The sequence below is a fragment of the Rhizobium sp. CF080 genome, assembly GCF_000282095.2.
Taxonomy (GTDB): Bacteria; Pseudomonadota; Alphaproteobacteria; order Rhizobiales; family Rhizobiaceae; genus Neorhizobium.
The window spans coordinates 1,432,220-1,547,245 of sequence record NZ_AKKC02000004.1; the positions used below are offsets into that span (position 1 = coordinate 1,432,220).

Annotated in this window: 108 protein-coding genes and 4 pseudogenes (2 of these 112 only partly in view); 60 read left to right on the forward strand and 52 right to left on the reverse strand. The window is 59.8% G+C overall.

Annotated features, from left to right (window positions below; all coding sequences use genetic code 11):
• From PMI07_RS13590 to PMI07_RS13610, 5 genes are all read left to right on the forward strand, one after another.
• Positions 1–135 carry the end of an ABC transporter permease gene (locus PMI07_RS13590; protein WP_007765974.1) on the forward strand. Its footprint begins 756 nt before the window's first position, so 135 of the gene's 891 nt are visible here — the last part of the coding sequence; its start codon lies beyond the left edge, outside the window; the stop codon is at positions 133–135.
• Positions 132–1,193, forward strand: a complete 1,062-nt coding sequence (locus PMI07_RS13595) for an oligopeptide/dipeptide ABC transporter ATP-binding protein (RefSeq protein ID WP_007765972.1) — start codon at positions 132–134, stop codon at positions 1,191–1,193. Before PMI07_RS13590 ends, PMI07_RS13595 begins: the two co-directional genes overlap by 4 nt.
• Before the next feature lie 2 nt (positions 1,194–1,195).
• On the forward strand, positions 1,196–2,161 hold the full coding sequence (locus tag PMI07_RS13600) for an ABC transporter ATP-binding protein (RefSeq protein ID WP_007765969.1): 966 nt from the start codon (positions 1,196–1,198) through the stop codon (positions 2,159–2,161).
• A gap of 58 nt (positions 2,162–2,219) precedes the next feature.
• Entirely contained in the window at positions 2,220–2,897 is a 678-nt protein-coding gene (locus tag PMI07_RS13605) for an aspartate/glutamate racemase family protein (protein ID WP_007765963.1), read from the forward strand.
• A gap of 104 nt (positions 2,898–3,001) precedes the next feature.
• Positions 3,002–3,841 carry a MurR/RpiR family transcriptional regulator gene (locus PMI07_RS13610; protein WP_007765962.1) on the forward strand — a complete coding sequence of 280 codons (840 nt, stop codon included), beginning with the start codon at positions 3,002–3,004 and terminating at the stop codon, positions 3,839–3,841.
• A 76-nt stretch (positions 3,842–3,917) separates the two neighbouring features.
• Here PMI07_RS13610 and PMI07_RS13615 read toward each other — a convergent pair whose 3' ends face one another.
• The gene (locus PMI07_RS13615) at positions 3,918–4,844 is read right to left on the reverse strand and encodes a LysR family transcriptional regulator (protein ID WP_007765960.1); all 927 of its coding nucleotides are present in this window, start codon (positions 4,842–4,844) and stop codon (positions 3,918–3,920) included.
• 103 nt (positions 4,845–4,947) lie between these two features.
• On the opposite strand from PMI07_RS13615, the gene PMI07_RS13620 reads away from it, so the two are divergent.
• The 3 genes from PMI07_RS13620 to PMI07_RS13630 all read left to right on the forward strand — a co-directional run bounded on the left by PMI07_RS13620 (position 4,948) and on the right by PMI07_RS13630 (position 8,168).
• Positions 4,948–5,598: a tripartite tricarboxylate transporter TctB family protein gene (locus tag PMI07_RS13620; protein WP_007765948.1), complete on the forward strand. Its 651-nt coding sequence runs from the start codon at positions 4,948–4,950 to the stop codon at positions 5,596–5,598.
• On the forward strand, positions 5,591–7,096 hold the full coding sequence (locus PMI07_RS13625; protein WP_007765941.1) for a tripartite tricarboxylate transporter permease: 1,506 nt from the start codon (positions 5,591–5,593) through the stop codon (positions 7,094–7,096). The genes PMI07_RS13620 and PMI07_RS13625 overlap by 8 nt, the downstream gene beginning before the upstream one ends.
• A gap of 70 nt (positions 7,097–7,166) precedes the next feature.
• Positions 7,167–8,168: a tripartite tricarboxylate transporter substrate binding protein gene (locus PMI07_RS13630; protein WP_007765933.1), complete on the forward strand. Its 1,002-nt coding sequence runs from the start codon at positions 7,167–7,169 to the stop codon at positions 8,166–8,168.
• A 78-nt stretch (positions 8,169–8,246) separates the two neighbouring features.
• Here PMI07_RS13630 and PMI07_RS35610 read toward each other — a convergent pair.
• Together PMI07_RS35610 and PMI07_RS13635 are read right to left on the reverse strand one after the other, a co-directional pair.
• Positions 8,247–8,339, reverse strand: a pseudogene (locus PMI07_RS35610) (VapC toxin family PIN domain ribonuclease); the annotation flags it as partial.
• A 90-nt stretch (positions 8,340–8,429) separates the two neighbouring features.
• Complete coding sequence (locus tag PMI07_RS13635) at positions 8,430–9,764, reverse strand: aspartate aminotransferase family protein (RefSeq protein ID WP_007765926.1); 1,335 nt, start codon at positions 9,762–9,764, stop codon at positions 8,430–8,432.
• A 141-nt stretch (positions 9,765–9,905) separates the two neighbouring features.
• Between PMI07_RS13635 and PMI07_RS13640 the strand changes: the two genes are divergently transcribed.
• From PMI07_RS13640 to PMI07_RS13660, 4 genes are all read left to right on the forward strand, one after another.
• A complete protein-coding gene (locus tag PMI07_RS13640; protein ID WP_007765910.1) occupies positions 9,906–10,454 on the forward strand; it encodes a cupin domain-containing protein in 549 nt (182 codons plus the stop codon).
• A 342-nt stretch (positions 10,455–10,796) separates the two neighbouring features.
• A complete protein-coding gene (locus tag PMI07_RS13645; RefSeq protein ID WP_024163796.1) occupies positions 10,797–11,882 on the forward strand; it encodes a cytochrome c peroxidase in 1,086 nt (361 codons plus the stop codon).
• Positions 11,883–11,913: 31 nt separating this feature from the next.
• Positions 11,914–12,234, forward strand: a complete 321-nt coding sequence (locus PMI07_RS13650; protein ID WP_007751245.1) for a plastocyanin/azurin family copper-binding protein — start codon at positions 11,914–11,916, stop codon at positions 12,232–12,234.
• Between the two features lie 29 nt (positions 12,235–12,263).
• Positions 12,264–14,987 (forward strand): EAL domain-containing protein, encoded by a 2,724-nt coding sequence (locus PMI07_RS13660; RefSeq protein WP_007751246.1) that lies wholly within the window; start codon positions 12,264–12,266, stop codon positions 14,985–14,987.
• Positions 14,988–15,201: 214 nt separating this feature from the next.
• On the opposite strand, the gene PMI07_RS13665 is transcribed toward PMI07_RS13660, so the two are convergent.
• The 8 genes from PMI07_RS13665 to PMI07_RS13700 form a co-directional block, all read right to left on the reverse strand.
• Positions 15,202–15,735 (reverse strand): YidB family protein, encoded by a 534-nt coding sequence (locus PMI07_RS13665; RefSeq protein ID WP_007751247.1) that lies wholly within the window; start codon positions 15,733–15,735, stop codon positions 15,202–15,204.
• A gap of 51 nt (positions 15,736–15,786) precedes the next feature.
• Positions 15,787–16,281: a DUF892 family protein gene (locus tag PMI07_RS13670; RefSeq protein WP_007751248.1), complete on the reverse strand. Its 495-nt coding sequence runs from the start codon at positions 16,279–16,281 to the stop codon at positions 15,787–15,789.
• Positions 16,282–16,890: 609 nt separating this feature from the next.
• On the reverse strand, positions 16,891–18,039 hold the full coding sequence (locus PMI07_RS13675; protein ID WP_197032493.1) for a Gfo/Idh/MocA family oxidoreductase: 1,149 nt from the start codon (positions 18,037–18,039) through the stop codon (positions 16,891–16,893).
• Between the two features lie 18 nt (positions 18,040–18,057).
• On the reverse strand, positions 18,058–18,822 hold the full coding sequence (locus tag PMI07_RS13680; RefSeq protein ID WP_007751251.1) for a sugar phosphate isomerase/epimerase: 765 nt from the start codon (positions 18,820–18,822) through the stop codon (positions 18,058–18,060).
• A gap of 34 nt (positions 18,823–18,856) precedes the next feature.
• Entirely contained in the window at positions 18,857–19,969 is a 1,113-nt protein-coding gene (locus tag PMI07_RS13685; RefSeq protein ID WP_007751253.1) for an ABC transporter ATP-binding protein, read from the reverse strand.
• Between the two features lie 2 nt (positions 19,970–19,971).
• Positions 19,972–20,883 (reverse strand): carbohydrate ABC transporter permease, encoded by a 912-nt coding sequence (locus PMI07_RS13690; RefSeq protein WP_007751256.1) that lies wholly within the window; start codon positions 20,881–20,883, stop codon positions 19,972–19,974.
• A 2-nt stretch (positions 20,884–20,885) separates the two neighbouring features.
• Positions 20,886–21,803 (reverse strand): sugar ABC transporter permease, encoded by a 918-nt coding sequence (locus tag PMI07_RS13695; protein WP_007751257.1) that lies wholly within the window; start codon positions 21,801–21,803, stop codon positions 20,886–20,888.
• Positions 21,804–21,826: 23 nt separating this feature from the next.
• Positions 21,827–23,194 carry an ABC transporter substrate-binding protein gene (locus PMI07_RS13700; RefSeq protein WP_007751258.1) on the reverse strand — a complete coding sequence of 456 codons (1,368 nt, stop codon included), beginning with the start codon at positions 23,192–23,194 and terminating at the stop codon, positions 21,827–21,829.
• 59 nt (positions 23,195–23,253) lie between these two features.
• On the opposite strand from PMI07_RS13700, the gene PMI07_RS13705 reads away from it, so the two are divergent.
• From PMI07_RS13705 to PMI07_RS13715, 3 genes are all read left to right on the forward strand, one after another.
• Positions 23,254–24,303 (forward strand): LacI family DNA-binding transcriptional regulator, encoded by a 1,050-nt coding sequence (locus tag PMI07_RS13705; protein ID WP_007751259.1) that lies wholly within the window; start codon positions 23,254–23,256, stop codon positions 24,301–24,303.
• A 257-nt stretch (positions 24,304–24,560) separates the two neighbouring features.
• Positions 24,561–24,866, forward strand: a complete 306-nt coding sequence (locus PMI07_RS13710) for a hypothetical protein (RefSeq protein WP_007751260.1) — start codon at positions 24,561–24,563, stop codon at positions 24,864–24,866.
• A gap of 495 nt (positions 24,867–25,361) precedes the next feature.
• Positions 25,362–25,958 carry a hypothetical protein gene (locus tag PMI07_RS13715; RefSeq protein ID WP_007751262.1) on the forward strand — a complete coding sequence of 199 codons (597 nt, stop codon included), beginning with the start codon at positions 25,362–25,364 and terminating at the stop codon, positions 25,956–25,958.
• Between the two features lie 68 nt (positions 25,959–26,026).
• Here the strand turns inward: PMI07_RS13715 and PMI07_RS34030 are convergent, their stop codons facing one another.
• Positions 26,027–26,341, reverse strand: a complete 315-nt coding sequence (locus tag PMI07_RS34030) for a YkgJ family cysteine cluster protein (protein ID WP_081760798.1) — start codon at positions 26,339–26,341, stop codon at positions 26,027–26,029.
• A gap of 735 nt (positions 26,342–27,076) precedes the next feature.
• On the opposite strand from PMI07_RS34030, the gene PMI07_RS34875 reads away from it, so the two are divergent.
• From PMI07_RS34875 to PMI07_RS13740, 5 genes and pseudogenes are all read left to right on the forward strand, one after another.
• On the forward strand, positions 27,077–27,250 hold the full coding sequence (locus PMI07_RS34875; RefSeq protein WP_007751264.1) for an efflux RND transporter permease subunit: 174 nt from the start codon (positions 27,077–27,079) through the stop codon (positions 27,248–27,250).
• Positions 27,251–27,441: 191 nt separating this feature from the next.
• The gene (locus tag PMI07_RS13725; RefSeq protein WP_007751265.1) at positions 27,442–28,029 is read left to right on the forward strand and encodes a cupin domain-containing protein; all 588 of its coding nucleotides are present in this window, start codon (positions 27,442–27,444) and stop codon (positions 28,027–28,029) included.
• A gap of 74 nt (positions 28,030–28,103) precedes the next feature.
• Positions 28,104–29,411, forward strand: a complete 1,308-nt coding sequence (gene gabT, locus PMI07_RS13730; protein ID WP_024163797.1) for a 4-aminobutyrate--2-oxoglutarate transaminase — start codon at positions 28,104–28,106, stop codon at positions 29,409–29,411.
• Between the two features lie 98 nt (positions 29,412–29,509).
• Positions 29,510–31,063, forward strand: a complete 1,554-nt coding sequence (locus tag PMI07_RS13735) for an acetolactate synthase large subunit (protein ID WP_007775887.1) — start codon at positions 29,510–29,512, stop codon at positions 31,061–31,063.
• Positions 31,064–31,115: 52 nt separating this feature from the next.
• Positions 31,116–31,382 (forward strand): annotated as a pseudogene (locus PMI07_RS13740) (FAD-linked oxidase C-terminal domain-containing protein); the annotation flags it as partial.
• 44 nt (positions 31,383–31,426) lie between these two features.
• Here PMI07_RS13740 and PMI07_RS33580 read toward each other — a convergent pair.
• Positions 31,427–31,666, reverse strand: coding sequence for a hypothetical protein (locus PMI07_RS33580; RefSeq protein WP_051484142.1), 240 nt, complete (start codon positions 31,664–31,666; stop codon positions 31,427–31,429).
• Positions 31,667–31,872: 206 nt separating this feature from the next.
• Between PMI07_RS33580 and PMI07_RS13750 the strand changes: the two genes are divergently transcribed.
• Complete coding sequence (locus tag PMI07_RS13750) at positions 31,873–32,817, forward strand: nucleoside hydrolase (RefSeq protein ID WP_051484143.1); 945 nt, start codon at positions 31,873–31,875, stop codon at positions 32,815–32,817.
• 115 nt (positions 32,818–32,932) lie between these two features.
• On the opposite strand, the gene PMI07_RS13755 is transcribed toward PMI07_RS13750, so the two are convergent.
• Complete coding sequence (locus PMI07_RS13755) at positions 32,933–33,859, reverse strand: LysR family transcriptional regulator (RefSeq protein ID WP_007775890.1); 927 nt, start codon at positions 33,857–33,859, stop codon at positions 32,933–32,935.
• A gap of 110 nt (positions 33,860–33,969) precedes the next feature.
• Between PMI07_RS13755 and PMI07_RS13760 the strand changes: the two genes are divergently transcribed.
• The 3 genes from PMI07_RS13760 (at position 33,970) to PMI07_RS13770 (ending at position 37,504) form a co-directional block, all read left to right on the forward strand.
• Positions 33,970–35,130, forward strand: coding sequence for an FAD-dependent monooxygenase (locus PMI07_RS13760; protein ID WP_007775891.1), 1,161 nt, complete (start codon positions 33,970–33,972; stop codon positions 35,128–35,130).
• A gap of 13 nt (positions 35,131–35,143) precedes the next feature.
• Positions 35,144–35,980, forward strand: a complete 837-nt coding sequence (locus PMI07_RS13765; RefSeq protein WP_024163798.1) for an alpha/beta hydrolase — start codon at positions 35,144–35,146, stop codon at positions 35,978–35,980.
• A gap of 63 nt (positions 35,981–36,043) precedes the next feature.
• Positions 36,044–37,504, forward strand: coding sequence for an MFS transporter (locus PMI07_RS13770; protein WP_007752240.1), 1,461 nt, complete (start codon positions 36,044–36,046; stop codon positions 37,502–37,504).
• A gap of 144 nt (positions 37,505–37,648) precedes the next feature.
• Here the strand turns inward: PMI07_RS13770 and PMI07_RS13775 are convergent, their stop codons facing one another.
• Both PMI07_RS13775 and PMI07_RS13780 read right to left on the reverse strand, forming a co-directional pair.
• Entirely contained in the window at positions 37,649–38,887 is a 1,239-nt protein-coding gene (locus tag PMI07_RS13775; RefSeq protein ID WP_007752242.1) for a D-arabinono-1,4-lactone oxidase, read from the reverse strand.
• 7 nt (positions 38,888–38,894) lie between these two features.
• Positions 38,895–39,662 carry an SDR family oxidoreductase gene (locus PMI07_RS13780; protein ID WP_007752244.1) on the reverse strand — a complete coding sequence of 256 codons (768 nt, stop codon included), beginning with the start codon at positions 39,660–39,662 and terminating at the stop codon, positions 38,895–38,897.
• Between the two features lie 219 nt (positions 39,663–39,881).
• On the opposite strand from PMI07_RS13780, the pseudogene PMI07_RS35620 reads away from it, so the two are divergent.
• Positions 39,882–39,991 (forward strand): annotated as a pseudogene (locus PMI07_RS35620) (type II toxin-antitoxin system VapC family toxin); the annotation flags it as partial.
• Positions 39,992–40,153: 162 nt separating this feature from the next.
• On the opposite strand, the gene PMI07_RS13785 reads toward PMI07_RS35620, so the two are convergent.
• The 15 genes from PMI07_RS13785 to PMI07_RS13855 all read right to left on the reverse strand — a co-directional run bounded on the left by PMI07_RS13785 (position 40,154) and on the right by PMI07_RS13855 (position 54,210).
• Positions 40,154–40,951: a CoA ester lyase gene (locus tag PMI07_RS13785; protein WP_007752246.1), complete on the reverse strand. Its 798-nt coding sequence runs from the start codon at positions 40,949–40,951 to the stop codon at positions 40,154–40,156.
• Positions 40,952–40,980: 29 nt separating this feature from the next.
• The gene (locus PMI07_RS13790) at positions 40,981–41,850 is read right to left on the reverse strand and encodes a hypothetical protein (protein ID WP_007752248.1); all 870 of its coding nucleotides are present in this window, start codon (positions 41,848–41,850) and stop codon (positions 40,981–40,983) included.
• An 18-nt stretch (positions 41,851–41,868) separates the two neighbouring features.
• Entirely contained in the window at positions 41,869–43,062 is a 1,194-nt protein-coding gene (locus PMI07_RS13795; protein ID WP_007752250.1) for a CoA transferase, read from the reverse strand.
• On the reverse strand, positions 43,059–44,240 hold the full coding sequence (locus tag PMI07_RS13800; RefSeq protein ID WP_007752252.1) for a CoA transferase: 1,182 nt from the start codon (positions 44,238–44,240) through the stop codon (positions 43,059–43,061). Before PMI07_RS13800 ends, PMI07_RS13795 begins: the two co-directional genes overlap by 4 nt.
• A gap of 18 nt (positions 44,241–44,258) precedes the next feature.
• Positions 44,259–45,476, reverse strand: a complete 1,218-nt coding sequence (locus tag PMI07_RS13805) for a MaoC family dehydratase N-terminal domain-containing protein (RefSeq protein ID WP_007752255.1) — start codon at positions 45,474–45,476, stop codon at positions 44,259–44,261.
• 212 nt (positions 45,477–45,688) lie between these two features.
• The gene (locus tag PMI07_RS13810) at positions 45,689–46,267 is read right to left on the reverse strand and encodes a cysteine hydrolase (protein WP_007752258.1); all 579 of its coding nucleotides are present in this window, start codon (positions 46,265–46,267) and stop codon (positions 45,689–45,691) included.
• Between the two features lie 78 nt (positions 46,268–46,345).
• Positions 46,346–47,038 carry a GntR family transcriptional regulator gene (locus tag PMI07_RS13815; protein WP_245277136.1) on the reverse strand — a complete coding sequence of 231 codons (693 nt, stop codon included), beginning with the start codon at positions 47,036–47,038 and terminating at the stop codon, positions 46,346–46,348.
• 12 nt (positions 47,039–47,050) lie between these two features.
• Positions 47,051–47,890 carry an N-acyl homoserine lactonase family protein gene (locus tag PMI07_RS13820; RefSeq protein WP_007752266.1) on the reverse strand — a complete coding sequence of 280 codons (840 nt, stop codon included), beginning with the start codon at positions 47,888–47,890 and terminating at the stop codon, positions 47,051–47,053.
• Positions 47,883–48,635 (reverse strand): ABC transporter ATP-binding protein, encoded by a 753-nt coding sequence (locus tag PMI07_RS13825; protein ID WP_007752267.1) that lies wholly within the window; start codon positions 48,633–48,635, stop codon positions 47,883–47,885. Before PMI07_RS13825 ends, PMI07_RS13820 begins: the two co-directional genes overlap by 8 nt.
• Positions 48,628–49,404, reverse strand: coding sequence for an ABC transporter ATP-binding protein (locus PMI07_RS13830; RefSeq protein ID WP_007752269.1), 777 nt, complete (start codon positions 49,402–49,404; stop codon positions 48,628–48,630). The genes PMI07_RS13825 and PMI07_RS13830 overlap by 8 nt, the downstream gene beginning before the upstream one ends.
• Positions 49,404–50,390: a branched-chain amino acid ABC transporter permease gene (locus PMI07_RS13835; protein WP_007752270.1), complete on the reverse strand. Its 987-nt coding sequence runs from the start codon at positions 50,388–50,390 to the stop codon at positions 49,404–49,406. Before PMI07_RS13835 ends, PMI07_RS13830 begins: the two co-directional genes overlap by 1 nt.
• A complete protein-coding gene (locus tag PMI07_RS13840) occupies positions 50,383–51,282 on the reverse strand; it encodes a branched-chain amino acid ABC transporter permease (protein ID WP_007752272.1) in 900 nt (299 codons plus the stop codon). The genes PMI07_RS13835 and PMI07_RS13840 overlap by 8 nt, the downstream gene beginning before the upstream one ends.
• A complete protein-coding gene (locus PMI07_RS13845) occupies positions 51,279–52,175 on the reverse strand; it encodes an NAD(P)-dependent oxidoreductase (RefSeq protein WP_007752275.1) in 897 nt (298 codons plus the stop codon). The genes PMI07_RS13840 and PMI07_RS13845 overlap by 4 nt, the downstream gene beginning before the upstream one ends.
• A 4-nt stretch (positions 52,176–52,179) precedes the next feature.
• Positions 52,180–52,929 (reverse strand): SDR family NAD(P)-dependent oxidoreductase, encoded by a 750-nt coding sequence (locus PMI07_RS13850; RefSeq protein ID WP_007752278.1) that lies wholly within the window; start codon positions 52,927–52,929, stop codon positions 52,180–52,182.
• 66 nt (positions 52,930–52,995) lie between these two features.
• Positions 52,996–54,210, reverse strand: coding sequence for an ABC transporter substrate-binding protein (locus tag PMI07_RS13855; protein WP_007752281.1), 1,215 nt, complete (start codon positions 54,208–54,210; stop codon positions 52,996–52,998).
• 288 nt (positions 54,211–54,498) lie between these two features.
• Here PMI07_RS13855 and PMI07_RS13860 point away from each other — a divergent pair, with 288 nt between their 5' ends.
• Together PMI07_RS13860 and PMI07_RS13865 are read left to right on the forward strand one after the other, a co-directional pair.
• Positions 54,499–55,728 (forward strand): CoA transferase, encoded by a 1,230-nt coding sequence (locus PMI07_RS13860; RefSeq protein WP_007752285.1) that lies wholly within the window; start codon positions 54,499–54,501, stop codon positions 55,726–55,728.
• A 108-nt stretch (positions 55,729–55,836) separates the two neighbouring features.
• Positions 55,837–56,037 (forward strand): hypothetical protein, encoded by a 201-nt coding sequence (locus PMI07_RS13865; RefSeq protein ID WP_007752288.1) that lies wholly within the window; start codon positions 55,837–55,839, stop codon positions 56,035–56,037.
• Positions 56,038–56,106: 69 nt separating this feature from the next.
• Here the strand turns inward: PMI07_RS13865 and PMI07_RS13870 are convergent, their stop codons facing one another.
• Both PMI07_RS13870 and PMI07_RS13875 read right to left on the reverse strand, forming a co-directional pair.
• The gene (locus tag PMI07_RS13870) at positions 56,107–56,565 is read right to left on the reverse strand and encodes a MarR family transcriptional regulator (RefSeq protein ID WP_007752297.1); all 459 of its coding nucleotides are present in this window, start codon (positions 56,563–56,565) and stop codon (positions 56,107–56,109) included.
• A 338-nt stretch (positions 56,566–56,903) separates the two neighbouring features.
• A complete protein-coding gene (locus PMI07_RS13875) occupies positions 56,904–57,770 on the reverse strand; it encodes a GntR family transcriptional regulator (protein ID WP_007752300.1) in 867 nt (288 codons plus the stop codon).
• A gap of 109 nt (positions 57,771–57,879) precedes the next feature.
• On the opposite strand from PMI07_RS13875, the gene PMI07_RS13880 reads away from it, so the two are divergent.
• The 16 genes from PMI07_RS13880 (at position 57,880) to PMI07_RS13945 (ending at position 76,699) form a co-directional block, all read left to right on the forward strand.
• Complete coding sequence (locus tag PMI07_RS13880) at positions 57,880–59,040, forward strand: C45 family peptidase (protein ID WP_007752302.1); 1,161 nt, start codon at positions 57,880–57,882, stop codon at positions 59,038–59,040.
• 35 nt (positions 59,041–59,075) lie between these two features.
• The gene (locus PMI07_RS13885; protein ID WP_024163799.1) at positions 59,076–60,644 is read left to right on the forward strand and encodes an ABC transporter substrate-binding protein; all 1,569 of its coding nucleotides are present in this window, start codon (positions 59,076–59,078) and stop codon (positions 60,642–60,644) included.
• A gap of 3 nt (positions 60,645–60,647) precedes the next feature.
• Entirely contained in the window at positions 60,648–61,601 is a 954-nt protein-coding gene (locus PMI07_RS13890) for an ABC transporter permease (RefSeq protein WP_024163800.1), read from the forward strand.
• Complete coding sequence (locus tag PMI07_RS13895) at positions 61,598–62,413, forward strand: ABC transporter permease (RefSeq protein ID WP_007767912.1); 816 nt, start codon at positions 61,598–61,600, stop codon at positions 62,411–62,413. Before PMI07_RS13890 ends, PMI07_RS13895 begins: the two co-directional genes overlap by 4 nt.
• Entirely contained in the window at positions 62,413–64,020 is a 1,608-nt protein-coding gene (locus tag PMI07_RS13900) for an ABC transporter ATP-binding protein (protein ID WP_007767913.1), read from the forward strand. Before PMI07_RS13895 ends, PMI07_RS13900 begins: the two co-directional genes overlap by 1 nt.
• 102 nt (positions 64,021–64,122) lie before the next feature.
• A complete protein-coding gene (locus tag PMI07_RS13905) occupies positions 64,123–65,442 on the forward strand; it encodes an aminotransferase class III-fold pyridoxal phosphate-dependent enzyme (protein ID WP_007767914.1) in 1,320 nt (439 codons plus the stop codon).
• A 29-nt stretch (positions 65,443–65,471) separates the two neighbouring features.
• Positions 65,472–68,084 (forward strand): aconitate hydratase AcnA, encoded by a 2,613-nt coding sequence (gene acnA, locus PMI07_RS13910; RefSeq protein ID WP_007767916.1) that lies wholly within the window; start codon positions 65,472–65,474, stop codon positions 68,082–68,084.
• A 183-nt stretch (positions 68,085–68,267) separates the two neighbouring features.
• Positions 68,268–68,705: a helix-turn-helix transcriptional regulator gene (locus PMI07_RS13915; RefSeq protein WP_155956457.1), complete on the forward strand. Its 438-nt coding sequence runs from the start codon at positions 68,268–68,270 to the stop codon at positions 68,703–68,705.
• A gap of 69 nt (positions 68,706–68,774) precedes the next feature.
• Complete coding sequence (locus tag PMI07_RS13920) at positions 68,775–70,529, forward strand: peptide antibiotic resistance protein (protein WP_155956458.1); 1,755 nt, start codon at positions 68,775–68,777, stop codon at positions 70,527–70,529.
• Between the two features lie 33 nt (positions 70,530–70,562).
• Positions 70,563–70,781, forward strand: a complete 219-nt coding sequence (locus tag PMI07_RS34045; protein ID WP_007767919.1) for a hypothetical protein — start codon at positions 70,563–70,565, stop codon at positions 70,779–70,781.
• 19 nt (positions 70,782–70,800) lie between these two features.
• Positions 70,801–71,952: a YcaO-like family protein gene (locus tag PMI07_RS13925; protein WP_024163801.1), complete on the forward strand. Its 1,152-nt coding sequence runs from the start codon at positions 70,801–70,803 to the stop codon at positions 71,950–71,952.
• Complete coding sequence (locus PMI07_RS13930; protein WP_007767921.1) at positions 71,949–72,644, forward strand: TfuA-like protein; 696 nt, start codon at positions 71,949–71,951, stop codon at positions 72,642–72,644. Before PMI07_RS13925 ends, PMI07_RS13930 begins: the two co-directional genes overlap by 4 nt.
• A 90-nt stretch (positions 72,645–72,734) precedes the next feature.
• Positions 72,735–72,953, forward strand: coding sequence for a hypothetical protein (locus tag PMI07_RS34880; RefSeq protein WP_007767922.1), 219 nt, complete (start codon positions 72,735–72,737; stop codon positions 72,951–72,953).
• A gap of 986 nt (positions 72,954–73,939) precedes the next feature.
• Positions 73,940–74,143, forward strand: coding sequence for a hypothetical protein (locus PMI07_RS35320; protein ID WP_037086293.1), 204 nt, complete (start codon positions 73,940–73,942; stop codon positions 74,141–74,143).
• Between the two features lie 158 nt (positions 74,144–74,301).
• Positions 74,302–75,582 carry a D-tagatose-bisphosphate aldolase, class II, non-catalytic subunit gene (locus tag PMI07_RS13940; protein ID WP_007767923.1) on the forward strand — a complete coding sequence of 427 codons (1,281 nt, stop codon included), beginning with the start codon at positions 74,302–74,304 and terminating at the stop codon, positions 75,580–75,582.
• A gap of 103 nt (positions 75,583–75,685) precedes the next feature.
• Entirely contained in the window at positions 75,686–76,699 is a 1,014-nt protein-coding gene (locus tag PMI07_RS13945; protein WP_007767924.1) for a LacI family DNA-binding transcriptional regulator, read from the forward strand.
• Positions 76,700–76,718: 19 nt separating this feature from the next.
• On the opposite strand, the gene PMI07_RS13950 is transcribed toward PMI07_RS13945, so the two are convergent.
• Positions 76,719–77,852: an ROK family transcriptional regulator gene (locus PMI07_RS13950; RefSeq protein WP_007767925.1), complete on the reverse strand. Its 1,134-nt coding sequence runs from the start codon at positions 77,850–77,852 to the stop codon at positions 76,719–76,721.
• A 295-nt stretch (positions 77,853–78,147) separates the two neighbouring features.
• On the opposite strand from PMI07_RS13950, the gene PMI07_RS13955 reads away from it, so the two are divergent.
• The 7 genes from PMI07_RS13955 (at position 78,148) to PMI07_RS13985 (ending at position 86,197) form a co-directional block, all read left to right on the forward strand.
• On the forward strand, positions 78,148–79,092 hold the full coding sequence (locus PMI07_RS13955; protein WP_155956515.1) for an ABC transporter substrate-binding protein: 945 nt from the start codon (positions 78,148–78,150) through the stop codon (positions 79,090–79,092).
• A gap of 105 nt (positions 79,093–79,197) precedes the next feature.
• Positions 79,198–80,280: an ABC transporter ATP-binding protein gene (locus PMI07_RS13960; protein ID WP_007767928.1), complete on the forward strand. Its 1,083-nt coding sequence runs from the start codon at positions 79,198–79,200 to the stop codon at positions 80,278–80,280.
• Positions 80,277–81,962: an iron ABC transporter permease gene (locus tag PMI07_RS13965; protein ID WP_007767935.1), complete on the forward strand. Its 1,686-nt coding sequence runs from the start codon at positions 80,277–80,279 to the stop codon at positions 81,960–81,962. Before PMI07_RS13960 ends, PMI07_RS13965 begins: the two co-directional genes overlap by 4 nt.
• A gap of 78 nt (positions 81,963–82,040) precedes the next feature.
• Positions 82,041–82,997 carry a protein phosphatase 2C domain-containing protein gene (locus PMI07_RS13970; RefSeq protein WP_007767938.1) on the forward strand — a complete coding sequence of 319 codons (957 nt, stop codon included), beginning with the start codon at positions 82,041–82,043 and terminating at the stop codon, positions 82,995–82,997.
• Between the two features lie 86 nt (positions 82,998–83,083).
• A complete protein-coding gene (locus tag PMI07_RS13975; RefSeq protein ID WP_007767941.1) occupies positions 83,084–84,166 on the forward strand; it encodes an SIS domain-containing protein in 1,083 nt (360 codons plus the stop codon).
• A complete protein-coding gene (locus PMI07_RS13980) occupies positions 84,163–85,080 on the forward strand; it encodes an ROK family protein (protein WP_007767944.1) in 918 nt (305 codons plus the stop codon). Before PMI07_RS13975 ends, PMI07_RS13980 begins: the two co-directional genes overlap by 4 nt.
• Before the next feature lie 19 nt (positions 85,081–85,099).
• On the forward strand, positions 85,100–86,197 hold the full coding sequence (locus PMI07_RS13985) for an N-acetylglucosamine-6-phosphate deacetylase (RefSeq protein ID WP_007767947.1): 1,098 nt from the start codon (positions 85,100–85,102) through the stop codon (positions 86,195–86,197).
• A 384-nt stretch (positions 86,198–86,581) separates the two neighbouring features.
• Here PMI07_RS13985 and PMI07_RS13990 read toward each other — a convergent pair whose 3' ends face one another.
• Together PMI07_RS13990 and PMI07_RS13995 are read right to left on the reverse strand one after the other, a co-directional pair.
• Positions 86,582–87,466, reverse strand: a complete 885-nt coding sequence (locus PMI07_RS13990; protein WP_197032494.1) for a helix-turn-helix domain-containing protein — start codon at positions 87,464–87,466, stop codon at positions 86,582–86,584.
• A gap of 489 nt (positions 87,467–87,955) precedes the next feature.
• Positions 87,956–88,918, reverse strand: a complete 963-nt coding sequence (locus tag PMI07_RS13995; RefSeq protein ID WP_007756939.1) for an aldo/keto reductase — start codon at positions 88,916–88,918, stop codon at positions 87,956–87,958.
• A gap of 260 nt (positions 88,919–89,178) precedes the next feature.
• Between PMI07_RS13995 and PMI07_RS14000 the strand changes: the two genes are divergently transcribed.
• From PMI07_RS14000 to PMI07_RS14025, 6 genes are all read left to right on the forward strand, one after another.
• Positions 89,179–89,631, forward strand: coding sequence for a nuclear transport factor 2 family protein (locus PMI07_RS14000; RefSeq protein ID WP_007756938.1), 453 nt, complete (start codon positions 89,179–89,181; stop codon positions 89,629–89,631).
• 107 nt (positions 89,632–89,738) lie between these two features.
• The gene (locus tag PMI07_RS14005) at positions 89,739–90,719 is read left to right on the forward strand and encodes a tripartite tricarboxylate transporter substrate binding protein (protein ID WP_024163802.1); all 981 of its coding nucleotides are present in this window, start codon (positions 89,739–89,741) and stop codon (positions 90,717–90,719) included.
• Between the two features lie 100 nt (positions 90,720–90,819).
• Complete coding sequence (locus PMI07_RS14010) at positions 90,820–91,269, forward strand: tripartite tricarboxylate transporter TctB family protein (RefSeq protein ID WP_007759547.1); 450 nt, start codon at positions 90,820–90,822, stop codon at positions 91,267–91,269.
• A 4-nt stretch (positions 91,270–91,273) separates the two neighbouring features.
• Positions 91,274–92,779: a tripartite tricarboxylate transporter permease gene (locus PMI07_RS14015; RefSeq protein ID WP_007759545.1), complete on the forward strand. Its 1,506-nt coding sequence runs from the start codon at positions 91,274–91,276 to the stop codon at positions 92,777–92,779.
• Positions 92,780–92,946: 167 nt separating this feature from the next.
• A complete protein-coding gene (locus PMI07_RS14020) occupies positions 92,947–93,834 on the forward strand; it encodes a 3-keto-5-aminohexanoate cleavage protein (RefSeq protein ID WP_007759544.1) in 888 nt (295 codons plus the stop codon).
• A 94-nt stretch (positions 93,835–93,928) separates the two neighbouring features.
• Complete coding sequence (locus PMI07_RS14025; RefSeq protein WP_007759543.1) at positions 93,929–94,840, forward strand: hypothetical protein; 912 nt, start codon at positions 93,929–93,931, stop codon at positions 94,838–94,840.
• Between the two features lie 70 nt (positions 94,841–94,910).
• On the opposite strand, the gene PMI07_RS14030 is transcribed toward PMI07_RS14025, so the two are convergent.
• From PMI07_RS14030 to PMI07_RS14070, 9 genes are all read right to left on the reverse strand, one after another.
• Positions 94,911–95,888 carry a tripartite tricarboxylate transporter substrate binding protein gene (locus tag PMI07_RS14030; protein ID WP_007759542.1) on the reverse strand — a complete coding sequence of 326 codons (978 nt, stop codon included), beginning with the start codon at positions 95,886–95,888 and terminating at the stop codon, positions 94,911–94,913.
• Positions 95,889–96,019: 131 nt separating this feature from the next.
• Positions 96,020–96,643, reverse strand: a complete 624-nt coding sequence (locus PMI07_RS14035; protein ID WP_007759541.1) for a nuclear transport factor 2 family protein — start codon at positions 96,641–96,643, stop codon at positions 96,020–96,022.
• Positions 96,644–96,710: 67 nt separating this feature from the next.
• The gene (locus tag PMI07_RS14040) at positions 96,711–98,216 is read right to left on the reverse strand and encodes a tripartite tricarboxylate transporter permease (protein WP_007759540.1); all 1,506 of its coding nucleotides are present in this window, start codon (positions 98,214–98,216) and stop codon (positions 96,711–96,713) included.
• A 22-nt stretch (positions 98,217–98,238) separates the two neighbouring features.
• Entirely contained in the window at positions 98,239–98,688 is a 450-nt protein-coding gene (locus tag PMI07_RS14045; RefSeq protein WP_007759536.1) for a tripartite tricarboxylate transporter TctB family protein, read from the reverse strand.
• A 118-nt stretch (positions 98,689–98,806) separates the two neighbouring features.
• Complete coding sequence (locus PMI07_RS14050) at positions 98,807–100,237, reverse strand: aldehyde dehydrogenase family protein (RefSeq protein WP_007759535.1); 1,431 nt, start codon at positions 100,235–100,237, stop codon at positions 98,807–98,809.
• Positions 100,238–100,366: 129 nt separating this feature from the next.
• The gene (locus PMI07_RS14055) at positions 100,367–101,128 is read right to left on the reverse strand and encodes an SDR family oxidoreductase (RefSeq protein ID WP_024163804.1); all 762 of its coding nucleotides are present in this window, start codon (positions 101,126–101,128) and stop codon (positions 100,367–100,369) included.
• 39 nt (positions 101,129–101,167) lie between these two features.
• Complete coding sequence (locus tag PMI07_RS14060; RefSeq protein ID WP_007764246.1) at positions 101,168–101,941, reverse strand: aldolase/citrate lyase family protein; 774 nt, start codon at positions 101,939–101,941, stop codon at positions 101,168–101,170.
• Between the two features lie 16 nt (positions 101,942–101,957).
• Positions 101,958–102,980: an NAD(P)H-quinone oxidoreductase gene (locus PMI07_RS14065; RefSeq protein WP_037086303.1), complete on the reverse strand. Its 1,023-nt coding sequence runs from the start codon at positions 102,978–102,980 to the stop codon at positions 101,958–101,960.
• A gap of 21 nt (positions 102,981–103,001) precedes the next feature.
• A complete protein-coding gene (locus PMI07_RS14070; RefSeq protein ID WP_007756148.1) occupies positions 103,002–103,949 on the reverse strand; it encodes a DUF6282 family protein in 948 nt (315 codons plus the stop codon).
• 120 nt (positions 103,950–104,069) lie between these two features.
• Here PMI07_RS14070 and PMI07_RS14075 point away from each other — a divergent pair, with 120 nt between their 5' ends.
• Entirely contained in the window at positions 104,070–104,885 is an 816-nt protein-coding gene (locus PMI07_RS14075; RefSeq protein WP_007756149.1) for a helix-turn-helix domain-containing protein, read from the forward strand.
• 568 nt (positions 104,886–105,453) lie between these two features.
• On the opposite strand, the gene PMI07_RS14080 is transcribed toward PMI07_RS14075, so the two are convergent.
• Entirely contained in the window at positions 105,454–106,401 is a 948-nt protein-coding gene (locus PMI07_RS14080) for an alpha/beta hydrolase (protein ID WP_007756150.1), read from the reverse strand.
• Positions 106,402–106,540: 139 nt separating this feature from the next.
• Between PMI07_RS14080 and PMI07_RS14085 the strand changes: the two genes are divergently transcribed.
• The 3 genes from PMI07_RS14085 (at position 106,541) to PMI07_RS14095 (ending at position 110,369) form a co-directional block, all read left to right on the forward strand.
• Positions 106,541–107,686, forward strand: coding sequence for a serine hydrolase (locus PMI07_RS14085; RefSeq protein WP_007756154.1), 1,146 nt, complete (start codon positions 106,541–106,543; stop codon positions 107,684–107,686).
• 43 nt (positions 107,687–107,729) lie between these two features.
• On the forward strand, positions 107,730–108,656 hold the full coding sequence (locus tag PMI07_RS14090) for a LysR family transcriptional regulator (RefSeq protein ID WP_007756156.1): 927 nt from the start codon (positions 107,730–107,732) through the stop codon (positions 108,654–108,656).
• A 141-nt stretch (positions 108,657–108,797) separates the two neighbouring features.
• Positions 108,798–110,369, forward strand: a complete 1,572-nt coding sequence (locus PMI07_RS14095; RefSeq protein ID WP_007756159.1) for an ABC transporter substrate-binding protein — start codon at positions 108,798–108,800, stop codon at positions 110,367–110,369.
• A 94-nt stretch (positions 110,370–110,463) separates the two neighbouring features.
• On the opposite strand, the gene PMI07_RS14100 is transcribed toward PMI07_RS14095, so the two are convergent.
• The 6 genes and pseudogenes from PMI07_RS14100 to PMI07_RS14125 form a co-directional block, all read right to left on the reverse strand.
• The gene (locus PMI07_RS14100) at positions 110,464–111,582 is read right to left on the reverse strand and encodes a class II histone deacetylase (protein ID WP_007756162.1); all 1,119 of its coding nucleotides are present in this window, start codon (positions 111,580–111,582) and stop codon (positions 110,464–110,466) included.
• Positions 111,579–112,253 (reverse strand): RraA family protein, encoded by a 675-nt coding sequence (locus PMI07_RS14105; protein ID WP_007756165.1) that lies wholly within the window; start codon positions 112,251–112,253, stop codon positions 111,579–111,581. The genes PMI07_RS14100 and PMI07_RS14105 overlap by 4 nt, the downstream gene beginning before the upstream one ends.
• Positions 112,254–112,538: 285 nt before the next feature.
• A pseudogene (locus tag PMI07_RS35625) lies at positions 112,539–112,733 on the reverse strand (ISKra4 family transposase); the annotation flags it as partial.
• Positions 112,734–112,791: 58 nt separating this feature from the next.
• Positions 112,792–113,076 (reverse strand): GlsB/YeaQ/YmgE family stress response membrane protein, encoded by a 285-nt coding sequence (locus tag PMI07_RS14115; RefSeq protein WP_007756168.1) that lies wholly within the window; start codon positions 113,074–113,076, stop codon positions 112,792–112,794.
• 354 nt (positions 113,077–113,430) lie between these two features.
• On the reverse strand, positions 113,431–114,579 hold the full coding sequence (locus tag PMI07_RS14120) for a hypothetical protein (protein WP_007756173.1): 1,149 nt from the start codon (positions 114,577–114,579) through the stop codon (positions 113,431–113,433).
• Between the two features lie 13 nt (positions 114,580–114,592).
• Positions 114,593–115,026 carry the 3' portion of an MBOAT family protein gene (locus PMI07_RS14125; protein ID WP_007756177.1) on the reverse strand. The gene runs 1,003 nt beyond the window's last position, so 434 of the gene's 1,437 nt are visible here — the last part of the coding sequence; its start codon lies off the right edge, out of view; the stop codon is at positions 114,593–114,595.

Consider the following 115,026-nt stretch of genomic DNA (forward strand, 5'->3'; position numbering starts at 1 on the left):
CTCAACACGCTCAGGACCGCCATCTACAACAACCCGTTCGTCGCCGCCCTTCCGGGCGTGATGATCTTCATCACCTCGATCTGCTTCAATCTCTTCTCAGACGGGCTGCGCACAGCCATGGACGTGAAATCATGATCAGCATCGTCGAAGAACCGGCCTATGACCTGCCGATCGGAGAAAGGGGCGGCCCTGCCCAGCCGCTGATCTCCGCCCGTGGCCTTCTCAAGCATTTTCCCGTCAAGGGCAGTGGTTTCCTGAAGCCGAAAAAGGTCGTCCGCGCCGTCGACGGCGTCGATTTCGATATCCTCAAGGGCGAGACGCTCGGGGTGGTGGGAGAGAGCGGCTGCGGCAAATCGACGACGGCGCGTCTCCTGATGCAACTCATCGTCCCGGACCGAGGCGATATCCTGTTCGACGGCGAAAAAGTAGGTGGAACGCTTCCGCTTTCGGACTACCGCCGGCAGGTGCAGATGGTCTTCCAGGATAGCTACGCCTCGCTCAATCCGCGCCTGACGATCGAAGAATCCATCGCCTTCGCCCCACGGGTCCACGGCGTTCCATCTGGCAAGGCGATCGCCAGAGCGCACGATCTCCTGCATCGCGTCGGCCTCGAGCCGGCCCGCTTTGCCGGTCGTTATCCCCATGAACTTTCGGGCGGGCAACGACAGCGCATCAACATCGCCCGCGCGCTCGCACTCGAGCCGCGCCTCGTTATCCTCGACGAAGCGGTGTCGGCGCTCGACAAGTCGGTCGAAGCCCAGGTGTTGAACCTGCTGCTCGATCTCAAGCGGGACTTCGGCCTGACCTACCTGTTCATCTCTCACGACCTCAACGTCGTGCGCTTTATGTGCGACCGGGTCATGGTCATGTATCTCGGCAAAGTCGCGGAGGTCGGAAGCCGGGACGCGATTTTCGAGAATACACGCCATCCCTATTCATCGGCCCTCCTCGCCTCCATGCCGAAGATGGATCCGTCGGAACGGACATCCGAGCCGCCGCTTTCCGGTGATCCGCCGAACCCGATCGACCCGCCACCGGGCTGCCGGTTCCACACCCGCTGTTCGTTTGCCGAAAGCGTCTGCAGCGCGGATACTCCGCCGCTCGCCGAGATATCCGCAAGTCAGGCAGCAGCCTGTCTGATGTCCGTGCCGGGCTCCGGCCACAGTCGCGCACCCGCCGTGATGGAGGTTTGACCATGAAGTCCGATGCGATGATCGATATCCGCAATCTCTCCGTCACCTTCAATCGCGGCCGCAAGCCGGTGAAGGCCGTCAACGGGGTCAGCCTTTCGGTCAAACCGGGGGAAGTCGTGGCGCTTCTGGGGGAATCCGGCTCGGGCAAGAGCGTCACGATGCGCTCGCTGCTGCGCCTTCACCCAAAAGGCACGAAGATCGAAGGCGCGATGGCCGTCGCCGGCCGCGACGTGACCGGACTTTCGGCGGGAGAACTCGGCGCCTTTCGCGGAGCTGTGGTCTCGATGGTCTTCCAGGAACCGCGCCTGGCGCTCGACCCTGTCTATACCCTCGGCCAGCAGATCGAGGAAACCATCATGCGGCATGAGAGGGTCTCCCGGTCGGAAGCATCGGCGCGGGCACTCGCGCTCTTCCAGAAAGTCCGCATCCCCTCGCCGGAGCGCAGGCTCCAGAACTATCCGCACGAAATGTCGGGCGGCATGCTGCAGCGTTCGATGATCGCCATGGCGCTTGCCTGCAATCCCAAGGTCCTGCTTGCCGACGAACCGACGACAGCCCTCGATGCGACGGTGCAGATCCAGATTTTACTGCTGATACGGGAATTGCAGAAGGAATACGGGCTTTCGGTCATCTTCGTGACCCACGATATCGGAGTCGCGGCGGAAGTGGCCGACCGGATTGCCGTCATGTATGCGGGCCGGATCGTCGAGGAAGGCAGGGTTGCGGATATCATCCGCGAACCGCGGCATCCCTACACCAAGGGGCTTCTCGGCGCGCGCGTCGAACTGGCCCACGGGCGCGACAGGCTTATCACCATTCCCGGCGCTCCGCCGGACCTTGCTGCTATGCCGCCCGGTTGCGCCTTCGCTCCGCGCTGCAGCCAGGTTTCGGATGTCTGCCGAACCGACGTGCCTGCATTGATGCCGACTGGTGAAGCCGCAAGTGTCGCGTGCGTGCTGTATGCCTGAACTGGCGCTGGGATGACCAAATAGGGAGGTGTCCGTGCGATCACGCATGGACCGACACATGACGCATATTACCTTGATTAACCCGAATACATCCCGGGCGACGACGGTCATGATGACCGAGATCGCTCGGAAGTACCTGCCCAAAGACGTCTCCGTGGAGGGCGTTACGGCCAACAGAGGCGTACCGATGATCCTGAACGCTACAGAGCTTACGGCGGCGGCCGATGGCGTTGTGGAGATGGGATTGGCCGCTTCCGAAAAGAGCGATGGGCTGATCGTCAGCGCATTCGGGGATCCGGGGCTCGAACGCCTCAAAGCCCTATCCGGCACGCCGGCCGTTGGCATATGCGAGGCGAGCATGTTGGAAGCCTCCGCCGGAGCGCGTCGCTTCGGGATAGCAACCGTCACACCGGATCTCGTGGCGAGTTTCGCCGCCAAGGCGCAGTTCCTCGGCGTTGCCCATCTTTTCACCGGCACGCGGCTGACGAGCGGTGATCCACAGGAATTGGCGTCCGATCCGGCGCGTCTCCATGCGGCGCTCGAAATCGCCGTCCGCGAATGTTTCCAGCAGGACGGCGCGGAGGCGGTCATTATCGGCGGCGGCCCATTGGGTCAGGCGGCGGACGATCTTCAGCGCGCGTTGTCGGCGCCGGTGATCGCGCCGATCCGATCCGCCTTCGGGCTGCTCCTCTCCCAGATCGCGCATCTCCGCCAAACCGGCACGAGAGCGAGCTGATGCGTGCGTCTCCTGGACCGCGCCATGGACGTGATGCTTTTTCTGTTGCAACTCGCGCCGTTCCGCCGGAAAGTCCGCCCGCTGGTGTGTTGGCGGAGTTTCCCGTGCCGAAGGATAGATCGTTCCTGTATCGTGTAAGGGAAGCCCTGCCCGAACTACACCCCGCCGAGAAGCGTCTGGGGGAGTTCGTCTGCGACTTCCCCGGTGAACTCGCAAGTTATTCCGCGCAGGAGCTTGCCGCCCTTGCACATGTCTCCAAGGCAACTGTCACCCGCTTCATCCAGCGCCTCGGTTACGAAAACTACGAGGAAGCCCGTCGCCATGCCCGCGCCGAGAAACAAACCGGCTCCCGGCTCTTTCTGACGGAGGCGGCCGACGCGTCGTCCGCCCAGTCGATGCAGGCGCATGTCGCTCAGGGCATCGCCAATCTGGAGGCAACGTTCCTTTCCATTTCCGAGGGCCAGATCGAGGCCGTGACGGAAGCCCTCATTGCGGCCCGGAAAGTCTGGGTACTCGGTTTTCGCAGCAGCCATCCCTTCGCGTCATATCTGCAATGGCAGTTGACTCAGGTCATCGAGGATATTGTCGCAATCCCCGGCGCCGGACAGACTCTCGGAGAACACCTCGTCAGCTTGCGGGAAGACGACGTCGTCGTGTTCGTCGCCATGCGCCGCAGGATAGCGCAGGTGGACGCCATCCTTGCCCAAATCCGCAAGTCGAAGGCCAAACTCCTCTACATCACCGATGAGGGCGCGGCGTTCGAGACGTCGGCAACCTGGCATTTTCAGTGCCAGACCCTTGCCCCCGGACCACTCTTCAACCACACTGCGGTAATGGCCGTCTGCCATCTGCTGATCACCCGGTGCCTGGAGAAGGCAGGTGCCGAGGGGAGAAAGCGCCTACGCAAAATCGAGACATTGAATGACGGCCTCGACGAACTCTGACGAGGTCAACGCCGATGACGATTGCCGGGTCGAAGATGCCCGCCTCGACTGGAATCAAGCGGTCGACCTAACTCAATCATACCGTATCAGCGCTCGAAGACGTCTCGGCAAAAACCTCTTTCACGATGCTGATGAACGCTTGGGCCGCGGACGATAATGCGGCACCGCTTTTTGAAACAATCCCGAGCTGCCTTTTGATGCTTGGCTTTTCAAGTGGAAGTAGTCTCAATCCGCTTTCGTCAGCCGCCGCGAACGTCATGCGTGGCACTATGGCTAGAGCCGCTCCGGCTCGTGCCATCGCCACCGCAGTTTGGAGATGTTGGGCCTCATAGGCCCAGTTCAAGGAATTCTCCTGTCCCGCCAGCGCATCATCGATGATCATCCTGTTACCCGATTGCTGGCTGACCCGAATAAGCGGGTGGCTGGCGAGCTCGGACCAATTGATAGCTTTTTTGTCACCAAATGGATGATGTTCGGGACATACGAGGATGAAGGGATCTTCGACGAGCACTTCGGTCTGAAAGTCCCATCGATGGCTCGATATCAGAGTGACGCCGACCTCAACCGTACCATTTGCGACCAGTTCACTGATTTCGGCCGCTGACTTGTCGTAAATCTCGACGAGCAGATCAGGATAGAGCTTTCGAAGGCGCATCACGATGTTTGGCAATCTTCCGGTTGCGATCGTCGGAAGACATCCCACAGAAAGCCTCTCCTGCCGGTTCTTGCTCGCTTGCTTAAGTTCGTCCAGCGCGCCCGCCAAGTTATATAACGTCTTCTGTACCTTCGGCAGCAGCTCTACTCCGGCTTTCGTGAGGGTCACATCGCGATTGGTTCGAAGGAAAAGTTTCTGCCCGACCTCCTCCTCCAGCTTACGGATCCGGTGACTGATCGCTGTATTGGAGAGGTTGAGATGAGCCGCCGCATCGCGAAAGCTACCTCTTTCGGCAACGGCGACAAAGGCATGCAATCCCAGAAAGTCGATGCGCGAGTTGTAATTCATACAGCCTCCAGATGATTATGTTTCATCTTATGGTTCATAATAATCGTTTGTTTCACGACGAAAAATGCACGATTTATCCGCTGACGCAACCTGGGAGGAGCCGTTGCAAAAGCTATTCGGTGGAAAGCCAAGACTTTCGCAGAACGTTTTGGGCGGGCTGGCACTTCTCGCCTTGTCGGCGCTCGGTCTATGGCTGACGCGCGACCTTTCGCAAGGTACACTGTCGTCAATGGGCGCTGGTCTTATGCCCCGCTGGCTTGGCCTTTTGATTGGATTGTGCGGCATCGTACTGCTTGTCATGGGCCTTCGTGCTCAAAGCGAAGCCATTGAGCCGGCCAACTGGCGCGGCATCGCTCTCATCGTAGTTGCGATTGTCGGATTTGGCATATTCATCCGCCCATTTGCTTTGGGGCCTATCAGCACGCCAACGCTCGGTCTGATCATCACTGGCCCTTTCGCCGTCATTGTCGGAGGCCTTGCAGCCCCCGACGCTCGGCTCCGGGAGCTGGTCGTTCTCGCGCTCGTGCTAACTGGCTCCTGTATGTTTCTGTTCGGCGACATCCTGAACCTGCCCATTCCGATTTTCCCGCAATTCGTCGTCCCCTATCTCGCGGGTATTTCCGCCAAGCTTGCGCTACGTGTAGCTGCGGCAGTTCTGCTGGTCATGGGCATCTTCATTGGGATGTCGGACATTCTCAAACATCGCCGGGCAGCGAAGCTGGGTGCCGCTGAGTTGGAGAAGAAGAATGACTGAGTTGCTCGCGAACCTCAGCCTTGGCTTTTCTGTCGCGCTCACGCCGGTCAACCTTGGACTCGCCTTCATCGGTTGCCTGGTCGGAACCCTGATCGGCGTCCTTCCAGGTGTCGGCCCGATTGCCACGATAGCCATGCTGCTGCCTATCACCTTCGGCATTGATCCAGCAGGCGCTTTGATCATGCTCGCCGGCATCTACTATGGAGCTCAATATGGGGGGTCGACGACCGCGATCCTCGTCAACATTCCTGGAGAAGCCTCTTCAGTCGTAACCGCCCTCGACGGCCACCAGATGGCCCGCCAAGGCCGCGCCGGTGTGGCTTTGGGCGTCGCGGCGCTTGGGTCGTTCTTCGCGGGAACTGTAGCAACAGTGTTTATCGCCGCTCTTAGCGGCCCGCTTACCGCGGTCGCACTGGTTTTCGGAGCTCCGGAATACTTCGCTTTGATGGTGATGGGACTGATCTTCGCTGTCGTGCTTGCACGAGGGTCGATCCTGAAGGCCGTGGCGATGATCCTCTTCGGCATTCTCCTATCCACCGTCGGCACGGATCTGGAAACGGGTGAAGAGCGGATGACTTTCGACCTGCCGTTTCTCGCGGATGGAATTGATTTTGCGGTATTAGCGATGGGCCTGTTCGGGATCTCGGAGATTCTCCGCAACCTCGATGCATCGGAAACACGCGACACCGTGAAACAGGCAATCGGACGATTGTTGCCGAACCGTGATGATGTCAAGCAGTCGTACAAACCAGTGCTGCGCGGCACGGCGATCGGAGCAATCCTTGGTATTCTGCCTGGAAGCGGCGCCATACTTGGTCCATTCGCGTCCTACACGCTCGAGAAGAAACTAGCCACGGATCCGGCCAGATTTGGCAAAGGCGCCATCGAAGGGGTTGCAGGACCGGAGGCGGCGAACAACGCCGGCGCTCAAACATCTTTCATTCCACTCCTGACCCTCGGCATTCCGTCGAACGCCGTGATGGCCTTGATGGTGGGGGCCATGACCATCCACGGCATCGTTCCCGGCCCTCAGGTGATGACGAAGAGCCCCGACCTCTTCTGGGGCATGATCGCCTCAATGTGGGTTGGCAACCTGATGTTGCTGGTCATCAACCTTCCCATGGTCGGCCTATGGGTCCGATTGCTTAAGGTCCCATACAGGCTGATGTTCCCCGCGATCCTGCTGTTCTGTTGCATCGGCATCTACACGATCAACTCGCTTCCAACCGACGTGATGTTCATCGGGCTATTCGGACTGGCAGGATATCTACTGACGAAGCTCGGCTTCGAACCCGCACCTCTGCTGTTAGGCTTCGTCCTCGGCAAGCTGATCGAAGAGAATTTCCGACGGGCTCTGATCATATCGCATGGATCGCTCGCGACATTGATCGAAAGTCCGATCAGCAAGGGACTGCTCGGGCTGGCGGCAATTACCCTCATCCTCGCACTGATCCCGGCAATCCGAGAAGGCCGCAAGGAAGTCTTCGTCGAAGGTTGAGGTCTCGACACCAGCGGCTGAGCCAACCGAACTTAGTTCCAATCGTTTTGCATCCAAGGAGGAGAGTGCGATGACCGACACACCAAACATGCCTGTGACCCGCCGACAAGTCCTAGTGGGAGTGTCTGCTTTGACCTTAAGTGCCACCGGCTTCTCGAGGGCAATCGCTCAGACATACCCGACCCAGAACATTACGCTGATCGTACCTTTCACTCCTGGTGGTTCGACCGACATTCTCGCGCGCGTCATCGGGCAAAAGCTTGAAGTAGCGCTGAAGCAACCGGTGATCATCGAGTCACGGCCGGGTGCGGGCGGGACGGTTGGGGTTGCGGCGGTTGCACGTGCAACACCGGACGGACATACGCTTGTGATGGGCCATATCGGCACCCTTGGCGCGGCTCCCGCTCTTTATCCAAAACTCTCCTACGATCCATTGAAGAGCCTCGATCCCGTGAGTGGCATTGCCCAGGTGCACAACATGCTCGTCGTTCATCCGGATGTGCCGGCGAAGACGCTGCAGGAGCTGATCGAGTACGCGAAGCGGAACCCCGGCAAACTGAACTATGCGTCGGGCGGCAACGGGAGTGCGGCACACATCGCTATGGTTGCGCTCTGCGATCGTGCTGGCGTTCAGATGACGCATGTGCCCTACAAAGGCACCGCCCCAGCCGTAACCGACCTGCTTGGCGGACGTGTGCAGCTCACATTCACGGGCGCGCCGAACCTTATCCAGCACGTTGAGGCCGGCAAGATGCGTGCGCTCGCCGTGTCGGGTTCAACCCGTTTGAAAGCTGCGCCGGACGTCCCGACCGTGGCCGAATCCGGCTTTCCCGGGTTTGAGGCCTCGCAGTGGTATGGCATCCTGGCTCCGAGCGGGACGCCGAAAGAGATCGTTGATCGCCTCAACCAGGAGATCGTCGCGGCCCTGTCCGGCGCAGAAATTCGAGAGCGTCTAGCCCTCGAGGGAGCGGACGTATGGACGAATACGCCCGCGCAATTTCACGATCACATCGCCAAGGAGATCGATCGTTGGAGCGCCCTGATCAAAAAAACCGGGGTTAAGCTCGACTAATCAATGCACGGCTCTGATTGGTCGGCGCTCAAGAGAGAGCCGACCAATCAGACAGGCTAGACGTCACCATTGACATCGCTATGGGTCGACTACGATCACGCCGGTATCATCGAAATCCTGAACATTCCGTGTGACCACAGTTAAACCGTGAACCAGCGTGTCAGCCGCGAGGGAACCGGTTCGAACCGTTGACCTTCGGTGACAGACAAGCCGCAAAAGACCGGAAGGCGGGTCCGGTCCCATTCTTTGTTGGCCTGGAGATTAAGCCACGCGCTTTAGTGCGTCGCCGAGTATCGCTACGATCGTGTCGATCTGGGCCTTCTCGATGATCAGCGGCGGCGACAGGGCGACGATGTCGCCGGTCACGCGGATCAACAGGCCGCTGTTGAAGCAGTCGACGAAGACGTCATATGCACGCGTTCCGGCTGCTCCGCCCCGGGATGCCAACTCGACGGCGCCGACCAGTCCGAGATTGCGGATGTCGACAACGTTCGGAAAGCCCTTCAGGGAATGAAGGGCTTCCTGCCAGTAGTCGGCCAGTCCCGCCGCACGGGTCAGAAGCCCCTCCTCCTCGTAGATTTCGAGGGTGGCGATGCCTGCGGCACAGGCAACGGGGTGACCAGAATAGGTATAGCCGTGGAAAAGCTCGATCGCATTTTCCGCGCCTACCATCAGTCCGTCATAGATCTTGCGGCTCGCGAAGACGGCTCCCATCGGGATGGTGCCGTTCGTAATTCCCTTGGCCGTCGTGACCAGGTCGGGAACGACGCCGAAATAGTCGGTCGCGAACGGCGTGCCGAGACGGCCGAAGCCGGTGATGACCTCGTCGAATATCAGCAGGATGCCATGCTTGTCCGCCGTCGCGCGCAGCTTCTCAAGATATCCCTTCGGTGGCAGGATGACGCCGGCCGATCCGGACATCGGCTCGACGATGACGGCGGCGATGGTCTCCGCGCCATGAAGCTGAACGAGACGTTCGAGGTCGTCGGCGAGTTCGACGCCATGGGTGGGAAGACCTTTCGAAAATGCGTTGCGCTCGATGTCGAGCGTGTGGCGCATGTGATCCGCGGGGATCTGCGGGAAGACGCGGCGATTGTTGACCAGGCCGCCGACCGAGATGCCGCCGAAGCCGACCCCGTGATACCCCTTCTCCCGGCCGATGATCCGGGTACGGGTCCCCTGCCCGATCGCACGCTGGTAGGCGATCGCTATCTTCAAGGCGGTATCAACGGATTCGGAACCGGATCCGGTGAAAAACACTCGGTCCAGCTTGCCCTCGGCGCCGCCCGGCGCAGTCGAAGCCAGCTTCGCAGCGAAGTCGAAGGCGATCGGATGGCCCATCTGGAAAGTTGGAGCGAAGTCCATAGTTGCGAGCTGACGTTCGACAGCCTGGGCGATTTTCTTCCGGCCATGCCCGGCATTGCAGCACCAGAGACCGGCGGTTCCGTCGAGCACCTGGTTGCCGTCGATATCTGTATAGTACATGCCATCGGCTGCGGCGAGCAGGCGGGGTGCCGCCTTGAACTGGCGATTGGCGGTGAACGGCATCCAGAAATTTTCGAGCGTTGGTGCGTTTGTCTTGATCGCCTGATCCATGAGGGCCTCCTTTGGCATGACAATCAGATCGACGATTTCAGGAAGTCAAACAAGACCTTTTCTTCTGTTCCATAAGCCATTGAATATATGAGACCCACACGCTACCATTTGAGATATTCTGAACAACGTGAACGGATGCAAATGTCGATCGACATCGGAAACCGCCTCCGCTACCTGCGCATTGCCCACAATCTTTCCCAGCGGGAACTGGCCAAGCGCACCGGCGTGCCGAATTCAACGATCTCGCTGATCGAGTCGAACGCGTCCAACCCGTCCGTCGGCGCTCTCAAACGGATTCTCGACGGCATACCCATCGGTCTGGCGGAGTTCTTCGCGTTCGAGCCGGAGCGCCCCAGGAAGGCCTTCTATGCCAGCGAGGAACTGTTGGAGATCGGCAAGGGCACCATCTCCTACCGCCAGGTCGGAGAGAATCTGTTCGGCCGCAGCCTGCAGATGCTGAAGGAATGTTATCAGCCTGGCGCGGACACCGGGAAGGTGCCGCTCGTCCACGATGGGGAGGAAGGTGGAATTGTCCTCTCCGGAAGGCTCGAAGTCACGGTGGATGATGAACGGCGAATTCTCGGCCCCGGCGACGCCTACTATTTCGAAAGCCGACGTCCGCACCGCTTTCGCTGCGTGGGACCGGTTCCATGCGAGGTCATCAGCGCCTGCACACCGCCGACATTCTAGTCCCGTCGCGCAGCGCGCAGGAGGTCTAGCGGGAACCGCGGCCTTCCCAGAGAAAAAATGCCCTTTCAAAGCCTGGGATCAAACATCCAGGGCGGCTCATCTTTTGATTGAAGCGTATCCTGCAATATCAAAAGCTCAACAAATCGCCGGGGACAATTGAGACAAATTATTTAGCGAATCTTAATGCAACTGGAGAATGCTTTGGCGGCACGTTGCAGTCGAAGGTATTGGTAATACAGACGGCTGCATCGAGGACATAACGAAGAAGCGGCTACGCGAGCTTATCAGGCGGGAAGCGATCGCGGCAGCCAGCCGATATCGGCCCATGACAAGGTAGGTGACATGCTTGCATCTCATTTTCGACGCACAATGTTGTTCGGCGCGACAACAGCGACGATCCTTCTCGGCGTGGCCGACTCTGCGAGCACCAGCTTCGCTGCAGTTGTCGTTGGAGAGACGCATCGCATTGATACCAGTTCAAAATCCGCTGACGGCATCGAGGCGATGAAAGCCGGGTACCGGCGGCCGGACTCTATTCTGTTTCCTGCGGATAATCCTTACACGCCGGAAAAAGCGTCCCTCGGCAAGAAACTCTATTTTGATCCTCGTCTTTCGTCGACTTCCGCGCAGTCTTGCGCCAGCTGCCATAACCCGGGTTTTGGCTGGGGAGACGGGCTGTCCGTGGGCGTCGGCCACGGCATGGAGAAGCTAAGCCGTCGCTCGCCCACGGTCGTCAACGCCGCCTGGGGGGCAATTTTCATGTGGGACGGCCGCGCTTCCAGCCTTGAAGAACAGGCGCTGGGGCCGATCCAGTCCGCCCGTGAGATGGGCATGCCGATTGACCGTCTTGTCAATCGCCTCAACTCCATCACCTCATACGGTTCGCTGTTTGAGAACGCCTTCCCTGGCGAAGGGGTGAACCCCAACACGCTTGCAAAAGCGATCGCCGCCTATGAACGAACCATCGTCTCCGAACAGGCGCCTTTCGATGCCTGGGTAGAAGGAGACGAGCAGGCGATCTCCGAACAGGCGAAGCGCGGTTTTGTCGTCTTCAACACGAAAGGTCAGTGCTCATCCTGTCACGAGGGCTGGAACTTCACAAATGACGGCTTTCAAGATATCGGCCTTCCCGGCACGGATATCGGGCGCGGGGAATACCTGCCCGACATCGTCAAGATGCAGCATGCCTTCAAGACGCCAGGTCTACGCGAGATCGCCAGCCGGGCTCCTTACATGCACGACGGGTCCCTTGCCACGCTTGAGGATGTCGTCGAGCACTACGATCAAGGCGGTCTCGACAGGCCAAGCCGTTCCGATCTGATGAAGCCGCTCTACCTTACGTCGCAGGAGAAAGCCGATCTGGTTGCTTTCCTCAGGACTTTGACCAGTAACCTCAGCCCTACGGCAGTGCCGACCCTTCCTCGCTGAAACCTGACAACCCGGATACCAGGGAGATACCATGCGCCAGTTAGTCCTGATCACCTTCATAATTCTTACCGGCCTTTCGGTGGGCGCGCTTGCGGCCAGCCTGACCATCCATCAGCAGGGCCGCAAATTCTCCTCCGATAGCATCACTATAAAGGCAGGCGAGAAGCTGACATTCGTGAATGACGATACGGTCCCCCACAATATCTACTCGGCCAGCAGCGGAAACGAATTCAACCTCGGATCACAAGCCCCCGGAATGTCGACCGAGGTAACCTTCACGGAAGCCGGCGACGCTCAGGTGCTATGCGCAATTCATCCGCGGATGAAGATGGCCGTGAAGGTCACCAACTAATCTTACAGGCTGTTCCCAGGGGAACCGTAATGTCGATTCGCTACAAATTTTTCGGGGCATTCAGTATCGTTGTCGCCCTTGCCTGCGGGCTGGCGTTCTACGGCATTCGTAGCATCTCCAGCACGGGCGATCTTGTCGTAAACCTCTATGACGGCCCACTTATGGGGATTAATTATGCGCGCTCGGCGCATGCGGCATTAAACGAAGCCCGCCTTCTTCTGCAGCCAGGCCCCGGCGAGGCGCCGCCGAAGGAAACTGCCGAAAAATTCGAAAAGCTGCTCGCGGATATTGCTGACAACCTGCAAATAGTTCGAGAGCGGGTTAAGACAAAAGACGTCACGGTCGCCTTGGAGCGGGCCGAAAGCCGGCTTCGCGACTGGTCCGACGCAGAACTGCAAATTCTCCAACCTCCGACAGGCGGTTTGACTACTATTCCTGCACCATTTGCGATCGCGCGGAAAAGTGAAGCCACCGTTGCAGCACTCGACGATTTGGTGGAGATTGTCGCTGCATATGGCTTCGACTACCGGATGCAAGCGGAAGCGAAAGCGACGGCGGCGCGTGCCACCATGCTGACACTTGCTGTAGGCGCGGCACTTGCAGGGCTGATGCTTGCGATCGCTTTTGCCTATTCCATGAGCAAGCCGATCTTTGCTGCGATGCGGGTCGCGGAACGCGTCGCGACCGGCAATTTCACAGACAAGATCGACATCCGCCGCCGCGATGAACTCGGCCGTCTTCTGAACTCGCTTGTGGTAATGCAGACCACGCTCAAGGCTCGCGCGGATGACGATGAGGCCGCCAGGATCTCGAAAGAGCGGCTGACGCGAATGCTCGCCGCACTTAACGCAACCAACGAAGCGATCATGCGAGCGAAAACCCGCGAGCAGCTTTTCGAATTCGTCTGCAAGGCGGCGATCGCCGGTGCCAAGTTTACGTCGATGACCATTGCATTAGCGGAACCCGGAAACGAATTTCTTCGCATAGCAGCGGCGACCGGTCCCGGTGCCAAGGTGCAGAGGGGCCAGAGGATCGCGACGTCCAACGCCTATCCCGAGGGACGAGGGTTATCGGGAATAGCCTTCCGCGCAAAACGCCCCTGCATCAGCAACGATTATCTGGCCGACGTGCAATCCAAGGCCTTCCACGAGGCGGTTCGCCGCACCGGAACAAAATCGGGGGCGGCGCTGCCCTTGCTCAGCCAGAACCAGGCGGCGGGTGTCCTTCTATTCCTGTCCGCCGAGATCGGGACGTTCACGCCGGAGTTCGTCGATCTGCTGCAGCGGCTTGCTGCAAACGTTTCGTTTGCGCTTGAAGGTTTCGACCGCGCCGATGAAAAGGAAAAAGCCGAAGAACGCATCAAATATCTCGCGACACACGATACGCTGACCGATCTGCCGAACCGGGCAATGTTCAACCAGCTCCTGGGCTTCTCGATGCAGGAGGCGAGGCGCTACGAACGGCATTGCGCAGTTCTGTTCATCGATCTCGACAGGTTCAAGATCATCAATGATACCCTTGGCCATGCGGCAGGCGATGCCTTGCTGATCGAGGTTGCGCGCAGGCTCCGCAGCGGCGTGCGCAAGGGCGATGTCGTCGCCCGACTGGGGGGTGACGAATTCGTCATTCTCCTCAACGAGATCACCGAAATCCAGCATGTGGCAACCATCGCGCGTAATCTGCTCGCGTCGGTTAGCAAAACCATGGATCTCGGTGGACACGAATGCGGCGTTACTGCGAGCATCGGCATCGCAATGTTCCCTGAGGACGGCGACAACGAACAGACATTGATGAAGAACGCCGATATCGCGATGTACCTTGCCAAACAGGAAGGCAAGAACGACATCCGGTTCTTCTCGACCGAGATCGCAACGCAGTCCGTCGATCGCCTGATGCTGGAAGCAGGCCTGCGTCACGCTCTCGACCGAAACCAGTTCTGCCTTCACTACCAGCCAAAGCTGGACGTCGTGACGGGGCGCATAGCGGGTGTCGAGGCTCTGCTGCGCTGGAACCATCCAGAGCTTGGCATGCTTCCGCCCATGCGGTTCATACCGCTCGCCGAGGAGACCGGTTTGATCGTCGCGATAGGCCGCTGGGTCTTAAAGACGGCCTGCGCACAGAACATGGCGTGGCAACGCCAGGGACTTCCGCCGCTTTCCATGGCGGTCAACGTCTCGCCACGGCAATTCCTCGATGAAAATCTGTTGCGGGACATCGATGATGTGCTTGCAGCCACTGGAATGAACCCCAATCTTCTCCAGATCGAGATCACCGAAAGCATGGTCATGCTCAATGTGGACCGGGCAATTCAATTGCTTGATTCCATTCAGAGCCGCGGGGTCCGACTTGCGATCGATGACTTCGGCACCGGCTATTCGTCGATGTCGTTGATGAAACAGTTCCCGATCGACACCATCAAGATCGACCGGTCCTTCGTTCGCGATCTGCCGCACGGCTCCGAAGACAAAGCCATTACCCAAGCGATTATCGCCATGGGCAAGGCGCTCGGATTGACGGTCGTCGCCGAAGGGGTCGAGACGAAGGAACAGAGTGCATTTCTGACTCAGAATGCATGCGATGAAATCCAGGGCTTCCTGTTCAGCAAACCTGTGCCGTCGGAGGATATCGCTGACCTGCTCCGGCTCCAGCACGTCGACGCGCCAAGTCTTCAGCCGGAATTGAGCAACATCATATTGGATAGCGGCAAACAAGATCGCTGGAACAGCGACCCGGTCTTGGCGAGGGCTGAATAAATTCCATTCCTTGCCGGGAGAGGATTCACACTCCTTTGCAGCGCTACTAAGATCCTCGCATCTCCCGCGGCGGACAGCTGGCGCGCATTCGACAACACGGCATCGGGTGCTGCCGCGAGAGATTCTCTGACGATGCGCGACGAGTATCGCGTCAGCGCGCAAAGGATGCCCAATTGGCATTCGGCCGCGATGATATCGCGGCCGAATGAAATCTTCATATACTGAAGGGTTTGGTGGACTGCGCGGGGCTGCCGACCGCCGACGGGAGATCGTCGTCGGTTGGAATGCTGCCGTTGGGCGTGAGATCGTCCACGGCCTTTGGAAGGTCGCGGCTAAGCCGGCTCAATATTTCCTCGGCGGTAAGGCCCGTCCGAGCTGACAGATCCTCCAGTACCTCCGGGCCTAGGGCTTCGGAAAGCTGGCGGTTGTCGATCTCGGTATTCGGACCGGGACGAACCCAGGAGCTGGCAGTTTCGCCGTGTCCGTTCTGTTGGAATTGCTTGAGCAGGTCGCTGAGCCCGCCTCCCAGAATGCCTCCGGACGAGCCGCCGCGGAGAAGGTCTCCGAGCCCACCCGAACCGCTCGCGAGGCCGCCGAGCAGCCCACCGAGCCCGCCCGATGGCTCGCCATTGGGGCCTTTGGCCTGCGGGTTTTGCAGGTTCCGCAACAATTCGCCAATCTTGTCCCTGTTCTGATATCCGGCAATAGCCAGAACACCTAAAAGGGCTTTCATCGGTCCGCTTACCATATCATTCTCCTCCGTTGATATCCGTATGCAAGCCTCGGATCTGAAGGCCGTTCAACCTTCCGCCTTCTGGTTGACGACGGACGTGGCAATAGCCGTCAGGGTCAGATCTGTCGCCTGTTCCTCATCAAGGGTAGTCTGAAGAAGACCGGCGGCATCATTAAGGCCGAGCTCCAGCGCCCAGGTGCGCAAAGTGCCGTAGCGCGCCATCTCATAGTGCTCCACAGCCTGCGCGGCGGCAAGAAGACCGGCATCAAGGGCAGGAGAGCCTGCATACTCTTTCATGATCTCGTCGCCTTCGTCGGTAATGCCGAGGATCGCATCGCAGGTCTTGGCCTTAGGCTCCTTACCGATGATCTTGAACACCTGCTCGAGGCGTTCGACATGAATCTTGGTTTCGCCCAGATGTTTCATGAATGCGTCCTTGAGCTGAACGCTTTTCGCTGCCTCGTAGAGTTTCGGCAGGGTTTCGACGATCTTCTGCTCCGCGAAATAGACGTCCATGAGGGTATCATGGAAGAGGTTATCGAGTTTCTTTACGTCGGCCATTTGGTGGCTCCGTTGTTATGAGGACCGACCACGGAGGACCCGTGGCCGAGAGGGGAACTAGACGGTACGGTGTGTCGCCGTCTCGCTGAAAAAGGCAGTATGCCTGGTCCCCGAATGCTACCGGACCAGGAAGCAACGGCAGGTTCACGGGCAACGGCCTCGAACCTCTCAAGTTCCGCAAGCCTGCTTAAACAATTGGCTAGGGGGAAACTCTCGGTCGTGAGTTGGCGAGGATCGAAAGGTGTTTGAGGGGCAAGGCCGAGGTTGCCGGAGGAGTATTCTCAGCTTCCCCAGGTAGTTCGCCAAGCAAACGGGTGGCTCGATTTGCGGCAATCGCAATGTCAGACGTCGAGAGAGTACCTGCGCCATCAGGTAGCCAACGAGGCAATAGCGTGGGGAATCGCAATGAGCGTGGCAGCAAAACTCGAGAATATCGGCCCTACGCCCATTCGAGACATGGGGTATCGGGTGGCGATGAGCCCGCGGACGCCGAACGGTTTTCCCTCGCGTATTCCAGTCGAGGACTCCCCGGCAGAATATCGGTATCCATTCAGTCGCCGCGGGGATCCGGACGGGCGTACGGGTCGTCCGCACCGGCCGAAATGATATTCAGGCGCCCCCCGTTGGGGTCGCGGACGATGGGATCGGGATGCCGAGCTTCGACATGATGTTGATCCGCCGTCCGTGGGTGGCGGCCTCCATGATCGCGGTCAGAACTTCCAGCACATGGAACGCAACCTCGCCCGAAGCGCGGTGGGGTCTGACCATCGCGATCGAAGTGGCTAGGTCGGCGAGGCCCAGACCGCGATAGTTGGCGAACAAAGGCTTCACATCGTCGGGGAAGCCGGCCATGCCGGGATAGGGGTAATTGGGCTCACCGTAGGGCAGTGCAGAGGTATCGATCTCCTCCCAAGGATCGCGTCCGACGCCAATCTCGATTTTGCCCGCGAAGAAATTGGGATCCGGGATCCGCAGCGAGGCTTCGGTTCCGTGTAGTTCGAGTGGCGGCAGGCTGTGCTTCCAGATATCCCAGCTGTAGGAGAAGCTGACCTGCGCTCCGCAGTCGAAGTAGAGCATCCCTTGTACCGTCGTGAAGACCTCGACCTTGATGGTCGCGCCCTGACGGGCGGCTCCAGGAGTCGTGATCGTTCGCTCCGCAAAGCCGATCATGCCGCTTGCCTCCACGGCGGCAACCGGACCCAGCAACGCCGTCATCAAGGCGATATAGTACGGCCCCATGTCCAGAACCGGCCCCCCGCCCGGTTTAAAGAAGAAATCCGGGCTGGGGTGGCGGGACTCCATGCCGTGGTTCATCATTGCCGACGTCCCGATCAAGGGCCGGCCAATACGGCCCGAGACGATCAGGTCGCGCGCCGTCGACGGACCGGGTCCAAGAACCGTATCCGGCGCAGAGCCGATCCGAACGCCAACCTCCGCCGCCGCGTCCAGAATGGCACGCGCATCGGCCAGCGATGTCGCCAGCGGCTTTTCAAGATAGACATGCTTGCCGGCCGCGATTGCTTCCAAGGCTATGGGAGCGTGGGCTTCCGGCACCGTCAGATTGAGGATAGCGTCAATGTCATCGCGCGCCATCATCTCCTTTACACCCATTGCGCCGATGCCGTATTGCGCCGCCTTCGCCGCGGCAGCGTCCGGCCGGATGTCGGCCACGGCGGCAATCTCGAAGGAGGGAAAGAACGGGGCATTGCGCAGATAGATATCGGAGATGCTGCCGCAGCCGACCACGCCGACGCGCATTGGAACCTGACGTGTCATTTACGCGATCTCCCCTGCGAAAATCCTGAGCTGCGCCATGGCCTTCCTTGCAAAGCGGACGTAGTCCTTCGGCATGTCGTGCTCCGCCACGGAAATGCTTGCGCCGGCCTCGATCGCCGCAACCCAGAGCGCGTCCCAGGGCAGGATGCCTTCACCGGGATCGGCCCAGCCCATCTCGTCCTCGTTTTCGCCCGGGCGGGCCATGTCCTTGAAATGGATGCCGCATATGCGCCCGTGGTAGCGCCTCATCCATTCGAACGGGTCCTGGCCGGAGCGAGCCAGCCAGGCGACGTCCATTTGCCACTTCAATTCTTCGCCCAGGATATGTTGGATGGCCGTGCTGCCGTCCTCCAGCCGAGCCATGTCCCAGTTGTGGTTGTGCCAGGCAAAGCCGAAGCCCTCCGCCTCCACGCGTCTGCGCATGTCATCCAGACGCGCGCCGATCGCCTTCCAGCCGGCGACGTCCGTCGCGCGGTCGGCCGGTGGCAGGAAGGGCACGATCATGGTTTCTATGCCGAGAATACGGGCTGCGTTCATATGCCGTTCAAGCTCCGATTCCAGCGCCGCAAGCGCGAAATGACCCGTCGGAGCGGAGAGATTGTATTGATCGAGCAGCTCTCGCATTTGTGCCGGGTTTTCATAGAGATCGCGATAGGTCTCGATCGCCCGGAAGCCGATTTCGGCCACACAACGAAGCTGCTCGGAAATTGGTGGGAACTCCCTCGCTGAAAAAATCTGGAAGGAGAAGGGTTGTAGCATGGTCATCTGGAGGACTTCTTCCGATATGTATTTTTGAAGATTAAAGACGCAGACCGCTGGCGGTATCGAAGAGATTGATCTTCGTTGTCGCCAAACTTAAATGCAGGATGTCCCCCCGACCTCCCTCGAACTCGCCCGGAACCCGCAGGGCCAAGGCGTTCTCGCCGATGCGTCCGTGGACGATCGTTTCCGGGCCCATGGCCTCGACCAGGGTGACGGACATTGCCGGTCCGTCACGATCCTCAGACATAGGCTGCAAATGCTCTGGCCGGATCCCCAGTACGGCAGCACCCTGGCGAAGTGGTCCGACTGGTTCGTAGCCGGCGAGTGGAACATCCATGGCAGCAGATCGGAAACAGGCACCGTCAGGGCCTATCTCGACCCTTCCGTCGATGAAATTCATACCCGGCGTACCGATGAAGGACGCTATGAAGCGATTGGCCGGGCGATGATAGATTTCATGCGGCGTGCCGAGCTGCTGGATGATGCCGTCCTTCATGACGGCAACTCTGTCGCCAAGCGTCATGGCCTCGATCTGATCGTGGGTGACATAGATCATCGTGGAATCGAGATCCTGATGCAGGCGTTTCAGTTCAACCCTGAGTTCGGAACGCAGCTTCGCATCGAGATTCGACAGCGGCTCGTCGAAGAGAAAGACGCCGGCCTTCTTGACCAATGCCCGGCCGATGGCCACGCGCTGCCGCTGCCCCCCCGACAGCTCCCCGGGGCGGCGTTTCAAAAGTGGTTCCAGTTGCAAAATCCGCGCCGCTTCGGCAACGCGAGCACCGATTTCGGCTTTCGGAGTCGATGTCATCCGAAGACCGAACGACATGTTCTGCTCGACCGTCATCCTTGGATAGAGCGCATAGGACTGGAACACCATGCCAATGCCTCTCTTCGAGGGTTCCGCATAGGTCACGTCAACGTCGCCGATGCAGATCTGGCCTGAACGGATGTCGTTCAGCCCCGCGATCGCGTTCAGCAGTGTGGACTTGCCGCATCCCGACGGTCCGAGCAGAACCAGAAACTCACCGGTTCGGACATCGAGGTTCATCTCTTTCAGGATTTCCAGATCGCCATAGGCAATGGTCAGGTCGCGAACCGAGACGCTGGAGCGGGCTCCCAGGGGAACGGAGGGGGTTGCTTCTATCATGATCAGCCTTTCACAGCCCCGGCGGTTACTCCGCGAACCAGGAGCTTGCCCGAGAGAAAATAGACAAGAAGGGGAACGAGGGCGGTGATGATGGTCGCGGCCATGTCGATATTGTAGTTGCGCTCGCCCTCGACCGTATTGACGATGTTGTTGAGCTGCAGGGTCATCGGCGCATACGAACTGCCACCGAAAATGAGCCCGAGCAGATAGTCGTTCCAGATGCCTGTCACCTGCAGCACCAGGGCCACCACGAGGATCGGCATCGACATGGGGAGCATGACGTAGACAAACATCTTCCAGAACCCGGCGCCGTCGACACGCGCCGCCTTGAAGAGTTCCGGCGGCATGCCGGCATAGAAGTTGCGAAAGAGCATCGTTGTCAGCGGCAGCCCAAAGACCACATGGATGCCGATCAGGCCGCCCAGCGAACCGAACAGGCCGAAATTGGCGAGCACACGGGTCATTGGATAGACGAAGACCTGATAGGGAATGAAGGCACCGAGCACGAGACCGCCGAACAAAAGATCGGCCCCGCGCGGCTTCCATGTCGAAATCGCATAGCCGTTGATCGCCCCGAACAGGACGGAAATGATGACCGCCGGAACGGTGATCAGGACCGAATTGACAAAGCCGCCGCGAATCCCGTCGCAGACGAGGCCTGTGCAGGCCGACGACCACGCCGCGATCCAGGGTTGGAACGTCAGGTTGTCTGGCCATGCCAGGAGATTGCCGAGCCGGATTTCATCCATGGGCTTCAGGGAAGTCACCAGCATGACCCAAAAGGGCAGAAGGAAAAACAGCATGCTCGCGAAGGCGAAGATATACAGTCCAATGCGGCCCGGAGAAACGAGCCGGGGCCTGCCGAGGGGGATTGGCTTGCGGTCGATCTGCATAGCCGAAGCTCGACGATCCATGTTCAGTGACCTCCCGAATTCCTGGCCTTACGCGCTTCGCAATACATCCAGGGTCCGACGATGGCGACGACGCTTACAAGGATGAGCGTGATGGAAGCGGAGGCGAGGCCGATGTTCTGTCGGGTAAAGAGGCTGTCCATCGCAAACTTCGCCGGAAGCTCCGTTGACATTCCTGGGCCGCCATTGGTCAGCGCCACTACGAGGTCGTAAGCCTTGACCACGGAGATGGCGAGCATGATGACGGAGACGGCGACCATTGGTCTGATCATCGGCAGCACGATCCGCAGATAAACCTGCCAGGTCGGCACGCCATCGACCTTTGTCGCCTTCCATATGTCTGCGTCCACACCGCGCAGGCCGGCCAGCAGGATGACGGAGATCAGGCCGGTCGATTGCCACGCTCCAGCAATGATCATGACATAGATCGCAAGGTCCGGTCGGGTCAGCCAGTTCAGCGTGAACGTTTCCCAGCCCCACCCCCTGACGGTCGACTGGATGCCCAATGCCGGGTTGAACATCCATTGCCAGGCGAGCCCGGTGACCACGAATGACATGGAATGGGGGTAGAGGAATACGGTCCTCAGGAACCCTTCGCCGCGGATACGGCTATCCATCACCACGGCTAGAAGGAAGCCAAACACCAGACAGCAGATTATGAATCCCGTGCCGAAAACCAAAAGGTTCTCCACGGACACCGACCAGCGTGGCGTCGCCATCAACCGGCGATACTGGGAAAGCCCCACAAAGTCGAATTGTGGAAAGCCCCGGGAGTTTGTAAAGGACAGCACCACGGTGAACATCAGGGTGCCGAGATAGGCCATCAACAAGATGGCCCACGCCGGAACAACGGCAATTTGCTCCATACGGATGCGGAACGGAGGACGGCTCGGTGGGCGCCGCCCGGGTGTGGTGCTCTCCATCGTGATCTCGCTTTCCGCCAAATTTACCGAGCGAGTTCAATTGCGGAGATTAGCTGCTTCGACAGATCGCCCGCCGTGGAAGCTGGATTCGACCAGACCTGCACCAGGGTGTCGGTGACTGCACCCCACACATCGGGCGAGACAAGCTGCGCTGGCGCAGGCACCTGATTTTCGGATGCAAGCACGGCTGGGAACATCTTCCGCGCGCAGGCGTCAAGCTGGCTGACGTCAAAATCCTTGGCAATCGGAAGTCCGCCCTTGGCTTTGGCGAAATCCAGTTGCACCTTGGGCTCAAGCAATGTCTTGACGAGCAGCGCCTGCCCCTGCTGATGATTGGCGTCCTTTACGAGAGGGAAAACGAACACGTCGCTGCCGATCTGGTAAATCCGCTGGCCCGGGCCTGAGAAACAACCGACATCGATGCCCGGCTTCATTCCGGCATTGACAATTTCTCCCTTGGCAAAATCGCCGATAATCTGAAAGCCGGCCTGCCCCTTGATGATCATATTTGTTGCGATATTCCAGGCGCGGTTTTCCGCTCCTTCGTCGGTATAGGCGCGCAACCTCAGATAATACTCGGCCACCTTGATGAATTCCGGCGAGGACAGCGCTGCCTGATAGTTATCGCCGAGAACGTTCGTATAGAGATCCTTGCCACCCGCCTGCATCAGCACTACGGAAAAGAGATGCCTCAGAAGCGCGGGATCGGCACCGAACGCCAACGGCACATAGCCAGCGGCCTTGACCTTGTCCAGCGCTGCAAAGAATGACGGCCAGTCGGTCAGAGTATCGACATTGACACCGGATGCGTTCATCACCGGCAGAGAGTAGAAAAAGACGTTCTGGACCTGCATGGACACCGGCAGCCCGTAATAACGGCCGTCGCGAAGGACGGCCCGAGCGAGCACCGGCGTCAGAATCTTGTCGTAGCCAAATTCGTTGATCAGTGGCGTCACGTCCCGCAGCAGGCCCTGCTCCACCATCGAATTCATTTCATTGCCGGCAGTGAACTGACTGGCTGTCGGCGGATTGCCGCCTATGATCCGGTTGTAAGCGACGGCGCGGGCATTTGCGCCCCCTGCAACGGCGCTATCGATCCAATTGCCGCCTCGGGCGCGATAGGCTCCGGCCAGCACGCCGACGGCTCGGGACTCGCCGGGAGATGTCCACCAATGGGTTACCTCTGCGACAGGATCAGCAACGGCTTCCGAGAATGACATCGATGTCATTGCAAGCACTAACAAAATTTTACGCATGGCAGTTCCCCTGTTTTTCGAAGTTGCACGATTCATCTCCGCTTTCGCGCGGCTTGTTATGACATCGATTTCATGCTTGAATTTACACCGTTTGGAACTTATTTCAAGGTTAAAGTTTATCTGAGGCACGGTCATCCAAGGCAGTCCTTGCGTGGAATGCCGATATAACGAGTTGCAATGCATAAGGTCCCTGCATGAGCCGTTTACCCCGAATTGTCGATGTGGCCAGGCGCGCGGGCGTTTCGCCTTCCACAGTGAGCCGGGCACTTTCCAATCCGGAAAAAGTGGCGCCTGAAACGCTGGAGATCGTGGCACATGCGGTTGAGGCGGTCGGGTACACGATTAATGTCGCGGCAAGAAATCTTCGCCAGCAGCGCACCCAGGCGGTTTTCGTTCTAGTGCCGGATCTTTCGAGCCCGCTCTTTTCAGAAATCCTGGCCGGGATCGCCTCGGTCCTGACGGCAGCCGGCTACAGCATGTTTGTGGGGGACCAATCCGCCCACGATAGCCCAGGCGGCAAGATAGGCCTGCTTAGCTATATGAACCGTAGTCGGTGCGACGGTGTCATCGTGCTCGGAGGCGACAATATAGCAGGGCGGTTGCTTGATCGTGCCGATGAGGTGAACGTACCGCTGGTATGCGCCTTCGATTGGCCGCGATCGCTACCATTTCCGCACATCAGTACAGACAACACTCAGGGTGGGCGCCTTGCCGTCGATCATCTCCATGACCTTGGTCACCGGAAGATCGGGCATGTTCGAGGCAATGCGGCGAACTTCGCCGCGCGGCGGCGGGAGGAGGCCATGCGCCAGCGCATGCGCGAGCTTGAACTACCCATACGGGAAGAGTGGTTCATCGACGGAGACTTTCGCCTCGAAGCTGGCGTGGACGCTGCGGCCGTTTGGCTGGAGATGCCGTCCGGCGATCGGCCGACGGCGGTATTTTGCTGCTCCGATGAGATCGCAATAGGATTTATCGGCAGCCTGCAACGGGCAAAAATCGAGGTCCCCAAGGATATTTCCATCATCGGATTTGATGGCATCAAGTTTGGAGCCCACCTGTCTGTTCCTCTGACGACCATTGCGATTCCGCTGCTTGGTGTGGGCGTCTCCTCCGCAGAGACGCTTGTCAAAGCGATCGTGACAAGGTCCGCTCATCAACCCGAGGCAGAACAACCCTCCCGGCTTATTCTGCCGGTCCAGTTGGTAGAGAGAGACAGCGTTCGCCTGGTACCCGTCGCCTAGCATTGCGGTCGCGATTTTGATTTAAGGTTTGGTTGCCTGCCGTCGCCCATGTGCTCTTAAGGATTTTCGTTGTCTGGTTCCATACTGGGCGCACCATGACTCCACAAAGGAAGCCTCTTGCCAACGTCGGAACACTTCGGGCGTCCGCCATCGCGATCGGTAGTCAATCGATAGAGAATGGTTCTGCAAAATTCGGGTTGACCGCTTTCAATGGCGAGGCGACAGTTGCAAGCTGCAGCAAGGCAGGAGGAAAAACGATGGACGAGCCAGACCGCTGGCGCCATATGGCAAGCGCACCGAAAGACGGGAGCCGGATCCTCGTCACGATCCGCCCGTCCGAACAAGGGCCGGCAGAAGTTGACCTCGCGTATTGGTCGAATGGCGATCAATTCGGCGGAGAAGGCTGGCGCGCCTCTGATTCATCGCCCGGGCACATCATCGAATATGCTGAGCCGGAATTGAAGTGTTGGATGCCGATGCCCTCTGCCAACCTCAATCGCCTCTCGCTGCCCTCACCTTGGGAAGGCAGCGACACCCAGCAGTTCGACGGGTCAGGGATTTAAGACATCACGCCGAACAACAAGGGTTCTTGCCTTCGCGAAGAGGTCCAGATTGTCGGCCGCTACGACACGGACGCCACTGTTGCTGGCCCTGATCCGGCTTCCTAAGCCACGGCGGCAAACTTGCGCTATCTGGCTCCCCGATCGGAAAAGCGGCGGCCCTGCTCCGTTTAGAACCTCAAGAAAATTTATAAAACGATGTCGGTTGCTGCAGCCGGCCAGAATAGCGCACAGGCCAAACGGGTCATTCTCGACGGACCGGACCGAACGGTCACAGATGGGCCGTTCTACGAGGCAGCGGACCTGGCCGAATTTCTGACACCCGAAGAACTCTCCACACCTCGTAAAGGGGAGCGCGGGAAACTCGGCGTCGCATGATCCCGCCGGATAGGCCGGTTTGTCTCCTCTGGGGTCTGGCTGGCAAGGCGTTTTGGCTGCAGGAAAACTCAACGGGTGGTCGAAGTGCCAATACCGTAACTCGCGAAGGGAGCGCAACAAATGGAGAATTCTGTATTGCGTCCGGAGAACCGCTACGAATTCGCGATCAAGGGTAACGGGCCATTCTTCCTTCTGACAGACGCCGAATTGATCCTCTCCGATGAAGGCGTAAGTTATGCGCTCAAGGGCCGCTCGGGCCTTCGCCCCTTTTCCGGCCTCCGGGGTATCCGGCTGCAATTATTGTCGCCGCGACCATCATGGGTAGCTGTTATAGAGTTGCAGTTCATGCGGGGGGAACCGCTATTCGTCTATTCAAAGCTTCAGACAGGCCCGGTGCGAGAAAGGTCCCAGGCCTTTGCTGCCTTTGTCAGAGACCTGCACCGGCGGCTTTCCGCGGACGACAAAAAACGCATTGTCTTTCGCCGTGGGATCTCCCCCGCCAGGCATCGGTTCGTCATCGGCTGCACGGTCATATTTGCAGCACCGCTCCTTTTCCTCATCGGGGCAGTGCTTGTCGGCAAGGTGTCCTTGACCGAGGTTCTGTTTCCTATGATCGGTTGCGGAGTCTTCGTCGCAGGTTTCTGCAACCTGATCATGATGACACGCCCCGGCACCTATGAGCCCGACGACCTTCCGAATGACCTGCTAAACTCCTAAGCGCTTGAAAGGGGCCGACCATAAGCAACGCCGAGGTCTGGATTCGGTTTCTGGCGGAAGCCCTCCACTCAGGCGTTCTCATGCGGTCGCGTCAATCCGAACGCGTCACGCGCAATCAGGCAGGCAGCATCTCCCGGAACGCATTCGCGACAAACCTCAGGTCTAATATCGTAGACGAGGCAAGATGTCTCCAAGCCGACTCGGCCCGATAACGCAGAGCAACGCGCTCCATCGCAGCGCATTCCGCTTTCATCTTCAGCGACGAAGCGGGACGGCAGCAAATCGAGAGCAGTTTCACTTTCCGTAGAAAATCTTGGCCAATGGGATGAAAAGGAGCAACATGCGCCGCAGGCTTGGCAATCTAGGTCGGTTAGTAGGTTCATACCAACTCCTACCATGACGCCCACCGACAACGCAAAGCTTATAGCAGTGGCATGAGGGCGCGTGGCCTGCTCCACGGGCGGTCAAAATCATGCACGCCAAACAAGCTCGTCTCGAATGAAAGCCGCCGCGCCTTGAACTTTATCGGAATTTTATCGGCGCCCGATCGGGATTTCCGAGGCGGCTCTCGGCAAAAGCATCTCCGTCAACAGAAGGAGATACGCCGTGCAGACCATAGAACATCCTACCGACAATACCTTCCTCACAATTGCGCCCTCGCGCGCGAAGACGTCCGGCTTCGAGAGCTTCCGGAGCCGGAGGACTGCCTTGTCCTTGGTGCTCGTCGCAACGCTTGCGGCCGTTGCGCTTTGCGGAACTAGCGAGGTATCCGCCGCCACGAACGGGAAAACCACCGCGAATGTCAATTTGCGGGCAGGCCCGGGCGCCCAGTATCCGGTCGTCGTCGCCCTGCCCCAGAATGCCCCCATTGCGGTCCACGGATGCCTTGCGGACCGTTCCTGGTGCGATATCGGCTGGGGCGGAAACCGTGGCTGGGTTGCGGCGAGCTACATCCAGGGGTCCTACGACGGCCAGCAGACCGTGCTGACTCCCGCCATCGCTCCCCGTTGTCGGTGTCGGGACGGTGGCGTTCGGGGCGGCCTATTGGGATGCCTACTATCGCGCGCGGCCCTGGTACGGCTATCTCGAACCTTGGACCCAGGACTCGGAGAACTAAGATGGAAAGCTTCAACCTATCAGACTGGGCTCTGCGTCACAGAAGCCTCGTCATCTGCCTGATGATCGCCGCTGCCCTTGCCGGCCCTTTTTCCTACAGCCGTCTCGGTCGCGAGGAGGACCCGGCATTCACCACTGGCAAGAGACCAGATATCTCAGATGGCTTCCTGAGCTGAAAGCGGCAAGCTCCAAGCCAAGCACTCTCGACAGCATGGGAACGTCGCGACCAAATTGAAACGGACCGAAATCGAGCGAAGTGGCGCCATCTCAATACTGAAAAAATCAGCGGATACGCTCAATATATCATCCATTTGATCCCGAGAGAAGCTTGCGTCATAACGGGCGCAGGAAACATGGGACGTTAACAATGGATGAGAAGTTCGATATCGGCGCACGCCTCAATGCCATGCGCGTGGCGGCCGGCCTCTCTCAGCGCCAGCTCGCCGAGCGGGCGGGCGTTCCGCATGCGCAGATATCCAATGTCGAGACCAACAAAGTCAGCCCCTCCGTTTCGACGCTTCGCAAGATCCTGAGCGGTCTCGGCGTCGGCATGGGCGACTTCTTCGAACCAGAACGCAGCCCGCCGAAAGGACCGTTCTTTTCCCCCCATGAACTCCTTGATCTAACGTCCAAAATCGCCGCATCGCCGATAACGGGCGGAAACGACGGCACTCTCGTTTTCCGGCAGATCGGCGATGCGCGAGCGCATAACCTGCAAATCTTGCATGAAATCTACGAGCCCAGCGCCGACACCGGCGACATGCTTTTGCAACATGCTTCTTCCGAGGGCGGCTATGTCGTCGAAGGCGAGTTGGAAGTGACGGTCGGGGACGACGTGCGCATACTGAAAGCCGGCGAGGCCTATCTCTTCGACAGCCGCGTGCCTCACCGCTTCCGCAACCCCTCCGACCGCCGGACAATCGTCATTTCCGCCTGCTCACCCCCCTATCTCTGATTTTTCAGAAGAGCCTATTGCTCAAAATAATGAGCAATACTATAGCTGGGTCATCGACTTTAGGGGATATCGTCATGACCGTTTCAGCAGATCTGCAGTCGCGCCAGAAAGCCGCCGTCGCGGGTGGCGTGGGCACCCGGGGCATCTTTGCCCGGAAGGCCTTGAATTCCGAGCTCTGGGACGTCGATGGCAAACGTTATGTCGACTTCGCCGCCGGCATCGCGGTCAACAATACCGGCCACCGCCACCCGGCCGTCATGCGCGCCGTCGCCGAACAGGCCGAGCACTTCACCCATACCTGCTTCCATGTCGCGCCCTACGAAGGTTATTTGAAGCTCGCCGAGCGGCTGAACGCGATGGCGCCAACCGGAGCCGAAAACCGCACCATGCTGGTGACGACCGGCGCCGAGGCGGTCGAGAACGCAGTGAAGATCGCCCGCGCCCATACCGGCCGTGCCGGCGTTATCGCCTTTTCCGGCGCCTTTCACGGCCGCACCATGCTCGGCATGGCGCTGACCGGCAAGGTCATGCCGTACAAGAAGAATTTCGGTCCATTCCCGGCCGATATCTACCACGCCCCCTTCCCGACCCCCTATCTCGGCTTCTCGACCGAGGAAGCGATTGCCGGCCTCGATCGGCTCTTTGCCGCCGATGTCGACCCGGAACGGATTGCGGCCTTCATCGTCGAACCGGTGCAGGGCGAAGGTGGCTTCAACGTCGCCCCGGAGGAATTTCTCGCCCACCTTCGCCAGGTCGCGGATAAATACGGCATCGTGCTGATCGCCGACGAGATCCAGGCCGGCATGGCGCGCACCGGCAAGATGTTCGGATTCGAACATGCCATGGTTAAGCCGGACATCATCACCATGGCCAAGGGCCTGGCCGGCGGTTTCCCGCTTTCGGCCGTCACCGGTAAGGCCGAGATCATGAACGCAGCCCATCCGGGTGGGTTGGGCGGCACCTATGCCGGCAATCCGCTGAGCGTCGCTGCGGCCAATGCCGTGCTTGACGTCATCGAAGATGAGAAGCTCTGCGAACGCGCCGTCGAGGTGGGCCGGCGGATCACCGAACGACTGGCGGCGGTCGCCTCCCGCCAGGGCATGGAACATGTCGGCGAGGTGCGCGGCCTCGGCGCGATGGTTGCATTCGAACTGGTCGAGGACCGCCAGTCGAAGGCAGCATCTCCTGCCCTCACCAACCGCATCGTCGCAGAAGCGGAAGCCCGCGGCCTCATCCTCCTGTCTTGCGGAACGCGCCTCAATGTGATCCGTTTGCTGCCGCCGCTGACCATCGAGTGGGAGGTTCTGGAGGAAGGGCTCGCCATTCTCGAAGCTTCGATCGAAGCGGCGTTCTCCGATGCCACGGCTTCTGCAGCTGCCTGAGCAAACCACGTCGCACCGATCGCAGGAGCCGCTTCGGCTCTGCGGTAATTTTGGGTCGCGGTCGCCTGCGGGCAGGCTGCAAGAATGAGGAAAAGCGTATGAACGGCGCCGATATGCTGTGTGATGTCCTTCTGGTGAACGGCGTCGATGTCTGCTTTGCCAATCCCGGCACATCGGAGATGCATTTCGTCGCCGCACTCGACCGCAAGCCGGCAATGCGCTGCATCCTCGGCCTGTCGGAAGGCGTCGTGACCGGTGCTGCCGACGGTTATGCCCGCATGGCGGAAAAGCCGGCAGCGACGCTCCTCCATCTTGGCCCCGGCCTCGCAAACGGCCTTGCTAACCTCCACAATGCCCGCCGCGCCCGCACGCCGATACTCAACGTCGTCGGCGACCATGCCTCCTATCATCTGGAATACGACGCGCCGCTCACCAGCGATGTCGAAAGCCTGGCGCGGCCGATGTCCCATTGGGTGGGGCGGGCCGCCGGTGCGCACGATATCCGCCGCTGCACCGAGGAAGGTTATGCCGCCGCCCTAGCCAATCGCGGCGTCTCGACGATGATCCTGCCGGCGGATGCCGCATGGGGCGACGCCAAGCCTGAAGAGCTTTCGCCAACCGCGATCGCTGCACCTGCAGGGATAGATCCTGAGAACTTGAAGGCAGCGGTCCTTGCGCTACGCAGCGGCAAGAGGGTCGCGATCATCCTGGCGGGTCGTGCTCTGCGCCAAAAGCCGCTCGAAACCGTGAGCCGTATCAGCCACGCGACAGGGGCTGCGGTATTCTCGACCTCATCCGATCGCTCCGCGCATGGCGCAGGCCGCGGTCTTGTCAGGGCTATTCCCTACAAGATCGAACTTGCGGTCGAGGCACTCAAGGAATTCGAAATCGCAATCTGCATCGGCCCGGCTCGCCCCGTCAGCTTCTTCGCCTATCCCGGTAAACCAAGCACGACGCTGCCGCCTGCTTGCGAGATTATCCAGCTCGCCCGGCACGAACACGATCTTGCCGATGTCCTAAGCGTGCTGGCCGACGAACTCGGTATCAGTCGCGACGCGCATTTTACCCGCAATGCTTTCACGCAGAACGGCATCCAGATCCCGTCGGGCGCATTAACGCCGGATGCGCTCAGCCTTGTCATCGCCCGCCATTTGCCGGAGAACGCCATTATTGTCGACGAAGCACTGACCTCGATTGGGCAGTATCACGTGCTGGCGCCGGGCTTGCATCCACATGACTACCTGCGGCTGACAGGCGGCGCGATCGGCATCGGCATCCCGCTGGCTGCGGGCGCGGCGATCGGAGCGCCCGACCGTAAGGTCGTGGCGATGCAGGCGGACGGCAGCGGCATGTACACGGTGCAAGGTCTCTGGACACAGGCCCGCGAACAGCTCGATGTCGTGACAATCGTTTTCGCCAACAGTGCTTATCGGATATTGCAAGGCGAAATGGTCGGAGTCGGTGTCAACTCATACGGCCATAACGCTCAGCGCATGCTTGATCTCGATGCGCCGAAGCTCGACTGGTGCTCGCTAGCCAAGGGACTGGGCGTCGAGTCCGGCCGCGCGACGACCGTCGAGGAATTCGTTAAACTCTATACGGCGGCGCTCGGCCGCAAGGGACCTTTCCTCATCGAAGCCATGATCGCCTGAGCCTGCGGGGACGGCGGCGGGTGACATAGCGCAAGCCGACCCCGATGAGGCGTCCTTGATTTTCCAGCATCTGGGGGACGGCAACCTGCACTATTGTGTCAAGCCGCGTCATCGGGCTCCGGTTGCGGACGCCATATTTTCCGGCGTCGCGGCACTCGGCGGCGGCATCTCGGCAGAACACGGGATCGGCGTCGAGAAGGCGAAATATCTTCGGCTCGTGCGCAGCGAAGCCGAGATGGCCGCCATGCGCCGGCTGAAGGCAGCGTTCGATCCGAACCACATCCTCAATCGCAACCGCGTCTTCGAACTGCCGGTTTAGAGCGGTCCTTTCAACGATGAACCAAAAGTGGACACCAGGCGCTGTCACATTGTTCGAACGGCGTCAGCATTGAGGGCCAGCGGGAGTTCATTCAGGCCAGCACCGCGTTCCAACAGCATTTCATCGCCCAAACGCAGGTTCAAGGAAAAGCCGAAATAAAGCCAGACCGCACGGGCAATGACCTGTGGCGGAAAACGATTGTTCCTATAGACGGCATACTCATCCCCAGCGAAATGTCCTCGAAACGTCAAGCCGACAGCAGTGTAACGGCGCCATGGATACATGGTCGGCGTTCGATAGAGCTCATCGGTGCGCGCAATGTTAACTCCTGGGAGTGGCCATCGCTTTCGAGAAAGCCGGCCTGCCAATAGAATCCGGTGCAGGTTATCTGGCACTCAATCCAAACCGAGGCAAACCTGCTTAGGCTGGGCCGATGTGGTTGCACAGAAATAACGATTTGCCATTGTGGCCCGGCTTCGGCGAACGTGGAATGGACATCAAGGAGAGACGGACGTTGGCGCGACAACACAAGGTCATTTTGGATTGCGACCCGGGCGTGGACGACGCGCTTGCTCTGATGCTGGCGCTTGCGGCGCCCGATGCCGTGAAGATCATTGGCATAACGACCGTCGCGGGCAATGTGCCGCTGGAACATACGACGCGGAATGCCCGGGGACTGCTTGCTCTGGCCGATCGCCTCGATATTCCCGTGCATGCAGGCTGTGCGCGACCCATCATGCGAACCACCGGACATCGATCAGTCATGCACGGCGGCGAAGGTCTGGGTGGCGTGGTGCTCGATCCCAGCGCCGTGCCGCTTGGGCAAGCCCATGCAGTGGACTTCATCATCGACCAGGTGATGGCCCACCCGGGCGAGATCACGCTTTGCCCGATCGGCCCGATGACGAATGTAGCGCTGGCAATGATCAAAGAGCCACGGCTGTCGAAGAACCTGCGCGAGATCGTTTTCATGGGCGGCGCAGCGTTCTGCCCGGGAAACACGACAGCGGCGGCGGAATTCAACATCTATGTCGATCCGCAAGCAGCGCATGTCGTGTTGTCCAGCGGGGTCAAGCTGACGATGATCGGTCTCGACGTGACGCGCAAAGCGCTCATCGATCGGGATCTGCTCAACGCGCTTATCTCGGCACAAGCCGAGATGCCGCGACTGCTCGGCGGCATGCTGGCCTCCTACTCGGCTGGGGATCCCTGCCTGCATGACCCTTGCGCAATCGCTTGGCTGATAAACCCTATGCTATTTGAAGGTGTTGATGCATTTGTCGAGGTCGACTGCGGATCAGGACCGAATTTCGGAAAGACCGTCGCCCACATTTCCGATCGCCATCTCGCCGGCCGCAAGCCAAATTGTCACGTTGTTACGTCCGTCGACAATGTTGAGATACTGCAGTTCTTGCGCAACCGTCTTTCACTTTAGAAAGTAATTTTTTAGCCTAAACCATCATGTGGGATGGCAAATCCGCCAGGCAGTTTGGATGGATTACCTCGCAAGGCGCCGCTTATCTCTTGACGTGGATATCGCATGCGGGGTGTCACCCACCGGTGGCGGAGTGCTCTTTCGATCTTGATGCGATCTTCTCCGTAAGATCGACGAAATTGCGAATGAGGGCGAGCCGCGCATCGGCACGGTGGGCGACGTAAAGCGGCAGGGGGGGCAGTTCGCCGGGCAATAAGGGCCGATAGACCACAGACTCCCGATGAAGCACCCGCATCGACGCCGGCACTACCGTCAGGCCCCGGCCACCGGCCACCAGATTGATGGCGGCGATGATTCGAGAAACCTCATCGACGATCCGGGGTGTGACGCCGGCGGTACGGAAGGTTTCCGTAAGTCGTTCAAATATCCCAGGCCCGTCCGTGCGCCGATAGACGACCATATCGACATCATGAAGCATGCCAAGCGTCAGGGGTTCATCTTCCGCCTGGGCGTAGGGGTGGCTGCGCGGGACTGCGACCAGCATGTCCTCTTCTGACAGAGCCCGCGCCGTCAGCTCCGGAAAGCGCTTCGCATCAATGTGCAGCAATGCGACATCGACGCGTTGCTGCTGCAGGGCCAGAATCAACTCGTAGGTCTCGCTCTCCTCGACCGCGATCTCGGCCAGCGGAAAGGCCCGCCGGAACTGCTGGAGGAACTGCGGCGCAAGTACATGCAGAGAAGCCGAACTCGTAAAGCCGACCGATAGTCGTCCGCTTTCGCCCTGGCTGAAACGTCGCACATTGTCGACGGCCAATTGCGCCCTTCTGAGAATATCGCGTGCCTCCTCCAGGAACAGCTCGCCCGAACTGTTCAGCGCGACCTTGCGCGGGGACCGATCGAACAAAGGGACGCCAAGCTCATATTCAAGATCGCGGATCTGCTGGCCAAGTGGCGGCTGCTGGATATGAAGGCGCTCCGCCGCGCGATTGAAACTCCCCTCCTCTGCAACGGCCACGAAATATCTGAGATGTCTGAGCTCCATCGGATAATTTAGAACCTTTTGAGTTTAAGTGTTGAACAATATAAATATTTTACATGCAGATGTCACGCCTCTAGGCTCCTCCAACTTGACCGACACACGGAGGAGACGACATGGCCAAGAGCAAACCGAAGATCGCAATCATTGGAGCCGGCATGGGCGGGCTTGCCGCTGCGGCGACACTGCGCAAGGTCGGTATCGACGTCCAGGTTTACGAGCAGGCGCCGAAATTCGCGCGCGTCGGCGCTGGCATCCAGATGCTGCCCAATTCGTCGCATGTGCTGCGCGGCATCGGCGTGCTGGATCGCCTCAAGAAGATTGCCTTCGAACCCTATTCCCACCTCAACCGCGTCTGGGACACGGGCGAGATCAAGCGCGAGCTGCCGATGCCGGAGAGCCTCTACGGTGCACCGTTCCTCTGCATGCATCGCGCCGATCTGCATGAGGCGCTTTACTCGGTGCTTCCGCCTGAGATCGTCCATCTCGGCAAGAAGCTCGTCGGTCTCGATCAGGAACGCGGCGGCGTCAGCCTTTCCTTCGCCGACAGCACCAAGGTCGAAGCCGATGCGGTTATTGCCGCTGATGGCGTTCACTCGCTGGTGCGCGAGATCATCGTCGGCCCGGACGCGCCGCTGCACAAGGGGCGTATCGCCTATCGTGCGGTCTTCGATGCCAGCCTGATGAACGGGGGCAAGATTGCGCCCTCAAGAACGAAGTGGTGGGGCGTCGATCGGCACATCGTGATCTATTACACAGCCGCAGACCACAGCTCGCTGTATTTCGTCACCAGCGTTCCCGAGCCGGCGGACTGGATGACGGCCGAATCCTGGTCGGCAAAGGGCGATGTCAAGGAATTGAGAGCGGCTTACGAAGGCTTCCATCCGGAAGTGCAGATGGTGCTCAACGCCTGCCCGGATTGCCATAAATGGGCCATTCTCGAACGCGAACCGCTGCCGCGCTGGAGCGACGGCCGTGTTGCGCTTCTGGGCGATGCTTGCCATCCCATGACGCCCTATATGGCTCAGGGTGCCGCAACCTCCATCGAGGACGCCGCCGTGCTGGCACGCTGCCTCGAGGCCGTCGACAATGACGACATCGAAGGTGCCTTCCGCCGCTACGAGGCAAACCGCAAGCCGCGTACGTCTCGCATCCAGGCGATCTCCAGCGCCAACACATGGATGTCTGGTGGCAACGACGATACAACCTGGCTCTACGGCTATGACGCCTGGAACGTGCCGCTCGTGGGCGAAAACGAACTGGCCATGGCCGGCTGATCGGAACAGCGCAATGTTGCAGCAAGAAGCCCGCATGATGGACGGTCGCTACGAGTTCGTGACCGTCTCGGACCAGGCAACCATCGCCTTCCGACGATACGGCACGCCGGGAAAGCCGCGCCTGCTGCTGATCCATTCGCTCGCCCTTGACGGCAGCATCTGGACGGATGTCGTCTCCGGACTGGAGGCGCAGGCCGAGATAATCTGCATCGACTGCCGCGGGCATGGCTGGAGCAGCCGCGCGCCCCTTTCCCACGCTATCGAACGCTATGCCGATGATATCGCCGAGGTTCTCGACAAAGTCGGCTGGGATCAGGCGGTTGTTGCGGGCTGCTCTATGGGCGGCTGCATTACGCAGGCTTTTGCCGCCCGTCATCCGAAACGGGTTTCGGCCATGACTCTTATCGATACCACGGCTTGGTATGGGGAAGAGGCACCGCAGGAATGGCGGGCCCGGGCTGCGAAAGCGCGGGCCGAAGGCCTCGCCTCGATGGCCGCCTTCCAGGCAACCCGTTGGTTCGGTAACCGCTTTCGGGCGGAAAATCCGCGCAAGATCCAGGAGATGATGGAGATCTTTGTCCGCAACGATCTCGATGCCTATGAGGCAACCTGCATCATGCTCGGAAATGCCGATCTTCGCAGTGCGCTTTCCGGCTTTCATTTCCCGGTTTCCGTCATCGTCGGCGAAGAAGACTATGCGACCCCGGTCGAGAGTGCACGCCAGCTTGCCGAGGCGATCCCCGGGGCGTCCTTGACGATCCTGCCGGGCGCCCGGCATCTGACGCCGATAGAATGCAGCGATGACGTCGCCGAGGCGATCGGCAAGATCATCGAAGCTGCCGCCAAATAGGGCGAAGCTGGCGGCCAGGAGGCGCCGCCAGCCTGTTTAACCGTGCTGATCTGGGAGGATGATATGCACGATAACAATAGCATACTGGTCGCTGGCTCAGCTGCAGGCGAAGTCTCGCAAGACAGCCCGCAGCAGACGCCACCGACAGGCCGCGCCGCGGTTTTGACCGCGCGCTTCGAAGCGATCCCTTTTACATCCTGGCATCGCCGGGCGCGTATCATCATGGGCAGCGCCACATTTCTCGATGCCTTCGATGCGCTTTCGCTTGCGTTTGTCCTGCCGATCCTGATCAAGCTCTGGGCGCTGACGCCGGCTCAAATCGGCTGGATGATCGCGGCAAGCTATATCGGCCAGCTCGTCGGCGCGCTGCTCTTCAGCCGCCTTGCGGAGACGCTCGGCCGCGTTCACATGGCTGCATCCGCCACCGCGCTGATGTCGGTCATGAGCCTCGCCTGCATATTGGCCGGCGATTTCCAGATGCTGTTCATTTGCCGGCTGATCCAAGGTATCGGGGTCGGCGGCGAAATGCCCGTTGCGGCCACCTATATCAGCGAGCTTTTGCGCGCCAAGGGGCGCGGGCGCAACTTCATGCTCTACGAGCTGATCTTTCCGATCGGGTTGATGGTGACAGGCCAGGTCGGCACGTTAATCGTGCCGGTCTTTGGCTGGAAATCGTTGTTCCTGCTTGGCGGGATTCCAGGCCTGCTCATCGCCTATCTGGTGTACCGATTACCGGAATCGCCGCGCTGGCTGATCGGCCAGGGCCGGCTGGACGAAGCCGAAAAAGTGATATGCCAGGCTGAGGAAAGTGCGCGGCGCAAGGATCCCGGCTATTCCTTCGATGACCGCGCCTATAACGAAGCGACATTGACGCTCGGTGGCCAAAGCGAGGCCGCTGCGCCGCGGCCACGCAGCCGCTGGCGAGAGCTGCTGTCGCCCACCTTCCGCGTGCGTACTATCGTCGCATGGATCCTCTGGGCGAGCTCGTTCTTCGTGGCCAACAGCCTGAACAACTGGATGCCGACGCTCTACCATACCGTCTATTCGCTCGAACTCGGCAGTGCTCTGCGGGCAGCCTCGATGACCAATGTCGCGCAGGTCGTCATTCTGTTTGCCTGCGCCTTCTGCATCGATCGTATCGGGAGGCGCACCTGGGCTATCGTCTCCTTCCTGGTCGGCGCCGTTCTCTTGGCTGCACTCGCCGCCGGTGGTGCGAGCAGCCTCTGGTCGCTCATTCTGCTCGCGACTCTCGCCTATGGCGTCGTTGGCTCCGTCAACGCCGTGCTTTACCTCTACACGCCGGAAATCTATCCGACACGAATGCGTGCGGTCGGAACGGGTCTTGCCACTTCATGGCTGCGCATCGCCTCGGCCGTCGGGCCGGCGACGGTCGGCTATATGGTCGGTACGCAAGGCATCAAGTCAGTCTTCATCATGTTCGGGATCGTTGCCGTGATCGGCGCGCTTGCCGCAACCCAGATGATCGAGACCGGTGGGCGCAAGCTCGAGGACATCTCCTCCTAGGCGAAGTTCCGCTCGGCGGCGCGCCACAAAAGAAGCCTCGGTACTAATGGTGCCGAGGCTTCGACATTTCTGAGGCGTCAGACGCCGGACGGCGCAGCCTCCTGCTCTTTGCGGACCGCGGCCGAGTCGAGGCTGGCTAACCGTTTATCCAAACAACATCTTCAAGTGGTCGTTCAGGAACCGGCCCTTCGGATCCAGATCCCGTCTCAGCGCTCGAAACTCTTTGGCGCGAGGGTAAAGCTTCGTGACGTCATCCGTGTCGAGGAAATGCATCTTTCCCCAATGCGGGCGAGAGTTGTATCCCCGTAGAATTTGATCGACGTCCTTCAGGAAGGGCCAGTAGTCGATACCCGGACCGCCCGACACCGACAGGGTGATGCTATCCTGGCGGTGGAAGGGGCTCATCCATGCCGGATCGCCGGCGGTAAAGCGGTATTCGATCGGATAGATGCAGTTGGTGTGCTTGTTCAGCATCAGATCCCGGACGGCCCTTATCGCGGCCTTGCCGTGCTCGAGGGGAACCGCATATTCCAGTTCGACGAAATTCGGCACGTATTCGATCGGATAAACCTCGGAACTATAGGCGATCTTTTCGAATTCGCTCTCCATCGGAGCGGCTTCGGTGATATCCATCACCTTCATCTCGCAGACATCGGCCAGCTTGTTCGTACTCGATACCGCAGACGTGTCCGCAAGGCAGTACAGATGGCGGCTTTCCGGCGTCGGGCACCAGAAGAAGCCGAAATGGCGATGTTTTGAAGCCAGTTCGTCGTGACGCTCCATGCAAGTCTCGAAGTCGTCCCGCCAGAGACGTTCGTGCAGATTATAGGCGTCCATCACGTTGAGCGTCAGCGAGGATATCACACCGAGCGTTCCGACCGAAACCTGGGCTGCGTGCAGCATGTCGCTGTCGCTACCGTCGATATCGACAATGTCTCCAGTAGCGGTGACGATCCGCATACCGGCAATCGACGAGGCCAGGTTTCCGAGCTTGATCCCGGTTCCGTGGGTTCCGGTCGTAAACGCGCCGGCGACAGCCTGGCTGTCGATGTCGCCCTGGTTGATCAATGAAAGACCATGTTCTTTCAGCGTCCTGCCGACTTCGTTGATGCGCGTTCCGCCCGCCACCGTGATCTGTTTCCGCTCACGGTCGATGTTCTGCACGCCGCGCAGATTTGCGAGCGACAGTAACAGCCCGTTGGTGCCGACAACGGGTGTGAAGGAATGTCCCGAGCCCGAAACACGGACTGCCAGATCATGTATATCGGCTTCGTGGACAAGCTCTGCCACTTCGGCTTCCGTTTCTGGCGATGCCTTGAATTGTGAAACGCAATATTGATTGCCGACCCAGTTGCGCCACAGGCCGCCTTTTTCCAGAGCCATTTTTCCCTCACATCGCTGTAAAACAATTATCGACAAACAGATGGGTGCCGCTGACGAAACTGGCGTCGTCGCTCGCGAGGTAGAGTGCCGCCTTGGCGACCTCGTCCGGCCGGCACATCCTGCCCTGCTGAGCGGCGATCGCTGCATCCGAGACGTCGATCCCGTAGCGGGTCAATTCCTCGACTTCTTTCTGGCCGTGCGGCGTCTGGATGAAGCCCGGGCAGACCGCATTGCAGCGAATATTGCGGTCGCGAAATTCGACCGCGATCGCCCGAGCAAACATGTGACATGCGCCCTTGGTCGTATCGTAGAGAACTTCCATCGGTGTCGCGGCGACCGCCGAGATCGACGACGTGCAGACGATGGACCCGCCACCCGCCTTGATCATGTGCGGCAGGACGGCACGCGTCATAAGGAACATGCTGCGGACATTGATGGCCATCAGCCGATCCCAATCCTCCACCGAGGTTTCGAGGAGCGGCCGGATGATGATCGTGCCGGCGTGATTGAACAGCACCGTTATCGGTCCGAGTTCGCCGGAAATCGCGTCTACCGCACGTTTCACCTGCAATTCGTCGGAAACGTCGGCGGGCGCAAATGCTACTTTCAGGCCCTCTTCACACAAGCGGGCTGCGACGACTGCCCCCTGGCTATGCGGGAGATCGACGATCCCGACTGCTGCGCCCTCTCGGGCAAAAAGCTCGGACGCGGCGAGACCGCATCCACCCGCGCCGCCACTGATGAGCGCGACCTTACCGTCCAGACGACCAGCCATTCATCCTCCAACCATTATGGACAGCGGCCGATCGATGGCTGAGTGGGCTCTTTCGCGCCTCTTGTGCTCCGGCCGATGAAGGGCGGCTATGCTTCTGCTTGATGGCAGCAACTTGGCCTAATTTTGCGCCGCGGTCTATTGCTGACGTGCGTCGCGTGGCTGGTCAATTTGACGTGAACCTACGATCTTGACGGTAATCGAACCGCGAACCCTGCATTTGAGGACGATCGCCTACTCTGCCACCGAGCGTGATCGGCGAACTGGCGCTTGGCAGCCTTCGGGATCGCGGCGGCGTGATCGCTTTCCTGGCAGCTCGACGCCAAGCAGTTACCGAAAGGCGGGCGCCTCAATACACACGCCAGTCAACGCGCCCAATTAAATGCTGAAATAATACTGCTATGACGCTCCCGACATGTTTTCAGATCCCTTCTTTGAAAGGATCTGAACCATCGACCGTAACGTTAGGGCGCGTGGGATAGACGAGCCAGTGCTTACGCGCTTCTGCCGGAAAGAATCGCTCGAGCGCGCTCAACAATCGGCTTGTCGACCATTTTGCCGTCGATCTGAATGGCTTCGCCCTGCGTCGATTGTACCGCAGCAAGTATAGTTGATGCCCATGCAATATCGGTCTCACTGGGCAGAAAGCCCGCGTTGACCACTCCGATTTGCCTTGGATGGATGCAAAGCTTGGCGGAGAAGCCGAAACCCTTTGCTCGTTCAACGTCCTCTAGCAACTTTGCCTCATCGTCGAAACTGACCGTTACGCCGTCTATTGGCGGAAGAAGATTGGCATGCCGTGAGGCGAGGGCAATTTGGAACCGAGCCGGGTCGAGAAAGCTGCCGCCCTCCGAGATTCGAGAATCGGCGCCAAAATCAAGGTTTCCGAAAGCGAGACGCGTTACCGCGTCAACTGCGGCGACCGCGTGGATATCGACCAGACCTTCCACGCTTTCGACTAACGCTAGAAGGGGAGTGTCGATGAGAAAGCGTGCGACACGCTGCAAGCTTGCCACGGTTGCTTTCGGAACCATGACCTCCGCGTGTGAACACGAGGCAACCGCAGCCAGATCCGCATCGAACCAGAACGTGTCGGCCCCATTGATCCGAACGACGCCGCTTCCTCCTTGCTGGAACCAGCTGACAACGTTTCGGCGTGCGTCGTCCTTCTCCGCTGGCGCGACGGCGTCTTCGAGATCGATGATGATACGGTGCGCGCCCGAGGCTGCGGCCTTTTCAAATCTGTCGGCCCGATGGCCGGGCACAAATAGATAGCTATGAGGATGATTCATTGCACATTGCCTGTTTCGATGGATCTGCTTCAGTCGGCGAACACTGCTTCTGCCCGCATCGCGAGCTCTCCCTTGGCGCCGCGCGCCCATAAGATCAGGCCGTCCGCAGCATCGCCCGGCGCCGCTTCCAATGCAAAGGGTGCGCTGACGAACAAGGGAGATATCGCCCGAAAATCGAAATGACGGAGTCGCTTGCCGGGGCGAGCCCGCGTTGCCAACCCATGCAGCAGCGTCGAGATCAGTGGTCCGTGGACAACAAGATCCGGATAGCCCTCCGCCTCCCGCGCATAGGGTGCGTCGTAGTGGATCCGGTGACCATTGAATGTTAGGGCGGAATAACGAAACAACAGCACCGGGTCAGGCGTCAGCGTTTCGGACCATGTCGCGCCTTCCGGAGCGGTCTGGACGGGCGCAGGAGCTGCACCCGCCTGAGGCAGCTCGCGGTAGACGATGTCCTGTTCCTCCTCGACACACACTGTGCCGTCGCAGACGATGCGATGTTTCACCGTGACGAATACCAGTCGCCCCGCTTTGCCCGATTTCGGCGTCACGGACAGTATTTCACTCACCTTTTCCGCAATCTTGCCGATGGGAACGGGCGCGATATACTGCAAGCGTCCACCCGCCCACATTCGCCTCGGCAACCCCACATCCGGCAGAAAACCGCCGCGTTTGAGATGACCATCCACACCCACCGCACTGCGCGGGACGAATGGATTGAAGAATATCCAATGCCATGCCGGTGGCAGAGCACCACCTTGCCCGGGTATGTTGTCGATGCCGAGCGTGTTCGCCAAGGCTTCGACGCGTTCGGGTTCGATCAGTGCGCTTCTTCGCTCTGTCCGGCCTACCACATCCGAATAGTCCGGAACCGCTCCGGATACAGAATCCGCTGACATATTCCGCCTCCCACCACCTTAATAGATCACTTCCCGTTCGACGAGCTCATCGATTTCCCGTTGGGCCATTCCCAGCAGCTCGCCGTATACATACGCTTCATGCTCCCCGAGCTCCGGCGTGCCCCGCTCGATCGACGGGGCATCGCTCTTGGAGAACCGTCCCGGAAACCCGACGGCTGCCCGAGAGCCGCCATCCCGGTCGTCAACCTGAACGATCGCACCCCTCGCCTTCAGATGCGGATCCTGCACGAGGTCATGCGTGTTCCACGATACATGTGCAGGCACACCGACGCTTTGGAGCAAGGCGGCGGTATCGTCCGCATTACGCTTCGCGCACCATGTTCCGACGATGATGTCCAGGATACGCCGGTTGGCATGGCGGCTCGCGGCATCTGTGAAGCGAGGATCCATCTGGAAATCCTGCAATTCCGCGACGTTCAGGAAGGCGCGCCACTGTTCTTCGGTACCGATGGCGATGCTGAGCCACCGGTCAGGCTTGTCCGTTGCGTAAAGACCATGGGGTGCGCGACGATAGTCGTCATTGCCCAGACGCTCGACGATGCCACCGGCCGAGACCGCCATCAGCGCCTCCCCCACCAGCGAAGAGGCGACCTCGCGGGCCGCCACGTCGATATGCCCGCCCTGCCCAGTATTGCGGCGACGGTGAAGTGCCGCCATGGTGGCAAGTGCTGCGTTGAGCCCGACCGAATGATCCATGACATGCCTCATTTCCATGGGGGGGCCGTCGCTGTACCCCGACAGGAAGCCAAGTCCTCCCCAGGCTCCGAACAAGGGCGCATATCCGGCAAAATGTGAATCCGGGCCGGTCTGGCCGGAAGAAGACACCGACACCATAACGATGTCGTCCTTGACCTGCCGCAGGGCATCATAGCCGAGACCCAGCCTCTTCATGACGCCTGCACGAAAGCTCTCGGCAGCGACATCCGATATGGCGACGAGCCTTTTCGCCAGCCCGACGCCTTCCGGGTGCTTCATATTCAAGCGGATGGAGAGCTTGTTCGACGCCACCTGATCGAAGCTCGCAGGCCCGTTTCGACCGTAGACCGCATGCGGCTTCCTGAAGATATCGGGCCGTAGCGCGCTCTCGATCTTGATGCATTCCGCCCCGAGCTGCGACAGCATATGCGTGCAGAACGGACCCGCCGCATGAACGGTGAAATCGGCGACCCGGACGCCGTGAAGCGGTTTCATGCGCGCTCCCTTCCAACACGAATTCTCGTTGAATCCAGCTGCCTCGGCTCCACGTCCCGATCTGCGGGCGCCAATGTCGGCCAGGGGCGCGCCGGAAGCGGCCTGCCATCGAACCGGAAAGGCCCGGTTTGCATCTTGCATTCCCCGCCTTCTGGCATGGACATGGTAGAGAACAGGCCGCGTGCGGCTTCATGATGCCCGTCCAGGATCTGCTCGGGCGCATTGTATCTTGCCATTGGCACGCCCAGCTTCTGTGCCTCGACGACGACGTCCTCGACCAGCTGGCTTCCCGCCCATTCACGGATTTGCGCGTTGATGAAGTCGCCTCTCGTGCTGCGCTCGGTCGCATCCTCCAGCGCGGGATCCCTGGCCCATTCCGGATGACCCATCAGCTCTATCAGGCCCTGCCACTGCCGCTGCTCAAGCGTCAGCAGTTCCACATAACCATCCATGCACGCGATAACGCCGCCGTAACGGAACGACCTTGAGAGCCTGTGCTCCAGAGATCCGTCGCCATACCGCTGCACCGTGAAGGCGCCGACGGCAAGATTGGCATCCTGGATGGAGACATCGACATACTGGCCTATTCCGCTCCAAAGCGCGGCCAGGGCGTCGAGTGCGCCAGCGATGCCGCCTTGCATCTCGGCGAAATGCCCCGCGATCTTGAGGGGTGGTCGATCGGGAAAAAGTGCCGCCGATAGCCCGTTAGGAAGCAGAAAACCCTCGCCCGCCGAATGAATGAGATTGAGCTCCGAGCCCACCCATCTGCTTTTCGGTCCGCAAGAACCGAAAGGCAGTATGGATAGATGGACAAGATCAGGCCATCGGGCCGAAACCGCCTCAGCGGCGATTCCCACCAATTCCCGTTGTGCGACTGGAACGTCCTCGACGAGAACCTGCGCCTGGCCGATCAGCCGGGCGAACTCCTCCCGACCGGCTTCCGTATCAAGATCGACAGAGATGGCTTGCTTCCCTGCGGAAAGATAGGCGAACAGCGCACTTTCGCCGCTACGCGGTCCGAGAAAGGGAGGCTCCCGCCGCAGCGGAGAACCATCCCTCGGTTCTATCATCGTCACGTCCGCACCCATCGACGCCAGAAGCCGTCCGGCATAGGCCGCAGCGACGCCGGTGGCGCATTCGACGCAGCGCAGACCGGCAAGGGGAAGCAGCGCCTCCATGATCCTCTCCTTCGTCAGCTACCGGACGACCGGAAGCTCGAGATCGAGGCCTGCGCCGTCGAAATGCACCGGAACGTTGGGATCGCGGCTCGGAAGAATCACCGTGGCCAGGCCCGGCGTGGTGATTTCACCGCGCTGATTTTCACCCCAGATCTCGATATCGACGAGAGCATGGCGATCCTTGACGTATTTGCGGGTGACCTTGCCCTTGCACCAGGTGGAATCGCCCATGGTGTTGAAGCGGCGCATTTCGGTGCGGACGCGCTTCAGGAAGGCTGCGTCGCCCATCCAGTTGGTGACTAGCGAACACATCCAGGACGACCGCTGCGGGCCGTAATCGTAGACGCCTGGAACGCCCACTTCCTTCGCCGTCGATTCGCGATGGTGGCCGATGCCGGTATATTCGATGCCGCCACCCGCTTCGGGATTGCGGAAGAAGTGGCCCGGATGCTTCATCGCCGCCTTGAAGACGACGCCATGGGTGTGGCCGCGGCCGCAGCCGACCAGGAAGCCCATCGTATCCATCAGCGAAAGTGGTCCGCGGACTATCGGCTCGAGCTCCTCGCCTTCCTTCACGTCCTCCCAGTACCGGACATTGCTGCCGCGCATGCGGCTCTCTTCACGCAGGATAGCCTCGTCGATCTGCTCGAATTCTTCCTGGGAATATTCGTGGGTCTGGATATCCTTGTATTTGCCGGCATCCCGGGCCGCCTTGCGCTCGTGACGCGTGCAAGTCCCCAGCGCGCGAGCGACGATCTCGCCGTGCTGGTTGCTGTAAGTCGCCTCGACATACTGCAGGACGAGGCGGCCGGAGAATTTGCTTTCTTTTTCCTCGACGCCGACGACGCGCTCGATGGCGCTGATCCGGTCGCCCGGGCGAATGTGCCGGAAAAGCTCCCAGTCGTTGCCGGCGTAGAAACCGTGGACACCCGGCAGGCCCCAGCGCGTACGCCCGACCCAGCCGAACGCCATCGGGAACATCGGATGCGCGACCTGACCTCCGTAGCGGGAATTGCGGCCGTATTCCTGTTCGCGATAGAGCGGATTGAGGTCGCCGATACCGTTGCACCAATTCCGCAGCGTGTCGGTCGTCGCGTCCTGCAGGTAGGGGCCTTCAGGGCGCAGCTGCAGGCCGATCATGCTGCGTGCCGCAGCGACGGCTTCGTCGGTGATCCGGCCTTCCGCTGGCGCCCCACCAACATCCTGCTTCGTCTTCTCGATTATTTCAGCTGTCACGTCATCATCCTCCATATGCGCTCATCGAACCACAGCGATCCGCGCTGCGTTTTGATGCATAATGCATTTTATATTATAGTCGTCAATGCGCCGCCGATGTGAAAATGTAATTCGTTCAAAAATTGAGCGATAACAGGTCTTTGTCAGCAGCATCTGGAAGCGAATAAAACTGCCATGACCACATTATAATGCATTATATTCTGAAGTGCCGCCTACAACGATACCGAGGAAGAGGTTGCAATCCCGGCAAACCGGCGCAGGCCCGCAAGTGCGTATTCATGTTCCTCGTCAGTCGCTCCGGCGCAGCAGTCTTCTAGAACGACGCATTCGAAGTCGCGGTCATGACCTTCACGCGCCGCGGCCTGAACGACGCCGTTGGTCGAAACGCCGCTCAGCACAAGTCGCCTGATTCCCTTTGCGCTGAGGAGAGGAAGCAGGGCCGTGCCGTAAAAGGGACTGACGCGATGCTTGATGATGTCCGCATCGCCTGGCTGCGGCGCAAAATCTTCGAAAACCTCGGTTCCCCAGCCGCCCAGCTTGAAGAGGCCATTGTCTCTGGCACGCGAAAACACAGGGGAATTCGGCGGGCATTCGCGGTAATCGGGCGAGAAGCCGACCCGCACATATCCGACCATGGTGCCTGCCTCGCGCGCTTTACGGATCGCGAGCCTGGTGTTCTCGTAGACATTGCGCTCGCCGCATTTCACCACATAGGTCTTCGCGCCCGCGCCGTCGGGATGTACGAGGTCGTTGATCATGTCCATGACGAGCAGGATCGTATCAGAAGGCATGGAAGGGCTCCTTGGCTGGTATCGTGGTCGGAATGGAACCGCGACGAAAAGCCATCCAGGAGGCACCTGCCTGCCTTGTCAGCTGGCGTAATTGGCCTTGAACTCGTCCCATCCGGCACGGATGTGGACCCGCAGCGCGGAGAGCATTGCGGCTTCGTCGCGGACGATAATGGCGCTGAGCATTTCCCGATGCTCGGCCGAAGCTCGTTCGATGCGGTTGTCGAGCTTGTTGATCAGGTCGAACGGGTAGCGAGCCCATAGAATGCGGACAAATTGCAGGGTCTGCGGCAAGCCCGACGCCATATAGATCGCTTCGTGGAAACGGTAGTTGATCAGCCGAACCGCTTCGCGATCTCCATTGACGGCGGCTTGTTCGATCTGCTGCTGAAGTTCCCGGAGTTCCTCCACGTTCTGCGAGGTCAGGTGCTTCAAGGCAGCGAGCGCCAGTTTCGATTCCAGCGTGACACGCAGGTCCACGATCTCCTCGGTGGCGCCCATGTCGAATGGCGCAACCACCGCGCCACGATGAGAGTCTCCCAGCACGAAGCCTTCGGCTTCCAAAAGTTTGATCGCTTCGCGAACCGGCGTGATGCTGGTTCCGATCATCTGGGCCAGCTCCGCCTGCTTCAGCTTGGAACCACGCGGGAAACGCCCAGAGATAATTCCCTCCCGAAGGAAGTCCGCGACAAACTCTTCTTTCGTCCGATGCTTCACGCGTAAGCCTTTCATGTCCGATGACCATTTCGGACTTACCGCGAAGATGGTGCACAATGCAATGTTCCATCATCCGGTATTGCCCCCGGCGGCAGGCGGAAGATCGACCCGCAGCACCTTCTCCTTCAATGGCTCGCTGGCGGCTGGGTAGATCTGCACGATCCGCGGATCGTGGGCCGGTAGGACATGATCATCGCTGTCGGCAAGCTCGCGGATACGTTCGTGGCCGGCAATCATGTCGGAAAGGTTGAATGCGACGGAGAACGGAATTCCCCGCTCGTATTCCTCATAATAGTGCAGCGCATCCGACGCCAGCACCACCCAGCCGCGCGCTGTTTTCACGCGCACAACCTCCTGACCGGCGCAATGGCCGCCGACCCAGTGCACGGAAACACCGTCGGCAATCTCATGATCACGGCCGTGCAGGGTGAGCCGGCCGGCATGCAGCAGATGCACGAGGCGGGCGAGTTCATCCGGCTCATAGGCGCGTCGAAACCAGGGTCGTTGCATCCAGGGACCAGTGACGTAACTCATTTCCTCCGCCTGCATCAGGAAATGAGCGTTTTCCAAAGCATCGAGATGCCCCAGATGATCGTAATGCGCATGCGTCAGGATGACCGTGTCCACCGACGCCGGATCGATCTCCAGCGCTTTCCAGGCCTCGACTGGAGTGCAGAGGATATCGTGCCCATGCCTCGAAGCCTTTTCGGGATCCATGCCCGTGTCAACGACGATCAGCTTGCCTTGGGCCTTCAGCACCCAGCAATAGAAGTCCATCGGCATGGGGTCTGCGGGGCGTTTTTCGAGAATGAAATTTTCTCCCCGCGTGCGACGCGGGTTGTTGCCGTAGCGGATCGCATAGATTTCCCAAAGGGTATGGCCTTCGGTCATGATCGTCTTGTCAGGCATGTTCCGTTACGACCTCCGTCTCCGACGCTCCCAGATAGGCGTCGATCGCCTGCTGGCGGGCGGCTTCGTCCTTCAACTCCTCGGCTCTGCGACGGCCCACGATCCGTCCGCTTCGCAGGAAGTGGAGATCGTCGCAAAGGCGCATCGTCATTCGGAGGTTCTGTTCGACCAGCACGATGGCCAGATCGCCTTCGCCACGGATCGCCGCGAGCCTTTCGAATACCCTTCTGATCAGAAGCGGCGCCAGCCCGAGCGAAGGTTCATCCAGGAGCAGGAGCCTCGGCCCCGACATCAGGCCGCGACCGATCGCGAGCATCTGCTGCTCACCGCCGCTAAGCCGCCAGGCACCTCCATCCACTTTATTGGCAATTTCGGGAAACAATTCGAGCACGGTGTCCATCCGCCTGCGACGCTCGCCCGTCGACACTTGATAGCCGCCGAGGACAAGGTTCTCGCGGACGCTGAGTTCACCGACGATCTCGCGCCTCTCAGGCACATAGACGATGCCGCGCCTGACCCGCTCCCGGATGGGCAGCTCGCCGATCGACAACCCGTCGTAGACGATGTCACCTTTGGCGGAAATCAGCCCAGCCACCGCCTTCATGATCGATGACTTGCCGGCGCCATTTGCACCAAGCAGCGCGGTGACCTTTCCGGGCTCCACGTCGAAGCTGACATTCTCGACGGCCTGTGCGGACGCTCCATAGAATACCGACAGGTTTTTGACGGACAACAGGTTAGTCATCGTCGCTCCCCAGATAGATCGAAACCACGTTCTCATTACGGCGTACCGCCTCGGGCGGGCCGCACGTGACGACTTCGCCGAAATTGATCACGTAGATCCGGTCGCAGAGCGACATGACGAGATCCATATCGTGCTCGACGATGACCATCACCAGATCCGGTGAGGCGATCCTGCGCAGCGTCTGGGTGAGATCGCGCGTTTCGGCATTGTTCAGACCCGCAGCCGGCTCGTCCAGGAGAAGGACGGACGGCTTGCCGACGATAGCGCGGGCGATTTCCACCAGCCTCTGCATGCCGGGCGGCAATTGCTGCGGAAAAAGATCCCTCGCATCGGCGAGACCGAGGCTTGCCAGCGCCTCGACTGCCGCATTCTGCATCTCCCCGGTCTCGCGGCGCCCGCGCGACAGCGGCAGGAGAGCATCCAGCCAACCGGCATGGTAGTTTCGGGCGAGACCCATCATCACGTTTTCAACCACCGTGAGATCAGGGCACAGCGCGACCGTTTGAAAGCTGCGCACTACACCGCGGGACGCTCGGGATGCGGGCGACAGGCCATCGAGCGGGCGGCCGTCGAATGTGATCGAACCGCCCTGAGGCTGATAGGCACCGGTCAGGCAGTTGAACAGGCTGGTCTTGCCCGCACCGTTGGGGCCGATGAGGCCCGTGACCTCGCCGGCGCAGAATTCGACGGAGAGGCCGCGCAGAACTTTGATCCCACCGAACGAAAGCGCGATATTCTCGCCCCTGAGGGCCCTCGTCCTCTGGTCCATCATCGTTTCCCCCGGCGTTGTGTGGCCATCGCCGCCAGCTTCGGCGCAAAATGTCCGGAAAGGACGACAGCGATCAGCGCGAGGCCGTAGAAGACCGGGATCCAGGCTCCCGAGCCGGACAGGAGTTGCGGGGCGAGCGTCAGAAAAGCTCCGCCGATCAGTGCCCGGGTCAGGCTCAGCCCATAAAAGCTGACGACGGAACCGACCAGCAAAAAGACCGACGACCAGAACGTATATCCCGTCGGCGACACTGCCGAGCTGGCAAAGGCCAGCATGGCGCCCGACACCGCAGCAATGCCGCCGCTGATGCCCATGATGCTGACGCGTGCCCAGGACCTGCGCGTGCCGAAGGCGTCCGCCGCCGCCGGATGGGAGCGGGCCAGCAGGAGGGCGCGGCCCTGGCGCGACTGCCTCAACCGGCTGAGCACGTAGACGACTGCGGCAAGTGCCGCGAGCGGCACGTAATAGCGTTGCAACTCGATCGCGATGCCGGGAATGACGGGCTTGGAGACATACAGTCCCTCAAACCCGCCTGTCCACCGATCGCCGCTGATGATGATTTCCGGCAGGGCCAGCGCCAGCGCCATCGTCGACACGGCAAGATAGATCCCCGAAATCCGGCGGGATGGCCAGGCAAACAGGATGCCGAACAGGACGCCGGCGATAACCGCCACAGGCAGTGAAACCAAAAGCGGCAAACCAAGCCGCGCCTCGATGATCGCCACCGAATAGGCACCGATGGCCGCGAAGAAGCTATGCCCGATCGAGACCTCTCCGCCATAACGGACCAGAGCGCTGACCGAAAGAACGCCGATACTGTTGGCAAAGCACAGTCCGAGCGCGTAGCTCCACGAGCCTGTGACGAAGAGCGGCAGCAGAACGAGCGCCGCGATCACGACGACATTCGCGGCGGCACCCGTCGCAAGTGCTCGAAGTCCGGCCATGTTGGCACGTTCGCCGTCCAGGGCGATAATGCTGTCAGACACGGTTGCCTCCTGCCTTTGCAAAGATGCCGTTCGGGAAAATGTTCAGAGCCGTCAGAATGACGATCAGCAGGAATGTGTTGGTGAATTCCGGCGATACGTAGAAGGTGAACAGGTTCATCAGGATGCCAATGAGAATGCCGCCAACCAGTGCGCCGGGCAGGCTGGCGAAACCACCCAGCACGGCCGCCGCGAAGGCCTGCAGCATGAAGGTTGCAACCGTCGTTGCGCTGAGGAACGTGGTCGGCACGATCAGCAATGCCCCGACGACACCGAGGACGGCGGAAACGATCCATGCGAACAGATGGACTGAACGCAGGTTGAGGCCACAGATTTCGGCCGCAACGGGATTTGCCGAGATAGCCCGAAAGGCAACGCCCAGTTTCGAATAGTCGATGATGAGGAAAAGGCCGACGATCGTGACGACTGCAACCGTCAGAACCGTGAGATCGTAGCCGGTGATACGCAGCCCCAGGGTCGTGGCGCTGAAGCGCGGCAAGGGAAGATCGAGAGGCACGATATCGGCGCCGAATACCAGCAAGGTAACGCCCTGCGCGATCAGGCCGATGCCGAGGGTGGTGATCGTCGCCGTCAGATCCGATTCCGCCATGATCGGCGCGATGATCGCATAGCTGAGGAACGCGACCGCCACGACCGCGACGACCGCCAGCAGCACCGCCACTCCCCAGGATAGGCTGAGCAGAACACCGCTGGAAAAACCATAGATCAGGAATGCCGCCAGCCCCGCGACGTTTCCGTGCGAGAAATTCACCACGCGCGAACTCTTGAAGATCATCACCAGCCCGAGTGCGCCGAGCGCATAGAGGCAGCCGGTGACGACGCCCGACCAGATCAGCGGAAATAAATCGAGCAGAAGGTCGGGTACGGAGTTCATGCCGAAACCTCCGACATCGTACCGTCCTCGACCAGGCGGATCACGCCCGGAAAATAGCGCCCGCCCAGGCCCCTCTCGACAGCGGCCTCGTAATAGCGCCTGACGGTTTCGGCAGCCTTGATCGTAACGCCGGTTTCCGCCGCCAGTTGAAACACGTAGTCGATATCCTTCAGCACATATTCCGGCGGAAACGACCGTTCGGGAAACTCACGCGGCAGCATTGCCTTGCGGCCATGGTTTCGCAGCACGAAGCTGTCGCCCGATCCTTTCGAGACGGCATCGAGCAAGGTCTCCGGCGCCACCCCTGCCCGCTCGCCGAGCACCATCATCTCGGCAAGCGTTACGACATGCTCGAATACCAGCATGTTGTTGACCAGCTTCAGCACTTGCCCCGTGCCGACCTCGCCGCCATGGGTGATGTCGGTCGCTACATAGTCCAGGATCGGCTTGATACTGGCGAACACGCCTTCGGATGCGCCGACCATGATGCTGAGTTCGCCGCGCTGCGCCGCTTCGCGGGTACGGGCGACGGGAGCGTCGGCGAAATGCAGTCCCTGCGGCTGCAGATCCGCTGCGATCTTGCGGGCAAGCGCCACCGGCGTGGTCGACAGATCGACGATCGTAGAACCGGACCTGGCATGTTTCGCCACCTCGCTGGTCACGGCCTCCACCTGCGGCCCGCCCGGCAGAGACATGAAGATGAAATCAGCGTCGCCGGCCAGCGAGGCGACGGATGCCTGACGTTCCGCTTTGGTGTCGACCAGGATTTCGAAAGCCTGCTCGTTCATGTCGAAGGCGATCACGCGTCCGGCGTGCTTGAGCGCCATGTTGCGACACATAGGGCCACCCATGACGCCGAGCCCGATAAATCCGATGGTAGAATTGCTGGTCATTGCTTCAATCCATCAACATTCCGCCGTTCACATCGAGGACCGTTCCGGTGATCCAGTTCGATGCAGGCGAGCAAAGGAATAAGATTGCCTGGGCGATGTCTTCCGGCTGGCCATAACGGCCAAGCGGCACGTTGCCGTTTGCCGACGGTGCGGCGCGCTGTGTCACCTTGTTCCACATCGGGGTTTCGACCGGGCCGGGCGCGATGACGCTGGCATAAACGCCCTGCGCCGCACCGGCCTTGGCCACCCATTTCATCAATCCATGCACGGCGGATTTGGCCGCGACATAGGCGGGGCCGGAAGCGACACCGCCGATCTTGGCCGCAATAGAGCCCAACGCAACGATCTTTCCGCCGCCGCTCTCCGCCATCAGCGGGAATGCTTCACGGACTGGATTGACGACGCCCATGAGGTTGACGTCGAGCATCGCGCGCCATTCCTCATCCGTCGATTCCGTCAACGGGCGATGCGTGATCGTGCCAGCGCAAAGGACGAGGATGTCGAGTTGCCGATGGCGCCGGATGAGGTCGGCGATCACGGTCTTGGTTTCGTCCGAGGACGTTACGTCATATCGGCGGTATTCAATGGATGCGTGATAGAAATCTGCCTGTTCCGCGATATCCGTCGCGATGACAGTTGCCCCTGCCTCGGCCAGCGCCTGGGCGGTGGCCTTGCCTATACCGCCTGCGGCACCGGTGACGAGGGCGACACGGCCATCGAGCCGTGCAGGCGAACTGATCGGGATGTTTATCATTGGCTCCTCCATTCATGATATCGCCCCCCGCCCCCAGGAGGGCGGGAGATTTTCTCGTCGAGGAGCTTACTGGGCAGGCGCGTCAAAGACGGCGACCGGATAGGGCTTGAAGTCGCGCACGAGTTCGAACTTACCGCCTTTCGCCTGAATGATGCCTTCCTTGCGCGTACCGCGGTGGTCTCCAGGCTTGAACGACACGCCCTGCGCTCCTCCCACGGAGGCGTTGTTCAAATTATCCAGGGCCGCGATCAGGCTTTCACCGGTCAGCGGCTTGCCGCTATCCAACAATGCTTCGAAGCCCTTTGCAAACAACGCTGCGTTGCTCCAGCCATTGAGACCGAAAACACCCACCGGATCGCCGGGATAATATTTCGTCACCGCCTCACGGTAAGCCTTGACGCCCGGCTCCTCGCTGCTGACCGGCAGCAGCCAGGACGAGAAATAGGTGCCATCCAGAAGGTCGCCCGCGAGCTTGACGGTGGAAGGGTCGGCCGTGAAGAACGGCGCGAACCATTTCACTTTCAGCCCCTGCAAGTCCGCCGCCTTGAGAGCGGCCGCAAGATTGGCGTTTGAACCGAAGAGAATGACGGCCTCCGCACCGGAATTCGCGACACGGCGAATGTGCGGGCTGAAGCTGGTTGTCTTGACGTCGAAGGGCACGGATTCAGCCGGCTCGATGCCGAGCTCCTTCATGTAGAGATCGAAGCCGCGCTTGGCGGATTTTCCCAGCTCGTCGTTTTCCCAGAGCAAGGCGATTTTCTTCAGCCCCAGATCCTTGACGGCATAATCGACGTTCGACGCGGCGGACCACCCGTAGTCGGGCAGCAGCGGGAAAACGTTAGGCTCGACGAAGAAGGCGCTGGCGCCTCCGATCGGCCCAATCATCGGAACCTTCTTTTCCTTGGCATAGGGAATGGCCGCAACATTGGTGGCCGTGCCGACGGGTGCTGCGAGCGCGAATGCTCCGTCGTCCTCGACGAGCTTGCGGCTTACGGCAACGCTGCGTGCGGGATCATAACCGTCATCATAGGTAATATAGTTGACCTTCCATCCCTTGATGCCGCCGGTCTCGTTCAGATGCTTGAAGTAAGCATCTGCGGCATGGGTCAGCACCGAGTAGAAAGGAACCGGCCCGGTCACGGGCGTAAAGGCGCCGACCGTGACCACTTTCTTTTCCGTGTCAATTCCCTTTTGCTGAGCGGCGGCTGTGCCTACGCTCCCCAACGTCAGCACGAGCGCGCTCACAGCTATCCCGAGCGTTCCTGCGATACCTGGCAACATATCGACCTCCCATCGAACTTGACCAACCATCATTTCAAGGCCGGACCGTAAAATAACAACTGCACCCGGTCAACATAAAATGCATTATGCAGTGCAGCAATTACTTGATGGTCGAGATAATATGGCCGCATATTGAGTGCGCAATACGAAAATCAATCCGTAAATAATGTTTAATAACCATATATTTATGATATTAAAGGCGAGAATGAACTATCTCCGTCAGCGTCGACCATTGCGCATGATATAAAATGCATTATTATCATCGAAACGAACGCAAAGGAGAACGCTGTGGGAGTGCTTGCGAACAAGACGGTGCTGGAACTGGGGAGCATGATCGCTGCTCCTTTCGCGACCCACATCCTTGGTCAGCTCGGTGCGGAGATCATAAAGATCGAGCCACCAGGCGGCGAAACGACCCGCAGGCTTGTCCGCGGCGGCCCCAGCGGCACCTACATCGCTTACAATCGCGGCAAGAAAAGCATTTGCCTCAATCTGCAATCCGAGGATGGCGCCCGGATTTTCCGCTCCCTTGTGGCAAAGGCCGACATGCTCGTACACAACCTTTCGCCCAGCGCTGCCCGTAAGATGAAGGTCACTTTCGAGGAATGCGAGGCGATCAATCCTCGCATCGTCTTCTGCCACATCAAGGGCTACGGACCCGGGCCACTCTCTGAAGAGATCGCGTCCAATCCAATTGCGGAGGCCGCGACCGGCGTGATGTTCGCAAATCGCACCAACGGGAAACCGTCGAGGCTCGGCCCTTCGTACCACGACCAGTTTGCCGGTTGCTATGCGGTGATCGGCGTGCTGTCCGCCCTGCTCGATCCCGATGCATCAAGGGAGAGGCGCAATATCGAGCTCGGCCTTTACGAGACCGGCCTGCACATCGCCGCAAGAGAACTCGTCGGTGTCCAGCTCAAGTCTCAGATCACCGGCAAGGCGGAACAGGAGCCCTCTCCGGAATTCAGCATGCCGGGCTACGGCGCCTACGAGACGGCGGATGGACGGTGGATCTATCTGGTCATGCTCACCGATGATCACTGGCGAAAATTCTGCCGGGCGGCGGTGCTCGAGGTCGATCCCGAGCTTGCGACGCTTCGCCAGAGACGCAAGCACAGGGCGGTGGTCGAGGACATCGTCACCCAAAACGTCAAGCGTTTCTCATTCGAGGAATGGACGGGATCGCTGGCTGCGGCGGGCGTCGGATTCACCGAGGTCCTTTCGGCCGACAAGGTCCTCGACGCGAAACAGGCCCGGACGCCCGCCAAATACAGCAGCATACCGTTCTCGTCCTTCACTTTCGAGGCGCCGGATTTTCCGGTTGCCGCTTCCTTGGCGACCGAAGGCCTGGTTGCCCCGCCGCCCCTGCTCGGAGAACACACCGTGCCGCTGCTCCGAGAAGCCGGTCACTCGGATGCCGAGATCAAAACACTTGTCGAGGCCGGCACAGTCGTAACTGCCAGCGACGACGATGACCTGTGGAACATGCGGACCGAGGCCTTGGCTTTGGCGCGATAACAACTGGTCTTCCATCTGCAGGGCCGGTCGCAAAACGCCTCGATCGGTCCCGATAACCGGCATATTCGGCGCAGCTGATTCGTTCGGATCCGGGAAAGGCCGGCGCTCATGCACCAGCAATATTTTGCCCAGAGCGACGCTCAACTCGTGATCGCCACGGTCAAGGACCAGTCAACGACAGTGACCTCGCCACCCACACTCACGCAGCAGTGCAAGCAGAATGCGGACGTTATGTTTGGCCTCGCTCACGAGGTCGAAAGCGTCGCCTATGCCGCCGTGATGGATGCGTATTGGCTTAAACCGAAATGATTTCCGAGCCTCACGCAGACCTGGGTCATTCCGCTTATCCCCTCCCGGAGCCGGGGGCTTCTGAGGGGATCAGGGTTTCGCAGTCGTACCGATGCGGGCGACGCGTTCGAGGTAATCGACGATGACGTCCAGTTGCTCCTCCGAATACCTCTCCGTCACCTTGGCATATTGCGCCCTGAGCTCCTCCAGCAACTGGATAGGCTGCGCTGCGGCTTTCCGATCCAGAGAGATCAGAACGCTTCGGCGATCCCCCGGATTTTCGCTTCGCGTTACGTACCCAAATCGCTGCAGACGATCCAGGAGTGCCGTCCCAGTGGCCGATGTGATGCCGAGATATGCGATGATCTCCTTCGGGCTTACGGGTGCATCCGCACTGCCGAGGAAGGAAATGCACCGCAGATCCGTGGGGTGGATCTTGCCTTCTCGAGCCGCCGCATCGAGCGATTCTTCGGCCTTGTGAAGCATCCCGCCAAGCGCTCTGCCAAGGCGAACAAGCCGCTGTTCCCGCGATGACAGTTTTCGCGCCATGCTCACGCTCTCGGTTGTTGCAGCAATAACGTTTTAACCCTCAAAAAGGGGAAGGCAAGGCTTTGCCACGCTACTCATAAATGGAGAACGCTCAGGCTGGGGGCTATTCAGTCGTCGTGGCGCTCCCATGTAAAATCTGGCCCGCTGTGCTTCCCTCCACTCCAAGGAAAACGATGTACCATTAGCATGTCGCATCTATTCGGCCTCATAGCCTGCCGCTTTGAAGAAGTTTCGGCATTCTGTCACCATGGGCTGAAAGCTTGCTGCTAGGCGGGTGGCCCTGTTTGGCGGCGGCAAGCGAACCGGTTGATGATTTTTATCACACAAAATTCATTATCTTACTTGGATGTCTCTCGTGCGCCCATCAGGTGTCTACGCATCAGGGCTGCCGCGATTTCATTCTCGCCACGCTCCAGCCGGTCGAGGATCTCCAGATGCTCGCGACAGGTTACAGCCACGCGGGCGGAGCCGTGCTGCCAGTTGTAGTTCGAGAGGCGCCGGAGCTGGTTCTGGCGATGCATTGCTTCTTTGATGTATCGATTCCCGGAGGCCGCACTGATACCCAGGTGAAACTCCGCATTCATCTCAAAAAGCGTGACGCTCGATGTGTCGGTCCAAGGTGCCGTCATAATCGCTTCGTGCCTTGATCGCATCGACTTCATCCAGTCCGCTGAAAGCGAGAATTCAGGCGAAAGGATCGCCGCGCATTCGATCAACTGCCGAAAATCATAGCTCTCCTCTCGGGCGCGGGAATCGCGGACGGGATCGAAGAACTGCCAGCCATAGCCCTGCCGGCGCTCAATGACGCCTAGGCCCTCGAGCTTGATCAGCGCCTGGCGCACCGGCGTTCGCTCCCGGCCGGTGAGCCGCATCAGCTCGAGTTCCGCGAATTGTTCGGGCAACGCTCCTTCGCGGCGTAGCCTAGCAATTGCGATCAGCAGATCTTCGTCGCCAGATAGCGTCTCAAGTTTTTCAACGCGCGGCGGGATCGAAGCCAGCATCATGCCCCGGTTGGGCTCATGCTGCACGAAGCCTTCTTCCGCCAGCATTTCCAGTGCGATGCGCACCGGCGTGCGTGAAACGCTGAGCCGGTCGGCAAGCTGGTTCTGACGCAGCCGCGCGCCAGGCTGGAGATGGTCGTCATGGATGACGTCGATGATGCGGCGCATCAGGTCCTGCTGAAGAGGCGTGCTCGCATCCGACATTTTCCGCTTGCCTTCCTGTCAGTTTTGGTTTTTGTTTTATGAAATACTTTTTTGGCGAAGGCAATCCCGGTTTGTCCGCGCCACCATTCAGCATCTGGAACAAGCCGTCATGACCTTACCTCTTCCCTGCCCGCTCATCGAAGTTTCTGGTACCCCGTTCGAACGGGGTCAACAATATGGCGAGCAGGCCGCGGAACGTATTCTCAGAGGCATCGAACATTACAAGCTTCAGCTGCATTCCTCGGGCCTGAAGGACAGTGACCTTGCCGCGATGATCGATCGTTTCGCCGGCGCGGTCGAGAATTACGGCAGCCAGTATATCGAGGAAATGCGCGGCATCGCCAAGGCGGTGAATACCGATCTCGCAGCGATCCTCCTGCTCAACGCTCGCACCGAAATTCTCAAGCTCGCGCGCCGCAGGGAAAAGGGGCAGGCGGACTTCATACAGTCTGACGGCTGCACGGGCGTCTTCGTCATGCCGCAGGCCAGCCGTGACGAGGTCTTCATCCACGCCCAGAACTGGGACTGGAAGGCAGAATGCGCCGAGACTGCGGTCGTGCTGAAGATCAACCGGGAGGACGGGCCGGATATCATCACATTCACGGAAGCCGGCGGCCTCGCGCGCACCGGCTTCAATGCCGCCGGCATCTCCATCAGCGGCAACTATCTCGAAACCGATCGGGACTACCGCGAACTCGGCGTGCCGCTCGCCATCATCCGCCGCAAAGTTCTGGAACAGGATCATCTGGCAATGTCGATGCAGGCCGTCTACGGTACCCGCAAATCAGCCTCCAACAACATGATGATCGGCCACGCACATGGCGTCGCGATCGATTTCGAATGCGCGCCGGACGAGACCTTCCTCGTCCATCCGCAAAACGGCATGCTGGTGCATGCCAACCACTTCCAGAGCCCGGTCGCGCTGTCGAAGCTGCTCGACAAGGGTGTCCTCAACATGCCGGACTCGCTTTACCGCGACCTCCGCGTCCGCCAGTTGATCGAGCCGCATATCGGCAAGGTCACGGTCGACACCGTAAAGGCCGCGCTGTCCGACACGTTCGAAAGCCCGTGGTCAGTCTGCCGGCCGCCGCGCAAGTCGCTTTCCAACAACCAGTCCGCAACGGTCGCGATGATCGTCATGGTTCCAAGCGAAGGACGCATGGAAGTGGCATTGCTGCCGGCGCTGGGAGCGCATTTCTGGAATTACAGCCTCGACATGAAAATCCGGCCCGTCGAAGAGCCCCGCAAGGCACACACGCACGCGGCCTAACCAAGACCAATAAGGGAACGAGACGGGAGCCTCCAATGAAATATCATAACCTCTTGAAGACCGCGGCGGTAGTGGCGCTGCTGGCCGCCACCGCAGGCACGGCGATGGCACAGGACAAGACGATGCGGGTGCGCATCAATGCCGACATCCGCTCGACCGATCCGGGCGTCAACCGCGACGCCAATAGCGACGCCATTGTGCTGCACATGGTCGAGGGCCTCGTCGGATACAAGGACGACGCATCGATCGCGCCGTTGCTGGCAAAATCGGTCGACGTCTCCGCCGATGGCAAGACCTATACGTTCAAATTGCGCGACGGGTTAAAATTCAGCAATGGCGAACCGCTGACTTCCGCCGATGTGTTGGCCTCTTGGCAACGTTATGTCGATCCGAAGACCGCATGGAGATGCCTCAAGGACGTCACGGGATCGAGCGTCGCGAACGTCACCAATGTGGCGGCACCGGATGCCTCGACTGTTGTCTTCACGCTGGAGAAGCCGACCGCTCTCTTCCTCGCCACCCTCGCGCGCACCGATTGCGGCAGTACCGGCATCTATCAGAAGAGTTCGCTCGATGCGCAGGGCAAGTGGGTGAAGCCAGTCGGCACCGGTCCCTTCATGCTGCAGGAATGGCGCAGCGGACAATATGTCCAGCTCGTCGCCAACCCGAACTACGTCTCCCCCGGCGGCGAACGCACCGGTTATGTCGGCGACAAGACGCCGAAGGTTGCGGCCGTGCGTTTCATGGTCATTCCGGATGATGCGGCGGCCAAGGCCGGGCTTTATTCTGGCGATGTCGATGTCATCAGCGACGTCAACAATGCCGATGTCGAGGAGTTTTCCGCCAGCGATAAGCTGAAGGTGGACAAGGTCGCCAGCATGGGCCTGACCGGCCTCCTCTTCCAGACCCGCGATCCGCTGCTGAAGGACGTCCGAATCCGCAAGGCGCTGCTGCTCTCGCTCGATATCCCGCAGATCTCCGAAGCACTGACGAATGGCCAGTCACCGGCCAACCTTTCGGTCATTCCTGTACCAAGCCCCTATTCCGGCAAGCTGCAAAAGGTAGTCCCGACTCGCAATCTTGAGGAGGCCAAGAAACTGCTGGCAGAAGCCGGATACAAGGGCCAGCCGATCAAGTGGCTTGCGACGAAATTCTATCCGTCGCTCTTCGATGCCGCCGTACTCGTCCAGGCCATGGCGCAGGAAGCCGGAATCAATATCGAGATCGAAACGCTCGATTGGGCAACGCTGCTCGATCGCTATACGGCCGGCAACTATTCGGCCATGTCGTTCACCTATTCCGCCCGCCTCGATCCCTCGCTTTCCTTCGACATGGTCAGCGGCAACAAGGATAAGAGCCCGAACAAGGTCTGGGACAATCCGGAAGGCCTGAAGCTGATCAACGAAAGCACGACCATCAGCGATGACAAGCAGCGCCAGGCACTATTCGACAAGCTGGAAGGCATGATCCGCGCCGATGTGCCGCTGATCCCGCTTTATTCCGGCACCCGCATCGGTGCGGTGCGTGCCAATGTCGAAGGTTACAAGACCTGGCCGGTCGGTTATCCGCGCATGTGGGGCGTTTCTTTCGCGCAAGGAAAGTAGCTCATGCATGCCCTTTCCAAATATGTCGCGAAGCGTCTGTTATGGACGCTTCCGACGCTCTTGATCGTGGCCGTGATGGTGTTCTTCCTGGTGCGGATGATCCCTGGCGATCCCGCCCAGCTGATCCTCGGTGATAGCGCCGGCCCGGAAGAACTGGCCAACCTGCGCGCCAATCTGGGCCTCGACCAGCCAGTGCCGGTCCAGTTCCTCTACTGGCTTGGCAATGTCCTCCGGGGCGACCTTGGCCATTCGATCTCCAATGGTGCGTCCGTGCTGCCGCTGATGCTCGACCGTTTCCAGGTCAGCGCCACCATCGTGCTGGTCGCCGTCGCCCTCGCGACGCTGATGGCTGTTCCGGCCGGGCTTTTCGCGGCATGGCGGCAGAACGAGCATGTCGATATCGCCATCGTCGCCGCATCGACGCTGCTGATGTCGGTTCCGAGTTTCTGGCTCGGCCTCGTGCTTTTGCTGGTCTTCGGTCTGAAGCTCGGATGGCTGCCGGTCGTCGGTTATGTGCCGTTCACCGAAAAGCCCTGGACCGCCATCACCTATGTGATCCTGCCAGTGGTGACGCTGATGCTGATCGAGGTTGGCGTGCTGACCCGCATGATGCGCGCCAGCGCCATCGAAATCCTGCGGCTGGAATATGTCATGCATGCCCGCGCGAAAGGCCTTTCCGAACGCAAGGTCCTGCTGCGCCACGTGCTGCCGAATGCCTTCGCTCCGACCTGGACGATGATCGGGCTGGTGCTCGGCGGGCTACTCGGCGGCATTGCGGTGCTGGAAACCGTCTTCACCTTGCCCGGCCTGGGGCGCCTTCTCGTCGATGCGATCTTCGCTCGCGACTATCCAGTGGTACAGGGATGTCTTCTGTTCACGGCCTTGATCTACGTGATCGTCAATCTGATCGTCGATCTGTGCTATCCGTTGTTCGATCCGCGGATCACCGCCTCATGATCAGGCAACCGGCAAATCTCATCATCGGCTCTCTTCTGTTGATTTTCATCGGCGGCATGGCGCTGCTAGCCCTGTTCTGGACACCTTACGATCCGGCGGCGATCAAGCTGATCGCCAAGCTGAAGCCACCGTCGGCGCAATTCTGGCTCGGCACCGACGAATTCGGCCGCGACGTCGTCTCCCGCCTGATGACCGGCGCGGTGCAGAGCATGACGGTCGCCATCCTGACCGTCGCCTTCGCAATCACCGTCGGCACGATCACCGGACTGATCGCCGGTTACACGCGTGGCCTGGTGGACCGCATCCTGATGGTCTTCAGCGACGCGCTTCTCGCCTTCCCCGGCACCTTGCTGGCCCTCGGCCTGATGGTGATTTCCGGCCCGAACAAATACGGCATCATCCTGGCGCTCGGCATCGCCTATGCCCCGTCGGTGCTGCGCATCGTCCGCGCGAGCGTGCTGTCGACCAGAGAGCGTGAATATGTCGAGGCCTCACGCGTTATCGGCAATTCCGAACTTACTACCATGTTCCGCCATATCCTGCCGAACTGCACGGCGCCGATCGTGGTGCTGGCCACCTCCATGTTCGGCTGGGTGGTGCTGGCGGAAAGCGGCCTGAGCTTCCTCGGGCTCGGTGTTCCACCACCGGCGCCCACCTGGGGCAACATGCTGTCGGCGGCGCGTACCTATATCGAGAAGGCCCCTTGGCTTGGGCTTGCCCCCGGCATCTGCATCTCGCTGACGCTTCTCGGCATCAATCTGCTGGGCGATGCCTTGCGCGACCGCTTCGATCCGAGAATGGAGCAACGGTGATGACTACCGAAACTTCCCGTCCGCTGCTGAGCGTCCGCAATCTCCGCGTTACGACATCCAACGGCCATCCGGTCCTGCACGACGTCTCTTTCGATGTCGAAGCCGGCGGTATCGTCGCGCTGGTCGGCGAGAGCGGCAGCGGCAAGACGGTCGCAGCGCGTGCCGCCATGCGCCTTCTCCCCAAGGCGATCAGCCCGGTTGCCGGTGAAATCCTGTTTGAAGGCCGCGACGTCCTGAAGATGTCGAGTTCTGAAGTGCGCCAGGTTCGCGGCGCGAAGATCGGCATGGTCTTTCAGGAACCGATGGTATCGCTCAACCCGGCGATGACGATCGGCGCACAGCTCGTTGAAGGACTGCGGCTGCATGAGAAGCTCGGCACCGAAGCTGCCCTAGCGCGGGCAACTGAAATGCTGGAACGGGTGAAGATCCCGAACCCCGAAGCCTGCCTTGCCGCCTTCCCTCACCAGTTCTCGGGCGGCATGCGCCAGCGCATCATGCTCGCTTCCGTCATGCTTCTGCGGCCGAAGCTGCTGATCGCCGACGAGCCGACCACCGCGCTCGATACGCTGACCCAGCGCGAGGTTTTGGAAGTAATGGTGGACCTTACCCGCACCTTCGGTACTGCCGTTCTGCTTATCACCCACAATCTCGGCCTCGTCGCGCAATATGCGAAGAAGGTCATCGTTCTCGAACGCGGCAGGCTGATCGAGACGGGACCGGTGGAAGACGTGCTTCACCATCCGAAGGAACAATATACCCGCACCCTGATAGACGCGTTGCCGAAGCGCGATCATGGCCGCAAGCCGCCAGCCGACGCCGCGCCGCTGATCGAGGCCCGTAATGTCGAAGTGACGTTCTCCGGCGCCGGCAACATGTTCAGCACGGCGGAAAAGAAACTCGCCGTGCGCGGCGTGTCGCTCGGTGTACGCCCCGGCGAAGTCGTTGCCGTGGTCGGCGGCTCAGGCTCGGGCAAGACGACGCTCGGACGGGCGATGCTCGGCCTGCTGCCGCTTTCTGGAGGAGACGTATTCTTCCGCGGGCGCCCGATGGCATCTGCCGACCGCTCCGCACTCCGCGACTACCGTCTGCAATGCCAGCTCGTCTTCCAAGACCCTTATTCCTCCCTCGATCCCCGCCAGAAGATTGTCGATATTATCGGCGAACCCCTGGCGCACGGCCCGAAGCTCGGCCGGGCCGAGAAGGCGGAACGGGTAAGCGCCATGCTCGACGAGGTGGGTCTTGCCGGACTTGGCGACCGTTACCCGCATGCTTTGTCCGGTGGGCAAAGGCAGCGCGTTGCGATCGCCCGGGCGGTGATCCGCAATCCCGCTTTCGTCGTCGCCGACGAGCCGGTTTCGGCGCTGGACATGACAATCCAGAAGCAGGTTCTCGATCTCTTCCGCAAACTGCAAGAAAACCACGGCTTCGCCTGCCTGTTCATTTCACACGATCTCGGCGCCGTTTCCCGCGTTGCCGACCGGATCATCGTCATGCAACAGGGTCTGATCGTCGAGGAAGGCAGCGTCAGCCGGATCTTGGATCACCCGCAACACGCCTATACGCAGGCCCTGCTCGAGGCGACACCGACCCTCGGCATAGCGGCGTGACGAGACGAGATTCGACTCGGCAAACACGCGGGCCATCGGCGCCGCGATCGCAGATAACCTCAAGAGACGAGTCTCCTCGAGACACGAACGAAAGCCATCCCCATGCAACAGCTCAATGCCAATTCGCTCGAATCCTTCTGGATGCCGTTCACGGTCAACCGGGATTTCAAGAAGAAGCCGCAAATCATCACCGGCGCGTCGGGCATGTATTACCACATGAGCGACGGCCACCGGCTCCTGGACGGGATCGCCGGCCTCTGGTGCGTGAATGCCGGGCATGGGCATCCGAAGATCGTCGAGGCGATCCAAAAACAGGCTGCGCAGCTCGATTTCGCGTCGTCATTCGGGCTCGGCCATCCGCTCGCCTTCGAATATGCCAACCGGCTGACATCCATTGCCCCCGAAGGCCTGGACCACGTCTTCTTCACCAATTCCGGGTCGGAAGCGACCGATACCGCGCTCAAGCTTGCGCTTGCCTACCACCATGCTCGCGGCCAGGGGCAAAGGCAGCGGATCATTGGCCGCCAGCGCGGGTATCACGGGGTCGGTTTTGGCGGACTTTCCGCAGCCGGCATGGGACCGCATAAGAAACAGTTCGGCATGCTTCTGCCGGGCGCCGCCCACATGCCGCATACCCACGACCTTGCCCGCAACGCCTTCAGCCGCGGCCAGCCGAGCCACGGCGCGGAGATCGCCGACGCGCTTGATCAAATGTTGCAGACCTACGATCCGTCGACGGTCGCGGCGGTCATCGTCGAACCGGTCGCCGGCTCGACGGGGGTGCTGATCCCGCCGGTCGGTTATCTCCAACGACTGAGAGAAATCTGCACGCGCCACGGCATTCTGCTGATTTTCGACGAGGTGGTGACCGGTTTCGGCCGCCTTGGGCGGCCATTCGCGGCGGACCGTTTCGGCATCACACCCGACCTCATTGCCATCGCCAAGGGCATGACGAACGGTGCAGTTCCCATGGGCGGTGTGATCAGTTCGAACAATATCTACGAGATGCTGATGGAGATCGCGCCGCAAGGGACCGTGGAATTCTCCCACGGCTATACCTATTCCGGCCATCCGCTGGCATCGGCGGCGGCGCTTGCGGCACTGGATGTCTACATGACCGAAGGCATGTTCGAGCACGCGGCAGCGGTCGAACCGGTCTGGCAGGAGCGTGCCCATGCACTCAAGGGCCTCTCCGGCGTGGCGGATATCCGCAATCTCGGCCTGCTTGCCGGCATCGAACTCGGCGACGACGTCGCGAGCGGCAAGGCGATGGCCAAAGCGGTCTACGATTATTGCTTCGAGCGCGGCGTATTGATACGCCCGGTGGCAAACACGATCGTCCTCTCCCCTCCCTTGGTCATTTCGGAGACGGAAATCGACACGCTGTTCTCAACGATTGCCGCCGGATTGAAGACGCTGTAGCGCGGACGACAGAAGGCAGTGCCGAACACATGCGCACGAAAATTGATATCGATGGCGTAAGTTACGACCTGATCGACCTGCCCGCCGTGGCTGGCGACGATCTCGCGCGCATGCCCTATATCCACCGGATCCTGCTGGAAAATATCCTGAGAACGGCCGCCGACGATGCGCCGCGGGCCAAGGCCGCGATGATCGACTGGCTTCAGAGGGGCCGGAGCGACGTCGAAATCCCCTTCCTGCCAAACCGCGTCCTGATGCACGATACGACCTGCGGCCCTGCGCTGGTCGACATTGCCGGCATGCGCTCCGCGTTGGCGGAAGCCGGCGGCGATCCGGCACTGCTCAATCTCGTCGTGCCGGTCGACGTCTCCACCGACCACTCGGTCGCGGTCGACGCTTTTGGAACTCCGACCGCCATCGAGCACAATATGCGGCGGGAATACGAGCGCAATGCCGAGCGCTACAGCTTCATGAAATGGGCAACGAATACGCTCTCCGGCTTTCGGGTCCATCCGCCAGGCACCGGTATCATGCATACGCTCAATCTCGAACGCCTGGCGACGGTCGCGACGCAGCACCTGCAGGACGGCCGACTTTGGGCGATACCGGACACCCTGATTGGAACCGACAGCCACACGCCGATGATAAACGGGATCGGCGTGCTGGCCTGGGGAGTGGGCGGTTTGGAGGCGGAGAGTGTCCTTTTCGGCATGCCGGTGACGTTGCGCGTACCCGACGTTGTCGGCGTCCGCCTGACGGGAATGTTGAAGGAAGGGGTTCTCGCCACCGATCTCGCGCTCGTGGTGACGCATCTTCTGCGCCGGATCGACCTGCAGGACAAGTTCGTCGAGTTCTACGGACCGGGCGTCTCGAATCTGACGGCCGGCGACCGGGCGGTCGTGGCCAATATGGCGCCGGAATTCGGTGCTAACAGCGGCTATTTCCCGATCGACTGCCGGTCGATCGACTACCTGTTGAAAACCGGCCGCAGTGAAAGCCACGCTCGATTCGTCGAATGTTATGCGAAACGGGCGGGCATCTGGTTCGATCCAGATGCCGATCCCTGCTACACCTCGATACTCGATCTGGACATCAGCAGCGTCGAGCCGAGCCTTGCAGGCCCACGACGCCCCCAGGACAGGATCGCAGTCAGCGAGACGCGCGCGGCCGTTCGCGGAATGAAAAAATCTTCGGAGAATCTCGCAGTCGAGGGCGCACCCAATGACGGCGCGGTGGCGATCGCCGCGATCACCAGCTGCACGAACACTTCCGACCCGCGGCTTCTCGTGGCCGCCGGTCTCCTCGCCCGAAAGGCGCGCGCCTACGGCCTGCACCCGCCGCATTGGGTGAAGACCTCGCTTGCCCCCGGATCCCCGACCGCCGAGCGTTACCTCGCCCGCGCCCGCCTGCTCGGGGATCTGCAGGCCGTTGGTTTCGGCATCGTTGGATATGGCTGCACGACCTGTATTGGCAATTCCGGACCTCTGACCGAGCCTATAGCTGAAGCGATGGCCGAACGCGGCATAGTTCCGGTCGCCGTCCTGTCCGGGAACCGGAACTTTCCGGGCCGGGTACATCCGCAGTTGGAGGCGGCCTTCCTCGCCTCGCCGCCTATGGTCGTCGCCTTCGCGCTCGCCGGAACCGTCGAGTTCGACATTCTCCGCGATCCGATCGGCATTTCCGCAGACGGAACCCCGGTGACACTGTCGATGCTCTGGCCCGGCGCTTCCGAGATCGACGCAACTCTTCTGGCTGCGTCCGACGTGAATGACTTTTCGCCTGCCTATGATGCCGCCGAGGCGAGCAGGGCTTGGAAAGAGCTTCCCGCGCCGGCGACTACTCTGTTTCCCTGGGATGAAAACTCCAGCTACATCCAGCCCCCGCCCTTCGCGAGCTTCGGCGATGGAACCCGGCTCGGCACCTATGAGGCGCATCCCATCCTCGTTCTCGGCGACGACATCACCACCGACCATATCTCGCCTGCCGGTGCAATCCCGGCCAAGGGTGAGGCGGGGCGGTATCTCGTCGAACGCGGTGAGAACCCGGGCGACCTCAACGTCTTTTCATCCCGGCGCGGAAACTGGGAAGTTATGATCCGCGGCCTCTTCACCAACAAGACCGTGAACAATCTTCTGGCAACAGGCATTGCGCCGGGCTCCACTGTCCATGCCGGATCGGGAAAAGTCCTGCCGCTCTGGGGTGCGGCACAGTGCTACAAGGCCGAGGGAAAGTCCGTCGTGCTTGTGGCGGGAGCGCGCTACGGAATGGGCTCGTCCCGCGACTGGGCGGCGAAGGGCGTGGCGCTTATCGGCGTTCGCGCCGTCCTTGCGTCAAGCTTCGAGCGTATCCACCGCTGGAACCTGATTGGCATGGGCATCCTCCCACTGCGGCTTCCACCCGACGTGGAGCCGCAGATGCTCGGCCTCCGTTCAGGCGACTTCCTCACCATCCACGCCAATCCCGACATGATGTCTCCACGCTGTGATATACCGGTAGCCGTCAGGCATACCAGCGGCTCGTCGATGATTTTCAAGGCTTCTGCCGCGGTCGAAACAAATGCCGAGGTTGAGATCCTGCGCGCAGGTGGCATCCTGCCACTCATCCTCAAGCGTTGTCTCGTCGAAGTGCCGCAGCCCAAGTGACCCAACAAGCTTTGGTATGGGCCGGTTTTTTTTGGCCGCAAGCCTGAGTAAATCTCCGGAAAATTCGCAATAAAGCTATTCTCGCCGTTGAGGATGTGCGCCTCGACCTGAACTTGTTAACAGGCCCTAGTTGCACGAAGCCTCGGTTTATATCACTGTATGGTCGTGACGGAGAGCGCAGTGATGGATCACAAGAAACCAAACCCGATTGATATACATGTCGGATCAAGGATCCGACTGAGGCGCGCCATGCTGAAAATGTCCCAGGAAAAATTGGCCGATGGTCTTGGGATCACCTTCCAACAGGTGCAGAAATACGAGAAGGGAACCAATCGGGTTGGCGCCAGCCGTCTTCAGCAGATTGCAACCATACTGAGCGTGCCTGTTGGCTATTTCTTCACCGATGTGCCAACCCCGTCATCGACGACCGATAACAAGCCTGTGCACGAGGAAGATGCGGTGACCTCCTTCCTGGCAAGCCGTGAGGGGATGGAGCTCAATCTGGCATTCCAAAGGGTGGCAAATGCCAAGCTGCGCCAAAACATCGTTCAGTTGGTCAAATCCCTGGGGCGCCCGTCAGATCTGGACCACGACATCGCGGATCCAGGCGCAACGCGTTAGCGGATCATTCCCGTGCTTAGGCTTGTGACATTCGGGGGCCTTTGGCTTGCCGACGACGAACGAGGGACAGTGCCACTGCCACAAAAGGCGCTGTATGGGCTCGCATATATGTTGGCCAGCGGTGAATTTGAACTGCCGCGAGATTATCTGGCGCGGCTGCTTTGGGCAGGCGATCAAGACGCCGCGAAAATCAACTTTCGAAAGATGACAGAGCGCGTGCGCAAATGCGCCAAGGATGGCTGGTCTCCTCCACTCGATTTCACGGCTTCGACCGTATATCTATCCGCCGAGCCCCTTGAGGCGGATTTCTCCGTCTTCTCCAGTGATCTTGAACCGCTACCGCGATTGAACGCGATGTCAAAATTGATGACGCGGCAGTTTATGGACGAGACCAGCTTGCCCGTCGGGCTAAAACCATGGGTCGAGAAACAACGTTCGGTCCAGTGGGAACGCTTTCGGGCGGGTTTTTTCGAGGCACAAGCCACTGCGAGGAGCCGGTCTGAATGGGCTGACGTCAAGGAGAGCGCAAAACAACTCCTTGAACGCGATCCGGGCGATACTGCTGTTCGCGATGTCCTGCTTGTGGCGCATCGTCGTGATGACCAAATTGGATCCTCTAGACCATCGGTCAGTCGAACCGAGTTCACGTTGCCCAGGGGGCCTGCAGTCGTCCCCTCAATGCCCATAGAACTACCCCGGCTGGTATTGCTTCCTCCCCAAGAGACAGAGCAAAACGCTTCTTATCCTGCCCGCGCGTTGATGGAAGATATCACGATAAGTCTATGTTCCTTGAGGACAGTAGCGGTCGTCGCTCCCTATACGGCTGCCCGTATTCGGCAGGATGCGGATAAGATGGCTCAACTGGAGAGACATTCCATCTCCTACGTCCTTGACACGAACATCAGCGGCGAAGGTCTCTTCGTACAGATGATCTTCCTCCCCTCGGACAGCGTTTTGTGGGCGGAGCGCTTCCGCCTCAAGGCCAGCTCACTTGCTTCACATCGCAGGCAAGTGGCACAGATGATCGTGATGGCAATTAGCGGCCACCTCCAGCGCACCGAAATTGTGCTCGCTGACTACCGTGCTCATCCGGAAGTCTATAGGTCCTATCTTTCAAGCGCCCAGCATCTCAACAAGTTCACACTCCCTGACGTGCGCCGGGCTAGAAATGCCTTTCGAGAAACACTGAGAATGCGCGGGGATTTCGCGCCGGCATTGGCCGGTCTGTCCCGCACCTACTCCTGGGAATGGGTCTTGACGGCGCGGGGGGAGAATGAGCTGCTGGTTCAGGCGGAAGAAACGGCAAGAAAAGCAGTGGCATTGGAGCCGGAATTGGCATCGGCGCACCGGGAGCTGGGGCTATCGAGGCTTTACCTTGGCGATGTCGACGGGAGCCTGGAGGCATTCGATCGGGCGGAAGGATTGAGCCCACACCTTGCCGACGCAATATGCGGGTATGCCGACGCTCTGGTCCATGCGTCGAAGCCTGCCGATGGGTTGGCTAAGATTAGCAACGCTATCCGTCTAAATCCGATATGCCCCGACGATTATTTCTGGATTGCGGCCGGCGCCAGTTATTTCCTGGGTGAGTTTCATCAGGCGATCAGCTATATAGACCGAATGGGCGACTCCTCATCGGCCCGGAGATTGCTTGCGGCGAGTTATGCTATGGCTGGTGATACTGCGAAGGCACGCGCTCATCGCCGCAAGGCTCAAGAGCTCAACCCGCAATTCGACCTCGACAAATGGCTGTCCGTACTTCCGGTGAAAGAACAATGGCAGAAGGAACTCTACCGAGAGGGCCTGTTAAAAGCTGGTTTTTAAATTTTTAACGCCAAAAACCTAAGGGGGTTAGATATGGCAAGAGTTGTGGTAATTGGGCTGCCCGGAGACGATCAGCTTTATCTGGCGGACATTGATGCGGGAACGGTCCTGCCGATGCAGCCGCCCGTTTCCGGGCCGCTTGCTGCGGCCAACGATCTTAGAAATGCAGGAGGAACAATTGTCAAAGACGTCAATATGGCTGTTGCAGTCTCCTCCTCTGAACAGGCTTTCTCTGGTGTGTTCGATGGCTAAGCTGTCAATGGCGTGAGTGATGGAACGCATCTGCTCACCTGAAGAGACCTATGAGCGGGTGCGTCCTTTTCTGAAGACGCTTGGGATAACCCGTATCGGCCGCCAGACCGGACTTGATCATATCGGTATTCCGGTTTGGTGTGCCTATACTCCAAACGCCAAGTCGATCGTGGTTGCTCAAGGCAAAGGGTCTACCGATGCCGCCGCGAGAACATCCGCAGTCATGGAGGCTATCGAACGGGCTGTCGCTTGCGATCCGTTCCTGTCAATCAAGAATGTCTCCGCGTCAGTTCTTTCGGATGCCGGCGAGCGTTTCGATTTGCTTGTGCCGCTTCTTGGCAGGAACCAGCCCCCTCCACGAGCAACGGATACTATGGCGTTTGTGGCGGGAGAAGACCTCTTTAGTTTTGATCGCGTCTACGTTCCAGTCGACGCCGTGTCACTCGATCGGACCTTGTCGAACTGCCGATACTGGCAATCCTCGGACGGCCTTGCGTCGGGCAACACGCATGACGAGGCAATTTTCTACGGCCTTCTCGAGCGTATCGAACGCGACGCTCATGTCCTGTGGCAGGGTTTTCCTGAATCGAACCAACACACCAGGTGTTTGGACCCCGACACATTCAGCGACGAGAATGTTAGGTCCCTTATCGTGAAGATCGAGGATGCGGGCATCCTGCTGAGTATGTTCGACATGACAAGCGATATCGGCATACCGTGTATCGGTGCCTTCCTTGCGGCCAGAACCGCGCTCGCGTCCCGTGCACCGCGATTTATCGACGTGACGTTCGGCTGCGGCGCTCATCCGTCCCCCGAACGCGCTGCCATGCGAGCTCTGACGGAAGCCGCGCAGTCCCGCGTCACCTATATCAGTGGCGCACGTGATGACGTCTTTCATGAGACCTATCGACGACCGCTGCCGGAGCGGTTGCGAAGGCTGTTTTCCGCTGAACCTTCACGCGGCGTGCCCTTATCCGGTCCAAGGGACCTCGCAGGAATCTTGATGAATTTGAAGCGGGCGCGTGTCACGCAAGCAATCGCCGTCCGATTGAGCGATCCGGCATTACCCTTCGCGGTCGTCAAGATATTGGTGCCCGGATTGGAAAACCCGGAGGGAGAGCGACGGCATAGATTTGGCGAAAGGGCGATGACAGCATCGTTTGCGTCATGAAAGTACTCTTTGTCGGCCCAAGCCTTCCGGATGCAAGGCGTCTCGTGGCGGAGGATATGATTATAAGACCGCCGGCGATGCAGGGTGATGTACGGCTGGCAGTCGACGAGGGTGCGCGGGCGATTGGATTGATCGATGGCGCCTTCGAATATGTCGCCCCCGTCTGGCACAAGGAAATTCTCTACAGTCTCTCGAAAGGCGTGGCGGTCTTCGGAGCGGCGAGCATGGGTGCCTTGCGGGCCGCGGAGTGTCACGCCTTCGGTATGACTGGCGTCGGGGAAATCTTCGCGGCCTATGCGAACGAAACCCTCGTCGACGACGCGGATGTCGCACTGCTGCATGGACCGGAAGAGCTCGGATATGTCGCTATCACCATCCCGATGGTCAACGTGGACGCGACCGTCACGAGCTGTTGCGCACACGGTCTGATCTGCGGTGAGGAGACGCGACATCTCAAGGAAAGCGCGCGTTCTTTGTTCTTTAAGGTCCGTAGCTGGAACGCGATCATCGCAAACTGCTCGGAAATTGCTGGTGCCCGCGCAAATGAATTGTTGCGAATTCTTCACCACAACTATGTGGACCAAAAAAGAGCGGACGCCATGGCCCTGATTGATGCTCTGCGTCAGGCCGACACGTATCCTCCCCCCATCCGCTTTGAATTTAACCGAACGTCTCTCTGGCGTGATGGCTAGCGTCATCAGCCATGCGTTGTGTCACGCCGATGTCACACCCGGTGACCTTCAAAGAGTTTTAGATTGCCCTCACAAGTTGGGGGTTGGTGCATGGCATGCTCAGATTTGCAAATTGATAGAGAAGCAGAACTCGTCGCCTTGGCGAGGCTGGTGATTTACGCGAGAGAGACGGCAAAGGGCCTCAAATCGGTCGAGGTCGAGGCCGGACTTTCCGTGACCCTTGAGGCGATCACCAAGGAGCTGACCGGTGACATAGATATTGCGGCGACCAAGCACTCACCCAGAACGCCGGGTCAAACCTATCAATAGGTGGAAACCGCGATCCGGAAATGGTCGACGGTTGAGGTCGCTGAACTGTGCAGCGGGGGGCGGCACGAAGGGCTCGACGGGCGGTATGGAAAGCACGTCGAGCCCTTGCCGCAGTTGGGGTAACCGCCGGGGGGCGGCCCTGCGGCAGTGGAACTTCCACACAGCTGTCGCCGTCGTCCAGTTACGTCGGAAAGTGTAGCGAATATAAAGTAAATTTCCACCGCGACCGGTGAGTCACTGGGACAACTTTTAGCACACATGATCTCGTCGGCGCACCGCATCAACGCGACCGCAATGAGATCCGGCGGAATACCGTCCAAAATTGGCGAGAGACTTCGGGAGGTCGGCGGTGAGATCTTGGGTGAGCGCCACGACTTTACTTGAGATCATCAAACGTTCTCGCTGGTCGCGATTACCGCGCCGCGCGTTCAATGAGCCGTTGGCCCTCAAATCGAAAAATCGAATGGATCTGGCTGGATGCGGTGAAGAGTTCACGGACAAAATCGGATGAGACTGGCATGAAAGCGAGACTGTCAAAAACAGCTTCTGCTGAGGAGAGCATATCGGCCTTCGGAGCCCCAACCACGCGCGACAACACGGCTGCCTTGAGCCTGCGCGGTCCGCAGCGGCCGTGGGTTCAAGTTGACCGCAGAACCGTTGCTGTTTCTCTAGCCCTTTTGAGCGGGCTTTGGATAACGGGCGTCGCGATCCTTGTCTGCCTACTGACATAAAGCATTAACTAGTCTCATGCTGCACTGCGCGTCAGTCTCGCGTTGCGGCGCAGGTCGGAGGCGAACTTGGCCAGGAGACTGCGGGTTCCGTCACGAGCGTCGAGTGGCGGTGCCCGGAACAAGCCCCACAATGGTCGAAGCCGAGATGTCCTTGACGCGCTAACAGCCCCCTGATCTTCCGACGGAGACCCTTGCGTCGAGGGGAAATGGCTCTGGCTGTTCGGGGCATGCAGATCGGCGTACGGAATTCGCACCTTGCTGATTCTGGAACTCGGCACGTCCTTCGATCCTGCCTTCCCTCACGGAATTATCCCTCGCGAACATGGCATGGTCTGTCTCGAGCTCGATCACATGTTTGCCGGTCTCGCATCGGTATCGACTGCCGCCTACCGGTCCGTGCTGGCGCAGGTCCTCGGTTTCGCGGGGAAACATTTTGTCGGTCGAAGGAGCGAGATTTGATGTGCCAAGTCCCAGTTCCGGTCGCGCATCGTGCAACCTCATAGGTCGCCTCCACCAATGCCGAAAAAATATATTCACGCACGGATCATTTAAAATTGACGCGCGTAAATAAATTTCCTAACGCTCCACCGATTCATTTGATCAAGGATTGCCGGTACATGCAGACGAACTTTCTACTTGATATCGCAAACTGGCATCGGCAGGAAAGCCGCAAGGGCATTCCATCCGTATGCTCAGCCCACCCCCTGGTGATCGAAGCTGCGATGTTGCGCGCCTTGTGGAGCGATTCCCATCTTCTGGTCGAAGCGACCTGCAACCAGGTCAATCAGGATGGCGGCTACACGGGCATGACGCCGGAGGACTTCCGCACTTTTGTCCTAGGTATCGCAGCCACGACCGGCTTTCCAACAGAACGGCTGATTCTAGGCGGCGACCACCTCGGTCCCAACCCGTGGAAACACCTGCCCGCGGAACAGGCGATGGTAAAGGCTTCCGCGATGATCGAGGCCTATGCCAAGGCCGGCTTCACCAAGCTTCACCTCGATACGAGCATGGGCTGCGCCGGCGAGCCGGTTGCGCTGCCCGACGGAATCACGGCCGCACGCGCTGCAAGTCTCGCCGCCGCTGCCGAAGCGACTTTGAAGCCCGATGAAGGGATCAAGCCCGTCTATATCATCGGCACGGAGGTGCCTATTCCCGGTGGCGCCATGGAAGAGCTCGATGTGCTGGAAGTGACGAAGCCGGAGGCTGCCCGAGAAACGGTCGCAGTGCATCGCAAGGCGTTTGAGGCGGCGGGTGTCGCCGAAGCGTTTTCCCGCGTGGTGGGGGTCGTTGTCCAACCGGGGGTCGAGTTTGGCAACGAAAATGTCATCGCCTATCAGGCGGATCAGGCGACGGCGCTCAGCGACGCGCTTGCCGATCTGCCAGGCATGGTTTTCGAAGCGCACTCCACCGACTACCAGACGCGCGAAGCGCTGCAGCGATTGGTCAGGGATGGTTTTGCCATCCTCAAAGTTGGCCCGGGCCTCACCTTCGCGATGCGCGAGGCATTCTACGGTCTCGACCAGATCGCCGAATTCATTTTTGCTGGCAAGCGTCGGGAAACGCTGACCGCGACTGTCGAGCGCGTGCTGACATCGGAGCCCGGGAACTGGGAGAAATACTATCACGGCTCGGAGGCGGAACGGCGCGCCCAGCGTCATTTCAGCTACAGCGACCGCATCCGTTATTACTGGCCGCATCCCGAAATCGACAGGGCCGTGAAAGTGCTTTTCGAAACGCTGGATAATATCGACATACCGGAAACGCTGATCAGCCAGTACATGCAAGCGAGCTACCCCGACGTCCGCGACGGCATCGTCAAGTCGCAAGCCAAGGCTCTCGTGCTAGCCTCGGTCGATCGCGTCCTGCATAATTATTTCGAAGCCTGCCGCCCTTGACGACGCAGCGGCCGTGTCGACATCTGGCGAGACTGGACGCCTGCGCAATCGGATTGGAAAGACGCCTTTGGAACAGGATTTGCCGGGAAAAGTCATCAGAACAATGGAGGAGTTTTCCCGGTTCGTCGGGTTATCGCGCCCCACCGTGTCTAAGTTTTTCCACGATCCGGAGTCGATACGCCGCAAGACGCGCGACCGGATCGAGGCGGCGATCGACAAGACCGGCTTTCGGCCCAATATGTTTGCGGTCAACCTCAACCGTCGACGCGCCAATATTATCGGGGTCATTGTTCCGAACTCTTCCGACCCTTTCTATATGGCTCTCGCCCGGCGTGTCGAGCTCATCGCGAAAACCGAAGGCTTCCTCGCATTCGTGCTGTCGTCGGACGGCGACGCGGATTTGGAAGCGCGGGCGATCACGACCTTGAAATCGATGAATGCCGCTGGCGCCATCATTGCGCCGCTGGGTATCAAGTCGCATCGCGACACCTTACGGTCGCTCAGCGATGCAACACCGATCGTTTATGTCGATTCCCCCCTCGACGAAACCTCACCCTTCGTCGGGACAGACAACCGGCAGAGCTTCCAGCTGATGACGGATTATCTCTGCCGCTCCGGCGAACCGCCCTGCTATCTCGGCATGCCGGCCGTCAATACTAATGCGCGAACGCGTGAAACTGCCTACGCGGAATCCATGCTCCGGTTGAACAGGGAGCCTATGGTCTTGAATGTCTCGGGCGGTGCAGACTGGGATTTCGAAAGGTTCGGCTTCGACGAGATGCGGCGCTTGATAAGTCAGAAAGCCCTCCCCAGCAGAACCGTGTTATGTGCGAACGACCGTATTGCATTCGGGGCTATATCCGCGGCTTATCAGGCAGGCGTGAAAGTCGGCCAGACTGGACAAGGTGACCTACGGATTGCAGGCCACGACGACCACCCGCTTTCGCGATACGCCTGCCCGCCGATCACGACTGTCGCGCAGGATTACGACCAGATCGGCACACACGCACTGGATCTGCTGTTTCAGATGATGGACATGGAGCAGGAGCAGCACGTGACGGATCGCGGCGAAATCATTCTGCTGAAAGGGGAAATCGTGCTCCGGAATTCCGCCTGACCGGGAAAGTCGGAACGCTTTAGGCCCACCCTTTCAATGCCCGGCCCGAATAGTAGCTCGGCGTAGTGGCCCGATACAATGGTATCGTGGCTGCGCCCAGATGCGGCATTTCGCTTAAATCGGATTTATGGATCTCCGGAGGCTCCACGAAGAAGTCTTCTCCGAGGGTTTCGAGCGAGCCGAGGCGCTTGACGATATGGCCTATGATCCAGTCGGGGAGCGAGCCGCCAACCACGATAGCCGACGGATCCATGGTTCTTGCAACGGTCAAGGCGAGAGTACGCAATTGATCGGTCGCTCGCTCAAGCCACTCCACCATCCGGGGATGATCGGCGTAGCGGTCATCTATGTCTTTCAATCTCCTGATCGAGATACCGGCATCGCCAAGTGTCTTGCAGAGATCCTGCCCCGAAGGCCTGGAGTGCGATTTGGGGAAAAGTCCCCCGAATTCTCCGGCATTCCGGTGAGCGCCGCGATATAGATGCCGCTGCACGACAACTCCGCCACCGATTCCATAGGTGAGCCAGATCATCGCGAAATTCGAAAGATTTCGCCCCACGCCGTAGTAAAGTTCCGACAAAATGACGGCCTTGCCGTCGTTCTCATGGTGAACGGGGTAGTCGAAATACTGCTGAAAGTCTTTATCCACATCGACGTCGTGCCAACCGGTAAACTGCGGAATCTGAAATACATGTCCCGGATTGCGCGAAAAATGGCCGGGAAACGACAGTCCGCATCCTAGCACCCGTCGCTCGTCGATACCGGATTGCGCGACAACCTGCCTGGCGGCCGGCGCCGCAATGTTCATGATGTGCTGAAAACTGTGATCTTCGAGGTCTTCGCGCACTTCCGCACGAATTTGGCCGTTCAAGTCAGCAACGCAAATCCGGATATCATCCGGGTTGAAATAGACGCCGAGCGTGAACAAGCCATCGGGGTTGATCTCGACCACGGTCGAAGGTTTGCCTCTTCCATTGCCCGGTCGGCTTGTTTCGGCCTCGACGATCAAGCCGGCATCGAGCAAACTTGACGTGAGTCGTGTCAGCGTCGGCGCGGAGACATCCATGTCGCGCGCCAATTCGCTACGCGACATGCCGCCGCGACCGCGCAATGTTTCTATGAGCCGCCGTTCGTTATAGCCCAGATTGATCAAAACAGTCCCCGTATCGCGCAAAGAGCGCCAAAGGCCCTACCCTACATCGCTGTCACAATCACCCCGTTTGTTGCAGCCTGTTTCCACCTGCGCCAAGACTTTATGACAGTTTTGTGAAAATGACCTTGACATATTTATTTACGTAAAGAAAATTAATAATCGACGCTATGGAAGGATGGAAAGCCGACAAGAGCTGCCACAATCCTTTTGAAATAGCGCCCTTGGGAACGAAAAGATGGAGGCCGTTTTGGGCTATTTTCGCAAATTTTTGACGACTCTCACCACCGGCGCTGCGATGTTCGCGTCTTTCTCGATTGCTCACGCCGATGGCACCGTAGTCGTTTATTCTGCAGCGCCTCAGGAGCTCATGGACAGCATCCTGCCGGCTTTCGAAAAGAAGACCGGCACGAAGGTGGAGCTGGTCAAGGCGGGCTCCGGCGAATTGATGAACCGAATCAAGGCTGAAAGCAGCAAGCCGGCCGCCGACGTGATTTGGAGTGTCGACGGCACGGTGATCGATTTCTCTGCCGCACTGTTTGAGCCCTACGCTCCGAAGGAAGCCGCGGCTATCACGCCTTCGCTGGCCCCAAGCAAGAACTGGGTTCCCTTTACCGCTGTCGTGACCGCATTCATCGTCAATCGCGATGCGCTGAAAGGCAAGCCGGCACCGACCTCCTGGGAAGATCTTGCCAGGCCGGAATACAAGGGCATGATTTCATCGGCTCGCGCCGACCAGTCCGGCTCCGCCTATATCCAGCTTTCCACCGTGTTGCAGGTCTTCAAGCCGGAATCCAAGGCCTGGGAAATCTACAAGGGCATAATCACCAACTCCGTCATGTCGACGTCGTCAGGCGCGGTTCCGCGCTTCGTCAACGACGGCGAACAGGCGATCGGCATCACACTCGAAGACGCGGCGCTGCGCTATAAGCTCGGCAAAGCACCTGTCGATATCGTCTATCCCAAGGAAGGTACGGCGATCGCGCCGGACGGCATGGCACTCACCAAGGGCGCTCCGCACGCTGAAAACGGCAAAGCGTTCATCGACTACATCGTTTCCAAGGAAGCGCAGGAATTCGTCGCCAAGGCCGGCCGGCGGCCGATCCGCGGCGACGTCGCCGCAAACCCCGTGCTGATCCCGCTCTCCCAGGTTCCGGATGCGAAATACGACTTCAAGCTGGCCGCCGACAACCGCAGCAAGACCATGAAGACCTGGAACGACATGATGCTGGATCTCCAGTAAGCAAAGCCTCGGACATGGCGCTGATTGCGCCATGTCCGATACCTTCAAAGATCCCATTAGTTCGTACGCGGGCGTTTTTCTCGATGCCGGCACACGGAGACCTTTATGTCCGCTGTTGAGATTTCCAATATCCGCAAAAGTTACGGGGGCGTAGTCGCCCTGTCGGACATCAGCATTTCCATTCCATCCGGTTCGTTTTTTACGCTGCTCGGACCAAGTGGCTGCGGCAAGACCACCCTCCTGCGCACGATTGCCGGCTTTCACCAACAAGATCACGGCAGCATTGCCGTCGCCGACCAGAAGATCGAAAACGTGCCTGCACACAAGCGCGATGTCGGCATGGTGTTTCAGGACTATGCGGTCTTTCCGCATATCAGCGTTTCCGACAACATAGCTTTCGGTCTCAAGCAGCGCAAAGTCTCTAGGAGCGAAATCGAGCGCCGTGTTTCCGAAGTGCTCGATGTCGTCCAGTTGAAGCCCTATGCCGCGCGCATGCCGCATGAACTGTCCGGCGGCCAACAGCAACGCGTCGGTCTTGCGCGCGCCCTGGTCATCAACCCCAAAGTACTCTTGATGGACGAGCCCCTCTCCAACCTAGATGCCAAACTGCGTGTCGACCTGCGGCGGGAGTTGCGCGGCATTCAGCAGTCGATGAACATCACCACCATCTATGTGACCCATGACCAGGAAGAGGCGCTCGCGATGTCTGACTATGTCTGCGTCATGTATGGCGGCGTCATCCAGCAGGCCGCAGCCCCCTGGGAAGTCTACTACAGCCCGGCCAACCGTTTTGTCGCTTCCTTCGTCGGTGCCAACAATTTCATGGCGCTTTCGCTCAATGGCGCACAGCAGTCGATCGCCGGCACCCCCTTCATCTTGCCCCAGGCATCGAAAATCGGGGCCGCCAAGGGCATCGCCGCCGCAATTCGCCCCGAGTTCATCTCGGTCAACTCGGCGACAGATGCGGCCGACACGATCCGTTTGCCGGTCAAGATCCGCCAGGTGAGTTTCACCGGCCGCGAAATGGCGGTCGCTGCCGTGCTGTCTTCTGGAGAGGAGATTGAAGCGATCACCAAGCCAACTCCCGACATCATCGATCTTCGCCCGAACGATGATGCCGTCTTCGTGTTTGCGGCGAAAGACATGCAACTGTTCGATGAAGGGATCACCGGAGCAAGGCTGTCATGAGCGTCGTTGTATCCGTTAGGTCGGGGTTCGCCGGCAAGCTTAGAATGCCCGGCTTCTGGACAGTCATCACTGGCCTTGCGGTCGTTCTTCTTGCGGTATTTCTTCTGCTGCCGATCGCCAACGTCCTGGCAATCAGCTTCTTCGATGCGGAAACGGGAAGTTTTGGCCTGTCGAACTATTGGCAGGTTCTCACCCGGCGCTTCTATACGCTTGCGCTATGGAACACACTTGTCATTGGCATCTGCGGCATGCTCGGCGCCTGCCTGCTTGGCATTCCACTGGCGTTCTGCACTTCTCGTTATCGCATTCGCGGCCGCGCCGTCATATCGACCTTCGCCGTGCTGGTTCTCTGCGCCCCGCCCTTCATCGGCGCTTATGCATGGATCATGCTGTTCGGCTCGAATGGTGCCGTCACCAACGCCTTGTCTTACGTGGGTATTCCCGCGCCGACGATCTATGGCATTCCAGGCATCGTCATGGTCTTCAGCCTCAAGTTCTTTCCGTACATTTTCCTGATGACGGAAAATGCGCTGAATACCATCAACAAGTCCTACGAGGATGCTGCGGAAAACCTCGGCTGCACAGCGTTCGAGCGCTTCTACAAGGTCACCCTTCCGCTCGTGTTTCCGGCGGTCAGCACCGGTGCCATCATCTGCTTCGTACTGTCGATCGCCGACTTCGGCACGCCGGCAATCCTCGGCCGTGGTGTTCGCACGCTGTCGACGATCGCCTATGCGCAATATACGTCCGAAATGGGCGGCACGCCGACGATGGCGGTCACGGTGTCCATGCTGATGATCGTCATCTCCATGGCGGCATTGCTGCTGCAGCGGCGGATCCTCTCCAAGCGCCGTTATGCCAGCGCCTTGACCAATCGCCCGGTCAAGAAATCCATGTCGCCGGTGAAATCCTTTCTCGTTCACGGCTTCTGCTACCTCGTCGTCTTCATCGCCATGCTGCCTGCCTTCACCGTCGTGTTCACATCGTTCCTGGCAACGAGTGGCCCTGTCTTCAGTGGCGGTTTCGGACTTGGAAGCTACCAGCGGATCCTGCGGGATTCTCCGCAGGCGATCTACAACAGCTTCATGTTCTCGTTAGCAGCGGTTGCGCTCATTGCCGTCGTGTCGGGGCTCCTCTCGTTCATCGTCGTGCGGCGCGACAATGTCGTTTCCGGCTCGCTGGATCTGCTGCTGATGGTACCCTATCTCATTCCGGGCGTCGTTATGGCCATCGGTTATGTTGCGACATTCCGCAATCCGCCTTTTGACATCACCGGAACCGCACTGATCATCATCATTCTGGTCTTCATCCGCAGGCTCCCTTACGGCGTAAGATCGACGACCTCGATCCTGCGGCAGATCAAGCCGTCCATCGAGGAGGCTTCCATCAACCTTGGGGCCTCGCCTGCCAAGACCTTCATCTCGGTCACGGTTCCGCTGATGATGCCGGGTCTGATAATCGGGTCACTGATGAGCTTCATCACCGCGATCAACGAGCTTTCGTCCACGCTGATCCTCTATACGGCGCGAACGATCACGATGCCGGTCCTGATCTATGTCCAGGTGATCGACGGCGAATTCGGCACAGCCGCGGCGCTCTCCACCCTGCTGCTTCTGTCCACCGGGATTTGCGTATTCATCGTCTTCCGGTTTTCCGAAAGCAAGGAAGCCGCGTTCGTCTGAACGACCACATCACTCTCGCTATCTTATCCGGCGCCTCCGAGGCGCCGGCTTTCGAACCAATGCCATAGGATACCTCGCATGAACATCGAAGCTTTCTCACGCTCGAAATACAAGGACATGGCTAAGCCTGGTGACGATGTGATCCTGATCGAGCCCGACGGCGTGCTCGCAGTATTTGACGGGGCGACGGATCCGACCGGAGCCATCTATCACGGGGAGAGTTCCGGGCGGATCGCGGCCCGAAGCGCCGCACGCCGCACTGCGAAGTTGGCCGCAGACGGCAAACTTCTGGACGCTTCGGCCCAAGAGATCTTCCAAGCGCTAAGCGACAGCGTCAAGGACGCCGCCACCGAGCACAATATCGCCCACCCGCCTTCGACCACAGCCGCCATCGTGGTCGAAGCTCCCGACCACTTTCGCCTGCTGGCGCTCGGCGACACCGGAATTCGCATCAACGGCAGGGACGTCTATCAGCATCACAAGCTGATCGACACGGTCAGCACCGCAGCGCGCGTGGCCGTGCATGGTATCCTGACGCGCAAGATCGCCGATGCCGATGATGTGGAAATGGCGACGCGGGAGGTGATCTTCAGTGGATTCAACGCTGCCGTTGCAGCCGGTTCGTTGACGGTGGATGAGGCCGCCGAGGCGCTCGCGGCAGCCGTCGCCGCAGCCCGGGTCTCCGAAACTATTGCCGCAGATTTTCTGACCGGCGGAATTCGCACCCAATTCCACCACGCCAATGCACATGGACCCTTGGGTTATGCCTCGATCAACGGCAAACAGATCATTCTCGACGGAGTAACCAATCTGAGGCTGCCTAAGGCAGACGTGCGAAGCATCGAAATCTTTTCCGACGGATATGTTTCGATACCGGCAAGCGGAATTGCGGTAGACGACTGGGAGAAGGAATTCCAGCGGGTCGAACTGTCCGACTTCCACAAAACGGGCGCCTTCCCGACGGTCAAGGGTTCCACTTCGTTTGAAAGCTGTGACGACCGCACTGTGATCAGTGCGGTCTCTGCACGCAACTGAAACCAACAAACCGGGAGCGGCGCGCCTTCGGGGCTACCCCGGACTGCAGACGCAAGACAGCGAACTGGCAATATAAGAGGATTGCGATGACACGGTATCAAGACAGCCTGACATGGGGAGAAATCCTGGCCCAGCCTGATATCTGGACGGCCTCGGCTCCGCGGCTTGCAGACCGTTCCAGGGCGATAGCGGCTTGGATCGCGGAAAAGAACATCAAGGAGATCGTTTTCGCCGGAGCCGGGACATCGGCATTCATCGGGGATATTCTGAGCTTCGCGGCTCCCGGTCCCATTCGGCTTCGCGCCATACCCACCACCGATATCGTCGCCCAGCCTTTCGAATGCCTGCGCAACGACCCCCAGCTGCTCGTGGTACAATTCGGCCGCTCGGGAGACAGTTCTGAAAGCATCGGCACCCTCAATCTGCTCGATCATCAGTTCCCCGCGGTGCAGCGTCTCAACATTACCTGCAACCCCCACGGCGCCTTGGCAAACAGGCAGCCAGTCGGACCGGGTGAACAGCAAATTGTCACCCTCCCCGAGCAAACCCACGACAACGGTTTCGCCATGACGTCCAGTTTCACGACGATGCTTCTGACCGCCATGGCCTGCCTCGAAGCTGGATCGGATGTTGTCGGAAAACTGGACAAGCTTGCACAGACGGCGAAAACACTGCTGCAGAACTTGCCGACAATGGTTCCCGTCAGACCTGATCGGGCCATTTTCCTTGGCTCCGGCGCTCTGAAGGGGCTTGCACGCGAATCCGCACTGAAGGTTCTCGAACTAACCGCCGGGCAGACCATGACATCATGGGACAGCACGCTCGGTTTCCGCCATGGCCCCAAGGCGGTCATTACCGGGCGCGATCTCGTGGTCGTGATGATCCATCCCGACCAGCATACGGCTCTCTACGACTGGGACGTCGCCCGCGAGATAAAGGCACAATATCCGAACGCTACCGTATTGACGTTCGGTGGAGACGAATGTGACGTCGTTATGCGCACGGTTTCCGACGCGCGATGGGAAGCGGTTCTTTATGTGCTCGCGGCCCAGATCTGGGCTGTCTTATGGGCAGGCGATCTCGACCTGAATATCGACAATCCCTTCGCCGGCCGAGAGAACTTGTCGCGCGTCGTGTCTGGCGTAACCCTCTATCCGGTCCGCGCATGATCTGCGGCGGCATCGATATCGGCGGCACGAAGATCGAAGCACGATTGTTCTCGCACGATCTGGCGACGATGGATGTGCGGCGTGTGCCGACGCCCCGAGACAGCCTGAACGATTTTATCGATATCTTGGCCGAGCAGGTCCGCTGGCTCGATGCGCGTTCGGAACCGGGACCGGTCTTGCCGGTCGGCATCGCCCTGCCCGGCTTGATAGATAGCCAGACCGGACATGCCTTCACGTCTAACCTGCCGGCAAGCGGCCATAATATTCAAACCCTTCTTGCCGAACGGATCGGCCGCAAGCTCCCGCTCATGAACGATTGCCAGGCTTTTGCTCTCTCGGAGGCCAATGGTGGTGCGGGTGACGAATTCGAGACGGTGGTCGGCCTAATCCTGGGAACAGGTGTCGGTGCGGGATTGGCCTTCAATGGCAACCTCACCAGACGCGCCAACGGCTCGGCACTCGAAGTCGGGCATATCGGCGTGCCGGCACGCACCCTCGTTCCGCGCCAAATCCCCGTCTGGCCGTGTGGATGCGGAAAGCAGGGCTGCTTCGAGAAATATGTCTCCGGCAACGGCCTTGCAGCGCTCGGCCAATTCAGGCTCTCCCGCCCGATCGTCGCGGAAAAGATTGTCGCATCAGCGAGTGAGGGCGACGAGTGCAGTGCCGCCGTTCTTTCAGAATGGGCCGAAATCGCTGCGGAACTCCTTCTCACCATTCAGCTCGATCACGATCCGGACTGTATTGTCATCGGCGGCGGGCTTTCCCGAATTCCAGATCTGGTTCCGCTGCTTGAGAAGCCGTTCGAGGCGATACGGCTTGGCAAAATGCGCATGCCTGCAATTCGCGTGGCCAGGCATGGTGATAGTTCCGGTGCGCGCGGCGCGGCAGTGATGGCCCAGCGCGCGGTCCAATAACTTTCCTCAAAGGTGTCCGATGACGCGATTGATTGCTTCCGATCTTCTCTGGCACGAAGGCGAAATGCGGGAGGGTCTGGCCGTCGAAGTCGCTGGCGGAGCACTGACGCGCATTCGCCCGCTGAACGCTGGAGAAATACCCGACCTGCGCGTCGGTCTGATCGGTCCGGCACTGACGGATCTCCAGGTCAACGGCAGCGGCGGCGTAATGCTGAACAACGATCCTTCGGCGGAGGCAATCGCCCATATCGTCGCGACGCAACGCGACCGCGGCACGGGTTGGGTGATGCCGACGCTGATCACCTGCGAACCAGACTGCATGAAGAAGGCAGCCGAAGCCGCCCGCGATGCCTGGGGCCTGCCGGGTTTCCTCGGCCTGCATGTCGAGGGACCGCATATAAATCCCTTGCGCAAGGGAACGCACAATCCGGCGTTCATTCGGCCGATCGACGAACCCACCATCGAGATCCTGACGGAGCTCAGCCGCGCAGGCATTCCGGTCATGCTGACGCTTGCGCCCGAGGTCGTTCCGCCCGACGTCATCCGTCAGATTGCAGATATGGGAGTGGTCGTCTCCGCCGGTCACAGCGCGGCCACCGCGCCGGAGACTCGTTCGGGAATTGCCGCAGGCGTCAGTTGCTTCACGCATCTCTTCAACGCGATGCCACCCATGCAGTCACGTGAACCGGGCATTGTCGGCGCGGCGATCAACTCCGACAGCTTTGCCGGGATCATTGTCGACGGGCATCACGTCGTTTGGGAGATGGTAGGCCTCGCCTGCCGCGCCCGCCCGGTCGAGGGGCGGATGTTCATGGTATCCGACGCCATGGCGACGATCGGCGGCCCCGACCATTTCGACCTTTACGGTGAAACTATCACCGTGCGGGACGGCGCTCTCGTCAATAGCAACGGCTCTCTCGCCGGTGCGCATATCGATCTGGCAACCTGCCTGTTCAACGCCGTTCATCACGTCGGATTGCCCATCGCGGAAGCCTACCGCATGGCGGCAATGATACCCCTCGACGCCATGCATCTTCAACGTCCCGAACTCGTCATTGGCATGTCGGTGACAGAAATGCTCGTGCTCGACGGACAATGGAACAAGGTCGCACCCTAACACGGAATTCCATGTCCCAGGTCATCTTATCCTTCAATGCCGAAACGCATGGCTCGATCTTCAGCCACAACCGCCGACAATGGCGAGGTTGAGACCGCTAGTGGTCTCAACCTGAAGAATTCGCCGCCTGTCATCACATTGGCGGTGACGGACTATGCCCATTACCTCTTTGCAAACACGACCAACCACATGAGATCGATGGGATCAACTGGTCAAAAACGTCCAAATTGATCGCGGATTCATACTGCTTGAGCGCGTCCCTCCGGAACATAGAGGCGGGCTGGCAGACCACCTGTCGCGTTAGGTACGGCACTATCCCTGTTCAACGAGGTGAAGGTGTTCCTGGACTCCTTCCGGCAGGCTCACTACTGTCGGCGGGCCCCCTCAGTCTTGAAATTTCGTCGGCAAACATCCTACTGAATTCGATTGCGGTGTTGAAGGTAACTCCACATTGCTATCGACGCCGAGCGCCGGCGCGCGACCGTGCCGCATGAATGTTATGACCGCCTCGATCTTGTTCACCGCCTCCCTCAGCGGATCGATGATCCGTTGTTCGACCTTGTTGCGCGGAACAGCGCTGATGAAGAAGCTGACGGTGATGGAAGCAAGGACTGTACCCCCATGACAGATCGGGATCGCGACCGTCGTGTTGCGGCGCGGCTCCGTCTGCGGCGCTCTGATCGCAAACCCGTTCTTGCGGACGTTGGCGAGAAGCACGTTGTGTTGCGCTTCCTGTTCGGGTCCGAAACTCCCGCCGCTCTTGGCGCGCATCATGGCAAACAACGATGCCCGTTCCTCTTCCCCGCAGAAGGCCATATAAGCCCTGCCCATGGCAGAGGTTAGCAGGTTCGGCCTGTTATGGAGCAGGGTGTTTGTATGCACCCACGGGCTGATCGTGCCTGTCCAGAACTGCACCGCGATCGCATCGCCATCCAGAGTACCGATGCCGACAGGCCATTTGATCGAATTCGTCAGATCGATTGAGAAAGGCCGAGATGCTTCGATGACTTCAGCAATACCCTCGTAACCGGCGTGAAGCTCCTCCACACGATGCGTGACGCGATAACCGCCGCACATGTTGTCGCGAACGACATAGCCATCGGCGATCAGGGTATCGAGCATCCGCACGATGGTCGGCTTGGGCAGCCCGGTCGCAGCATGGATGTCACCCACGGTGCAGATGCGCAGCCGGTTCAGGATGCGCAGGATTTCCAGCGCACGACGCACGGATTCCACCGGCGGATAGGAAGGCTTGATCGCATCCGTCATGCCGCGTCGGGAATTGGCTCGGCAATTTGCAATCTGGCCACGCGACCCGGCTTTCCAGGCCGAAGGCCGCTCGTCTTCGTCAAGGGCGCCGTCGCCGACAAATGCTTCATTGGCCTGCACACCAAGTTCCATGATAACCTCCCCACGCCTTCCCATCCTCGCCGCGCCGCAATCCCTCATCAGATTGAATGCCCTTTCGGATCATCGGACAGTCCGTGCCTCCCAGCAACGCCTGCCCTACCGATCCGTCTCCCGTCCCCGGTGACCTGCAACAGCGCCGAATAGTTCTGCAGGATGGGCCTGACACCTGATCGTCGGCAATGATTGGCCACGTAAGTTTCGCCTTGCGAAAACCTTATAAATCCGCGAGTGTTTTTCAATATTTAGCACACGTTGCGGCATGGCCATATCCATTAAATCGGACAGCAGCCATCACAGACCCGCGAGCTTTTCGCAAGCCGGTCCGCTTCATGGTGGTGAGATGAGCGGCTATTCGAGATCGCCCGTGGCGGATGTGACTTTGCCGAAAGCGTCCGAGAGCCTGTCCAGGACGCCAGCAGGCAGCTGCGCGCCATTGATCGCCGCGATGTTTTCTTCGAGATGCGCGAGGCTGCCGGTACCCGTCATGACGACACTGATGCCCGGCACATAACGGCAGAACCGATAGGCAGCTTCCGTCAATGAACCAGCCACGCCGTTTTCGAGCAGGAATCCCGATGGATCGCTCGGATCGAGCATGTCCGACGGAACCTCGCCTTTGGCCACGAGCTTCGCTACCAGGCTGTTCAGCGTGTCCTTTCGGGCCAGCGCACCCCGCACGGCATACATGGCCATGATGCCGATGTTCCTTTCCGTCGCCTGCGGCAGGACAAAGCGTGCGATCGAAGGATTGACGAAATTGCAGCCGAGCATCAGCACGTCCCAGACGTCATCCGCGACAGCATTTTGCGCCATCTTGTGCTCTTCATCGGCACCGAACGCTTCGGTCACACCGAGAAACCGTAGTTTGCCCTCGTCGCGAAGCTGCTGCAGTTCCGGCAGAAGCTCGTTACGGCAAAATTCGTATTGATGCGGGCGCACTCCATGCAGCTGCAATATGTCGATATGATCCGTGCGGAGCGCCCTGAGACTGTTTTCCACACTCCTGCGCATCTCGCCGGGGGCAACGTATTCACGGCTTTCATAGGAGCTGCCTTGAACCGTGCAGCGCGCCTTGGTCGCAACGATCATGCTGTCGCGCCGTCCCTCGATACCAGCACCGACAACCTCTTCGGTGCCATAAACCGGCGCCGTATCGATGAAGTTGATGCCGCGATCGAGTGCCGCCCGCACCAGGTCGATCGCTTCCGCATCGCTGCCCCCACGGCGCAAGCCGAGCCGGCTGTTTCCACCAGCCCCGAGAACCACCGCGCTGACCTTCAATCCGGTCCGCCCCAAGATTGTCATATCCATCGTCTTCGCCTCAACCACGCGGCGCCGGGATCATTGTCCGTTCCGGAACCCGGCCCGGTTTTCCCGAGAAGTCGTAACGGGGCGCCGCAAAGATATCAACCAAGCGGACGACGCCAATCGGCGCCACCAATCATTTCACGATAAGAAATAGATCATGTCTCCTCGGACGTGGTGAAAGCGCTGTCCTAGAACAATGGAAACGGGCCGCCTCGCTTCCGGCAATTCGATCCGGCCCATGCCCGACACAAGAGGAGCTGACATTGTTAAGGAGCGAAGACCGGACGAGCCTTGCCTGGGAGCTGGAGCGCCAGCTCCACGATTTCTGGCATGACGTCGATACCAACTGGGGGCGACAAGCCGCAGATTTTTATACCGAGGACGGCGTTTTCGAGGCAAGTGAACAGGTCTACCGCGGGCGCGAGAAAATCCGCCAATTCTATGAATACCGGATCAGCCGCGGGCCGCGCGTAGCGGCCCATACCGTGAGCAATTTCCGCGTCGTTTCCGAAACGTCCAATGAAGCCATGACCACCTGGTATCTGATCCTTTACGCCCATGACGGAGAGCCGGTGCTGCAGTCCGCGCCGCCGATCCAGATCGCACTGGCGACCGACCACTGCGTCAGAGGCGATGATGGCGTCTGGCGTTACAGGAACCGCAGGTTCGAGACCTGGTTCAAGGGCGGAGTACCAACGACGACGTTCAGAGGATAAGGTCGGGAGGCATTTCTCTGACACCTTTGCCGGGCCATGACACCGACGACATCGGCCGGCTGGCGAAACTACAGAAGAACAATGCAATCCATCCTAGGAGGAGAGGAATGGTACAGATTATTCGCAGATTAACGCTGGCTGCCGCCGTGGCAGTGGCGTCTGCCCTATCGACGACAGGCGCCGTCGCCCAAAACGCGCCGTACCCGACAAAGCCGATCAAGCTGATCATACCCTACGCGCCCGGTGGTGGCACGGACGCGGTCGCCGCAGTGTTCTCCGACAAGATGGCCAAGAAATTCGGCCAGCCGGTGGTGAAGGAAAACCATGCAGGCAGCAATTCCGTCATCGGAACAACCTTGCTTGCCGACTCCGCCCCCGACGGTCACACCCTGCTGGTGGTGACGGGCGCCATCGCCAACAATCCGTTTCTCTATGCCAAGCTGCCCTACAAGACGCCGGAGTCCTTCGTTCCCGTGTCTATACTGACCGCCTATCCCTTCGTGCTCGGGATTCGCAGCGGCCTGCCATTCAAGAACATGCAGGAGCTTATCGACTACGCCAAGGCCAATCCCGGCAAGTTGACCGCCGGCACGCCCGGCCGAGGAGCCGGAGCGCAGCTCGCGCTCGGTCTCCTGAACAAGAGCGCCGGCATCCAGATCCGCGAAATCCCGTTCAAGGGGGCCGGCGACAGCCTGAACAACGTGGCGGGCGGCTTTGTCGATATGGTGTTTTCGGGTTACGAGACCGTGCGCCCCTTTGCCGAAAGCGGGAAGATGAAGGCTTTTGCACATACTGGCACAGGATTGTTGGGCAGCGAGAAAATCCCGGCGATCGGCGACACTGTTCCGGACTTCGAATACCAGAACTGGCTAGCCTTGATCGCACCTGCGGGAACGCCTGCTGCCGTGACCGACAAGCTCAACCGCACGCTCAAGGAAATCTTTGCCGAGCAGGACACCAAGGACCGGCTGGCCGGCCAGAATATCATGGGCATTGCCAGCAGCTCGGCTGAGGCGAGGAACTATCTTGCCAAGGAAATGGCGACCAGCAAGACCATTATCGAAAGCATCGGCCTGAAGCCCGAGTGAACTTTCGTAAGAGCGCTACTCTCGATCCGATGTTCGTTGCCTCGCGCATCGGGTGCCGGATCCAACCGAAATTCACAGCATGGGTGCCGGGAGGTTCAAGTTGTCTTTTAGGCTCAACAACATGGCCGATGTCGAGGCGGGCCTGTTCTTCACGCTATTCGGAGGTCTCACCGCCGGATTGTCGCTGCAATACCAGATGGGCACCATCGCCGCGATGGGTCCCGGCATGTTCCCCCTCATCCTCGGCGTCATCCTGACAATTCTCGGCCTGGTGATCCTGGCGAAAGGCGTAATGGCCGGCGGCGAAAGGACTCGAAGCCTGCCGCCGAGAGTGGTACTTCTGATTACCCTGTCGCTCATGGCTTTTGCCGTCCTGGTCCTCTCGGTAGGACTTGTCGCGGCCGTGCCGGCACAGGTGTTTATCGCGCTATGGGCTTCCGACCATTTTACCCTGAAGCGCGCAATCGCGCTCAGCATCGGGCTGCTGCTCTTCTGCTGCCTGGTCTTCATCTATTTCCTCGGCATTGCAGTGCCCATGATTGCGGTCTGATCCCATGGACTTCCTGAATAATCTCGGCCTGGGTTTCGAGGCCGCCCTCTCACTGAACAACCTGACATTCTGCTTCATCGGTGTGCTGGTCGGCACCGCCATCGGCATTCTGCCGGGGCTCGGCCCGCTGGCAACGATCGCCATGCTCCTGCCGCTGACCTATTCGCTCGAACCGGTCACCGGCCTGATCATGATCTCCGGCATCTATTACGGCGCGCAATACGGCGGCTCCACGACCGCGATCCTCGTCAACCTGCCGGGAGAATCTTCTTCAGTCGTCTCCTGCCTTGACGGCCATCAGATGGCACGCAAGGGCCGGGCCGGCGCGGCACTGGCCATCGCAGCGCTCGGGTCCTTCTTCGCGGGAACGATCGCGACAATGCTGATCGCGGCATTTTCCCCCATTCTGGCGGAAGTGGCATTCCTCTTCGGCCCGGTCGAATATTTCGCGATGATGGTACTGGGGCTCACGGCTGCGACGCTTCTTGCCCACGGCTCGTTCATCAAGGGTGTCGCCATGGTCCTGACCGGGCTGATCCTCGGCCTCGTCGGCGCAGACGTGAACAGCGGCACATACCGCTTTACGTTCGGCTCCTTCTCACTGACCGAAGGCATCGAGTTCGTCGCGGTGGCGATGGGTCTTTTCGCCTTCACCGATATCGTGACCAACATCCGCGGCGACCAGGCGCGGGAGGTCACCACGCCTTCGCTGCGCAATCTGTGGCTAAACCGCAGGGAAGCCACGGAGGCGGCCTTTCCTGTGATACGCGGCACGGCGATCGGATCGGTGCTGGGTCTCCTTCCCGGCGGCGGCGCGATGATTTCCTCGTTTGCATCCTATGCCATCGAGAAACGTCTTGCCAAAAGGCCGCAGGAATTCGGCCACGGCGCGATTGCCGGTCTCGCAGGCCCGGAGGCGGCCAACAATGCCGGGGCACAGACCTCCTTCATCCCGATGCTGACACTGGGCATCCCGAGCAACGGCGTAATGGCGTTGATGATCGGCGCATTGATGGTGCACAATATCGCCCCCGGCCCCTATGTCATGGTCTCCAATCCGGAAGTTTTCTGGGGCCTGATCGCGTCGATGTGGATCGGCAATGCGATGCTGGTAATCTTGAACCTTCCACTTATTCCGCTGTGGGTCCGGTTGATCCAGGTTCACTACTGGATCCTCTATCCGATCATTCTCACCGTATGCTGCGTGGGCCTGTTCAGCATAGAGAACAGCCTGCTGCCGATCTATTTCGCAGCCGGGTTTACGCTCGTGGGCTGCCTGTTCTGGCGCTTCCGCGCCGAGGCGGCACCGCTCCTTCTCGGCTTCATCCTGGGGCCGCTGATGGAGGAACACTTTCGCCGTGCCCTCCTTCTTTCGAATGGCGACCTGGCAATCTTCTATCAGAGCCCCCTTTCGATCGTGATGCTCTCCATCGCGGCGGTCATGTGCCTGGTCATCGTGCTCCCGCAAATCCGCCGTGGCCGCAGCGTGGCCTTTACAGAAGATGCGTAGCGCGCATCGCCTCGACTTTGCCCCGACGTGATTTCGAACACGGCATTTCTGTGCGTGAAACGCTGACCGATTTGTTTTGCGCTCTGCGCGAGCAGATGCGAGCGAGGAGCCAGCAAGACCGCCTCAGCGCCTGCAACTGCAGTACGTTGAAAACACAGGAGAAAGATTTGGCCAATCCGACCATCATCAGCTGCGCCGTCACAGGCAACATCACGAGTGTCGAATCGACGCCTTACTTGCCTGTCACACCCGAGCAGATCGCAAACTCCTGCCTTGAAGCCGTGCGAGCGGGTGCGGCGATCGTGCATATCCACGTCCGGCATCCGGATGGACGGCCGAGCATGGAGTTGCAGCACTATCGCGAGGTGGTGGATCGCCTTCGCGCGGCGGATGAGGACGTCATCATCAATCTGACCACCGGACCGGGCGGGCGGTTCGTTCCAGGCGAGCCGGAGCCGAGCATTGCCGGGCCGGGAACGACGTTGCTGCCGCCGGAACGGCGCGTCGAACATATCGCCGCCCTTCGGCCCGAAATCTGCAGCCTCGATTTCAACACCATGTATTCCGGCAGTTCGGTCGTCATCAACACGCCGCGCAACCTCGGCATCATGGCGGACATCATCCGGGAGGCCGGCGTCAGGCCTGAACTCGAAGTCTTCGACACCGGCGATATCCAGCTTGCCAACCAGTTCATCCAGGAAGGGCGCATCGATGCGCCTGCCCTCTTCCAGATCGTGCTGGGCGTCCGCTATGGAGCGATCGCTACGCCGGAGACCCTCGCCTACATGAAGTCGCTGCTGCCGGCGAAATCGCACTGGGCGGCCTTCGGCATCGGCCGATGGGAATTTCCCATGCTGGCGCAGGCCTGGCTGCTCGGCGGCCACGTGCGCGTCGGTCTGGAAGACAACATCTATCTCGAAAAAGGCGTTCTGGCGAAAAGCAATGCGGAGCTCGTTCACAAGGCCGTACGCATCCTGAAGGAACTCGGTGGCTCGATCGCCACACCCGGGGAAACGCGCGAGATTCTGGGGATCAAGAAACAGCCTCCCAGATGAACCGAAGACCGTCACGCCTGCCGAAAACCTTACCCAGAAGGGAGGCGCCGGCGGCGTTTCATGAACACATTTTGAAACCGAAGCGGAGGATCCCATGTACGACCAGAGCGACCCCAGATCCAGCCTGGCTCAGGCGGCAGAGCCGAAGGAAGCCCATGTGCACAGCAGCTATTTCGGCTCGCAGCTTGGCCTGTTTTACGGCACCGAACCGCAGGTCTCCGACGAGAATGGAAAGACCTGGATCAGCCGTGGGCAGAATTTCGTCATCGCCTACAGCGACGGAAAGGAAGGCGGCGTCTTTGCACGCAGTGCGCAGCCGGACGAATATGCCCTGATCATCCCCGATCGGGAGACATCCGTCGAGATTACCACCGCTGACGGTACGACAACCGTCCCCGGCTATTCGGTCGCCTTTCTGCCGCCGGGCAAGAGCAGCATCCGCATGCTGACCTCCGGCGGCATCGTTCGGCTTTTCACGCCGAAATCGACAGACATGGCCGAAGCTGCTTCCAATGCGCAAGCATTCTCAGGCCCGCATCCCAATGTCCCGCCGTTCGAAGCCTGGCCGGAACCGTCGGGCGGGCTCAAGCTCAAGTGGTACACGCTGGACGTTCCCGAAGATCCGTCCCGGTTCGGTCGGATCTACCGGTGCACCACCTTCATGATCAACTACCTGACGCCGCGTATCGGCCCCCGCGAGCGGGACAAGGTCTCACCGCATCATCACGACGACTTCGAGCAATGCTCGCTGGCCCTGACCGGCACCTTCACACACCATCTTCGCTGGCCGTGGACGACGAACATGAACATCTGGCGCGATGACGAGCATCTCTACTGCGAGTCGCCGTCCATCTGCGTGATCCCGCCGCCGTCGATCCACACCACTACCGCGGAGTCGGCCGGCGTGAACCAGCTCGTCGACATATTCGCACCACCGCGCGTGGATTTCTCGCTGAAGCCCGGCTGGGTTCTCAACGAAGACGATTATCCGATGCGCAAGGCGTAAGCTGAATGCAAAAAAAGCCCCTTGGAATTTTCCAAGGGGCTTTTTATCAGGATCTAGAGATGTCTGCGGATCAAGTCGGCTGAACCAGCCCCGCCTCGACGAGCGGCCGGATGGATTCGATCTCGCGCTGGATGGAAACCCGCATCTCGTCCGGAGTGTTGGCAACAGGCGTCAGCCCGAGCGACGTCAGTTTTTCCTTCGCCGCAGGGGTATCGATCCATTCCTTGATGGCGCCACGGATCGCAGCAACGATGTCCGCCGGCATTCCCTTCGGACCCACGGCACCGAACCAGAGCGTCTGGTCGTAACCCTTGAAACCCTGCTCAGCGACGGTCGGCACCTCCGGCAGTTCCCCCGTGCGTTTAGGGGACGTTACGGCGAGCCCGCGGATCTTGGCTTCGCGAATGTGCTGCAGGTAGTTCGACGGCGCGTCGAGGGCGAAGTGGATATGCCCGCCCAGGAGATCCGCCAGCAGCGGTGGCGATCCCTTGTAGGGGACATGATTGATTTCCACACCAGCCATCTGGCCGATGATGGCCGCTGCAATATGCCCCTTCGTACCGGCACCCGGGTTGCCGATATTGACCTTGCCGGGGTTTGCCTTGGCGTATGCGACCAGTTCCTGAAGCGACTTTGCCGGAGCGGAAGCGCTCGCGGTCAGCAAGGCCGGGCTCTCCGCAACGATCGAGATCGGGGTGAAGTCCACCTGCGGATCATAGGCAAGGTTCTTCTGGACGACCTTGTTGGCCGCGATCGGCGCGCTGCCGCTTACCATGATCGTGTAGCCATCGGGTACAGCGCGGGCGAGTTTGCCGCCGGCCAGCGCTCCCGCTGCACCGGCATGATTTTCGACGACGAACTGCTGGCCGAATTTGGCCGTCAGGACGTCAGCCACCAGGCGTGTGATGATATCGCTGGTGCCTCCCGGCGGGTAGGCCGATATCACGACAGCCGATTTGCTTGGCCATTTTCCGGCCGCCCATGCCGTTCCGCTCGAGGCGAGCATAGCCGCCGTACCGCCGAGCACCATGAATTCACGTCTCTTCATTGTTCAGTCCTCCCACTCGCCCGTTGATCGAGCCCATGCCGTCAAACTAGCGCAATACATTCTCTTCCCGAACATGCGGCTGCATCCGTTTCGCTGCTTGGAACGCCTTGGCAGCGGCTGCCAAGTCCTCCTCATTCCCCGCCGGCAAGCCAGCGATCCTCTCCGGCATGGAAAGCAGCCAGCTGATCCGGCCGATCGTCGCCAAGCAGGTCGGGATTGACCTTCACGCCCCGGACGCTCTGGATATAGGCAAGGAACTTGTAGGAGGGCCGCATCGAGTTCAGCTTCACCCAATCGATCGGAAGCGTCTCGGACGGGTTGACCGGCGTCATCACGTCCCGCTCGAACAGAACCTCGAAGGAGAGAAGCTTCCAGGCGCCGGATTCCCTGAATGCGCGGGAAAAGAACCGGCAGAACACGTGAAAATCCACCTCGACATTCTCCAACCGCGCGCGATTGAAAATCATGGCGGGACTTTCCACCGTCGCCCGGTCGCCCGTGATCTGGGCAAAGGCGGGAAACACCCAGTGCTTGCTGTTGCCCGTATTGCTCATCCATTTCCGCGTGGCTTCCACATAGGCGTCGCCGCCGCGGCCGTCGTACCAGCTCGTGCGGATATAGGCGTCACGGTGGAAACAGGCACTCATGACGTCGAAGCGGCGCTGGTCGCGCGCGAAGCGTTCGCGGCGCACCAGATCGAAGAGTTCCTCGCGGTCGAGATGAGCCCGCAGGCGAGCGTCGAAATCCTTTGGCATGGGGTCTCCTGGGTTTTATTGCAGGCGCTGGCGGCGCAGACGAAGGTGCAGGAAGCCGGCGACATTGTCAGTCGGCTTCCTGCAGCCCCTCCTCGCGCACTTTGCGGAAACGGGGGGACACGATCGACAGAAGCAGCAGGGCGGCGACGCTCAGTGTCCCGAGGCTGAGTGGGCTGGTGAAGAAAACACTGGCATCGCCATGGGAAATCAGCAGCGCCCGCCGCAGATATTCTTCGGCCATCGGGCCAAGAATCATGGCGAGGATAAGCGGAGCAGGCTCCGCGCCGACCTTCCGGAAGAAATAGCCCAGCATGCCGAACAGGGCCATCATGTAGACGTCGAAGACGCTGTTGTTGATGCTGTAGACGCCGATTGCAACGAAGGCGCAGATCATCGGAAACAGGTATTGATAGGGCACCGAGATCAGTTTCGCCCAGACGCCGACCAGGGGAAGGTTGAGGAACAGCAGCATCAGGTTTCCGAGCCACATGGAGACGACCAGGCCCCAGAACAGAGCCGGCTGCTGGGTGAGGATTTCCGGTCCCGGCTGCACGCCCTGCACGACGAGCGCACCGATCATCAGGGCCATGGTCGCGGTGCCGGGCAGGCCGAGCGTCAACATGGGAATGAAACATGTCTGGGCGGCCGCGTTGTTTGCCGCCTCCGGGGCGGCGACGCCTTCGATCGCCCCTTTGCCGAACTCGGCGGAATAACGCGAGACCTTCTTTTCCAGCGCATAGGCGGAGAAGGACGCGAGCAGCACGCCTGCCCCCGGCAGCACGCCGAGCAGGACACCGATCCCGGTGCCGCGCAGGATCGGCGCGACCATGCGCTTCCAGTCCTCGCGGGTCGGAAACAGGCTGCTGACCGGTGCCACGCCGGCCGCCCGGCTGCGCTCATTCTCAAGATTTGCAAGAACGTCGCCAAGGCCGAAAATGCCCGTCGCCACCACGACGAAATCCAGGCCGTCGAGCAGGTTCGGCGTACCGAAAGTGAAGCGCGCGGCGCCCGAATTGACGTCTGTTCCGATCATGCCGAGGACCATGCCGAACAGGGCCATGCCGAAGGCGGTCAGCAGGGAGCCGCTCGCCAGCACCATCGAGGTGATCAGCCCGAGCACGATCAGAGAGAAATATTCCGCAGGGCCGAAGGCCAGCGCAAGACTTGCGAGCAGCGGCGCCGAAATCGCGATGAAAAGCGTGCCGACCGTTCCGGCGAAGAAGCTCCCGATCGCCGCCGCGGCGAGCGCACGGCCCGCCTTTCCCTGTTTCGCCATCTCGTGGCCATCAAGCATGGTGACAACCGACGAAGCCTCTCCGGGAAGGTTCATCAGGATAGCGGTCGTCGAGCCTCCGTATTGCGAACCGTAGAAGATGCCTGCCAGCATGATCAGCGCGGTATCGACCGGCAGACCGAAGGTGAAGGGCAGAAGCATGGAAATAGTCGCGATCGGCCCGAGACCGGGCAGCACGCCGACCGCCGTGCCAAGCAGCACGCCTAAGAAACAATAAAGAAGGTTCCCAAACGTCGTCGCCGTCGAGAAGCCCAGGAGAAGTCCGTTGAATATATCCATGTCGAGGCTCACGAAGCGTTGGTTATTGCAGCCAGGTACCGAGCACGGGCATCGGCAGCCCGATCAACTCCACGAAAAGAACCGCGCACAGGCCCGCAAAAATCAGCGCACCAGCAAACGCCTTCCAGTCGAGCCGGAACTTGACGCTGGTCGCCGCGCTGAGGACGAGGAGCAGGAAGACGGCCGGCAGGAGGCCGAGGGGCTCGACCGCCAGGCCGAAGACAACGATCGCCGCAGGTACAAGTGTCAGCGCCTTCCAACGGATGGCCGGAAAAGGATCGCCCGACATGGACATGGAGCGGATCAGCACACAGATGCCGGTCAAAACGAGGAGGCTTGAGATGATGACGGGGAAATAGCCCGGCCCCATGCGTCCCGCTGTGCCGAACGGATACTGGATGGCGATCCAGAGCGCTATGCTTCCGATGACGGCGAAAAAGAGCCCTAATATACTGTCTTGACCGATCTTCATCGGCAAACCTCCCATGCAAATGAACAGAGGCCCCGTGCCTTGACGGCAAGGTTTGGCCAATGAAATCGATACGCCATGCAATCAGCCTCGGCCTTCCTCCTGCCGAAACCGGTGCCCGCTACTGCCCGGCAGGGTAGCCAAGTATGGCCTTGATTTCGAGATATTCTTCAAAGCCGAATAGGCCGAACTCGCGTCCGTTGCCGGACTGTTTGTAACCTCCGAACGGCAGGCTGCGGTCGAAGGCAGCACCGTTCAGATAGACCCGCCCCGCCCGGATGCGGTTGGCGACCTTGCGGGCATGATCCGGGTCCTTCGACTGTACGAAACCCGCGAGCCCGAAGGGCGTATCGTTTGCTATCGCAATTGCTTCTTCTTCGGTGTCATAGTTCAGGATGGACAGGACAGGCCCGAAGATTTCCTCGCGAGAAATCGTCATGTCGGGCGTGACGTCGCCGAACACCGTGGGGCGCACGTAATAACCGCGATTGAGTTCGGCAGGACGCCCTGGCCCGCCCGCCACCAGCGTCGCACCTTCGTCGATGCCGGTCTGTATCAGGTTCTGGACTTTGTCGAACTGCTGCTGGCTGACCAGCGGCCCCATCGTGGATTTCGGATCGAGCGGATCGCCGAGACGGATGCTGTCGACCGCCCTGCGGGCCGCTTCAAACGCCTGGTCACGCTGCGAACGGTGAACGAGCATGCGCGTAGGCGACTGACAGTTCTGACCGGCATTGGTGTAGCAGGCATGCACGCCGGCCTCGACCGAAGCGTCGAGATCGGCGTCCGTCAGGATGATGTTTGCGGACTTTCCGCCAAGTTCCTGGGCGACCCGCTTGACGGTATCGGCCGCCAGCTTGGCGACCCTGATGCCGGCTACCGTCGAACCCGTGAACGACACCATGTCGATTTCGGGATGGCCCGCAATGGCTTCTCCGACGGTGGGGCCGTCGCCATTCACGAGATTGAAGACGCCGGGCGGAAGACCCGCCGCGTCGATGATCTCCGCAAGAAACATCGAACTGAGCGGCGCGATCTCGCTCGGCTTCAGAACGACGGTACAGCCGGTTGCAAGCGCTGGCGCAACCTTGGAGGCAACCTGGTTCAGCGGCCAGTTCCAGGGCGTGATGAAACCACAGACGCCGATTGGTTCGCGGCGCAGGATGCCATTTCCCATCCGATGTTCGAAGTCGTAATTGGCGAGCACGCGAACCACTTCCTCGAAATGGAAGAGAGCGACAGTCGCCTGGCGCTCGGTCGAGAAGGTGATGGGTGATCCCATCTCCAAGGTCATCAGCTTCGCGAGCTCCGGCAGATGTGCCCGGAAGCCGGCGATGATCTTTTCGAGATAGCCCAGCCGCTCTTCGACGCTCGTTTCGCTATAGAGCGCAAAAGCGCGTCGGGCCGCCCGTGCCGCCCTATCGATGTCTTGGCGCGAGCCGAGGCTGATCCGCGCGAACGTCTCCTCGGTCGCCGGGTTGGTTATGCCGATCGTCGCCGGAACCGCAGGGTCGACCCATCGGCCGTCTATGTAAAACTTCAGTTTTTCCATCGTTCCGTTCATTGCTGCTGGCACCGGAGGGCTCGGGAGTTCTGAGACATTACAGGGCTTGACGTGGCTGGCAACGCGTTCTCGAACACGTTTCGCCAGACGACAACGGGGCCGCCACGGAAGGCTCCCTCATAAATGCCTGCCTTCATCCACCGGCACGATAATCCCGGTCGAACTCGTCAGGTTGACGACGCAGGCGATAACGGCCCGCGCCACATCGTCGGGCGTGGTCACCCGCCCGAGAGGAAGCTTTTCGGCTACCTTCTCGAGCTGCTCGCGGGTGCGGTTGGGAACGAAATCCGTATCGACCCCGGCGGGCGACACCGAAAAGACCCGCACCTTCGGCGCCAGCACCTTGGCGAGTGCGACGGTCAGCGAGTCCAGCCCGGCCTTTGCCGCCAGATAGGCAAGGCTGCTGCCGATCCCGGTCCGCGCCGCGATCGATGAGATATTGACGATGGCAGCATTGTCGCCGCGCTCTAACAGCGGGCGAAAAGCGCGGATCACTGCGAAAGGGCCGCGCAGGTTGAGCATCACGGTAAGGTCGAAGATCTCGTCGGTAAGCCCTTCCAGGTCCCCTGCGGGAACGGGGGTGGTCGCGCCGCCGCAATTGACAAGCGCATCGACACGATCGAACCGCTCTTTGACCGCAGCGGCGGACTCGGTGATCGAGACCGGATCGTCGATCGCGATACGCAGGGCGACATGTCCGCGTCCTGCAAGACCGCACACCACTTCGTTCGCCGCATCGGATCGGCTGTTGTAGCCGACGACAACCGTCGAACCCATGCCGGCCAGACGCGCCGCGATGGCCCGGCCGATCCCGCTGCTTGCTCCGGTGACGACAGCCACTTTGGGTATGCGGAGCGCGGGGATATCGATAGCAGTCACATTCTCCTCCAATCGGCCGTCATTGGCCAGGCGCCCATATCAGTCCGAAAAATCCTTGATCGCCTTGCCGGCTGCGGAGCGGATGAACCCGTGGTCGCTTGAAAGCAGCATCGCGCTTGCCCCGAGCCCCTTGGCGAATTCGTAGTCGTCCCGGCTCGTCGGCAGCATCAGCAGGGGGACGTTCGCCTCCCGGGCGGCGGCCGCGACCCTGGTGCTGATCTCCGCCACCTTCCTTGCGGCATCCGGATCGTTTCCGAAGGAGGCGGTCAGATCCCCCCGACCGATGAACAGGGCATCGACCCCGTCGACACGGGCGATCGCCCCGGCCAGGTCGACCGCATCCTGATCTTCGATCATCACGATGCAGGCGACCTGCCGGTCCTGAATTTCCATATGTTGTACGCTGCCGATGCTGCCCCATATGCCGGCCCGGGTAAGGCTTGCAAAACCGCGGTTGCCACCGGCATAACGGCAGCTCTGCACAACGGCCTGCGCCTTCTCCACGGAGTTCACGTGCGGAACCATGATCCCCATCGCACCACAATCCAGTGCGGAGAGAATGCCTGCCGCATTGAATTCCGGGACCCGAACAAGCGGCGCGATATTGGAAGCGCGTGCGGCGAAGATCATCAGATCGGTCATTGCCCGGTCGAGCGGCGCATGTTCCTGGTCAATGACGGCGAAGTCATAACCGAGTGGCCCGAGGATTTCGATGACCTGGGTCGTCGGCAGTTTCAGGAACGTCCCCAGCATCCGCTCTCCGGCAAGGAGGCGCTCTCGAAACGTGGTAAAGTTCGGGCGTTGGTCGGTCATCTTGGCCTCTCGTCCGTTAGCGTAGTTGCTTTGGTTCGGGCACGGTTGTCGCGATCGCCGGATCGACGATCAGCACCACTTTGCCGATCTGCCGGTTCTCGTCGAGTATGACGTGCGCGTCCTTCACCTGGTGAAACGCCACAGCCTGGTGGATATGTGTTTTGATCCGACCGTCTTCGATGAGAGGCCAGACATGTGTGACAAGCTCGCGTGCCAGCCGCCCTTTATAGTCCGACGGTCGCGGCCTCAGCGTCGATCCCGTGATCGTCAGACGCCGACGAACTAGCGATCTTATATTGACCTCGGCCGTCTCGCCTTCATGACTGGCGATAAAGACCAGCCTGCCATCGGTCTTGAGAAGATCGAGCTGTCGCTGCGTATTTGGCCCTGCCTGCCCATCCAGAATGACGTCGACGCCCGCGCCATCTGTCAGCCCGCGGATTTCATCGTCCCAATCACTTCTATAGTCCACTGCAGCGCTTGCGCCGATCGCCAGGCAGACCTCCCGCTTTTCGAGATTGCCCGCCGTCGCGAAAATCATCGCCCGACGCAAATGCCAGGCGATCTGGATGCCGGCCATGCCGACCCCGCTCGTACCGCCATGGATCAGCAGCGCTTCCCCCTCGCTCAGACGCGCCAGCCAGATCAGGTTGTTCCAGGCGGTGAAGAACACTTCCGGAAGCGACGCCCCTTCGATGAAATTGAGGCCGCGCGGGATCGACATGCATTGCACGGCCGGCGCCAAGCAAAACTCCGCATATCCGCCGCCATTGACCAGTGCGCATACCGGCATACCGACCTTAAGCGTTTCGACGCCCGGACCGATCTCTTCAACAAGGCCCGCAACATCGAGCCCTGGAATGTCCGATGCGCCTGGCGGCGGCGGGTAGAGACCCCGCCTCTGCTGGACATCCGGCCGGTTTATACCTGCTGCAACGACCCGGATCAGCACCTCGTCGGCACCTGGCGGCGGCCGGCGCCGTTCGGCGATCCGAAGGACTTCCGGACCGCCTGGCCTTTCGATTTCAATGACTTTCACCGGCTCGTACCCGTCGCCGCGTCAATCTGCCAGCCCGACCAGCCGGGCCGGGTTGTCGGCGACCATGGTACGCACGTCCGCTTCGCTGAAGCCGAGCGCTAGGCAGAGTTTGATGGCCTGGCGCATGCCTTCCACCGGTGTGGGATTGTCCACCTGCCCGAGATCGGAACCGATCGACGAACGTGCGACGCCGGCGGCGAGGATATGTTCCTTTAGCTCCTGCGGGGAATATGCGTTGAAGCGGCTGTCGATATACATGCCGGCCGACTGCTCGACCAGCGCTCCCTCCGCCGCGAGATCGCGGATATCGTCATAGGTGAAGTGCAACCCGTACATCGGGTGGTTTATGAGGAGGCGCTTGACGCCCCGCGCCTTCGCCTCTTCGAAAAGCCTCCAGATTTCCCAGACATGCAGGTGACCGGAAGACAGGATCGCATCGAATTCGGCGATCATGTCGAGGATCTGCTTCACCTCGTCCAGAACATTGCCGTAGCCATCAACGACACTCAGCGCCGGCGAGTTTTTCAGCTGGACATTGGAGGCAAGCCGGACCTTGCCGTGTGCGCTCCTGATATGGTTGGCCGCTTGCGCCGTCGGCATCCAGATCAGCTTCGCGCCCATCTTCAACTGGGCATCCACGACAAAGGGATTCAGGCCCCCGGTGGAGTTGTTGAGCACAAGACCGCTATACATCGCCAGGCCGCGATCGCCGAGCACTCGCTCCATCATGGGGATGAAAGGCGCCACCGAATAATGGTGATCCTTGAACAGCAGGCCGCGCATGCCGGCTGCGGCCGCCTCTTCGGCTGCTTCCAAGTGGTCGATCTGCCGCGGCATCGTGGAAGGTCCGGAATGCACGTGAAGATCGAGAGCGCCGCGTAGCAAGCTTGCCGCCAACGCGTCGTCCACGCCTGCTATGAGTCTACGGACCTCTTCACGATTGCGTTTCGTATCTTCTGTCGAAGCCATCTAATTCCTCCTCCTGCATCTAAGGTAGCCTTAGAACTTGACTTGCTCGGACGACAACCTATCGTCTCCGCTGTTTCGCGGGCCGAAATGGCACCTGCAGAACGTCTCGGAGGAGGATCGATGAGCATTCGAGCTATAGAACGCGCGATGAACGTGCTGCAGGAGCTTAACTTGCAGCCAATCAACACGATCGCGCAGCTCCATGCGCGCACAAAGCTCCCCAAGCCGACCCTTGTGCGCATCTTACGGACGCTGGAAGAAGCCGGCTATGTCGAGAATGACACGCGCCAAGGCGGCTATCACGTCAGCGCTCTCGTGACCTCCTTGAGCTCTGGTTTCCATAAGGATCCCCTTGTCGTTGAGGCCGGGAGAGCATGGGCGATAGCGATCACTCGCAAACACAAATGGCCCGTCGCCATCGCCTTACCGGACTATGACGGGATGATCATTCGCTTCAGCACGGTGCCGGACAGCCTGATTTCGCCGTTCCACAGCACCGTAAACCGACGGCTATGCATGCTCACCCGCGGGATGGGACTTGCGTATCTTGCCTTTCTCGATGTTGAAGACCGCGACGTGATAATCGGGATCCTGCAAAAATCCGAGGATCCCGAGAACGCTTTGAGCCATCACCGGGATGAACTCCTGCGGTTGCTCAAGCAGGTACGGGAAAACGGCTACGCGACCCGTTCGTCGGTCGTGGAACCGAGGAATTCCAACACGATTGCCGTTCCGATCCTAGCCAAAAGTGGCCGAGTCCTTGCGAGCCTCGGCCTCACATATTTCAAGTCTGCTTTTGATTCCGAGCAGGATGCCCGCGAGCGCTATGTTCCAATTCTTAAATCTGCGGCCATTGCCATCTCGGAAGACCTGAGCCGGTTGTCCAGCAGCATGGCAATCGACGTCAATTCTACTGAGCTACTACCGGCTTTTTAAGGTGATTGAACGGCGAAGCCATGCGACGTAGCATAGATAATGCGCGCGGTTTACCTTGTGCGAACGGCAAAACCGCACGGCATGTCGGGAATATGGAACGTCCGATAAGGCACCGTCACGTTAACGGGGCAGCGACTAAAATGCGCGATCTGGCGGCACGACCAGACTTGCCCACCATCGGTGCATCTTGCCTCGCCCGCGAACTACGGCATGATTTAGCTGTCTCAACGCGTGCCCAGATGGCAACGTGTTGCTGACGGGAAGGGCCAGCACCATCCAGCGGCTCCGGCAAAGCCTGAAACGGCAGGCGGTACCGGCGGCACGCATTGTTACCAAAGCCTATTGAGCGCCCGGAAAAACCGGACTCGATTGAACATGCAGCAGGCTCGGCGAACATCTGCAATCACGGTTTGGACGCAGCTCAATTACGTGACTTGAAAAGTGGATCAGATGGCGGGGGCGCTCAGCTGCCAAAGTCATCTGTTTTACTGAAGGCGACACATGTCAGCGCAATTTGAGCGGATTCCATGCTGATCGTGAGGAGGAGCCATCAAGTGCCATTGGCTGCTCAGTTGGCTATAACGGCACGTAGTTCCGCACAAACTCTGAGAAATGCTTCATTCGATTTCCGGGAAACTCCGGAATGCTGCATGAAATTATGGATCAAGCCATCAAAGCAGAGATATCGTGTCGTGACACCAGCCTGTCTCAAGCGTTCTGCAAATTGATGGCCCTGATCCCTCAGCAAATCGATCTCTCCGCCGTATACCGCGACGGAAGGAAGGCCGGCGAGGTCATCCGCCAGGAGAGGCGATATCTGGGGATCAAGCGCCAGCGCAGGCGTCGGCAGGTAGGAGCGCGCAAAATACTCCATCGCCGGCCGTTCGAGATAGTAGCCGGCGGCAAAAGCTTCATCGGATGCGGAATAGGCGGCCATTCCCAGATAGGAACGCAGATCGGTAACAGGGTAGAGAAGTGTGCCGTGGTGAAAAACTTTCTCGGCCCGGTAGTGCCGCATGGCAGCTATGGCAAGATTGCCGCCGGCGCTGTCGCCCATGACCACAAAGCGCTCCGGATCAACGTTCAACCGGTCGGTGTTTCCCTTCAGCCACCGGGTGGCAGCCAGGGTATCTCCCAAGGCTGCCGGGAAGGGATGCTCCGGGGCAAGGCGATAATCGAGAAAGGCAACGAGCGCATTGCAATGGAGCGCGATACGGGCGGACTGATGAGCATAAGTCGAGGAGTCGCCGAGTACAAAGCCGCCCCCATGCAAATAAAGGATGAGCGGCGCACGGGCCGGGAGAGATTTGGGGCGATAGAATGTCAGCCTGACATCTGCCGCCTCGGTCAGAGTTATTACGTCTTTCACGACCGTTTCCTCGGGGTGACGGCTCATGGACAGATATTGCTGCTTGTAGATCTCCCGCGACCGTTCGAGCGTTATCTTCCCTGGAAGGCGTTCTTTTTCCTCGGCAATGTTTTGCAACATTGCCTGAATTTCCGGATCGACAGTCAATTTCACACTCCTGCGAGATCGTTTTCGAGTTTTGAAAATGGTCCACTTGCGCGATCTGCGATCGCAATTTAATCATTGGCGAAAGAAAATCAATTCCATTCGCGTTGATCGAACCACGTACCGCCAGCAGGGGAAAACCATGAGCGCAGTCAACTTCAAGCGATCCGACATCAATCTGGGCAATTGGCGCGCTCGCCCCTATTCGACCTGGTCTTTCCGCAACATGGCGGAACTGGTGCCCTCGGCGGTGATCCGCAGCGCGCGTCTGCCGGAAAAACCTCAGCGTGACCTGGGCCAATTTTCCACTCTCCTCATTCGCAATCCAGACGGCCATGAGATGCCCCTCGACGCTTTCCTCACGAAGAGCGGCAGCGACGCCTTCGTCGTCATGAAGAAAGGCGAGATCATCGCCGAGTGGTATGCAAACGGCTGCGGTCCGTCGGAACCCCATCTCATTTTTTCGATCTCGAAATCGTTCACCGGTCTCATCGCCGGCATCCTCGAAGCGCAGGAAAAACTGTCGTTTGCGGCACCGGTCAGCGCATATGTCCCCGAAGCCAAAGGCTCGGCTTACGGCGACGTGACGGTGCGCGAGCTTCTCAACATGACCGTGAGCGTGGTTTTCGAGGAAAGCTACCTTGACGAGACCGGCGACTTCGATCGTTATCGGCGGGCGGTCCTTTGGCAGCCGGAGCATCCGGAAAAGCCGACGCCGACGCTGCGGGAATTCCTCGTATCGTTGAGGAAGGCCGACCATCCGCATGGGACAAGGCATGCCTATCGTTCACCCAACTCGGACATGGCCGGGCTTGTCGTCGAAGCGGCCGGCGGCATGCGCTATGCCGATCTGCTCAGCACGCTTGTCTGGCAGCCTATGGGAGCCCACACGGATGGCTTCATCACCGTCGACCGCGCTGGTAGCCCTAGGACCTCCGGCGGAATATCCGTCTCCGCGCGGGATCTCGCCCGCTTCGGTGATCTCGTGCGCAGGGGCGGCGGGGGATTGGTGCCCGAGTGGTTCATCGAGAGCCTTTGGCAAGGCGGCGACCGGGCGGTCTGGGCAACCGGCGACCAGCATTACATCTACCCGGGCGGCAGCTACCGATCCTACTGGTACGAAACAGGGACGGGTGCGCTGGCGGGCATGGGCATTTTCGGGCAATGGCTATGGGTTGACCGCTCTTCCGAAACCGTCATTGTTCGATTGTCGTCGGAGCCGGTTCCCGTCAACGACGATCTCGACCAATGCATCATCGCAATGATGAAGGCAGTTTCGGCGGCCTGAGCCGGCGGCCGCCGGACTTGCCCCAGAACCAAGGGCAGCAGGCGTGAACCTGAGATTCGTTGAGACTTTCCTCTGGGTTGCCAGACTCGGCAGCTTCAGTGCCGCCGCCGAGCGGCTAGGCGCCACCCAGGCTTCGGTTTCCCATCGCATTGCGACCCTGGAGCAAGAACTCGGCGTGGCATTGTTCGATCGGGATTCGAGAAGCGTCGTCCTCACCCCTGCCGGGCTGCGGGCCATTCCAAAAGCCGAGGAGATCTTGCGCGCCGCAGCCGAGTTCCAGCTTGCCATTGCCGAACCCGGGCAGATCCAGGGTTCGGTCAGCTTAGGAACGAATGACGTGATCGCCCATTCGCTGCTGTCGCGTATTATGGCGCGGGTGCGGCAACGTTACCCCGGGATCACGATCGACCTTCAGATCGAAACCAGTTCGGCCAATACGCGCGCACTGTTTGACCGTCGCATCGATATAGCCCTTGGAATGGGCACTATCGATGACGACAGGATCATCAATGCGCAATACGGGGCTTTCGTGCCCGTTTGGGTCGCCAGTTCGGATTTTCTTCTGCCGGATGGCAAGCTCGGTCTTGCCGATCTCGCGAACCGTCCCCTGCTGACATTTTCCCGCGACAGCGTGCCCTATCGCGGGCTCATGAAGCAGTTTGCCGATGCCGGACTGAATGCATTGTCGGTTTCCAACATCAATGCATTGATTACGATGATTGATCTGGCTGTCGCGGGCTTCGGGGCGACGGCGCTGCCGCGCGCGGTGCTGGGCAAGCATCTGGGTGCCGGTCTCCTGCGCGCGCTGGATGTAGATCCGGCTTTCCCGGTCTTCACGCACTATCTTTCCTACCTCGATGTGAATGAAAACCCTCTCGTCAAGGCGGTGGCGGACATCGCATTCGAAATCGCCGCGGAAGCCGACGATCCGGACCTATTCTCCGCCTATCAAAAAGGACCGCATCTATAGATTTTTCTTGTCGCGACGCGGGAAGATTTCTCGTTTGAACTGTGCCTGCCGCGCCTGCACAGTGGAAAAAAAAGGGTTTCGGGCGAGGACTGAGCCTCTGATCCGGCAACCCTATAAGCGGTGGAACAGTTGGAGAAATTCATGAAGATCAGCTTTTTATCGGCCGTCATATTGGCTGTGTTTGCTTTTGCGGGCTGCGGCAGCGCGCAGGAACCTCAAAAAGATGGTACGCTGAGGATCGTGCTGACCGCCGATATCCGCAGTCTCGATGCGAGCCGCAACGACAGCAATACCGACACGGTTCTCAGCCATATCTATGAACCGCTCGTGGGCTTCCGGACCAATATGACGGTCGGCCCCATGCTCGCGGAGACCTGGGACGTCTCGCAGGATGCGAAGACCTACACTTTTCATTTCAAGAAAGGCACGACCTATCATAACGGCGACAAGGTAAGGGCTGCCGATTTCAAATGGCTGTGGGAACGCCGCATGGCTTCAAGGGCCGGCGACGCCCCCTGGCTCTGCATTCCGACATTCGACGGCTCGCGCGGGCTGAAGGTCAATGACGTCGAAGCGACGGATGACGACACGCTCGTTTTCCGTCTCGACGCGCCCAACACCTTGTTTCTTGTCCGGCTTGCTGACCCGGTCTGCAACATCTGGATAGCAAGTCCCAGGAATGTCGGCAGCGATGGAAAATGGATCGAAGGTTCGGCGATCGGCAGCGGTCCCTTCAAACTGAAGGAATGGAAGAAGGAGCAATATATCGCTCTTGGACGCTTTGACGGCTATGTGCCGACGAGAGGTGAACGAAACGGGCAGAGCGGCGATCGGACCGTGTATGTCGACGAAGCCCGTTTCACCATCGTGCCGGACAAGACCGCCGCGGAAACCGCGTTGTTCGCGGGGCAGGTGGATGTCGTATCGACAATCCAGCCCTCGCGGGTGGCGGATCTCAAGGCAAAAGGCGCCAGGATCATTTCGTCGCCGGGGCTTTCCCTGACTGCAATCCTCATGCAGACCCGGGATCCCCTCCTGTCGAATGTCAAGATGCGGCAGGCGATCGCGCATGCATTGGACTTCGACCAGATCGCCAAGGCCCAGACGGTCGGCATGGCTGCATTCAACCCTTCCGGAGTTCCTGAAACCAGCGCCTATTTCGAGAAGTCGTTCCTGCAATGGCCCGCATACGATCTTGCGGAAACGAGGAAGCTGCTCGCCGAGGCGGGGTACAAGGGGCAAGCTATCAAGCTTCAGACCAATAACCGCTACGTTGGCATGTATGACAATGCCATCGTCATCCAGGCAATGCTTGCTGCGGCCGGGATCAATATCGAACTCGACGTGCTGGATTGGTCGGCGCAGTTGGACAATTTCTTCAGTGGCAAGTTCCAGATGCAGTCCTTCGGTTATGCCTCGCGGCCGGATCCGCTGGTCATCTACGGCATGTTTACCGGCGACAAGGCCAAGACGCCGAACTACCAGTGGGGCGATCCCAAGGCGCTCGATCTCTACCTCAAGGCGATTGATACCGAGGGTTTCGAACAGAAAAAGGCGGCATTGAAGAAACTTCATGCCTTGATGGCCGAGCAGGTTCCGATACTCGGCCTCTATTATTTCCCGGTGATCGAGGCGATCTCTGACAAGCTCATCGGATACGAGACCTGGGCGCTCGACAAGCCGCGCGCATGGGGCGTATGGAAGAAGTCCTGATCCCATCCTCGACCATTTTGAAAAAGCCCGGCACGCTGTTTCCGGGCTTTTCCGACGTCGTGCGGGTCGAAGTGTCAGGGTGCAGGCCGAGGTGTCAGGCCGGAATCTTTTCCACCAGCTCGGAAGCGAGGGATATCGCGGCCGCCTGATGGGGCTGTAACGACTGGCCCGCATAGTTGCGGAAGACGTCGAGAAACGGATCGGCGACGCCCGTCCGGATGCCGCTCAGCTGCTCCAGGACCGCGAGGCCGCAATAGGGAACGTAGGAGGCCGAGTACCCACCTTCATGAGACATGGCCAGCCGGCCCCCGCAGAGCGTGTCCGCCGCCTGCATCAGGAGCCGCGCCATTTCACGGTAGCTATCGCTGTGCAGCATCATCCGGCCGAACGGGTCGATCGCGGACGCATCGAAACCGGAGGAAACCACGATCAGCTCGGGTTTGTAGCGGGCGAGCGCGGGGAGGACGGCCTGCTCGAAGGCGGCCATATAGGCGCCGTGCCCGCTTCCCGGCGGCAGCGGGATGTTCAGATTGAAGCCCTCGCCGGGTCCTTCGCCGCGTTCCGAGCGGTCACCTCGATCACCGGGAAAGAGCCTTTCCTGATGGATCGAGATCGTCAAGACGTCGGGGTCGGCATAGAAGGCGGATTGGGTGCCGTTTCCGTGGTGGACGTCCCAGTCGATCGTGGCGATGCGTCCCATGCCATGAACCTTTCGCGCCTTCAGGATCGCGACGGGCACGTTTCCGAAAAGGCAGAAGCCAAGCCCGCGATCATGCTCCGCATGGTGTCCCGGCGGGCGCACGAGGGCATAACCATTGCTGACTCGGCCGGAAAGAACCGCGTCGACCATCGCGAAGGTTCCGCCGGCAGAAAGGCAGGCGATCTCGAAACTGCCGCGGCCGAAGGGCGTCAGATAGCTGGCGTCGCCGCCTCGGTCACCGCTCATCGCCTTGATGCGGCTGATATAGTCTCGCGTGTGAAACAGGGCGAGGTCTTCTTCAGTGACCGGTTCGGCATCGATCCTTGCCAATCTGTCGGAAAGGCCGGAGACTTCGACGAGGTTCTTGAAGCGTCGCTTCGTCGCCGGGTTCTCGGCGTGTTCACCGGGCTCGATCGTCGGGCCGGGCGGGTACCATGTCGCCGCATTGCCGGTATCATGCCAGAGATAGAGTTCGTGGAAATTCCAACCGGTCCTTACGCTCCCGCAGCTCATGCCCGCCTCGGCGTCAGATTGCCTTCGACGAGTCGCGTGGCGCCGCTGATATCCGGCAGGAACTCGCCCTTCCGCAACCTTTCGAGCAGCAGAATCTCATCCTCCTGATCGGCGATCGCTTCGCGAGCGATCGCCTCGGCTTTCGAAGGATCGAGCACCACGACCCCGCTTTCGTCCGCGAGGATCGCATCTCCGGGGCGGATGACCTGTCCGCCAACCGTCACCGGGACATTGATCTCTCCGTCCAGGCCGAGCAGTTTGGTGGTAATGGAGGAAGGGCCGCGGCACCAGACCGGAAGGCCGATCTTCCGGATTTCCGCCAGATCGGTCGACGGACCGTCGATCGCCGCGCCCGCTATGCCGGCGATCTTCATCGCATGGGAAACGGCTCCGCCCCAGCAGGCATGGCGCGTATCGCCGCAACGTTCGATGACGACGAAATCGCCCGGCCGCACCAGTTTGGTCAGGTAGTGAACGATGGTCGAATCCGCATGGGGCGTCCGCACGGTGACGGCCGTTCCGGCGACCCTCGCATTTCCGATCACGGCGGCAATGCCCCGATCCACGAAACCGGAATGGAAGAAATGCCCGATGGTCCCGGTCTCGGCGCATTCGAGCAGTTTGACGAGTTCCGGATCGAGGCGCGGCGGCATTTCGTTGATCGTGAACATGGTTCCTCGTTTGCTGAAGGCTGATGAATAACGCGATCCAGAGGGATCGCGGCTCTGAGCCTGCGTGAGGCAATCCGTGAAATCAAACGAGAAATACTGGGCGCCGGCGACAAGAATTTCCGTTGATCGGCCGGCTCAGGCTGCAGAAATCACCTTCTCGTCCAGCCTGTCATTGACGGTGAGGGCTTCCGATGCCCGCCGGACGATGACGGTTTCGGATGCACAACCGATCAGACCTGCCGGCTGTGGATGCCCATGCCGGCAAGGACTCCATGTGATTGGCGATTGCTGCATGGGCTGGATCTTCATGGCGATGCGGAACCAGTCAATGATGTGGGTGGTAGGCTTCGGCATGCATTTGGCAGGCGTTGCAGGATTTCAGTATCGTCCGGGATCACGGTGAAGCCGCCAAAGCCGCGATACCCTTCACTCCGACCGCCGACCACGATCACATCGGGTCATGACGAACTCGAAGTTTCGAGCCGAATTGAGTTCGGCGCTGAGAACATGCGCTGTGTAACCGACGATATTTCTTCAGTTACCGCCGCCAGAAGCTGCGGCGGCCTCCGCCCCGTGTGACAGATATAATCAACAGGAGAATGATGGCGCCGATTGTGGCGTTGGCGATCGCCGGAACGATCCCGGATCCCAACGCGATGTGCAGTTGAGGAAGTAACCAGCTGCCGATCAGAGCGCCAACAATGCCAATAGCCATATCCGCGATAAGGCCGAAACCCGCTCCGCGAACGATCTGGCCTGCCAGCCATCCGGCGACTACCCCTACAAGCAATATGACGAGAAGGCTTTCCGTATTAAGGTTCATGATCTTCCTCCTAATGCCCAAGGCCCCGACGTAAGATCGATAACTATTTGGGTGCCGGCTTGATTACTCCCATCAACTCATCAGTTGCTCCAACGTTCCGGATGGCGGCAGAGGTTTTGGGCGGCTTGTCGCCACTCGGTAGGATTTGCAAAGAGTAAATCGGCCGCGCCAGGAAGTCAGCGATAGAGATCAACTAACCTGATCTGCTAAAGATCGGTCACTGCGAACGGAGCGCGACACCCAGGATCTGCCCCCTGGACCGGGCGCCATTTCAATTTCGTTTGCATGCGCGCTCATAGCAATGACGTCGCTAACAGCGGATGATTCACGCAAATTGAGGAAGATCCATCCGCTTCAGTACGCCACCTCATCAAAATAGCGAAGTGGCATTTCCCATATAACATACTTGAGTTGCTTCTGCCGGGGGAGGTTCTCGTTGAGGAAGGTTTCCATAGGGGCGAACGGCCCTTTTCCTTCCTCAGCGAAATTGATAACATCAACTTTCGCCTCTGCCTTCAACTGGGCTTCGAAGCTCCATTTGGCGTTGGCGCTGTAGCTAGAGCCCACCATCGCTACCTCCGCGCCCCCATCCTCGTCGGATATCAGGTCGTCAAGGCTGGCATCCGCGGTCACGGCGGAAAGCGATGTGAGACGATCGCCGGGCATGGGAACGAAGGGGTCAAAGATCGAGAACTTGGCGAACTTGTAAAGGTCACCCATGTGCACAATCTCTTCTTCTGGCTTCAGTGTGAATTCCTTGTGCTTCAGCGCGGGACGATGCGCCAGCACCTGAGCGACTGAACGAGCGGCCACACCAGCACCGTGCACAGTCCAGTGAGTGTCGGACTTCAGGAAGACCGGTTTTTGTTCACGAGCATGTAGGAAGGCCTTGCGCAGGTCAGGAACCGGTGCACCCATAGTGATCAGCCGGAGCCGCACGTTCTCATAGTAGTGCTCACGTGACGACGGCATGGCAACACTGCCGAGCTTATCACGATAGATGTCCGCCTTTTCCGGGACCAAAAGAAGAATAGGCGCGACACCGGCCTCTCTTAGCGTGGAAAGCGTGTCCTCGACAAAGCCTAAATGCTTTTCAAGCATGCTCGAGGAATTGCGGTTCCAACTGAATTCCTCATCACTGAAGAACCAGTCGTCGCTCCCCTTGATCAGTCCCTTGCGAGCTTCGCCAAATACCTTGAAGCTTACGAGATTCAACAGGCCTGTGGAGAAGGCACGAATTGGGAAGACGTCTTTGTAGATCCTCTCGACCGCCAATGCCTCTCGCCCCTGGATGACATCGGCGAGGGAACGCTTCGACTGCCGATGCTCAGCCATCTCCTTGCTATTCCAGAAATGACTGAGGACGGCAACGCCGCAAGCAAACATGATGAAGATCGACAGAGCCGGCAGATAGGCTAGTTTCCCCTTCAAACCAAGCTTGTCTTTTTTCGACGCCAGAGCATCTATTTCACCGGAAGTGACGACCTGAGTAATCTCGTCCATACTTGGCCTCTCCTTAGAACTGGAAATAGAGGAAGGGTGTGTCGCTATCCGCGACGAGCTTAACGATCGCGGCCAAGCCGAGAAGGGTTGCGGTAACCCCCAGGACGGGGTTGACATATGGGTAGTCGATCCCTTCGACGGACACCAGTTCCGTGGTCGTTTTCAGTCTGAAGAACCGGCGCAATTGCGGCTCGCCAAGGGCCGTGAGAACGCCGACGACCATCAGCAGAAATCCAAAGTTCGGAAACTCCCAAGCATAGTCGCTGCGCATACCAAATCCATTCCATCCGACCATGCCGGCAAGCATGCTCGTCGCCTCGGCCATATTGGCCGCCCGGAAGAAAACCCAGCCGATCACAACGAGCAGCATGGTGAAGAACCAGGACGAAACGCGAAAGGGCGCATTGGCCGAAACCTTGAAATAGCGCTCCACCGCAAGCCAGAAGC

Bases quoted from the DNA above. Each gene is read 5' to 3' on its own strand.
- PMI07_RS13595 (WP_007765972.1), top strand. From the start codon at position 132: ATGATCAGCATCGTCGAAGAACCGGCCTATGACCTGCCGATCGGAGAA.
- PMI07_RS13600 (WP_007765969.1), top strand. From the start codon at position 1,196: ATGAAGTCCGATGCGATGATCGATATCCGCAATCTCTCCGTCACCTTC.
- PMI07_RS13605 (WP_007765963.1), top strand. From the start codon at position 2,220: ATGACGCATATTACCTTGATTAACCCGAATACATCCCGGGCGACGACG.
- PMI07_RS13615 (WP_007765960.1), bottom strand. From the start codon at position 4,844: ATGAATTACAACTCGCGCATCGACTTTCTGGGATTGCATGCCTTTGTC.
- PMI07_RS13625 (WP_007765941.1), top strand. From the start codon at position 5,591: ATGACTGAGTTGCTCGCGAACCTCAGCCTTGGCTTTTCTGTCGCGCTC.
- PMI07_RS13630 (WP_007765933.1), top strand. From the start codon at position 7,167: ATGACCGACACACCAAACATGCCTGTGACCCGCCGACAAGTCCTAGTG.
- PMI07_RS13635 (WP_007765926.1), bottom strand. From the start codon at position 9,764: ATGGATCAGGCGATCAAGACAAACGCACCAACGCTCGAAAATTTCTGG.
- PMI07_RS13640 (WP_007765910.1), top strand. From the start codon at position 9,906: ATGTCGATCGACATCGGAAACCGCCTCCGCTACCTGCGCATTGCCCAC.
- PMI07_RS13645 (WP_024163796.1), top strand. From the start codon at position 10,797: ATGCTTGCATCTCATTTTCGACGCACAATGTTGTTCGGCGCGACAACA.
- PMI07_RS13650 (WP_007751245.1), top strand. From the start codon at position 11,914: ATGCGCCAGTTAGTCCTGATCACCTTCATAATTCTTACCGGCCTTTCG.
- PMI07_RS13660 (WP_007751246.1), top strand. From the start codon at position 12,264: ATGTCGATTCGCTACAAATTTTTCGGGGCATTCAGTATCGTTGTCGCC.
- PMI07_RS13665 (WP_007751247.1), bottom strand. From the start codon at position 15,735: ATGGTAAGCGGACCGATGAAAGCCCTTTTAGGTGTTCTGGCTATTGCC.
- PMI07_RS13670 (WP_007751248.1), bottom strand. From the start codon at position 16,281: ATGGCCGACGTAAAGAAACTCGATAACCTCTTCCATGATACCCTCATG.
- PMI07_RS13675 (WP_197032493.1), bottom strand. From the start codon at position 18,039: ATGCGCGTCGGCGTGGTCGGCTGCGGCAGCATCTCCGATATCTATCTG.
- PMI07_RS13680 (WP_007751251.1), bottom strand. From the start codon at position 18,822: ATGACCATGCTACAACCCTTCTCCTTCCAGATTTTTTCAGCGAGGGAG.
- PMI07_RS13685 (WP_007751253.1), bottom strand. From the start codon at position 19,969: ATGATAGAAGCAACCCCCTCCGTTCCCCTGGGAGCCCGCTCCAGCGTC.
- PMI07_RS13690 (WP_007751256.1), bottom strand. From the start codon at position 20,883: ATGGATCGTCGAGCTTCGGCTATGCAGATCGACCGCAAGCCAATCCCC.
- PMI07_RS13695 (WP_007751257.1), bottom strand. From the start codon at position 21,803: ATGGAGAGCACCACACCCGGGCGGCGCCCACCGAGCCGTCCTCCGTTC.
- PMI07_RS13700 (WP_007751258.1), bottom strand. From the start codon at position 23,194: ATGACCGTGCCTCAGATAAACTTTAACCTTGAAATAAGTTCCAAACGG.
- PMI07_RS13705 (WP_007751259.1), top strand. From the start codon at position 23,254: ATGAGCCGTTTACCCCGAATTGTCGATGTGGCCAGGCGCGCGGGCGTT.
- PMI07_RS13710 (WP_007751260.1), top strand. From the start codon at position 24,561: ATGGACGAGCCAGACCGCTGGCGCCATATGGCAAGCGCACCGAAAGAC.
- PMI07_RS13715 (WP_007751262.1), top strand. From the start codon at position 25,362: ATGGAGAATTCTGTATTGCGTCCGGAGAACCGCTACGAATTCGCGATC.
- PMI07_RS34030 (WP_081760798.1), bottom strand. From the start codon at position 26,341: ATGAACCTACTAACCGACCTAGATTGCCAAGCCTGCGGCGCATGTTGC.
- PMI07_RS34875 (WP_007751264.1), top strand. From the start codon at position 27,077: ATGGAAAGCTTCAACCTATCAGACTGGGCTCTGCGTCACAGAAGCCTC.
- PMI07_RS13725 (WP_007751265.1), top strand. From the start codon at position 27,442: ATGGATGAGAAGTTCGATATCGGCGCACGCCTCAATGCCATGCGCGTG.
- gabT (WP_024163797.1), top strand. From the start codon at position 28,104: ATGACCGTTTCAGCAGATCTGCAGTCGCGCCAGAAAGCCGCCGTCGCG.
- PMI07_RS13735 (WP_007775887.1), top strand. From the start codon at position 29,510: ATGAACGGCGCCGATATGCTGTGTGATGTCCTTCTGGTGAACGGCGTC.
- PMI07_RS33580 (WP_051484142.1), bottom strand. From the start codon at position 31,666: ATGTATCCATGGCGCCGTTACACTGCTGTCGGCTTGACGTTTCGAGGA.
- PMI07_RS13750 (WP_051484143.1), top strand. From the start codon at position 31,873: ATGGACATCAAGGAGAGACGGACGTTGGCGCGACAACACAAGGTCATT.
- PMI07_RS13755 (WP_007775890.1), bottom strand. From the start codon at position 33,859: ATGGAGCTCAGACATCTCAGATATTTCGTGGCCGTTGCAGAGGAGGGG.
- PMI07_RS13760 (WP_007775891.1), top strand. From the start codon at position 33,970: ATGGCCAAGAGCAAACCGAAGATCGCAATCATTGGAGCCGGCATGGGC.
- PMI07_RS13765 (WP_024163798.1), top strand. From the start codon at position 35,144: ATGTTGCAGCAAGAAGCCCGCATGATGGACGGTCGCTACGAGTTCGTG.
- PMI07_RS13770 (WP_007752240.1), top strand. From the start codon at position 36,044: ATGCACGATAACAATAGCATACTGGTCGCTGGCTCAGCTGCAGGCGAA.
- PMI07_RS13775 (WP_007752242.1), bottom strand. From the start codon at position 38,887: ATGGCTCTGGAAAAAGGCGGCCTGTGGCGCAACTGGGTCGGCAATCAA.
- PMI07_RS13780 (WP_007752244.1), bottom strand. From the start codon at position 39,662: ATGGCTGGTCGTCTGGACGGTAAGGTCGCGCTCATCAGTGGCGGCGCG.
- PMI07_RS13785 (WP_007752246.1), bottom strand. From the start codon at position 40,951: ATGAATCATCCTCATAGCTATCTATTTGTGCCCGGCCATCGGGCCGAC.
- PMI07_RS13790 (WP_007752248.1), bottom strand. From the start codon at position 41,850: ATGTCAGCGGATTCTGTATCCGGAGCGGTTCCGGACTATTCGGATGTG.
- PMI07_RS13795 (WP_007752250.1), bottom strand. From the start codon at position 43,062: ATGAAACCGCTTCACGGCGTCCGGGTCGCCGATTTCACCGTTCATGCG.
- PMI07_RS13800 (WP_007752252.1), bottom strand. From the start codon at position 44,240: ATGGAGGCGCTGCTTCCCCTTGCCGGTCTGCGCTGCGTCGAATGCGCC.
- PMI07_RS13810 (WP_007752258.1), bottom strand. From the start codon at position 46,267: ATGCCTTCTGATACGATCCTGCTCGTCATGGACATGATCAACGACCTC.
- PMI07_RS13820 (WP_007752266.1), bottom strand. From the start codon at position 47,890: ATGCCTGACAAGACGATCATGACCGAAGGCCATACCCTTTGGGAAATC.
- PMI07_RS13825 (WP_007752267.1), bottom strand. From the start codon at position 48,635: ATGACTAACCTGTTGTCCGTCAAAAACCTGTCGGTATTCTATGGAGCG.
- PMI07_RS13830 (WP_007752269.1), bottom strand. From the start codon at position 49,404: ATGGACCAGAGGACGAGGGCCCTCAGGGGCGAGAATATCGCGCTTTCG.
- PMI07_RS13840 (WP_007752272.1), bottom strand. From the start codon at position 51,282: ATGAACTCCGTACCCGACCTTCTGCTCGATTTATTTCCGCTGATCTGG.
- PMI07_RS13845 (WP_007752275.1), bottom strand. From the start codon at position 52,175: ATGACCAGCAATTCTACCATCGGATTTATCGGGCTCGGCGTCATGGGT.
- PMI07_RS13850 (WP_007752278.1), bottom strand. From the start codon at position 52,929: ATGATAAACATCCCGATCAGTTCGCCTGCACGGCTCGATGGCCGTGTC.
- PMI07_RS13855 (WP_007752281.1), bottom strand. From the start codon at position 54,210: ATGTTGCCAGGTATCGCAGGAACGCTCGGGATAGCTGTGAGCGCGCTC.
- PMI07_RS13865 (WP_007752288.1), top strand. From the start codon at position 55,837: ATGCACCAGCAATATTTTGCCCAGAGCGACGCTCAACTCGTGATCGCC.
- PMI07_RS13870 (WP_007752297.1), bottom strand. From the start codon at position 56,565: ATGGCGCGAAAACTGTCATCGCGGGAACAGCGGCTTGTTCGCCTTGGC.
- PMI07_RS13875 (WP_007752300.1), bottom strand. From the start codon at position 57,770: ATGTCGGATGCGAGCACGCCTCTTCAGCAGGACCTGATGCGCCGCATC.
- PMI07_RS13880 (WP_007752302.1), top strand. From the start codon at position 57,880: ATGACCTTACCTCTTCCCTGCCCGCTCATCGAAGTTTCTGGTACCCCG.
- PMI07_RS13885 (WP_024163799.1), top strand. From the start codon at position 59,076: ATGAAATATCATAACCTCTTGAAGACCGCGGCGGTAGTGGCGCTGCTG.
- PMI07_RS13890 (WP_024163800.1), top strand. From the start codon at position 60,648: ATGCATGCCCTTTCCAAATATGTCGCGAAGCGTCTGTTATGGACGCTT.
- PMI07_RS13895 (WP_007767912.1), top strand. From the start codon at position 61,598: ATGATCAGGCAACCGGCAAATCTCATCATCGGCTCTCTTCTGTTGATT.
- PMI07_RS13900 (WP_007767913.1), top strand. From the start codon at position 62,413: ATGACTACCGAAACTTCCCGTCCGCTGCTGAGCGTCCGCAATCTCCGC.
- PMI07_RS13905 (WP_007767914.1), top strand. From the start codon at position 64,123: ATGCAACAGCTCAATGCCAATTCGCTCGAATCCTTCTGGATGCCGTTC.
- acnA (WP_007767916.1), top strand. From the start codon at position 65,472: ATGCGCACGAAAATTGATATCGATGGCGTAAGTTACGACCTGATCGAC.
- PMI07_RS13915 (WP_155956457.1), top strand. From the start codon at position 68,268: ATGGATCACAAGAAACCAAACCCGATTGATATACATGTCGGATCAAGG.
- PMI07_RS34045 (WP_007767919.1), top strand. From the start codon at position 70,563: ATGGCAAGAGTTGTGGTAATTGGGCTGCCCGGAGACGATCAGCTTTAT.
- PMI07_RS13925 (WP_024163801.1), top strand. From the start codon at position 70,801: ATGGAACGCATCTGCTCACCTGAAGAGACCTATGAGCGGGTGCGTCCT.
- PMI07_RS13930 (WP_007767921.1), top strand. From the start codon at position 71,949: ATGAAAGTACTCTTTGTCGGCCCAAGCCTTCCGGATGCAAGGCGTCTC.
- PMI07_RS34880 (WP_007767922.1), top strand. From the start codon at position 72,735: ATGGCATGCTCAGATTTGCAAATTGATAGAGAAGCAGAACTCGTCGCC.
- PMI07_RS13940 (WP_007767923.1), top strand. From the start codon at position 74,302: ATGCAGACGAACTTTCTACTTGATATCGCAAACTGGCATCGGCAGGAA.
- PMI07_RS13945 (WP_007767924.1), top strand. From the start codon at position 75,686: ATGGAGGAGTTTTCCCGGTTCGTCGGGTTATCGCGCCCCACCGTGTCT.
- PMI07_RS13955 (WP_155956515.1), top strand. From the start codon at position 78,148: ATGTTCGCGTCTTTCTCGATTGCTCACGCCGATGGCACCGTAGTCGTT.
- PMI07_RS13960 (WP_007767928.1), top strand. From the start codon at position 79,198: ATGTCCGCTGTTGAGATTTCCAATATCCGCAAAAGTTACGGGGGCGTA.
- PMI07_RS13965 (WP_007767935.1), top strand. From the start codon at position 80,277: ATGAGCGTCGTTGTATCCGTTAGGTCGGGGTTCGCCGGCAAGCTTAGA.
- PMI07_RS13970 (WP_007767938.1), top strand. From the start codon at position 82,041: ATGAACATCGAAGCTTTCTCACGCTCGAAATACAAGGACATGGCTAAG.
- PMI07_RS13975 (WP_007767941.1), top strand. From the start codon at position 83,084: ATGACACGGTATCAAGACAGCCTGACATGGGGAGAAATCCTGGCCCAG.
- PMI07_RS13980 (WP_007767944.1), top strand. From the start codon at position 84,163: ATGATCTGCGGCGGCATCGATATCGGCGGCACGAAGATCGAAGCACGA.
- PMI07_RS13985 (WP_007767947.1), top strand. From the start codon at position 85,100: ATGACGCGATTGATTGCTTCCGATCTTCTCTGGCACGAAGGCGAAATG.
- PMI07_RS13990 (WP_197032494.1), bottom strand. From the start codon at position 87,466: ATGACGGATGCGATCAAGCCTTCCTATCCGCCGGTGGAATCCGTGCGT.
- PMI07_RS13995 (WP_007756939.1), bottom strand. From the start codon at position 88,918: ATGGATATGACAATCTTGGGGCGGACCGGATTGAAGGTCAGCGCGGTG.
- PMI07_RS14005 (WP_024163802.1), top strand. From the start codon at position 89,739: ATGGTACAGATTATTCGCAGATTAACGCTGGCTGCCGCCGTGGCAGTG.
- PMI07_RS14015 (WP_007759545.1), top strand. From the start codon at position 91,274: ATGGACTTCCTGAATAATCTCGGCCTGGGTTTCGAGGCCGCCCTCTCA.
- PMI07_RS14025 (WP_007759543.1), top strand. From the start codon at position 93,929: ATGTACGACCAGAGCGACCCCAGATCCAGCCTGGCTCAGGCGGCAGAG.
- PMI07_RS14030 (WP_007759542.1), bottom strand. From the start codon at position 95,888: ATGAAGAGACGTGAATTCATGGTGCTCGGCGGTACGGCGGCTATGCTC.
- PMI07_RS14035 (WP_007759541.1), bottom strand. From the start codon at position 96,643: ATGCCAAAGGATTTCGACGCTCGCCTGCGGGCTCATCTCGACCGCGAG.
- PMI07_RS14040 (WP_007759540.1), bottom strand. From the start codon at position 98,216: ATGGATATATTCAACGGACTTCTCCTGGGCTTCTCGACGGCGACGACG.
- PMI07_RS14045 (WP_007759536.1), bottom strand. From the start codon at position 98,688: ATGAAGATCGGTCAAGACAGTATATTAGGGCTCTTTTTCGCCGTCATC.
- PMI07_RS14050 (WP_007759535.1), bottom strand. From the start codon at position 100,237: ATGGAAAAACTGAAGTTTTACATAGACGGCCGATGGGTCGACCCTGCG.
- PMI07_RS14060 (WP_007764246.1), bottom strand. From the start codon at position 101,941: ATGACCGACCAACGCCCGAACTTTACCACGTTTCGAGAGCGCCTCCTT.
- PMI07_RS14070 (WP_007756148.1), bottom strand. From the start codon at position 103,949: ATGGCTTCGACAGAAGATACGAAACGCAATCGTGAAGAGGTCCGTAGA.
- PMI07_RS14075 (WP_007756149.1), top strand. From the start codon at position 104,070: ATGAGCATTCGAGCTATAGAACGCGCGATGAACGTGCTGCAGGAGCTT.
- PMI07_RS14085 (WP_007756154.1), top strand. From the start codon at position 106,541: ATGAGCGCAGTCAACTTCAAGCGATCCGACATCAATCTGGGCAATTGG.
- PMI07_RS14095 (WP_007756159.1), top strand. From the start codon at position 108,798: ATGAAGATCAGCTTTTTATCGGCCGTCATATTGGCTGTGTTTGCTTTT.
- PMI07_RS14100 (WP_007756162.1), bottom strand. From the start codon at position 111,582: ATGAGCTGCGGGAGCGTAAGGACCGGTTGGAATTTCCACGAACTCTAT.
- PMI07_RS14105 (WP_007756165.1), bottom strand. From the start codon at position 112,253: ATGTTCACGATCAACGAAATGCCGCCGCGCCTCGATCCGGAACTCGTC.
- PMI07_RS14115 (WP_007756168.1), bottom strand. From the start codon at position 113,076: ATGAACCTTAATACGGAAAGCCTTCTCGTCATATTGCTTGTAGGGGTA.
- PMI07_RS14120 (WP_007756173.1), bottom strand. From the start codon at position 114,579: ATGGACGAGATTACTCAGGTCGTCACTTCCGGTGAAATAGATGCTCTG.